The 115,343-nt window shown below is 41.4% G+C and carries 108 protein-coding genes, 1 pseudogene and 1 riboswitch (2 of these 110 only partly in view); of the genes and pseudogenes, 34 read left to right on the top strand and 75 right to left on the bottom strand.

All coding sequences use genetic code 11. From position 1 onward, the window contains the following. A protein-coding gene (gene glmM, locus ACOAOT_RS18600) for a phosphoglucosamine mutase (protein ID WP_420218334.1) crosses the window boundary here: on the bottom strand, positions 1 to 746 show its 5' portion. Its footprint begins 610 nt before the window's first position; the window shows 746 of its 1,356 coding nt (coding positions 1-746); the start codon lies at positions 744 to 746; the stop codon falls past the left edge of the window. Between the two features lie 74 nt (positions 747 to 820). Beyond that, on the bottom strand, positions 821 to 1,576 hold the full coding sequence (gene srtB / locus ACOAOT_RS18605) for a class B sortase (RefSeq protein WP_420218335.1): 756 nt from the start codon (positions 1,574 to 1,576) through the stop codon (positions 821 to 823). A gap of 144 nt (positions 1,577 to 1,720) precedes the next feature. Here srtB and ACOAOT_RS18610 point away from each other — a divergent pair, with 144 nt between their 5' ends. Together ACOAOT_RS18610 and ACOAOT_RS18615 are read left to right on the top strand one after the other, a co-directional pair. Continuing rightward, entirely contained in the window at positions 1,721 to 2,920 is a 1,200-nt protein-coding gene (locus ACOAOT_RS18610) for an AfsR/SARP family transcriptional regulator (RefSeq protein WP_420218336.1), read from the top strand. A gap of 46 nt (positions 2,921 to 2,966) precedes the next feature. Beyond that, the gene (locus ACOAOT_RS18615; protein WP_420219452.1) at positions 2,967 to 3,440 is read left to right on the top strand and encodes a methylglyoxal synthase; all 474 of its coding nucleotides are present in this window, start codon (positions 2,967 to 2,969) and stop codon (positions 3,438 to 3,440) included. A 50-nt stretch (positions 3,441 to 3,490) separates the two neighbouring features. Here ACOAOT_RS18615 and wecB read toward each other — a convergent pair whose 3' ends face one another. The 10 genes from wecB to ACOAOT_RS18665 all read right to left on the bottom strand — a co-directional run bounded on the left by wecB (position 3,491) and on the right by ACOAOT_RS18665 (position 17,601). Continuing rightward, entirely contained in the window at positions 3,491 to 4,597 is a 1,107-nt protein-coding gene (wecB, locus tag ACOAOT_RS18620; RefSeq protein ID WP_420218337.1) for a non-hydrolyzing UDP-N-acetylglucosamine 2-epimerase, read from the bottom strand. 42 nt (positions 4,598 to 4,639) lie between these two features. After that, positions 4,640 to 6,256: a TlpA family protein disulfide reductase gene (locus ACOAOT_RS18625; RefSeq protein ID WP_420218338.1), complete on the bottom strand. Its 1,617-nt coding sequence runs from the start codon at positions 6,254 to 6,256 to the stop codon at positions 4,640 to 4,642. Further along, positions 6,253 to 8,217, bottom strand: coding sequence for an ArnT family glycosyltransferase (locus tag ACOAOT_RS18630; protein WP_420218339.1), 1,965 nt, complete (start codon positions 8,215 to 8,217; stop codon positions 6,253 to 6,255). The genes ACOAOT_RS18625 and ACOAOT_RS18630 overlap by 4 nt, the downstream gene beginning before the upstream one ends. Positions 8,218 to 8,249: 32 nt before the next feature. After that, positions 8,250 to 10,526 carry a cellulose biosynthesis cyclic di-GMP-binding regulatory protein BcsB gene (locus ACOAOT_RS18635; RefSeq protein WP_420218340.1) on the bottom strand — a complete coding sequence of 759 codons (2,277 nt, stop codon included), beginning with the start codon at positions 10,524 to 10,526 and terminating at the stop codon, positions 8,250 to 8,252. A 16-nt stretch (positions 10,527 to 10,542) separates the two neighbouring features. After that, positions 10,543 to 11,835 (bottom strand): glycosyltransferase family 2 protein, encoded by a 1,293-nt coding sequence (locus tag ACOAOT_RS18640; protein WP_420218341.1) that lies wholly within the window; start codon positions 11,833 to 11,835, stop codon positions 10,543 to 10,545. A 10-nt stretch (positions 11,836 to 11,845) separates the two neighbouring features. Beyond that, the gene (locus ACOAOT_RS18645) at positions 11,846 to 13,441 is read right to left on the bottom strand and encodes a DUF2334 domain-containing protein (RefSeq protein WP_420218342.1); all 1,596 of its coding nucleotides are present in this window, start codon (positions 13,439 to 13,441) and stop codon (positions 11,846 to 11,848) included. Beyond that, positions 13,419 to 14,282, bottom strand: a complete 864-nt coding sequence (locus ACOAOT_RS18650; protein WP_420218343.1) for a diguanylate cyclase domain-containing protein — start codon at positions 14,280 to 14,282, stop codon at positions 13,419 to 13,421. Before ACOAOT_RS18650 ends, ACOAOT_RS18645 begins: the two co-directional genes overlap by 23 nt. 34 nt (positions 14,283 to 14,316) lie before the next feature. After that, positions 14,317 to 15,855 (bottom strand): glycan biosynthesis hexose transferase WsfD, encoded by a 1,539-nt coding sequence (gene wsfD, locus ACOAOT_RS18655; protein WP_420218344.1) that lies wholly within the window; start codon positions 15,853 to 15,855, stop codon positions 14,317 to 14,319. Continuing rightward, positions 15,842 to 16,807, bottom strand: coding sequence for a glycosyltransferase family 2 protein (locus ACOAOT_RS18660; RefSeq protein ID WP_420218345.1), 966 nt, complete (start codon positions 16,805 to 16,807; stop codon positions 15,842 to 15,844). The genes wsfD and ACOAOT_RS18660 overlap by 14 nt, the downstream gene beginning before the upstream one ends. Before the next feature lie 251 nt (positions 16,808 to 17,058). After that, entirely contained in the window at positions 17,059 to 17,601 is a 543-nt protein-coding gene (locus ACOAOT_RS18665; protein WP_420218346.1) for an HD domain-containing protein, read from the bottom strand. 198 nt (positions 17,602 to 17,799) lie between these two features. Between ACOAOT_RS18665 and ACOAOT_RS18670 the strand changes: the two genes are divergently transcribed. Together ACOAOT_RS18670 and ACOAOT_RS18675 are read left to right on the top strand one after the other, a co-directional pair. After that, on the top strand, positions 17,800 to 18,450 hold the full coding sequence (locus tag ACOAOT_RS18670; RefSeq protein ID WP_420218347.1) for a hypothetical protein: 651 nt from the start codon (positions 17,800 to 17,802) through the stop codon (positions 18,448 to 18,450). Between the two features lie 181 nt (positions 18,451 to 18,631). After that, positions 18,632 to 19,573, top strand: coding sequence for a hypothetical protein (locus ACOAOT_RS18675; RefSeq protein WP_420218348.1), 942 nt, complete (start codon positions 18,632 to 18,634; stop codon positions 19,571 to 19,573). Between the two features lie 64 nt (positions 19,574 to 19,637). On the opposite strand, the gene malQ is transcribed toward ACOAOT_RS18675, so the two are convergent. Further along, positions 19,638 to 21,116: a 4-alpha-glucanotransferase gene (gene malQ / locus ACOAOT_RS18680; RefSeq protein ID WP_420218349.1), complete on the bottom strand. Its 1,479-nt coding sequence runs from the start codon at positions 21,114 to 21,116 to the stop codon at positions 19,638 to 19,640. Between the two features lie 236 nt (positions 21,117 to 21,352). On the opposite strand from malQ, the gene ACOAOT_RS18685 reads away from it, so the two are divergent. Beyond that, complete coding sequence (locus ACOAOT_RS18685) at positions 21,353 to 22,105, top strand: SIMPL domain-containing protein (RefSeq protein WP_420218350.1); 753 nt, start codon at positions 21,353 to 21,355, stop codon at positions 22,103 to 22,105. A gap of 50 nt (positions 22,106 to 22,155) precedes the next feature. Here ACOAOT_RS18685 and ACOAOT_RS18690 read toward each other — a convergent pair whose 3' ends face one another. The 3 genes from ACOAOT_RS18690 to ACOAOT_RS18700 all read right to left on the bottom strand — a co-directional run bounded on the left by ACOAOT_RS18690 (position 22,156) and on the right by ACOAOT_RS18700 (position 26,519). Then, positions 22,156 to 23,085 carry a mechanosensitive ion channel family protein gene (locus ACOAOT_RS18690; protein ID WP_420218351.1) on the bottom strand — a complete coding sequence of 310 codons (930 nt, stop codon included), beginning with the start codon at positions 23,083 to 23,085 and terminating at the stop codon, positions 22,156 to 22,158. Continuing rightward, complete coding sequence (gene glgB, locus ACOAOT_RS18695) at positions 23,082 to 25,385, bottom strand: 1,4-alpha-glucan branching protein GlgB (protein WP_420218352.1); 2,304 nt, start codon at positions 25,383 to 25,385, stop codon at positions 23,082 to 23,084. The genes ACOAOT_RS18690 and glgB overlap by 4 nt, the downstream gene beginning before the upstream one ends. An 84-nt stretch (positions 25,386 to 25,469) precedes the next feature. Further along, positions 25,470 to 26,519: a DUF3810 domain-containing protein gene (locus ACOAOT_RS18700; RefSeq protein WP_420218353.1), complete on the bottom strand. Its 1,050-nt coding sequence runs from the start codon at positions 26,517 to 26,519 to the stop codon at positions 25,470 to 25,472. A 176-nt stretch (positions 26,520 to 26,695) separates the two neighbouring features. On the opposite strand from ACOAOT_RS18700, the gene lepB reads away from it, so the two are divergent. After that, entirely contained in the window at positions 26,696 to 27,256 is a 561-nt protein-coding gene (gene lepB, locus ACOAOT_RS18705) for a signal peptidase I (RefSeq protein ID WP_349671759.1), read from the top strand. 55 nt (positions 27,257 to 27,311) lie between these two features. On the opposite strand, the gene ilvD is transcribed toward lepB, so the two are convergent. Beyond that, a complete protein-coding gene (ilvD, locus tag ACOAOT_RS18710; protein WP_420218355.1) occupies positions 27,312 to 29,033 on the bottom strand; it encodes a dihydroxy-acid dehydratase in 1,722 nt (573 codons plus the stop codon). 268 nt (positions 29,034 to 29,301) lie between these two features. Here ilvD and ACOAOT_RS18715 point away from each other — a divergent pair, with 268 nt between their 5' ends. From ACOAOT_RS18715 to ACOAOT_RS18725, 3 genes are read left to right on the top strand one after another with little or no spacing between them, the layout of a single operon-like run. After that, positions 29,302 to 30,330, top strand: coding sequence for a serine hydrolase domain-containing protein (locus ACOAOT_RS18715; protein ID WP_420218356.1), 1,029 nt, complete (start codon positions 29,302 to 29,304; stop codon positions 30,328 to 30,330). Further along, complete coding sequence (locus ACOAOT_RS18720) at positions 30,320 to 30,670, top strand: inorganic pyrophosphatase (protein ID WP_420218357.1); 351 nt, start codon at positions 30,320 to 30,322, stop codon at positions 30,668 to 30,670. The genes ACOAOT_RS18715 and ACOAOT_RS18720 overlap by 11 nt, the downstream gene beginning before the upstream one ends. A 13-nt stretch (positions 30,671 to 30,683) precedes the next feature. Next, entirely contained in the window at positions 30,684 to 31,067 is a 384-nt protein-coding gene (locus ACOAOT_RS18725; RefSeq protein ID WP_420218358.1) for a VOC family protein, read from the top strand. On the opposite strand, the gene ACOAOT_RS18730 is transcribed toward ACOAOT_RS18725, so the two are convergent. From ACOAOT_RS18730 to ACOAOT_RS18745, 4 genes are all read right to left on the bottom strand, one after another. Further along, entirely contained in the window at positions 31,064 to 31,762 is a 699-nt protein-coding gene (locus ACOAOT_RS18730) for a FadR/GntR family transcriptional regulator (protein WP_420218359.1), read from the bottom strand. The genes ACOAOT_RS18725 and ACOAOT_RS18730 overlap by 4 nt on opposite strands. A 20-nt stretch (positions 31,763 to 31,782) precedes the next feature. Then, positions 31,783 to 32,226: a ribose 5-phosphate isomerase B gene (gene rpiB / locus ACOAOT_RS18735; RefSeq protein ID WP_349671765.1), complete on the bottom strand. Its 444-nt coding sequence runs from the start codon at positions 32,224 to 32,226 to the stop codon at positions 31,783 to 31,785. Between the two features lie 81 nt (positions 32,227 to 32,307). Continuing rightward, positions 32,308 to 33,420, bottom strand: a complete 1,113-nt coding sequence (gene aroC, locus ACOAOT_RS18740) for a chorismate synthase (protein ID WP_420218360.1) — start codon at positions 33,418 to 33,420, stop codon at positions 32,308 to 32,310. A 13-nt stretch (positions 33,421 to 33,433) separates the two neighbouring features. Next, on the bottom strand, positions 33,434 to 34,492 hold the full coding sequence (locus tag ACOAOT_RS18745) for a lactonase family protein (RefSeq protein ID WP_277409319.1): 1,059 nt from the start codon (positions 34,490 to 34,492) through the stop codon (positions 33,434 to 33,436). Between the two features lie 222 nt (positions 34,493 to 34,714). Here ACOAOT_RS18745 and ACOAOT_RS18750 point away from each other — a divergent pair, with 222 nt between their 5' ends. Genes ACOAOT_RS18750 through ACOAOT_RS18775 form a run of 6 tightly spaced genes read left to right on the top strand, consistent with a single transcriptional unit; the run spans position 34,715 to position 39,399 of the window. Beyond that, positions 34,715 to 35,248 (top strand): helix-turn-helix domain-containing protein, encoded by a 534-nt coding sequence (locus ACOAOT_RS18750; RefSeq protein ID WP_349671768.1) that lies wholly within the window; start codon positions 34,715 to 34,717, stop codon positions 35,246 to 35,248. Positions 35,249 to 35,264: 16 nt separating this feature from the next. Next, positions 35,265 to 36,341, top strand: a complete 1,077-nt coding sequence (locus ACOAOT_RS18755; protein ID WP_420218361.1) for an ABC transporter ATP-binding protein — start codon at positions 35,265 to 35,267, stop codon at positions 36,339 to 36,341. Further along, positions 36,334 to 37,146: an ABC transporter permease gene (locus ACOAOT_RS18760; RefSeq protein ID WP_420218362.1), complete on the top strand. Its 813-nt coding sequence runs from the start codon at positions 36,334 to 36,336 to the stop codon at positions 37,144 to 37,146. The genes ACOAOT_RS18755 and ACOAOT_RS18760 overlap by 8 nt, the downstream gene beginning before the upstream one ends. Further along, positions 37,146 to 37,934, top strand: coding sequence for an ABC transporter permease (locus tag ACOAOT_RS18765; protein WP_420219453.1), 789 nt, complete (start codon positions 37,146 to 37,148; stop codon positions 37,932 to 37,934). Before ACOAOT_RS18760 ends, ACOAOT_RS18765 begins: the two co-directional genes overlap by 1 nt. Before the next feature lie 15 nt (positions 37,935 to 37,949). Further along, positions 37,950 to 39,047 carry an ABC transporter substrate-binding protein gene (locus ACOAOT_RS18770; RefSeq protein WP_420218363.1) on the top strand — a complete coding sequence of 366 codons (1,098 nt, stop codon included), beginning with the start codon at positions 37,950 to 37,952 and terminating at the stop codon, positions 39,045 to 39,047. Positions 39,048 to 39,072: 25 nt separating this feature from the next. After that, a complete protein-coding gene (locus ACOAOT_RS18775) occupies positions 39,073 to 39,399 on the top strand; it encodes a DUF1622 domain-containing protein (protein ID WP_277409322.1) in 327 nt (108 codons plus the stop codon). Positions 39,400 to 39,753: 354 nt separating this feature from the next. On the opposite strand, the gene ACOAOT_RS18780 is transcribed toward ACOAOT_RS18775, so the two are convergent. The 6 genes from ACOAOT_RS18780 to ACOAOT_RS18805 all read right to left on the bottom strand — a co-directional run bounded on the left by ACOAOT_RS18780 (position 39,754) and on the right by ACOAOT_RS18805 (position 47,164). Beyond that, positions 39,754 to 40,188, bottom strand: coding sequence for a YolD-like family protein (locus ACOAOT_RS18780; RefSeq protein WP_420218364.1), 435 nt, complete (start codon positions 40,186 to 40,188; stop codon positions 39,754 to 39,756). Positions 40,189 to 40,208: 20 nt separating this feature from the next. Then, positions 40,209 to 41,738 (bottom strand): Y-family DNA polymerase, encoded by a 1,530-nt coding sequence (locus tag ACOAOT_RS18785; protein WP_420218365.1) that lies wholly within the window; start codon positions 41,736 to 41,738, stop codon positions 40,209 to 40,211. 793 nt (positions 41,739 to 42,531) lie between these two features. Continuing rightward, positions 42,532 to 43,380 carry a Dam family site-specific DNA-(adenine-N6)-methyltransferase gene (locus tag ACOAOT_RS18790; RefSeq protein ID WP_420218366.1) on the bottom strand — a complete coding sequence of 283 codons (849 nt, stop codon included), beginning with the start codon at positions 43,378 to 43,380 and terminating at the stop codon, positions 42,532 to 42,534. After that, a complete protein-coding gene (locus ACOAOT_RS18795) occupies positions 43,371 to 44,423 on the bottom strand; it encodes a DNA adenine methylase (protein WP_420218367.1) in 1,053 nt (350 codons plus the stop codon). The genes ACOAOT_RS18790 and ACOAOT_RS18795 overlap by 10 nt, the downstream gene beginning before the upstream one ends. 110 nt (positions 44,424 to 44,533) lie before the next feature. Then, complete coding sequence (locus ACOAOT_RS18800; protein WP_420218368.1) at positions 44,534 to 45,499, bottom strand: GGDEF domain-containing protein; 966 nt, start codon at positions 45,497 to 45,499, stop codon at positions 44,534 to 44,536. Between the two features lie 15 nt (positions 45,500 to 45,514). Next, positions 45,515 to 47,164, bottom strand: a complete 1,650-nt coding sequence (locus tag ACOAOT_RS18805; protein ID WP_420218369.1) for a methyl-accepting chemotaxis protein — start codon at positions 47,162 to 47,164, stop codon at positions 45,515 to 45,517. Between the two features lie 347 nt (positions 47,165 to 47,511). Here ACOAOT_RS18805 and ACOAOT_RS18810 point away from each other — a divergent pair, with 347 nt between their 5' ends. After that, a complete protein-coding gene (locus ACOAOT_RS18810; protein ID WP_420218370.1) occupies positions 47,512 to 48,126 on the top strand; it encodes a recombinase family protein in 615 nt (204 codons plus the stop codon). A 46-nt stretch (positions 48,127 to 48,172) separates the two neighbouring features. Beyond that, complete coding sequence (locus ACOAOT_RS18815; protein WP_170822783.1) at positions 48,173 to 48,565, top strand: metal-dependent transcriptional regulator; 393 nt, start codon at positions 48,173 to 48,175, stop codon at positions 48,563 to 48,565. Positions 48,566 to 48,609: 44 nt separating this feature from the next. Here ACOAOT_RS18815 and ACOAOT_RS18820 read toward each other — a convergent pair whose 3' ends face one another. Further along, complete coding sequence (locus tag ACOAOT_RS18820; protein ID WP_420218371.1) at positions 48,610 to 50,478, bottom strand: heavy metal translocating P-type ATPase; 1,869 nt, start codon at positions 50,476 to 50,478, stop codon at positions 48,610 to 48,612. A gap of 250 nt (positions 50,479 to 50,728) precedes the next feature. Between ACOAOT_RS18820 and ACOAOT_RS18825 the strand changes: the two genes are divergently transcribed. Both ACOAOT_RS18825 and ACOAOT_RS18830 read left to right on the top strand, forming a co-directional pair. Next, the gene (locus ACOAOT_RS18825; protein ID WP_420218372.1) at positions 50,729 to 51,700 is read left to right on the top strand and encodes a serine hydrolase domain-containing protein; all 972 of its coding nucleotides are present in this window, start codon (positions 50,729 to 50,731) and stop codon (positions 51,698 to 51,700) included. A gap of 19 nt (positions 51,701 to 51,719) precedes the next feature. Next, positions 51,720 to 52,595, top strand: coding sequence for an effector binding domain-containing protein (locus ACOAOT_RS18830; RefSeq protein ID WP_420218373.1), 876 nt, complete (start codon positions 51,720 to 51,722; stop codon positions 52,593 to 52,595). Positions 52,596 to 52,636: 41 nt separating this feature from the next. Here ACOAOT_RS18830 and ACOAOT_RS18835 read toward each other — a convergent pair whose 3' ends face one another. From ACOAOT_RS18835 to ACOAOT_RS18895, 13 genes are all read right to left on the bottom strand, one after another. Next, a complete protein-coding gene (locus ACOAOT_RS18835; RefSeq protein ID WP_104434186.1) occupies positions 52,637 to 52,912 on the bottom strand; it encodes a metal-sensing transcriptional repressor in 276 nt (91 codons plus the stop codon). Between the two features lie 88 nt (positions 52,913 to 53,000). After that, positions 53,001 to 53,906: a helix-turn-helix transcriptional regulator gene (locus ACOAOT_RS18840; RefSeq protein WP_420218374.1), complete on the bottom strand. Its 906-nt coding sequence runs from the start codon at positions 53,904 to 53,906 to the stop codon at positions 53,001 to 53,003. Positions 53,907 to 54,006: 100 nt separating this feature from the next. Then, positions 54,007 to 56,175, bottom strand: coding sequence for a methyl-accepting chemotaxis protein (locus tag ACOAOT_RS18845; RefSeq protein WP_420218375.1), 2,169 nt, complete (start codon positions 56,173 to 56,175; stop codon positions 54,007 to 54,009). Between the two features lie 180 nt (positions 56,176 to 56,355). Then, complete coding sequence (locus ACOAOT_RS18850; protein WP_420218376.1) at positions 56,356 to 57,531, bottom strand: tyrosine-type recombinase/integrase; 1,176 nt, start codon at positions 57,529 to 57,531, stop codon at positions 56,356 to 56,358. Between the two features lie 231 nt (positions 57,532 to 57,762). After that, the gene (locus ACOAOT_RS18855) at positions 57,763 to 58,989 is read right to left on the bottom strand and encodes an MFS transporter (protein WP_420218377.1); all 1,227 of its coding nucleotides are present in this window, start codon (positions 58,987 to 58,989) and stop codon (positions 57,763 to 57,765) included. Next, positions 58,982 to 59,557 (bottom strand): ArsR/SmtB family transcription factor, encoded by a 576-nt coding sequence (locus ACOAOT_RS18860; protein WP_420218378.1) that lies wholly within the window; start codon positions 59,555 to 59,557, stop codon positions 58,982 to 58,984. Before ACOAOT_RS18860 ends, ACOAOT_RS18855 begins: the two co-directional genes overlap by 8 nt. Positions 59,558 to 59,650: 93 nt before the next feature. Continuing rightward, the gene (locus ACOAOT_RS18865; RefSeq protein WP_420218379.1) at positions 59,651 to 60,796 is read right to left on the bottom strand and encodes a GGDEF domain-containing protein; all 1,146 of its coding nucleotides are present in this window, start codon (positions 60,794 to 60,796) and stop codon (positions 59,651 to 59,653) included. Between the two features lie 191 nt (positions 60,797 to 60,987). Further along, positions 60,988 to 61,194 carry a hypothetical protein gene (locus ACOAOT_RS18870; protein WP_420218380.1) on the bottom strand — a complete coding sequence of 69 codons (207 nt, stop codon included), beginning with the start codon at positions 61,192 to 61,194 and terminating at the stop codon, positions 60,988 to 60,990. A gap of 14 nt (positions 61,195 to 61,208) precedes the next feature. Continuing rightward, entirely contained in the window at positions 61,209 to 62,135 is a 927-nt protein-coding gene (locus ACOAOT_RS18875; RefSeq protein ID WP_420218381.1) for an AEC family transporter, read from the bottom strand. Positions 62,136 to 62,188: 53 nt separating this feature from the next. Beyond that, complete coding sequence (locus ACOAOT_RS18880; protein WP_349671789.1) at positions 62,189 to 62,491, bottom strand: PTS sugar transporter subunit IIB; 303 nt, start codon at positions 62,489 to 62,491, stop codon at positions 62,189 to 62,191. A gap of 32 nt (positions 62,492 to 62,523) precedes the next feature. Then, positions 62,524 to 62,823 (bottom strand): PTS sugar transporter subunit IIA, encoded by a 300-nt coding sequence (locus tag ACOAOT_RS18885; protein WP_420218382.1) that lies wholly within the window; start codon positions 62,821 to 62,823, stop codon positions 62,524 to 62,526. A 20-nt stretch (positions 62,824 to 62,843) separates the two neighbouring features. Further along, complete coding sequence (locus ACOAOT_RS18890; protein WP_420218383.1) at positions 62,844 to 63,050, bottom strand: hypothetical protein; 207 nt, start codon at positions 63,048 to 63,050, stop codon at positions 62,844 to 62,846. Positions 63,051 to 63,109: 59 nt separating this feature from the next. Continuing rightward, positions 63,110 to 64,420 carry a PTS sugar transporter subunit IIC gene (locus ACOAOT_RS18895; RefSeq protein WP_420218384.1) on the bottom strand — a complete coding sequence of 437 codons (1,311 nt, stop codon included), beginning with the start codon at positions 64,418 to 64,420 and terminating at the stop codon, positions 63,110 to 63,112. A 317-nt stretch (positions 64,421 to 64,737) separates the two neighbouring features. Between ACOAOT_RS18895 and ascB the strand changes: the two genes are divergently transcribed. The 4 genes from ascB (at position 64,738) to ACOAOT_RS18915 (ending at position 71,774) form a co-directional block, all read left to right on the top strand. Next, the gene (gene ascB, locus ACOAOT_RS18900; protein WP_420218385.1) at positions 64,738 to 66,225 is read left to right on the top strand and encodes a 6-phospho-beta-glucosidase; all 1,488 of its coding nucleotides are present in this window, start codon (positions 64,738 to 64,740) and stop codon (positions 66,223 to 66,225) included. 186 nt (positions 66,226 to 66,411) lie between these two features. Further along, positions 66,412 to 67,497: a GtrA family protein gene (locus ACOAOT_RS18905; protein ID WP_420218386.1), complete on the top strand. Its 1,086-nt coding sequence runs from the start codon at positions 66,412 to 66,414 to the stop codon at positions 67,495 to 67,497. 1 nt (position 67,498) lies between these two features. Continuing rightward, positions 67,499 to 69,907, top strand: a complete 2,409-nt coding sequence (locus ACOAOT_RS18910) for a glycosyltransferase family 2 protein (RefSeq protein WP_420218387.1) — start codon at positions 67,499 to 67,501, stop codon at positions 69,905 to 69,907. A gap of 1 nt (position 69,908) precedes the next feature. Then, positions 69,909 to 71,774, top strand: coding sequence for a hypothetical protein (locus ACOAOT_RS18915; protein WP_420218388.1), 1,866 nt, complete (start codon positions 69,909 to 69,911; stop codon positions 71,772 to 71,774). Positions 71,775 to 71,800: 26 nt separating this feature from the next. Here the strand turns inward: ACOAOT_RS18915 and ACOAOT_RS18920 are convergent, their stop codons facing one another. Beyond that, positions 71,801 to 73,708 carry a BglG family transcription antiterminator gene (locus tag ACOAOT_RS18920; RefSeq protein WP_420218389.1) on the bottom strand — a complete coding sequence of 636 codons (1,908 nt, stop codon included), beginning with the start codon at positions 73,706 to 73,708 and terminating at the stop codon, positions 71,801 to 71,803. 259 nt (positions 73,709 to 73,967) lie between these two features. On the opposite strand from ACOAOT_RS18920, the gene ACOAOT_RS18925 reads away from it, so the two are divergent. Next, positions 73,968 to 74,570: a hypothetical protein gene (locus ACOAOT_RS18925; protein ID WP_420218390.1), complete on the top strand. Its 603-nt coding sequence runs from the start codon at positions 73,968 to 73,970 to the stop codon at positions 74,568 to 74,570. 70 nt (positions 74,571 to 74,640) lie between these two features. Here the strand turns inward: ACOAOT_RS18925 and ACOAOT_RS18930 are convergent, their stop codons facing one another. Continuing rightward, entirely contained in the window at positions 74,641 to 75,465 is an 825-nt protein-coding gene (locus tag ACOAOT_RS18930) for a YitT family protein (protein ID WP_349669688.1), read from the bottom strand. A 260-nt stretch (positions 75,466 to 75,725) separates the two neighbouring features. Continuing rightward, positions 75,726 to 76,766 (bottom strand): [FeFe] hydrogenase H-cluster radical SAM maturase HydE, encoded by a 1,041-nt coding sequence (gene hydE, locus ACOAOT_RS18935; protein WP_420218391.1) that lies wholly within the window; start codon positions 76,764 to 76,766, stop codon positions 75,726 to 75,728. 304 nt (positions 76,767 to 77,070) lie between these two features. Between hydE and ACOAOT_RS18940 the strand changes: the two genes are divergently transcribed. Then, entirely contained in the window at positions 77,071 to 79,209 is a 2,139-nt protein-coding gene (locus ACOAOT_RS18940) for a glycoside hydrolase family 88/105 protein (RefSeq protein ID WP_420218392.1), read from the top strand. A gap of 34 nt (positions 79,210 to 79,243) precedes the next feature. Here ACOAOT_RS18940 and ACOAOT_RS18945 read toward each other — a convergent pair whose 3' ends face one another. After that, positions 79,244 to 79,870 carry a TetR/AcrR family transcriptional regulator gene (locus tag ACOAOT_RS18945; RefSeq protein WP_420218393.1) on the bottom strand — a complete coding sequence of 209 codons (627 nt, stop codon included), beginning with the start codon at positions 79,868 to 79,870 and terminating at the stop codon, positions 79,244 to 79,246. Between the two features lie 143 nt (positions 79,871 to 80,013). On the opposite strand from ACOAOT_RS18945, the gene ACOAOT_RS18950 reads away from it, so the two are divergent. Further along, positions 80,014 to 80,484 carry a DUF6790 family protein gene (locus ACOAOT_RS18950; protein WP_420218394.1) on the top strand — a complete coding sequence of 157 codons (471 nt, stop codon included), beginning with the start codon at positions 80,014 to 80,016 and terminating at the stop codon, positions 80,482 to 80,484. Positions 80,485 to 80,562: 78 nt separating this feature from the next. Here the strand turns inward: ACOAOT_RS18950 and ACOAOT_RS18955 are convergent, their stop codons facing one another. The 5 genes from ACOAOT_RS18955 to ACOAOT_RS18975 all read right to left on the bottom strand — a co-directional run bounded on the left by ACOAOT_RS18955 (position 80,563) and on the right by ACOAOT_RS18975 (position 85,190). Then, a complete protein-coding gene (locus ACOAOT_RS18955; RefSeq protein WP_420218395.1) occupies positions 80,563 to 80,745 on the bottom strand; it encodes a hypothetical protein in 183 nt (60 codons plus the stop codon). A 16-nt stretch (positions 80,746 to 80,761) separates the two neighbouring features. Then, entirely contained in the window at positions 80,762 to 81,904 is a 1,143-nt protein-coding gene (locus ACOAOT_RS18960; protein ID WP_420218396.1) for an aldo/keto reductase, read from the bottom strand. Positions 81,905 to 82,000: 96 nt separating this feature from the next. Then, on the bottom strand, positions 82,001 to 82,900 hold the full coding sequence (locus tag ACOAOT_RS18965) for an AraC family transcriptional regulator (RefSeq protein WP_420218397.1): 900 nt from the start codon (positions 82,898 to 82,900) through the stop codon (positions 82,001 to 82,003). A gap of 95 nt (positions 82,901 to 82,995) precedes the next feature. After that, positions 82,996 to 84,450, bottom strand: a complete 1,455-nt coding sequence (locus tag ACOAOT_RS18970) for a histidine kinase N-terminal 7TM domain-containing diguanylate cyclase (RefSeq protein ID WP_420218398.1) — start codon at positions 84,448 to 84,450, stop codon at positions 82,996 to 82,998. A gap of 191 nt (positions 84,451 to 84,641) precedes the next feature. After that, a complete protein-coding gene (locus tag ACOAOT_RS18975; protein WP_420218399.1) occupies positions 84,642 to 85,190 on the bottom strand; it encodes a DUF4865 family protein in 549 nt (182 codons plus the stop codon). A gap of 116 nt (positions 85,191 to 85,306) precedes the next feature. Between ACOAOT_RS18975 and ACOAOT_RS18980 the strand changes: the two genes are divergently transcribed. Continuing rightward, positions 85,307 to 86,107: a LysR family transcriptional regulator gene (locus ACOAOT_RS18980; protein ID WP_420218400.1), complete on the top strand. Its 801-nt coding sequence runs from the start codon at positions 85,307 to 85,309 to the stop codon at positions 86,105 to 86,107. Between the two features lie 17 nt (positions 86,108 to 86,124). Here ACOAOT_RS18980 and ACOAOT_RS18985 read toward each other — a convergent pair whose 3' ends face one another. Further along, entirely contained in the window at positions 86,125 to 86,739 is a 615-nt protein-coding gene (locus tag ACOAOT_RS18985; protein ID WP_420218401.1) for a methyltransferase family protein, read from the bottom strand. A 116-nt stretch (positions 86,740 to 86,855) separates the two neighbouring features. On the opposite strand from ACOAOT_RS18985, the gene ACOAOT_RS18990 reads away from it, so the two are divergent. Then, on the top strand, positions 86,856 to 87,179 hold the full coding sequence (locus ACOAOT_RS18990; RefSeq protein WP_420218402.1) for a hypothetical protein: 324 nt from the start codon (positions 86,856 to 86,858) through the stop codon (positions 87,177 to 87,179). On the opposite strand, the gene ACOAOT_RS18995 is transcribed toward ACOAOT_RS18990, so the two are convergent. Next, the gene (locus ACOAOT_RS18995) at positions 87,156 to 87,593 is read right to left on the bottom strand and encodes a LytTR family DNA-binding domain-containing protein (RefSeq protein WP_420218403.1); all 438 of its coding nucleotides are present in this window, start codon (positions 87,591 to 87,593) and stop codon (positions 87,156 to 87,158) included. The two genes, ACOAOT_RS18990 and ACOAOT_RS18995, sit on opposite strands and share 24 nt — an antisense overlap. A 136-nt stretch (positions 87,594 to 87,729) precedes the next feature. Between ACOAOT_RS18995 and ACOAOT_RS19000 the strand changes: the two genes are divergently transcribed. After that, positions 87,730 to 88,458, top strand: coding sequence for an alpha/beta fold hydrolase (locus tag ACOAOT_RS19000; protein WP_420218404.1), 729 nt, complete (start codon positions 87,730 to 87,732; stop codon positions 88,456 to 88,458). A 38-nt stretch (positions 88,459 to 88,496) separates the two neighbouring features. Here the strand turns inward: ACOAOT_RS19000 and xdhB are convergent, their stop codons facing one another. The 5 genes and pseudogenes from xdhB to ACOAOT_RS19025 all read right to left on the bottom strand — a co-directional run bounded on the left by xdhB (position 88,497) and on the right by ACOAOT_RS19025 (position 94,606). Then, on the bottom strand, positions 88,497 to 90,824 hold the full coding sequence (xdhB, locus tag ACOAOT_RS19005) for a xanthine dehydrogenase molybdopterin binding subunit (RefSeq protein WP_420218405.1): 2,328 nt from the start codon (positions 90,822 to 90,824) through the stop codon (positions 88,497 to 88,499). Beyond that, positions 90,814 to 92,271, bottom strand: coding sequence for a xanthine dehydrogenase small subunit (locus tag ACOAOT_RS19010; RefSeq protein WP_420218406.1), 1,458 nt, complete (start codon positions 92,269 to 92,271; stop codon positions 90,814 to 90,816). Before ACOAOT_RS19010 ends, xdhB begins: the two co-directional genes overlap by 11 nt. A 126-nt stretch (positions 92,272 to 92,397) precedes the next feature. Then, positions 92,398 to 92,501, bottom strand: a riboswitch (purine riboswitch). 286 nt (positions 92,502 to 92,787) lie between these two features. After that, a pseudogene (locus ACOAOT_RS19015) lies at positions 92,788 to 92,901 on the bottom strand (rubredoxin-like domain-containing protein); the annotation flags it as partial. A 104-nt stretch (positions 92,902 to 93,005) separates the two neighbouring features. Continuing rightward, entirely contained in the window at positions 93,006 to 93,683 is a 678-nt protein-coding gene (locus ACOAOT_RS19020; protein ID WP_420218407.1) for a hypothetical protein, read from the bottom strand. After that, entirely contained in the window at positions 93,680 to 94,606 is a 927-nt protein-coding gene (locus ACOAOT_RS19025) for a DMT family transporter (RefSeq protein WP_420218408.1), read from the bottom strand. The genes ACOAOT_RS19020 and ACOAOT_RS19025 overlap by 4 nt, the downstream gene beginning before the upstream one ends. Before the next feature lie 121 nt (positions 94,607 to 94,727). Between ACOAOT_RS19025 and pdxR the strand changes: the two genes are divergently transcribed. Then, positions 94,728 to 96,113 (top strand): MocR-like pyridoxine biosynthesis transcription factor PdxR, encoded by a 1,386-nt coding sequence (pdxR, locus tag ACOAOT_RS19030; RefSeq protein WP_420218409.1) that lies wholly within the window; start codon positions 94,728 to 94,730, stop codon positions 96,111 to 96,113. 325 nt (positions 96,114 to 96,438) lie between these two features. Here the strand turns inward: pdxR and ACOAOT_RS19035 are convergent, their stop codons facing one another. The 9 genes from ACOAOT_RS19035 to ACOAOT_RS19075 form a co-directional block, all read right to left on the bottom strand. Beyond that, positions 96,439 to 97,497 (bottom strand): MupG family TIM beta-alpha barrel fold protein, encoded by a 1,059-nt coding sequence (locus ACOAOT_RS19035; protein ID WP_420218410.1) that lies wholly within the window; start codon positions 97,495 to 97,497, stop codon positions 96,439 to 96,441. After that, on the bottom strand, positions 97,497 to 98,933 hold the full coding sequence (locus ACOAOT_RS19040; RefSeq protein WP_420218411.1) for a PTS transporter subunit EIIC: 1,437 nt from the start codon (positions 98,931 to 98,933) through the stop codon (positions 97,497 to 97,499). The genes ACOAOT_RS19035 and ACOAOT_RS19040 overlap by 1 nt, the downstream gene beginning before the upstream one ends. Before the next feature lie 69 nt (positions 98,934 to 99,002). After that, positions 99,003 to 99,896: an N-acetylmuramic acid 6-phosphate etherase gene (gene murQ / locus ACOAOT_RS19045; RefSeq protein WP_420218412.1), complete on the bottom strand. Its 894-nt coding sequence runs from the start codon at positions 99,894 to 99,896 to the stop codon at positions 99,003 to 99,005. A 3-nt stretch (positions 99,897 to 99,899) separates the two neighbouring features. Beyond that, on the bottom strand, positions 99,900 to 100,748 hold the full coding sequence (locus ACOAOT_RS19050) for a MurR/RpiR family transcriptional regulator (RefSeq protein WP_420218413.1): 849 nt from the start codon (positions 100,746 to 100,748) through the stop codon (positions 99,900 to 99,902). Positions 100,749 to 100,978: 230 nt separating this feature from the next. Then, on the bottom strand, positions 100,979 to 101,299 hold the full coding sequence (locus tag ACOAOT_RS19055) for a rhodanese-like domain-containing protein (RefSeq protein WP_420218414.1): 321 nt from the start codon (positions 101,297 to 101,299) through the stop codon (positions 100,979 to 100,981). A gap of 171 nt (positions 101,300 to 101,470) precedes the next feature. Further along, on the bottom strand, positions 101,471 to 102,691 hold the full coding sequence (locus ACOAOT_RS19060; protein ID WP_420218415.1) for an FAD-dependent oxidoreductase: 1,221 nt from the start codon (positions 102,689 to 102,691) through the stop codon (positions 101,471 to 101,473). Positions 102,692 to 102,746: 55 nt separating this feature from the next. After that, positions 102,747 to 103,295, bottom strand: coding sequence for a YeeE/YedE thiosulfate transporter family protein (locus ACOAOT_RS19065; protein WP_170822827.1), 549 nt, complete (start codon positions 103,293 to 103,295; stop codon positions 102,747 to 102,749). A 27-nt stretch (positions 103,296 to 103,322) separates the two neighbouring features. Beyond that, a complete protein-coding gene (locus ACOAOT_RS19070; RefSeq protein ID WP_104434092.1) occupies positions 103,323 to 103,550 on the bottom strand; it encodes a sulfurtransferase TusA family protein in 228 nt (75 codons plus the stop codon). 27 nt (positions 103,551 to 103,577) lie between these two features. After that, positions 103,578 to 104,270 (bottom strand): YeeE/YedE thiosulfate transporter family protein, encoded by a 693-nt coding sequence (locus ACOAOT_RS19075; RefSeq protein WP_420218416.1) that lies wholly within the window; start codon positions 104,268 to 104,270, stop codon positions 103,578 to 103,580. A gap of 221 nt (positions 104,271 to 104,491) precedes the next feature. Between ACOAOT_RS19075 and ACOAOT_RS19080 the strand changes: the two genes are divergently transcribed. Together ACOAOT_RS19080 and ACOAOT_RS19085 are read left to right on the top strand one after the other, a co-directional pair. Next, a complete protein-coding gene (locus ACOAOT_RS19080) occupies positions 104,492 to 105,391 on the top strand; it encodes a LysR family transcriptional regulator (protein ID WP_420218417.1) in 900 nt (299 codons plus the stop codon). Positions 105,392 to 105,514: 123 nt separating this feature from the next. Further along, entirely contained in the window at positions 105,515 to 106,315 is an 801-nt protein-coding gene (locus ACOAOT_RS19085; RefSeq protein ID WP_420218418.1) for a CPBP family intramembrane glutamic endopeptidase, read from the top strand. 23 nt (positions 106,316 to 106,338) lie between these two features. Here ACOAOT_RS19085 and ACOAOT_RS19090 read toward each other — a convergent pair whose 3' ends face one another. The 3 genes from ACOAOT_RS19090 to ACOAOT_RS19100 form a co-directional block, all read right to left on the bottom strand. After that, positions 106,339 to 106,560: a sulfurtransferase TusA family protein gene (locus ACOAOT_RS19090; RefSeq protein ID WP_104434078.1), complete on the bottom strand. Its 222-nt coding sequence runs from the start codon at positions 106,558 to 106,560 to the stop codon at positions 106,339 to 106,341. Between the two features lie 48 nt (positions 106,561 to 106,608). Next, the gene (locus ACOAOT_RS19095; protein WP_324293263.1) at positions 106,609 to 107,214 is read right to left on the bottom strand and encodes a DUF2087 domain-containing protein; all 606 of its coding nucleotides are present in this window, start codon (positions 107,212 to 107,214) and stop codon (positions 106,609 to 106,611) included. A gap of 298 nt (positions 107,215 to 107,512) precedes the next feature. Next, positions 107,513 to 108,943 carry an aspartate ammonia-lyase gene (locus tag ACOAOT_RS19100; protein WP_420218419.1) on the bottom strand — a complete coding sequence of 477 codons (1,431 nt, stop codon included), beginning with the start codon at positions 108,941 to 108,943 and terminating at the stop codon, positions 107,513 to 107,515. Between the two features lie 128 nt (positions 108,944 to 109,071). Between ACOAOT_RS19100 and ACOAOT_RS19105 the strand changes: the two genes are divergently transcribed. Then, a complete protein-coding gene (locus ACOAOT_RS19105; RefSeq protein WP_420218420.1) occupies positions 109,072 to 110,004 on the top strand; it encodes a LysR family transcriptional regulator in 933 nt (310 codons plus the stop codon). A gap of 9 nt (positions 110,005 to 110,013) precedes the next feature. Here ACOAOT_RS19105 and ACOAOT_RS19110 read toward each other — a convergent pair whose 3' ends face one another. From ACOAOT_RS19110 to ACOAOT_RS19125, 4 genes are all read right to left on the bottom strand, one after another. Continuing rightward, entirely contained in the window at positions 110,014 to 110,556 is a 543-nt protein-coding gene (locus tag ACOAOT_RS19110) for a peroxiredoxin-like family protein (RefSeq protein ID WP_349671829.1), read from the bottom strand. A 26-nt stretch (positions 110,557 to 110,582) separates the two neighbouring features. Beyond that, positions 110,583 to 111,797 carry a MalY/PatB family protein gene (locus ACOAOT_RS19115; protein WP_420218421.1) on the bottom strand — a complete coding sequence of 405 codons (1,215 nt, stop codon included), beginning with the start codon at positions 111,795 to 111,797 and terminating at the stop codon, positions 110,583 to 110,585. 81 nt (positions 111,798 to 111,878) lie between these two features. Beyond that, positions 111,879 to 113,252 (bottom strand): APC family permease, encoded by a 1,374-nt coding sequence (locus ACOAOT_RS19120; protein WP_420218422.1) that lies wholly within the window; start codon positions 113,250 to 113,252, stop codon positions 111,879 to 111,881. A 48-nt stretch (positions 113,253 to 113,300) separates the two neighbouring features. Beyond that, positions 113,301 to 113,681: a RidA family protein gene (locus ACOAOT_RS19125; protein WP_420219454.1), complete on the bottom strand. Its 381-nt coding sequence runs from the start codon at positions 113,679 to 113,681 to the stop codon at positions 113,301 to 113,303. 187 nt (positions 113,682 to 113,868) lie between these two features. On the opposite strand from ACOAOT_RS19125, the gene ACOAOT_RS19130 reads away from it, so the two are divergent. Beyond that, entirely contained in the window at positions 113,869 to 114,507 is a 639-nt protein-coding gene (locus ACOAOT_RS19130; RefSeq protein ID WP_420218423.1) for a helix-turn-helix transcriptional regulator, read from the top strand. A 75-nt stretch (positions 114,508 to 114,582) separates the two neighbouring features. Here ACOAOT_RS19130 and ACOAOT_RS19135 read toward each other — a convergent pair whose 3' ends face one another. Together ACOAOT_RS19135 and ACOAOT_RS19140 are read right to left on the bottom strand one after the other, a co-directional pair. Beyond that, a complete protein-coding gene (locus ACOAOT_RS19135) occupies positions 114,583 to 115,221 on the bottom strand; it encodes a DsbA family oxidoreductase (RefSeq protein ID WP_420218424.1) in 639 nt (212 codons plus the stop codon). A 108-nt stretch (positions 115,222 to 115,329) separates the two neighbouring features. After that, positions 115,330 to 115,343: the 3' end of a GNAT family N-acetyltransferase gene (locus ACOAOT_RS19140; RefSeq protein ID WP_420218425.1), read on the bottom strand. It continues 550 nt past the right edge of the window; the window shows 14 of its 564 coding nt (coding positions 551-564); its start codon lies beyond the right edge, outside the window; the stop codon is at positions 115,330 to 115,332.

Here is a 115,343-nt window from a genome sequence, read left to right on the forward strand (position 1 = left end):
AGGCAGCGATCTGCATCTCCATCATAAGCAAAGCCCACATCAGCCCCTACTTCTTTCACAAACTTCACCAGCTGTCCCATGTGGGTGGAACCGCAGCCCGTATTAATATTCAGACCGTTAGGCTCATTACTGATCACATGAGTTTCTGCGCCAAGTGCATCAAATACATTCTTCGCAATGGCGGAAGCGCTTCCGTTGGCACAGTCCAGTGCTACTTTTTTATTTTTAAAGGATCTGGTTGCCGTTGAGATCAGATATCCGATATAGCGGTTTCTTCCTGCTGCAAAATCTACGGTTCTGCCGATCTTATCCTGTGTGGCAAATGGCAGTTCTCCCATCTCCCCATCTAAATACTTCTCGATCTCTGTGATGACGGATTCTTCTAACTTCTCTCCCTTTTCATTAATCACTTTAATACCGTTATCGTAGTATGGATTATGGCTTGCAGAGATCATGATTCCGCAGGAAAATCCTTCTGTACGGACAACATAGGATACGCTGGGGGTGGTGGTTACATGAAGCAGATAGGCATCGGCTCCTGATGCGGTAAGACCTGCCACAAGAGAATACTCAAACATATAGCTGCTGCGTCTTGTGTCTTTTCCGATAACGATCCTGCATACCTCAGCCGGTTTTTTCTGTCCATAGTACCAGCCTAAAAAGCGGCCTACTTTAAACGCATCCTCAACAGTCAGCGTAACATTTGCTTCTCCTCTAAAACCATCTGTTCCAAAATATTTACCCATTTTATTATTCTCCTTCATAAATCTGCGGTGATAAAAAGTGATATGTACAATACCACATTTCTGCCCTTTCTAAATTAAGGGACTAATGCTGCATATAGAATGGTTCTTGCATCATCAAATTCATAGCTGCAGGTAACAAATGACCACAGAGTTTTAATTGGCTCTTCAGGTGCCTGATAAAACATTCCGTTCTTTGTCATCTCATCTACATACAGGGAAAAGCTCTCATCTGATTCAAATTTTGTTTTTCTGCGTATTCCGCCTGCATCCGTATAAAGCACAGTGACCGGCCGCAAATGGAATTCCTGTTGCGGTGTGTAGATCACAATGTCCTGATGGGCACGATAAAAAGATTCCTCTTTATACTTTATGATATCCTTAAACATGGAACCATCTTTCATATGATGCCCATAAATTATGTTATGCCTTCCGGAAAAATCAGGTTCACTGTCACAGTCAAGAAATATGGTTCCTGACGGATTCTTTTTTCCATCAAAATCCGTATCCAGGTAAGTATCATTGTTGTCCGTGTGGACGATGGGGTAATCAATGCTTGTATCAGCAATGCGGATCCAGCCAACAATGTCAGGATTAATCTTTTTTAGTTCATCAAAAGAAATAGGAGATACGTAAGGTTCTTCTTTCTCTTTCTGTGTTTCCGACGGGGCAGTCACGCTCTCTTCTGGTACCTTTGCCAGCTCAGCCAGGCTTTCATACAGGTTGTCAGAATACTGCCTGTCACGATAATCAAAGTAAAGCACTCCGGCTCCCACAGCCAGAAGCAGAAATGCAAGTATAAGAATTCCTGTTGACAGTTTTTTTCTGTTCATAGCAATCTCCTGCTTTCTTTTTCATATTCTTCTGCTTTAGTATAGCTTATTTTAATAAAAATCTCAATCTTTTATAAGCTGCGCTAGACTTTTAACGTTTTTTTCTATATACTAAGGAAAGAAAATGTTACTTTGGAGAAAATTATGAAAAATCAAGAGACGATCATTTATGTGAACATGCTGGGTGGATTCTCCGTTACCATCGGAGACAAAATAATTGTTGATCAGAATAATCAGGCTAAAAAACCATGGAGTCTTTTGGAATATTTAATCACGTTTCGTGGCAGGGATATTCCCGTTGATGAATTAATTGATTTGTTTTGGAAAGATGAAGCCAGCAATAATCCAGCTGGCGCTTTAAAGACGCTGATGTTCCGCGTGCGAAAGCTTCTTGAGCCACTTGGGTTTCCCACTCAGGAACTGGTATTTCAAAACAGAAAAGCATATGGCTGGACAAGGGATCTTACCACCGTATGCGACACGGACAAGTTCGAAGAGCTTTGTCTGCAGGCTGATAGCAAGGAATTTCCGGAAGAGACCCGCCTGAAACTGTCAATGGAGGCATTTAACCTTTATAAAGGAAACTTTCTTCCAAAATCCGAATGGGAATCCTGGGTAATCCCCATTCACACCTATTATCATACCCTTTATCAGAAATTAGTAAAAAAGATCCTGGTAATGTTAGATGACAGAAAGGATTATCCTACGATGATAGATGTCTGCCAGCAGACAATCTCCATCGATCCTTACGGGGAGGAAGCACATTACTATCTGATCTACGCTCTGTACCAGAGCGGGAACCAGATGATGTCCCTGGAGCATTACAAACGGGTAAACGACATGTTCTACAATGAGTTTGCCATCACTCCATCGATCCGCTTTAAAGAACTGTATAAAATGATCAGCGACAAAAAGCATGGAATCACCATGGATTTAAGTACCATCAGGGAGATTCTTTTAGAGGGTGGAACCAATAAGGGAGCATTTTGCTGTGAGCCTTCCGTATTCCGGGATATCTACCAGCTGGAGTCCAGAGCCATTGAGCGAACCGGAGATTCTATCTTTTTATGCCTGCTAACCATCAGCAATTTAAAGGGTGAGTTATTAAAGCCGGCAGTACAGACCCGTGCCATGGATGAACTGGGTAGTTCTATCCGCAACTCTCTTCGCAGAGGAGACGTTTACAGCCGTTACAGCGTAAGCCAGTATCTGATGCTTCTTCCTACTGCGACCTATGAAAACGGAGAGATGGTTTTAAAGCGAATCATTCAGAATTTTAAAAAGGAATATTCCAGAAAAGATCTGTCCATTACCTACTCTCTGCAAAGTGTTCTGCCGTTTTAAATGAGGTTCTGACACTCTTATTAATACCTACAACAGGAGGACTATGATGTTACAGGAAGATTTTATTACACTGACGCTTCAAAAACAAAAAAACATTGCGCTGATTGCCCATGATAACGAAAAGCATTCATTAATTGAATGGTGCACCGAACACAGGGAAATCTTAAAAGACCACACTTTGTGCGGAACCGGCACCACTGCCCGTATGATTACAGATCAGACAGGTCTTCCGGTAAAAGGCTATAACAGTGGTCCTTTAGGCGGAGACCAGCAGATCGGTGCAAAGATTGTAGAAGGCAGGATTGATCTGATCATCTTCTTTTCAGATCCATTGACTGCACAGCCTCATGACCCCGACGTAAAAGCACTGCTTCGTATTGCCCAGGTTTATGATATTCCCATTGCCAACACCCGTGCAACTGCAGATTTCATTATTACCTCTCCTCTTATGGAGTCTACCTATGAGCATCAGGTAATTAATTTTAATAAGAATATCGCGGACAGAGCAAAATCATTATAAGTTCATTCATATTAGTACAGGCCTTCCAGGTTTTACATGGAGAGCCTGTACTATTTGTTTTCCTTCTTTCCCAGTAAAATATCTGCAATTCTTCTGCTCGCTTCTCCATCACCATAGGGATTATCTGCACTGCGCATCCTGTCATAGAGCACATTATCATCCAGCAAACGTGTTACGGCTTCGTAAATAGGTTCTTCTTCAATGCCAACCAAAAGCAGCGCCCCAGAGTCAACTCCTTCCGGCCGCTCTGTTGATTTGCGAAGAACAAGCACAGGTTTTCCCAGACTTGGTGCTTCTTCCTGTATTCCCCCGCTATCCGTTAATATAAGATCTGCTCTTGCCATAAAATTATGAAAGTCAATTACATCCAGGGGTTCAATCAGACGTATCCGTTCCTCTCCCGCTAATACAGAACCGGCGATTTCTCTGACACGTGGATTTAAGTGAATGGGATAAATAACCTTAACCTCAGGATGTGCATCAGTGATCCGTTTGACAGCACGAAAAATCTGTTTCATGGGTTCCCCTAAATTTTCCCTTCGGTGAACAGTCAGTAATATCAGCCGGCTTCCCAAAGACCACGTTAAAAGCTCATGGCTGTAGTCCGCTCTCACTGTGGTTTTTAATGCATCAATTCCTGTATTCCCTGTGACAAATATGGCAGAAGGATTCTTACCCTCAGAAATTAAATTCTCCCTGGCTTTCTCCGTAGGAGCAAAGTGATAGTTTGCAATAATACCAATGGCCTGTCTGTTAAATTCCTCGGGATAGGGGGAATAAATATCATAGGTTCTTAACCCGGCCTCAACATGTCCCACCGGTATCTGCAGATAAAAACAGGCAAGGGCACAGGCAAATGCTGTGGAAGTATCACCATGAACCAGAACCACGTCTGGCTTTTCTTTTTCCAGAACCTCACGAATCTTATTTAAAATATTTACGGTGATTTCAAAAAGTGTCTGCTTTTCTTTCATAATGGAAAGATCATAGTCCGGGTTAATTGAAAACGCATCTAAAACCTGCTTTAGCATGGATTTATGCTGACCTGACACACAGACGCAAACCCTTGCTTCTTTCCTGCCTCTCAACTCTGTTACCAGAGGGCACATTTTGATGGCCTCCGGTCTTGTCCCAAATACCAGCATGATATTCTTCACGGCACAAAACTCCTTTTATGTTAATTAATTTTGCCAAATCAATCAGTCTGCCGGTTTTCCAGTATATTCATACGCCAGCATTGCCATAACCTGATCAAAGGATGTGATGCCACTTCCATCTTCCATCCCAAATGCACCGTAATAGGGATAGGCGGTATCCATAATCCTCATTTTTTCCATCTTCTTCAGAGCTTTTCCCTGGAGCTTTTTATCTCCTTCAATTTCCCCAATCATGGCGATTATTGCGTAAACAGCCGTTGAATCATAATTATAACCTTCCACTACCGTACCATCTGTTTTGTATCGTGCTTTCACACCGCCTGCATCCATTTGGGTTTTTAGCCAGGCCATGGAATCATCCGCCAGCAAACCGGCCTCTGCCAGGTGAAGCAGCGTGATCATCGCTTCTGCAGTATTTAAATCATCAGAAACATAAGAGCTTTTATTATAATCATACCAACTGTAGTACAGAGGAAACTCTTCACTTATTTTTCCCCCAAGAATCAATTTCTTTGCTGACTCATAAGGCTGTATAAAACGGTCATCCAGGATTGCCAGCTGGGACATAACCGGCAAGTCTCCATAGCAGAGAGTAAAGCGGCCCGCATATTTTTTATAACCGGAATCATAAAAATCCACATAATTTCGATTGTGAATTCCGTATTTTGCAATTTCATCTGAATAACTGGTTATTGACTGGTCATAACCACCCCACAAATTATTAGCCTTGAGCAGTGCACCCAGAATTCGCAAGTCATCTAAAAGCGAATTCACTTCTGATGGCTTATCATTGCTGACGTTCCACCCGGTTATACCATTTACCCGCATTACTCCGTTGATATAAGTGAGAATTTTTTCAAATAGCTGCTGATCCTTTCGTAGTAACGCATATTCCAGCATCACACCCTGAGTTTCGCTTAGAACATCACTTTTTATGGCACTGTCTGCCTCTGGATCATAAATTGTATGAACTCCTCCCCGGTCATCCATGAGATGGTTCAGGACAAAATCTCCAGTCACCTTCCCGCTTCCTTCAGTCAGATCTTTTAAATATCCTTCAAATACAGAGCTCTTTTCAATTGGCTTAATACTCCATGACCGGATCACTCCATGCTCGTCCAGAAACAAGGTGGTTGGGATGGCATGAAGGCCAAGCTCCTGATAGGCGGTTATGCCTTCGTCATAATAAGTATCCATGGTAATTCCCTGTTCTGACAGATACTTTTTTGCTGTTTCTTTGGTTTCCTTTTTATTATCTGTTCTATTTATAAGAATGTAATTAATGTCGCCATAATTCTTTGAGGTATTTATGAATTCCCTGATATGAGATAGCTCTTTTCTGCAATCCGGACACCAGCTTGCCCAGAAGGTTACTATGGCTGGCTTTCCCTCGAAATCTTTCATTGTCACTACGTCTCCTGATTCATCCGTAAAGCGGATGTCTGGAATTTTCTCATTGATATTGCAGTTTTCCGGCAGAATCGCCGTAATATCATCAAGAGAAGTTTCATCTGCGCTTCCCCTCTGACTTTTTAGCAATTCCTCTTTATTGAAATAGAGAGACAGGAAAAGAAGACCCCCTGCAGTAAATACCGTAAGGATGCAGAGGATCACAATTAATACCTTTTCCACCCTGCTACGGGGAAGGGCTTTTTTCATACCGTATGTCTCCCTTCATCATGCTCTTTGGGCACCTTTCCTGTCTCTGCAATCTCTTCCAGTTCCAGAATTAGCTCCTCTAAATCGGAATGTTCCAATCCTGCCTTCTCTTTCTTTATCATTTTCTCAGTTTCTTTTTCCTGTGATATCTTTGGAGGTATCTCAGCGGCAGAGACCTCTTTTTTTTCTTTCATAAAGGGATCGGGTTGGGTATAAGCTTCTGAAACAGTAACCGTAACATTGCCGTTTAAAATGGCTGACTGCATATCAAAAGCATTGGTCATACTTTTATAGCGCTGCTCAATGGCTTTATGTTCTTCTAATTCAAATTGTTTTAATACAGTTTCTTCTCTGATTTGTTGTTCTTTTTTCTGCTGCCGTTCCCAATCCGAAGTATTTACAAATGTTACAGCATTTTCAAAAATATATTTTATTCCTACAGATGCAATAATTATAAATACAGGCAGAATATGAAAGTGATACCGATTCTGGCTTTCAACCATAAGATGCATGGCTGCTGTCCCTAAATAAACCAGAACCAGAACATAAAGAGAGGATGCCTTTCTTTGCAGCAGATAAATCAATGTCAGAAAAGAAAAGAGCACAGCCACCATATAAACAATCTGGCTGGCGCTTTTTGCCTGATTGAGAAATACTTCCCTGTCTGGAGTCAGTTCATTTTGCTCCTTTAAGAAAGCCAGATTCCAGTCAGCCCCATAGTTATCATTTTCCCATAGCAATTCATATTTTTTTATAAACAGGTTAAATAATCCCCCTGGTCCTGCAGACAACCGCTTAAATGCCAGATTCCGGCACGCAATCTGTGCTTCTATGGGCGAACCGGTCCGTTCCAGATTCTCATATAAATACCTGGAATCTTCTTCATTCCATCCCCCGTCGGATTCCTGATTCAGTCCTACCAAAAGATTATAACCAAAGGACTGGCTAAAGGAGGGTGTTGATTTATTAATGGTGAGTTCTATATCTGTATTAAGAACACTGGATACCGCCATATAGGCCAGCACCATGAGCGCTGCCCTCATAAACCCCCTGGCCAGAAATCTTACCCAGACAGAAATGCTGTTGTGTGGTATTTCCGGTAATTTGGACTTAAGTGGAATCAGAAATATAAGGATTGCAATTAATAATATTACAGCCATTGGACGGATTGCCGCAGTCACTGCAATCAGACAGCCAAGTACCATATGAAGAAGAACTCCTCTGATCCCATGCTTTGTGGCGCCATCATAATCCATGACCAAATGAAGAAAAAGGAGCACACACAGATATAAGAAAAATGAAAAGGAGTATTCGGCGGCAAGCATGTTGACGTAAAGGATTTGGGAGGGCCAGAATGCCCAGGCTGTAAGTGCTGTAAGCCCTGCCATTCTCCCACCCAGCTTCCTGGCAATCCTGTAAATAAGAAAAACCGTTCCTACGGAAAACAAGACATTTGCTATCTGTCCGTTCCAGATGCTGGTTCCAAATACAACAAATATAGTTTTTAAAATAAAGCAGTAACCCAGTATATGGGGAAACATCCCGATATAGTTGCAATAACCTTCTCCCTTTTCCTGCAGAACCCCTTCCTTTAACATCTTAGCTATTTCGTAATAGGTTTTATAATCAGATGCCGGTTCCATTGGCAGATTCCGTATGACGAAAAGTCTGGCTGCAAATGCCAGAATCAGAATAAGAATGACGTAAATTACTTCCATCGCCAAAAGGTAATTATGATATTTTTTAAGCTTTTCGGTAATGGAAAGCCTGGCAGACAACAGCGCTAAAAAGTTTACGCCTGCCCAGGTAAGGAAAAAGATGAGAATGAGCAATCCTTTCATTGCATAAGGATATTCCTGATTTCCCTGTGCATCGGAGACGCCTGCAATCAGGATGTAGCCCATGCCTGCAATTGATAACGCAATACAGAAATGATAAAACCAGTTTTTCTCTAATCTCATCCTTTTCTTCACCCCTTTCCCAAATTATCTGCCTATTCTTCATTCTTTTTTCTGTATACCCGTATCCGCAGCAGAATAATGATTACGGCAAACAGCATTAAAAACATAGCTGATGTTGCAATGACTGTAAAAACAAGGGATTTCTTATTCCGAACCAGTTTCTCTGCCAGAGTGGGACCTTCCTTTATTTCCTCAGCTTTTATAAACTTAAGAGTGGTGATATTCTGATTGGCATCTATCACCACGCAGTCCTTTTTCAGTTCTTCTCTTTTACTGCTGTCTCTTAGGTAATCCTCAAGGTTCTTAAGGGTATCCTGACTGCTTCCCGCCAGTACCAGCAGAGTACGGTTAAGGGAATAGGGAGATTTTAGCAGCTGCATAACCCCAATCTTTCCTGCGTAATCCCTGGACAAAATCAGCTGGTCATTGCTCTCGAAGGAATTACCATCCTGAGAAAACTGAAATGCCAGATTATTATTCACCTGGGCTAAAAACGTGTTTCCAGACAGTGTACCCGCCGTAATAATGTTATAATCCCCATCGTCTTTATTAAATTCACCAGCCCTCTTCACAAATATGGTTCCATAGGGTTTTGCCTCCCTCCCATACATCGCCAGAGTCTGACCAAGCAGATTAAGTTCAACAGAAGTTGGGTTATCACCAAGTACCAACAATACATCATTGAATTTTCCGTTCCGGCTAAAAGGAGAGACTCCGGAATCAAAAGACAATCTCATGTCTGTGGCAGGGGGCAAAAATATGGCGGATTCTCTGGATACATAAGCCCAGGGCATATCACTCTGCCTGGGAGTGCAAATTAAATCAGGAATTTCCAGATCAAACGCTATTTTTAGACTGGCAGCAGACGTTCCTATGACATCTGCTGGCATTTCAAAGTTCAGTTCATCACCCGACGCCTTTTCCTGGCTGAGGCGCTTGCTGGCGCAGGGAACATCATCCCAGAATACAGTGATCAGGGATCGTTTAAAATCCAGATTTTCACTGTAACGGAACTTTAAAACCACCTTTCCGCCCTGTGCCAGAACAAAATCCCTGGAAACAGGAAGGTAGACATATTTTTCCTGATGAAACGGTCCTACAAAGGAAAGTCCACTTCCCATAATATCCTCCAGCGTGTAATTCCAGGCAGTCAGATCACTTTGTTTTGCAGCATTTACCGCCTGCTCCCCGCTTCCCTTTTCCACAACTGCAAGATTTGAGGTTTCCTGCTTCCGGCGACTTTCATCCATAAGCATGTCAGCAGCTTCCTTTAGACTTGAGTCATCGTTTGATGTAATCAGAAGAAGGGGCTTTAAATTGGAATCATCAATAAAATTAACAATCGCATTTCCAGACGAATCCGGCGCCTTTGTCATTTTATCTTTATACTCGGCAGGCAGATTGTTATAATCCGATATGAGTATGGTATCGGATGGATTATTGGACTTTAAATCAGAGATCCGGCATAGTTCAATTTCATTTATTTTTCCGGTCTGCTTACTTAAATCCGCCATCAGGCTCATGGCAGCAGCTACTTCTCCTGATGCAGCTTCATCAGATACAGCAATGAAAAGTCCCTTGCCAGTGGGATTATAAGTTGACATAAACGGATAAGGATAAAATGAAATCTTGTGCTCAGGATCCCTGCTTTCATAGCCGCATCTGATATAAGATGTATCAGAAATTCCCAGCCAGTTGGCATCAGAATAATCATCTACGCAACCCTGCTGATCAAAAAGTCTGGCATAAGCAGATATGGAAAAGGAATTATAACCGGATCGAACCTGCTCCATGGGGATTTTCACATACAAAATCTGGGAATTGCCGTCTTTATACTCCAGCTTGTAAGACTGGATAGGGACATCGTTAATGGCAAAGGTAACAGATGAGGCAGTGCTCTCAATGAGCTGGCTTACGTCATACTGAATTTTTGCATATACATATTTTGTATCCCAGTAATCTTCCACATAAAAATACAGATCCGTGGAAGAATAAATTCCTTTTAGGGTCTTCCTGTAAAAAAAGTTGTCCTGGGTATGGCCGACCGGTTCATATATGGGCTCATTCTGATCTGGTAATGGAGCAGATTCAGGCTCTGCAACAGGAAGGAGATGGATCTCATCCGCTTTTTTGGAGTCTGTCTTTTCAGCCTGTTTTTTTCCACGGGTATTACTAACTGCCGCAGCATTGACGTTGGATGCGTACACTGCCAGAGGGGTTATCGTCAGGACAAACAGCATCAGACAGACTGCGGATATTTTTCCCGGCCTCTTAAATTTCTTCTTAACTATATCCATCAACGTTGTCATAGTCGTCTCCTTATTTTCAAACCTGCTTCGTATTTTTTACGGCTTTCTCTGTCATTTCCTCAAAGCGTTCCGTCTTGTCCCATACAACTTCTTTTTGATAGAGCGCATCCCGGATTCCCTGAATCATACCATTTGCTACAACAAGAACCCACATTTTTGCATAAGTAAAAAGCATGACAAAGGTGAGAAGTATATTATTTAAATTGAATTCATTTCTTTCCACCGATAAGGTAATTGCTACATTTAAAACGAACAGCAAAATTGCCATTTCCCACAGCAAAGAGGAAAATCCCCCTAAGGTCACATGACCAAGCCCCAGAATCCCAATGACAAAAATAATATCCGAAAAAATAAGGGAGCTGAACATCAGCAGGTAAACCAGGGCGTAATAGATCACATCCAACCTCATGATTCCTGCATGGGGATCAAAGGCATATTTAAAATTGCTTTTTAATACATATAAATTTCCTTTTACCCACCGGGTTCTCTGCTTAAACCATTGCTTCAGTTTCTGAGGTTCCTGCTCCCAGGTGACTGCCTGAGGGATAAATTTTATATAATAACCCATTCTGTACAGACGAAAACTGATTTCTGTATCTTCTGCAAGTGCATTTACATCCCAGCCCCCCATCTGGTCAATTAATTCCCGCCTTATCACGTAATTGGTGCCGGGAATGGTACAAAGTTTGAAAAAGAAATATCTGCCAGCCTGATTCATGCACTGATAAGCCAAAGTCTCAATATTTACAAATCTTGTCAGTAGCGATGCATATTTATTTCTGGTTCGGAACTTGCCAATCACCGCCCCCAGCTTATCGTCTGACATCAGATTTTCCACGAGAATCTTAAGAGCCTGCTTTTCCGGTGTATTATCCGCATCGTAAATTGCAATGACGGAACCTGAGGCCACTGACAGGGCAATATTTAATGCATTGGATTTTCCTTTCCCTCCCACTACCCTGTCTGTATTAATTACGATAATTTTTGCAGATGGATTGTTATGCTGAATGGTTTTTAAAACCTGGGCGGAATCATCGGCTGAGTTGTCATTAACAACAATGATCTCATACCGGTCCTTGGGATAATCAAATTTTATCAGAGCCTCCATGGTCTTTTTCAGCACAATACTTTCATTATGGGCAGGAACCATAACCGTTACGATTGGATACTCCAAAACCGTATGATGTCCATCTGTGCGGTACATTCTCATAATATAAATATAACCGCCTATAGAGAGCAAAATATTTATAAACAGCAGCCCCCAGATAGCAAAGATGGAATAGATTGCAAGAATATCAATAAATGACATGGCACTCTCCCTAATCATGAAAAAAATAATTTTTCCTGTTCTTTAATCTGGCCCACAAAATCAGGAACACAAAAAGTATGGAAGTAAGTCCTACCGCAATTACCAGTCTTCTGCTCTGGGTTGTCAAATCCCTGGAAAACCGCTGAATCATATTACGGCGGTAATTATATTGTTCCGGATAAACAGTGGGGGTAAAGCTTAAATCCATTTTTTTACCGTTCAGAATCAAATCTCCATTTTTATAAGTCATCAGCTGTTTGTCCAGCCAATAGCTGTGCTCCACATCCCACAGACTTTTTAAGGGTACAAAGGAGTTTTGACATACTCCCACTTTTCTTTTAATCTCCTCAAAATCCTCGACCAGATCAATGGGTACTGCAGTAGAATAAACGGATAGATAACTGACTTTCGTATCATCAACAGGGATTGATGCCCCCACCCATTGATGTCCGTCTTTGTAAACCTCATTATGATTCATATCTTCCTGGCTTAAATAAGAATCCACCTCATCGGAAGAAAAAATTGTTTTAAAATGACTCATAATTTCGATTGTGTCTTTATGAAACATCCAGTTTTGCGGTACTTCTAAAGCCAGTGGGTAAACTCCCTGTTTGTTGTATATGGTCATTGCCCTGGCAAGATAATCAAGCATTACCTCTTTATCCAGTGGATTCATCTGGTCAATGGGGGCGTTAATAATTACTGCACCGCCTCCAGCCTGGGCGAAACGCAATACTTCACAAAAATGTGTCATGGAAGGATAATCTCCATTTACATACATTGGCATCACAGAGATCACAAATGGAATCTTTTTCTCTATCATCAGTTTTACTACCTGTAACAGCTTCTCTGGATCTTCATAGGGATAAACTTTGTCTATTAAGATATACTGGGCAAATATGTGAGGATTACCGTTATACGGCCATTTCCACTTTGATACTTCTCTGGTCATAGCCGCCCGAACCAATTGACTGCTCATATCAGCAACAGGGATATGGGTTAATCTGCCATCTTTTGCGCAAAAATATCCATTTTTATTATTGACTGTTACTATGCCATTTTGGTAGGAGGATTTTTTAAAAAAAACAAAATAATCTTCCCGGACCAGACCACTTTTACTTTCTGAGCCATAGAACGAATATTGCAGCTGTCCCACAGTGCTGTTTAGTAGTTCATACTGATCTGACCTGTTTGTGGTGTCCAGATAAGTTTTGAAATACTGATTGCCTATAAATAAAATATGGGGTGATCCCATTTTCCCATTAATTACGGTTTTGGTTTCATATCGACTCAGTCTGCTGGTAAATTCAGGCGGACTTTGTTTTAAATCATAGCAGATCACATAGGAGAACCCATCTAGATACTCCATCCCCCAGGAAGCAGGACCGTAGCTGATCTTAAAGCTTTGAAAGGTCAGAAGTTTTACAAGATCCTCCATCGCGGCCTTCGTACTATCATCAGCATTATCTTGATAGATAATCAGTATATCTCCTTTTGGCACCTCTTCTGCGAAAGAATACACAGTTCTTCCCAAACTGGCAAGGGAAATAAACAGGAATCCGGCTATATAAAATAAGAATTTTTTATACATCATACTGCAGTTCATTTTCCACCCTCTGTTTAAAGAGAATCATATTGTTTTCATAAATCTCTTTCTGGTATTCCAGACTTGCCATTTTTACTTCTATCTTGATTGCTTTATCAGTAATGCCGCTAAAAGCGTCCCGTTCAGAAATCCGGTTTCTGATCCTTCTCATAGCTATCTCACTTCCCTCTTTGCCACAGGTCAGTATAACTGCCAGAGATCCCTTATTATCAATGGAATAGGTCTTATCTTCCACCCGAACCGTATCTACCACAAGTTCAGCCAGTCTCTGTATTACAAGCTCATAATTTTGCCTGGACAATACGCTTTTTAGCTCCGCTTCATACTTCAGCATGATTATCATAAGAGAAAGGGACATCTGGTTTCTCTCAGCATAAGCGGCCAGAACATTAAGATCATTGTAAAGACTTCTCAGATTATAGAGTTTCGTCAGCGGGTTCAGCACAACCAGTTCATCTACCTGCCTCCTTAAAATATCATTCTCAAGTTCCAGTCTGTTGGTTCCTGATACGAACAGATACATGGCTGCAGCAGATATAAGCGGTATGAGAATCCAGACATAGCTATAAAAAGGAATTTCAATATCATAGGACAGGAATAAATACAGCCGGTAAGCAGTATAAAAAGTCACCTCTATTCCAGCCAGTACAAGGGACAATGAAAACAGCTTAAACCCTGAAAATAGAATCACGAAAAAAGTTCCAAGAAGCATGATAACCGCTTCAAACATGGTGGATTTTTCGGAGTAGCCAACTACCATTGCTCCTGCAAATAAGCAAAACAACAAAATTACCAGTCCAATATCCTGCAGCAGATAACCAAACGAATGTTTATTTGTCATTATTTTCCTCACATTTCAAGCACAAATGCTGGTTCTAAACGATTCTAAGCTTATGAAGTAACTCCCCAAACACACAGTAGGTCATAATATCAATTGACAGCCCCACCAGAAACAGCCTCTGAGCCATCTCGGCATCACCGCTGTTAACAATTACGATAATGGATTGGGAAAGTAAAAAGGCCAGAACCATGATAAGCATATCCAAAAATACTGTATTTCTTCTGTCTTCCACCCTGCGTAAGGAATAGCCTTTATAAAATAAGATAATAACCGCAACAGTCAGCAGAATTAAATATCCCACAGTTTTTGGTGCGGATAATTCTTTAAAGCTGCTCCATAAAGACCAGAAAAGACTTTTTGCTTTCTTCGGGAATCCTGCCTCTTTCTCATAGTTTCCGCAATTACTCCTTCTCATATCCATCCCTTGTTTAATGGAAACGTCAATCATGCCAAACAGGCTGTCCGGATGGCGAAAATAATAAATTCCGATGTCGGGAATCGTATATTGGTCCATAAAGCCATGAGATAAGGAACTGTCACCGGATCTTACAAAAGGCAGATAATCATACGCAGATGCATCCGCCAGCAATTCGTAGGAAGGATCAATGTTAAATTCCGTAAGAGTCTCTGCCGGATCAGCAGAACTAAACAAAACGCCTCTTGTCATGGCGTGTAATTTACTGGTTTCATTAAAATCAGATGGGTATCCCAGAATACAGACAAAGGAAAGCATGCTTAGCAAAAAAGCGCCGGCTATGCAGACTCCTCCCCAGATAAAGCTTCTGCGAACCGTTACCAGACGAATAACCGATATAGCAAGAATAAACCCCATCACCGCACATTGTCGTCTGGAACTGACCAGTACACAGCCCGATATCAAAATCAGAACCAGGGCAGACAAATCTTTGTAACCAGACCTTTTTTTCTGAAAAGACATATATCCTCCCACGCAATAAAGTATGGCAAGAAACCAGATTGCCTCCGGATAAAATGAATTAAAATAAGTCATATAACCTACATCTGAGAAAATGATCAGCCCCACTCCTGCAATTAATGCCCCTTCAGAAAAGCTTTTTACCCTTTCACAGCTCTGCCGTATTATGAGGTACAGGGCAGGAAGATACAGCAAAAAATAAATCAGAGCTAAAAAACGGATATCAAAAATACTGTCTCGCGTAAACAGCTGATCCAATGCTTTTGCTGCCCTGAAAAAAACAAGCTGACTATTCCATACGTTCCCCTGAACTTCCTCTCCAGATGCAACTTCTGTATAAGTTTTTATAAAATAGTCTCCATAGTTAGTATCCGAATCGTTATTCATATAGTAGAAACCGGCAGATTTCATGATTTCATCCGTAGACCCATCGTTTGCAACGCCAAGATAATTTGGCAGAAAAAGAATTAAGATGGTAATCAGTGCTGCAATGACTGTTACACCAGATGCAAGAAGGGCAGGAGAATATTTTCCTTCCATAATGGAATTAATTTTCCCTATTTTTTTTCTTACTCCCTGCAGTAGTTTAATAAAGAAGTTGATATATGAAACAGGACCTTTGTCCTCACGTTTGTTCATGCCTGATCTCCGTTAAATGGTTTACCTCAATGGCATATCTGGGCCGTTCTTTTACTTCCACGTAAATCTTTCCTATATAAGTGCCAATAAGTCCCACAGATAAAAGCTGTACACCACCGATAAACCAGATTGATAAAATGGTAGAAGTCCAGCCTGCAACCACCTTTCCTGTAATGTAGGAATAAAATGCGTAAATTGCTGCGCATATACTGAACACCACAATCCCAAGACCTAAATCGGTTATCATTCGGATGGGTTGTATGCTAAAAGATGTAATTCCTTCAAACGCCATGGAGAACATCTTGCCCAATGAATATTTGGATTTGCCAGCAACCCGGGATTTCCGGTCATACATGACTGTAGCTGATGGATATCCAATCAAAGGGACAATTCCTCTTAAAAATAAATTTCGTTCCTTATATAGAGAAAATTGCAGCAGCGCACGTTTGGACATGAGCCGGTAATCCGCATGATTATAAACAATCTTTATCTTCATCAGCTGCATCAGTCTGTAAAAGCCAAGAGCAGAAAACTTTTTAAATAAGGTATCTGTATCACGCCTGTTACGAACACCATACACGATATCATTACCCCGAAGGTATAAATCCACCATTTTCTCCATGACAGACACATCATCCTGTAAGTCCGCATCAATCGAAATAACCATATCAGCATAATTCATGGCGGTTAAAAGACCTGCGGTTAAAGCATTTTGATGTCCTGTATTTCTGGCAAGTTTAAGACCAAAGATCATGGCTGACTGTTTCCGGAAATTACAAATTAAATTCCAGGTGCCATCCTTACTGCCGTCATCTACATAAAGAATAAAACTGGTTTCATCAACCTTTCCGGATTCCACCAGTCTTTTCATAATTTTTACTAATTCTGCATTGGTATATAAAAGCGCCTGTTCCTCGTTATAGCATGGCACAACAATACATAGTTTGTTCATATGCCGTATTCCTTTCGGTAACAACTCATATAATAAAGCTTTATCAGATAGTTTGCCTGAAAAAGGAGGTTTTTAACCAAACCATTGATAAATAGCTTTATCCATGACTTTTCCGAAGGATTGGGTATCCAGTTAATGTTGGAGAAAATACGAAAAGAAATGACTTTAAAACTACCAGATGAACATCGGCAGTTTAACGCAAATAATCAGTTAAAAGAAAAATAGCAGATAAAATATAGAATGATTCTTTCTTACTTATGACTCTTTCCAAATACTTGTTCACACAGAATTTTATATTCCTGATAAGCTCCAAATTCTTCTAATTCACTTAGGAGTTGGGCTATATTTAAATAGTACCAGGCATGCTGGGCTTTGTCTTTTTCATTGAAACGCTTCCAGATCTCATCACCCATAAGAAGGTAATCTCTGGCAGTTGTTCTGAGATTACTAAGCTTATCTGCCAATACAAGAATCTTAATCTCCTCTGAGGCATGTTCCAAGTGCTTTAATGTGGCACTCTTACGTTCTTTCCAGCTTTTTGTTTTGTCTTCTGTTTCTTCCATAACCAGCTGTGCCACACGGCTTCCAAATTCTTCTTCCAGCTGTGATTTCGTAACTCCCGAGTCTTCAATTACATCATGAAGCAGCGCAGCGCATATGAGTTCCTGGTCAGTAGTCATCAAAGACGCAATGACTGCGGTCTCTAAAGGGTGGACAATATAAGGAATGTGAGTCCCTTTCCGGCAGGTTCCCTCATGGCACTTGGCCGCAAATGCAACAGCTTTCTCCACCATACCTGATCTCCTTGTCTTTTTTTTTATATTAGCACAGATTTTGACTATTTAACAGACCACATTTTAAAATAGCTTAATTATTTAAACTATTAATATTAATAGGAATCGCATTCAGGCTGAAAATAGGGTATAATAATGATTTAGATTAAAATAGCCTTAGGCTTTTTAATAATACAAAAGATAAAAGAGGTAAAAAGTATGAAAAAGAAATGGTTAATACCTGTATTATGCGTGGCTTCTATCAGCCTGTCTGCCTGCGGCAGTAAAGCTTCCACGACTGCCCCTGATAATTCCCAGGTGGAAAGTTTAAAAGCCCAGGTAGAAGAATTAAAGCAGGAAAATGCTGATTTAAAGGCTCAGCTTGAAACAGTTCCGGAAACCACCGTCGAAGAGACAAAGGCGGTCCAAAGCGGAACACCCATCGCGATCGGAGGTGTAATTACCACGGATGCCATGGAAATCACAATTAATAAAGCGGAACTATCCTATGATGTCCTTCCAGATGATACTTCCGGATTCTATACCCATTATGCGGCTGATCCAGGCAATGTCTACATTCATCTGGATCTTGATGTTAAGAATCTGGCTAAACAGAACTTACCGTGTGACGAAATCATGAAAGCAACCGCTGATTACAATGGTGGCTATGCCTACTCCGGACAGGCAGTTCCTGAAGATGGAAACACCCGCTTTACCTATGCCAATATCACCTCCATCAAACCTCTCCAGACATTAGGCGTACACTTCCTGTTTCAGTGCCCGCAGGAAGTTGCTGAATCCCAGAATCCTCTCTCCATTACGCTGGAGCCTTCTGGCACAAAAGACAGCTATGTTCTGACTATCAGATAACTTTAAAAATGCGCCCGTCCGGGCGTATTTTTTTATACTTCAAACGCTTCCAAATGCGCGTGTACCGGTCTTATCGTAAGAATAAATTAAATTATTACAATTTATCATATAAACTTGTAAGATCCCCCATTTTCTGCTATGCTAGGTAACGGAATAATTATCAGGAGGAATTTGAATTCATATGACTCAGTATAACAATCAAACCAGGCCGGATCGCCGCAGGACAAGCTCCGGATACCGGCGTGACAACGGAAAAAGCGGTTTTCTTTCGGTCCTTCTGTTTTATGTGCTTCCTTTCATCGTAATTAACGGAATTATCTTTTTATTGGTAACAGCCCGTCCGAAGGCAGAGATTACCATTGGTGAAAGCAGCGATTTTATTTCTACCACGATGGAATTAAAGGTGAAATCCCTTCTTCCCATAAAGACTATGGAAGTTTCCCTGGACAGTACCCCCATTGAATTAACCAAGACGGGGGGAAGTACTTATAAAACCACGTTAAAAAACAACGGAACACTGGAAGTGAAGCTGACTGGATTTAATAAGATGAAGTCCGTTTCTTATGAAACAGTTAACGTTCTGGACGATACTCCTCCTGCAGTGAAAGACAATGTTCTTGAAAATGGCATTCTTTCATTCCGCCTGGAAGATACTCAGTCTGGTGTGGATTATTCCTCTATTACAGCCTCTGATGAGGATAATGCGGATATTCTTCCTCTTTCTATTGACCGCAGTACCGGACTTGTGACATTTGAGATTAAAAAAGAGAACATTACCATTACAGCCAAAGATAAAATCGGCAATGAACTTCATGTTACCTTTACCCCTCAGGGAGATAGTTTCGAAGATGCTGAGATGAAAAACGAAGAAGCAGAAGAAAATGGGGAAACTGCAGAAACAGATACTTCCTTAGAAACTGATGCTGAAAAAGAAACCAAAGCAACCAAAGATACGAAATCAGTAAGCGAAACAAAATCAACGAATGATATAAAATCAACCAGCGAAGCAAAATCAACTAACAATACCAAAACGACAAACAATACCAAATCCTCGAAAGAGTCTGTTAAGAGTACAGACACTACGAAATCTACTTCCAAGTCAAATACAGGCAAAAAGAAATAATCTATTTGCTTATACGGCAAAAGCCGGATCCATGTTATCCTGTAAAGGTATGGATCCGGCTTTATTACTTTCTTCCATACAAAAGCGCCAGCTCTCTGCACTTAAGCATCAGATCTTCTGTTATCTCACCTGGTTTCAAGCGCCACTTCCAATTATTTCCAAGGGTAGACGGTTCATTGATTCTCCCGTTCCTTCCAGTTCCCAGATAGTCCTGCACCGGTATTACAGCAAGATTTGCCACACTTGCAAGGGCCAGCCTGATGAAATCCCAGTGAATCTCATCACCAGGGGTATTGAAGTTATTTAAGTATCTACGGCTGAAATTCCGGTCTGCTTCAGAAATGTCCTCATACCAGCTTCTAAGGGTCTGATTATCATGAGTACCGGTGTAAACAACACAATTTTTAGAATAATTATGGGGAAGATAAATGCTTTCGCCATTGGCATCAAAAGCAAATTCCAAAACCTTCATTCCCGGAAAACCTGTTTCCGAAAGCAGATCCAGTACCGACGGTGTCAGAAATCCCAGATCTTCTGCAATGATGTCAAGATCACCAAATCTTTCTTTTAACTGGTTAAACAGCTGGATTCCCGGTTCTTTTTCCCAGGTTCCCACCATAGCATCTTCTCTTCCTGCAGGTACGCGGTAATACTCATCAAATCCACGAAAATGATCCACCCTCACTGTATCATAGAGACAAAAACTGTATTCCAGGCGCTTCATCCACCACTCAAATCCAGTCTCTTTATGATAGTCCCAGCGGTATAGGGGATTGCCCCACAGCTGGCCAGTAGCTGAAAACGCATCGGGCGGACAGCCGGCTACTGCTTCCGGATATCCTTTTTCATCAAACTGAAACAGTTCTGGATGTCCCCAGGCATCTGCGCTGTCAAATGCCACGTAGATAGGCAGATCACCAATAATCCGGATTCCCTGGTCACCGGCATAGGCCTTTAACTTCTTCCATTGTTCCCAAAACTTGATCTGCAGAAATATATAAAAACCCATTTCATCTGCAAGCAGCTTCTTATAATGTTCAACTGCCTCTTCTTTTTTTAAACGAATGTCCTCTTCCCAGTGAATCCAGCTTTTTCCCTGAAAATGATCCTTTAATGCCATAAAAAAGCAATACCATACCGTTTCCTCACTCAGAGTTTCTGAGACTGCTTCTGTAGAATTCCCTTTTTCTTTCCAGGAAGCATATGCCTGCTTAAGCAATGGATAACGGTTTTCATATATTTTTTCATAATCTACAGATGAGGCATCCTCCCCAAAATCAAGCAGATTGCACTGCGTGACTGTAATCAGATCTTCCTTGACCAGTTCCTCCAGGTCAATAAAATAAGGATTCCCTGCAAAGGAGGAAAAGGACTGGTAAGGAGAATCCCCATATCCCGTAGGTCCAAGAGGCAGAATCTGCCAGTAATGCTGCCCCGCCTTTTTTAACAGATCAATCCATTCATAAGCCTCTTTTGAAAACGCTCCGATTCCGTACTTGGACGGAAGGCTTGAAACCGGAAGCAACATACCGCATTTCCGCATAAACCAGTCTCCTTTATCTACACATTTTTCCTATGTTTCAACGTTCTTATGGGTTAACAATATCATAAAGCCATTGGAATGGCAACCATTGCCTCCTCAGGATTTTTTTGTAAATAAATCATAGGAATTTCGACCCGGAATGTTAAGAGAAAAGAAATACTAATTCTTTTAATTTCATGTAGAATAAGGATGTAACAACAAAGCAGCAACTACTACAACATTAGGAGGACTTTATTATGAGAAAATTGAATAAACCACTGGCAGCTGCTGCTGCAGTAGCCGCAGTAATCGGCTTAACTGCCTGCACCCAGACGACCGGCGCTGCCCCAGCGAACCAGGCGATTGTAAACGCACAGAACCAGAACAATATACTGGTACAAAGTCAGGAGGAAATAAAGGTAGTTCCTGACAAAGCTGAAGTCAGCTTTGCAGTTTCTTCCCAGGCTGCAGATCCAAAATCAGTTCAGGATTTGAACAGCACTGATGTAGATAAAGTACTCAGCTTTTTAAAAAGCACAGGAATTGATGAAAAATCCATTCAAACTTCCAGCTTCGGTCTTCAGCCTATTTACGACTGGAACAACGGACAAAAAATAACTGGATATGAGATGAGAACTGGCATTGTTGTATCAGATATTCCTATGGATCAGGTGGGTACTCTCCTTTCCTCTTCCATCGAGGCAGGCATCAATACCATAGACCGCATTTCTTACCTGTCCAGCAAATATGATGAATCCTACCAGGAAGCCTTAAAAAAGGCAGTTGAAACCTCCAAAGTAAAAGCCGAGGCCATGGCCGCTGCAAGCGGAAAATCTCTTGGCGAAGTCACCAATGTACAGGAAATCAGTTCTTACAATGAGAACCGCTATACTACTTATAACGCTGACTCAGCCACAGCTTCCCTTGAGGCAGGTGCCAAAGCATTAGCCATTGAGCCTGGTCAGATCAGTGTAACAGCACAGGTTACTGTAACCTACAGCATTAAATAAATAAAAGCAGCAGCATGCTCAGAAACTCTCAGAACATGCTGCTTTCTTTTTTACCTTCCACTATCTTTAATATGAACATCCAGCTGGCTGTAAGGGATCTCGATCCCCGCCTCATCAAACTCCAGCTTTATCCTCTCTAAAATCTTCCACCTGGCTGTCCAGTAATCTTCCACTAAAGTCCAGCCTCTTCCCCCAATCGTCACCGAATTATTCGATAACGCATGAACAAAAATATCAATTGGTTCGTCCTTTTTTACTTCAGGCTGACTGTCAAAAATCATTTGAAGCAGCTCCTTCGCCTTTTTTAAATCTGCTCCATAACCAATCTCCACAAGTATATCAAGTCTGCGTTTATCCATGGCTGTTACATTGGTAAGCGGTGAGTTGGAAAGCGTCCCGTTTGGTATCACTACCTGCTTATTATCTGCTGTAGTGAGAACAGTGTAGACCAGACCAATGGTACGGACAGTCCCTTCTCCAGATTCTGATACAATATAGTCTCCTACCCGAAACGGCTTCATAAGGAGAATCAAGACTCCTCCCGCAAAATTAGCAAGGCTTCCCTGGACAGCAAGGCCGATGGCAATACTGGCAGAACCAAGAAGTGCCACGATAGAAGCAGAATTCACTCCCACCTGTCCTGCAATGATAAATGCCAGAAGGCAGTACATAACCGCATTTAATACAGAGAGAAGGAATTTCCTTACGCTGACCTCCATATCCACTCTTTTAAAAGAGCGATACAGCATGCCATGTAAAATTTTAATCACTCTTGATCCAATGAAAAAAATTAAGATTGCGAGTAAAATACTGATTCCAAATGAAATGATGGAAGGCATCCAGCCTTTTATGGTTTCCAACAAAACATTGGGTTTTAATTGTTCCAGGTTTTCCTGTACTTCCTGCAATGCAGCAATGGTTTCCTGGGGCGCTGCAGTGGTTTCCTGTGCCGCTGCTGCTGCAATCAAATGTGCGATCATATCAGATTCTCCTGTTTTACTTTCTTATGCTTTTTTATTACAACACTTTTTGTGTTCTTCACGTTTGCAGGCGTGCAGGAAAATATGGCTACACTGAGAGGAGCCACGGTAATTTCAATGGAATTTTCCCGCTCGTCTGCTTCTTTCTTTTTCGATATCTTTACTCTCTTATTCTGGTATCCTTCTCCACCGAATGCCTGGTCACTGCTGTTAATCAGTTCCTTATATTTTCCTTCAAAGGGAACACCTATGCAGTATTTCTCATGTAACATGGTGTCAAAGTTGCAGACAAAAAGAAGTGATTCTTCTTTCTTTTTCGTTTTTCTTAAGAATACAATGATACTGTCTCCGGATTTTGTACATTCCACCCATTCGAAACCTTCCGTATCGTAATCAAGGGCATACAAAGCCGGCTGGCTTAAATAGAGGTGATTCAGGGCTTTTACATACTCCCTCAACTGGCTGTGCAGCGTTTCTTCTAAAAGCTCCCAGTCCAGGCTTCTGTTTTCATCCCATTCCCGGATCTGTCCAAATTCCTGGCCCATAAACAAAAGCTTTTTCCCTGGATGCCCTGCCATAAATCCATAGGCCGCCCTTAGGTTTGCTGCCTTCTTCTCCAAAGTATCACCCGGCATCTTTCCAATCATAGATCCCTTTAAATGAACTACCTCGTCATGGGAGAAAACCAGTATAAAATCTTCGCTGTAGGCATACAGCAGACTAAAGGTCAATTCACCATAATGGTGCTTTCTGAAATAAGGATCGCACTGCATATAGCCGGTAAAGTCATTCATCCAGCCCATATTCCATTTAAAATCAAATCCCAGCCCCTCCTCTTTTACATCACCGGTAACTCTGGGCCAGGCTGTGGACTCCTCGGCGATCAAAACAGCACCATCCTTACGGTTTTTAAAAATGGAGTTTAAGTGCTTTAAAAATTCCACTGCTTCCAGATTCTCATTTCCACCGTAAAGATTGGGGATCCATTCTCCTGGTTCTTTCCCGTAATCCAGATACAACATAGAAGCCACTGCATCCATACGGATTCCATCTGCATGATATTTTTCCACCCAGTACAGGGCATTGGCAATTAGAAAATTGGTCACCTGAGGGCGTCCATAATTATAGATCAGAGTTCCCCAGTGAGGGTGAGCTCCCTGCCTGGGATCTTTATGCTCATAAACGCAGGTACCGTCAAAACAGGCTAGTCCAAAGCTGTCTCTTGGAAAATGTGCGGGAACCCAGTCAAGAATCACACCAATTCCCTCCTGGTGCAAAAGCTCTACGAAATATTTAAAATCATCAGGCGTTCCGAAACGGCTGGTAGGTGCATAATAGCCTGTTACCTGGTACCCCCAGGAAGCATCCAGGGGATGTTCCATCACAGGAAGCAACTCTACATGAGTATAGCCCATTTCTTTTACGTATGATACCAGCTTCTTACCAAGCTCCCGGTAATTGAGAAATTCCGAGCCATTTATGGGCTCTCCGTCACTGTTATATTCTGCTTCCTTGCGAAGCCATGACCCAAGATGGACCTCATAGATAGAAAGCGGCTCTCTGGTAAGATTTAAAGATGCTCTTTTTTTCAGCCACCCCTCATCATTCCAGGAGTAACGTTCCATATCCCATATTACAGAAGCATTATCCGGGCGCAGTTCACAATAGCTTGCATAAGGGTCGCTTTTCAGCTGAATCCCCCCAGCCATAGCCTTAATTTCATATTTATAAATCATCCCCTCAGATAAACCTGGAATAAATAATTCAAAAATTCCGGAATCACCAAGCTTTCGCATGGGATGCCGCCTGCCGTCCCACAGGTTAAAATCACCCACAACGCTGACTCTCATGGCACAAGGTGCCCAGACAGAAAAATAAACGCCTTTCGTGTCTTTCATGGTCATTGGGTGCGCTCCCATTTTATCGAATATGCTGTAATGAATTCCGGAACTGAACTTTTTTATGTCTGTTTCCGTATAGTAAGGTTCAAAACTGTAAGGGTCAATCAGTTCCTCAGTAGTATGATTATCATATGTAACCTGATAGAGATACTGGAATTTCGTCTTTCCAGGTAAAAGCACCGCAAAAAATCCTGCGTCATCCACCCGCTCCATGGGATGGAGCATGCCGTCCTTAATTCCTTTTACCGAAATAGTTACAGCCGTAGGAATAAAGGCCTGAATCAAAAGCCCTGCACCTGTCACATGGGGTCCCAATAACCGGTGGGGATCTGCGGCTTCTGAATATACGATTTCCTCAATACCCGCCCAATCCATTAAATCATATAACGTTTTATCCATATCTGGCTCCTCCCGCTTCTTTGATTCTGTACCGTAATTTTATCAAAGCAGAAAGTATTTTTCAATAGATGCAGGTGGCTTTCCTCACCTTGTTCTTGCGTAAGCAAGCATCAGATCCACCATTCTTCCATAGCTTTTTACTCCGTCTGACTGGCTGTTCATTTTTAAATATGTATTATTCATTTTATTGGAAACCTCTGCCGCTTTGCCTTCATACCGTCCCCAGAATTCGTTATTATCTCTTAAATCATCCCATGCCTTCTGATCGAGCTGGTGGCAGATCTCCCTGTAAGAAACCAGATCTGTTTTAGACAATGCGTTGGTGGCATAGACCCAGCCAGTTAAATATCCGCTGTAGCGGAAGGCCTGATTATCCGAACCAATGCATGCTAAATAACCGATAAAGTTTGCTTCGTCTTCTCTCATAAATCCTCTTAAATGAGACAACTCATGGCAGACCGTATGGGGAATATTATAATCGGGCATGGAACGGTTGTAAGTCGCTTCCACTGTAAAAGGCGAGTACTGACCACATAGCTGCTGGATAGAAAAATACTGAGACAAAATAAGAGGTTTTGGCTGTGGATAATATCCGGATAATTCCGGGTAGGTCTCCCCCAACTTCCTCATGGCCTTTACGCTTTCTTTTTTCACAACAGCCGTATCCACCTGCTCGTTAATTCCTTCTTCACACATTCCGTTGACAATCTCTGTCAGAGAAAGGCAGAGATTCTTCAATTCTTCTTCTGAGGACTTTTTCATCTCCAGCCCCGAAGTTTTAGAAAACGGAGTTCTGTAATAATTAATCCCGCAGTGGAAGGTAAATAGAAAAAACAGACACGCAGTTAAAAACAGAATCCGGATTAAAAGGCGCTTTCCTTCTCTGAAGTGCCGGATTCCATATACAAGGCAATACAGGATCAGTGCATAAGATAAAAGTTCAACCACTGCAAAAGGAAATAAACCTGATAATCTGCCTATACTTCCTACCATCACCGGATAGATCAGTTTCGCATACCAGTCCCCGATTCCAGATACTGTTCTGGCCAGAATCTGGAATGTAAACGACGATATAAGTAAGACTGCCGAACTGATAATCAATTTTTTGTCTGTGCTTTTCCCTCTTTTTTCCATATCCAGCTTCCCCCAGATGTGAGTGTTTTTATGGAATAAACTTTACCACATGATTATGGACATTTCATGAATGATTGTGAATATTTTCTTACCATTTTGTGAAACCCCTTGCACAATTTTCCAAACTCATTTAAACTTTGATACAGAACAATGAAGAAAGCAAAGAAGAGAACATTATGAAAAGAGAAGAAAACATGCCACAGGAACCATTTAACTGGAAAGAAGAGATTATCAGCTGGATTAAGATAATTATTACAGCTGCCGTTATTGCATTTTTGCTGAACAATTTTATTATTGCAAACAGCAGGGTTCCAAGCGGTTCTATGGAAAAGACCATTATGACCGGCGACCGTGTTATCGGCTCCAGACTTTCCTATTACTTTGAAGAGCCGGAACGGGGCGACATTGTCATCTTCCATTTTCCTGACGATCCTACTGGGAAGACATATTATGTAAAGCGAGTCATCGGTCTCCCGGGCGACATCATTGATATCCGGGACGGAAAAGTCTACATTAATAATTCCGACACTCCACTTGATGAGCCATATCTGCCCGAACCCATGGAGCCTGAACCAGCCGCCCATTATGAGGTGCCTGAAGATTCTTACTTCATGCTGGGTGACAACCGGAATTATTCGGCTGATGCCAGAAGGTGGAAAAATAAGTACGTAAAAAAGAAAAAGATCATCGCCAAAGTATTGTTCCGCTATTTCCCATCAATCAAGCAGCTTCAGTAAAAAACGGGCGGAAGGATTTCAGGGATCATTTCCTGTTTTCCTTCCACCCGTTTTCTTATTCCATATATCCCCCTTTCATGGGCGATACTGCATGCTGGGAAAAGATTTTAAGAACGCCTGATTTTATTCTGTCTTCTCTTGGCTTCCAGACTTTCCTCCGCTCTTCTAAAATCCGGTCTACCTCCTCCCCGCTCATGGCTTTCCCTTTTATTCCCGTAATGCGAAGACTTCTCCCCGGTATATCAATCTCAATCAGATCATCTTCTTCAATTAACGCAATAGGGCCTCCATTGGCGGCTTCCGGTGAAATATGCCCGATGGCAGGACCTTTTGTGGCACCGGAGAATCTGCCGTCTGTTAAAAGTGCAATGGATTTTGATAAAACAGGATCAGAGGAAATGGCTTCGGTGGTATAAAACATTTCCGGCATTCCGCTTCCTTTTGGACCTTCATAACGAATTATTACTGCCTGGCCAGGCTTAATCTTTCCCTGAAGCACTGCCTCCATGGCCTCCTCTTCGCTGTCAAACGGTTTTGCCCTTAATACTGCCTGATGCATCTCTTTTGCTACTGCACTGTGTTTGACAACTGCCCCGTCAGGCGCTAAATTCCCTTTTAAAATGGCAACAGTTCCGTTTTTGCCAATGGGGTCATCAAAAGAACGGATTACATCCGTCCGCTTAATTCCTATTTTTTTCAGATATTCGTCGCATGTCTCATAAAAATTATTCTTCTTTAAATCCTCCAGGTTCTGCCCTAAAGCCTTTCCAGTCACTGTCATGCATTCTAAGTGTAACATGGATTTTATCTCCTCCATGATTCTTGGTACACCTCCTGCATAGTAGAAGTACTGAGCCGGCCATTTTCCTGCTGGGCGGATATCAAGAAGGTAATGGGCGTTTTTATGGATCCGGTCAAAGGTATGGGCATCAATGGTGAGCCCCAGTTCATGAGCAATGGCTGGAATGTGAAGCAATGAATTGGTCGAACCGGATATGGCAGCATGGACCATAATCGCATTTTCAAACGACTCCATGGTTATCATCTCTCTGGGAGTTAAACCGTTCCTTGCAAGCCATACCGCCTGAACACCTGCTTCCTTTGCCTTAATTTTAAGTTCTTCTGAGGTGGCAGGCATAAGTGCCGTTCCAGGCAGCATGAGGCCCAGGGCTTCTGCCATGATCTGCATGGTGGAAGCTGTTCCCATAAAGGAGCAGGCTCCGCAGGAGGGACAGGCATGGTGCTTATACCAGGTAAGTTTCTCCTCAGAGATTTCTCCTCTTTTACACATGGCACTGTACATGCCGATCTGCTCCAGAGTTAAAAGGTCAGGACCTGCATCCATGACACCCCCCGTTATAACGATGGAGGGAATGTTGATTCTGCCAATTCCCATGAGATGGGCTGGTACTGCCTTATCACAGCTTGCCACAAATACCCCTGCATCATAAGGAGTTGCGTTATTATGTATTTCAATCATATTGCAGATCATATCTCTGGACACCAGAGAATAATTTCCTCCGTCATGCCCCTGACTCATGCCGTCACACGTATCCGTGGCAAAATAACGTGCGCCCCTGCCGCCGGACTCATAGATTCCTTTTGCTGCCTGATCCACCAGTTCCAGAAGATGGGCACTTCCCGGATGGCTTTCTCCAAAGGTACTTTCAATTATAATCTGTGGTTTCTCCAAATCATCCACAGACCAGCCCATTCCCATTTTTAACGGGTCCATTTCAGGAGCAATCTTTCTTACCTGCTGACTTCTTAATTCCATCTTATTTATTCCCCTTTTTTCGCAATATACGTATGATGTATTTAATAATAAAACTATCATTTTATGGTTAAAAAGTCAATATGCGAATTATTTTTAAATATTATTGATATTTTATTAATCTTATAAGCAAAAATACATATGATGTATTTAGCAACTTTTAAGCAAATTATGTATCAGGATTAAACTACTGTTTTTGAAATGCTCTATACTTTAATATAATTATTTGTTACTATAAAAGGAATTAAATGCGACTGAAAAGGAGAGATATATGAGTATTGAAAAAATAATTCCAGCTGATTTTCGGGGCTGTATCTCTATCTGCAAGAATGATGAGATATTATTTGAAAAAGCATACGGATATGCAGATCTGCCCAATCAGGTGCTGAATGATATGGAAACCAGATTTGCAACAGCTTCTGCAGGAAAGGTATTTGTAGCCGTTGGAATCCTGCAGCTGATTGAAAAGGGGCAGCTCCACCTGGAAGATAAAATCGGTTCATTCTTTGATTTTGATTTAGAGCAGATTGACAAAGAAATTACGGTTGAGCAGCTTCTTACCCATACTTCAGGGATACCAGACTATTTCGATGAATCTGTAATGACAGAATATGAAGAATTGTGGTATGACTTTCCAAATTATAGAATACGTTCCAATAAAGACCTGCTGCCGCTTTTTATTCACAAGCCGATGATGTATCCAAGAGGAAGCAAATTCCAATATAATAATACAGGATTTGTGGTGTTGGCAATGATTCTTGAGAAGATCACCGGAATGGAATTTGACCGGTATCTGGAAGAATTCGTATTTGTTCCCTGTAAGATGAAACATACCGGATATTATGAGCTGGACAGACTGCCAGCAAAATGCGCTATTAATTACATATTTGATGAGGATAGGAATGACTTTCGTACAAATATATACTGTGTAGATGTAAAAGGAACGGGGGCAGGAGGTGCCTTTACAACAATCGGTGATATCCATTTATTCTGGAAAAACCTTCTGACATATCAACTGCTGTCCCCTTCCATGACGAAAACCATGTTATCAAATCATAGCGGAGAAAGCCAGTGCTATGGATATGGAATGTGGCTTAAGAAAACTGAAAATGACTTTAATCCCTATTTTCAGGGCTGTGATCCGGGTGTAAGTTTCAAATCAGCCTTTGATAAGAAAAGTCAGCTACTGATAACAATTGTGAGTAATTACGGAGACAATGTATGGAAACTATGGCGGGAAATTACAGCCAGTCTAAATCATTTTTGTGAAGAGAAAGGAGACGATTTAAGTGAATCCTGATTTTTGGACTGCATTGGATCAGCTGGTGAGTGATTCTGAAATTGTTATTGACCGGCCTAAGGGATCTACCCATCCAAAATATCCTGATTTTATATACAAAGTTGATTATGGATATTTAAATAACACATCTTCCATGGATGGACAAGGCATAGACGTATGGGTTGGTACTGGGGGAAAACAAAGAATTGATGCAATTATGTGCATTGTTGATTTAATGAAACGGGATTCTGAAATAAAGATTCTGATCGGCTGTACAGAAGAAGAAAAAGAAATGATCTATCATACTCATAATAAAACAGAATTTATGAAGGGAATTTTAATCAGACGGGAATCCGATTAATAAGGGGGACATAATGAAAATTGAACATGTAGCCATGTATGTAAATGATTTGGAAAGAACAAAAAAGTTCTTTACCAATTATTTTAATGGAAAAGCAAATGACGGTTACCACAATCCCAAAACCGGGTTTCGCTCCTATTTTTTAACCTTTGAAGACGGCTGCCGGCTGGAAATCATGAATAAACCGGTGATGGAAGATCCACAGAAAACACTCACCCGCACCGGCTTTATCCACATAGCCTTCCAGGCAGGAACCAAAGAAAACGTTGACAGTCTTACCCTTCAGCTAAAGCAGGATGGGTATGAAGTGATCAGCGGTCCGCGGACGACCGGTGACGGCTATTATGAAAGCTGTATCATAGATCTGGAGGGAAACCAGATTGAAATAACCATCTAATTCCCCTCCAGAGATTTGAGCATTCTCCGGTTCACGGTCAGATGCATATACATGGCACATCTGGCCCCTTCCGGATCCTTTCTGATAATACAGTCCGTGATTTCTCTGTGTGTATCAATGGTTTCCGCTCCCAGTCTGGCATTGGTTAAATCCACAAACAGGGAGATCGATGAATTAATCACAGGAATCAGCTTTTCCACCACCAGATTGCCGCTGCATGCGGCGATCTGCCGGTGAAAAAGAATGTCTGCGTGGGTATGATCCTCACCCCGCTGAATCAATTCTTCTACCTTTCCTTTTAATTCTTCCAGTTCCTTTAGCTGCTCTGGTCTGGCATTCATGGCAGCCAGTGCTGCAATCTCCGGTTCCAGCATCAGACGGACACTCAATAAATCAAGAGCCAGATTGGTTTTATCCTTTAAAAAGGAAAGCCCCAGGGGATCATCTAAAAGTCCCTGTCGTTCAGAAACAAAAGTCCCCGCCCCTCTTCGTATGGTAAGAATCTCTCTGGAAACCAATATCTTAACAGCTTCCCTGATGGTTCCCCTGCCCACTCCGATTTCCTGGGCAAGTTCAAATTCATTTGGGATCTTAGCACCTATCTCCAGTCCCTTTTCCACAATATCATTCAGGATCTGCTCTGCTACCTGTTCAGCCAGGGTTTGTTTTGTTCTGTTCTCCGGTTCGTGACTCATGAGCCGCCCCTTTCACAGAGTTAATTTCTCTTTTCGATATCCATTACCATATCAACACGACGCTGATGTCTTCCGCCTTCATACTGGGCATCCAGCCATTCTTCCGTGATCATCTTTGCCAGTTCCACGCCTACAACTCTAGCGCCAAAACAAAGGACATTGGAATCATTATGCATTCTGGAAAGCTTTGCTGTGTATGGCTCACTGCAGACACAGGCACGGATTCCCTTTACCTTGTTGCATGCAAGAGAGATGCCCACTCCGGTTCCGCAGATTGCAATTCCTAAATCTGCTTTTCCTTCTGTTACTGCACGGCCAACTTTCTCACCATATTCCGGATAGTCGCAGCTTTCCGTGGAATTGGTACCAAAATCAATTACTTCATAACCTTTGCTTTCCACAAACTCTTTAATTGCTTCTTTCATCTCTATTGCTGTATGATCATTACCCATTGCAATCTTCATTGTCATTCTCCTGTTTTACGTTAAAATAAGTCAGTAATATATCCGGCATTTAACATAGCATAAATACCGGATATAATCAAGTTATTCAGTTTCTTCACTATAAAAGGAAATAATACGATCCATTCTGGCAGATAAATTGGCAAGCAATAGATCAACCGTTGTAAGTGCCGCCATTGCCTCTACCACCACGACCGCGCGGGGTACGATGATCGGATCATGGCGCCCCTTAATTTCAATCTCAGTTTCTTCTCCCTGTCTGGTAACGGTCTTCTGGGGCTGGGCTATGGAGGGCGTCGGTTTAAAAGCAGCGCGGAAAACCACTCTGGATCCATCGCTGATTCCGCCAAGTATGCCTCCGGCATGATTGGTCACTTTCTTTGCTCTGCCATCTGCAGCCATACAGAAACCATCATTATTTTCAGATCCCAGCGCGCGGGAAGCTAAAAATCCATCTCCGATCTCAAATCCTTTCACTGCCCCAATGGACATCACTGCTTTTGCAAGAGATGCGTCGTATTTCTCAAAGACAGGATCACCGATTCCGGCCGGCACACCGTCAATGATGCATTCCACCACGCCTCCTACAGAATCTTTTCTACCCATCATCTCTTCTAAATACTGTTCTGCCAAAAGAGAGGTCTCTTTATCAGGCATATAAAGCCGGTTCTGGTCCCGCTCTTTTAAATCAAAGCGTTCTTCTTTCACTTCATAAGGTCCCACCGATCTGGTATAAGCCGTCACAGTGATACCCAGGCTTCTTAAAAAACAGGCAGCTATGGCGCCTGCCGCAACTCTGCCGATGGTTTCCCTTCCGGAGGAGCGTCCACCTCCCCGGTAATCCCTGAAACCATATTTTTCATCAAAGGTATAATCTGCATGGCCCGGACGGTAAACTTCCATAATATTACCATAATCCTTAGAACGCTGATCCGTATTCCAGACAATCATGGAAATGGGAGTTCCGGTTGTCTTACCTTCAAATACACCGGATAAAATCTCCACCTGATCCCCTTCGTTTCGCATTGTGGTAAATTTGCTCTGCCCCGGCTTTCTGCGGTCAAGGAAACACTGAATATCCTTTTCTTCCAGAGAAAGGCCGGCTGGACAGCCGTCTACCACCACACCGATTCCTTTTCCGTGGGATTCTCCCCATGTTGTGATTTTAAATATTGTGCCAAGTGTGGATCCCGCCATAGTTGTCTCTCCTTTATTTGCTGACTTTTACGATTACACAGCTGTTCGGTTCATTCACTTTTAATTCTTTCCCGTTCATAATTAAAAGACCTTTTTCGTAATCCACCGTAAAGAACGTAATGCTTCCGGTCTCGTGGTTAATGGAAGCGATGTGCTTGTCATCTGGAAATACACAGATATCTTTTGGATAGCTTCCACTGATGGGCAGGCAGCACAAATAGGTTAACAGACCTGTCTGGGGATCACGGTCATACACCGTAACCGTATTATCCCCTGCATTTCCACAAAACATGTGTGTTTCGTCGTTTGAAAAACGCAGGGCACTTGCTGCGGTTAACTGGGTCAGCGGTTTGGGACCGGTGGTCTTTATGGTCTGAATCTTTTCAATCTTCGGCTGGTGGTCTCCTGTTTCATAGGTAAATACATCAATAATGTTCTTAAGCTCATGAACCAGATAAAAGAACTTTCCGTCTTTGCTGAACCGGAAGCATCTGGGCGCTGACTCCAATTCACTTCTGATTGCATCCACCAAAAGCATCTCTTCGTCCTTTTCATCAAAATGGTAGATCTTTACCTGATCAATTCCCAGATCTGCAACCATAATAAATTTTCCATCCGGAGTCCGTCTGGAACAGCTTACATGGGGGCGGAAATTTCTTTCTGCCACGCTGCCCAGTCCCTTATGGAACACACTGGTTACAATCTCACCAACGGAACCATCGTCATTTAAACGGAGCACGGTGCACTTTCCGTCATGATAGCCGGATACAAAAATATATCTGTCATCTTTGTCCGTAGATAAATGACAGCCTCTCATACCCTTAATATTTGCAGAATTTAATCTTGTTATGGAACCGTTCTCATGTATGCGGAACGATACCACGCCTTCATCAGCTATGGAATAAAGTGTCCTGCCATTGTTGGAAGCTATTACATAAGAAGAATTGTCTACTTCCACCTCACATCTTGGGATAAAACGGCCCTTTTCCACATCCACATCATACACCGTGATGCCCTTGGCCTGTCCATTGTAGGAATAGGAACCTACATACGCCATATATTTACCTGTCATAACACTTTTCCTCCTCGAATCATCCTTGTATAAACTAGAAATATCATATCATAAGTTTCCCTGTTTGTTAAGGAAAAACTTCCTTAAAAACTATTGACATACATGGAAAAACAAGTATAATGTATCTTGCTGCGTGTTTATTATTACTAAACTTTATAGTTATATTTATCGTCAGTTAGTATAAGTAAACTTTCAGCTTAACATAATAAGAAGGAGGAGCAAATGGATATCGGTACAAAATTAAAGGAACTGCGCGTATTAAAAGGACTGACTCAGGAAGAACTGGCTGACCGCGCGGAACTGTCAAAGGGATTTATATCTCAGCTGGAAAGGGACTTAACCTCCCCCTCCATTGCAACTCTTATGGATATTTTACAGTGTCTGGGTACCTCCATCGGAGAGTTTTTTAATGAAAGCCGGGAAGAGCAGATCGTATTTGGCAAAACCGACTATTTTGAAAAACACGACGCAGATTTGAAGAATGAAATCAAGTGGATTATTCCAAACGCACAGAAAAATATGATGGAGCCCATCCTGCTGACACTGGAGTCAGAAGGTCAGACCTATCCGGACAATCCACACGAAGGGGAAGAATTCGGGTATGTACTGCAGGGAAGCATTTCCATTCATATAGGAAATAAAACATATAAAGCGAAAAAAGGGGAATCCTTTTACTTTATACCAGATAAAAAACATTACTTAAGCAGCAAGGCAGGTGCTTCCTTAATCTGGGTAAGTTCACCTCCAAGCTTTTAACAGGAGGATAAAGCTCATGGGTCAGTCACTCATTGATTTAAAAAATATATCAAAAAGCTTTGACGGAACTATGGTTCTTGATGATTTAAATCTCTCCGTAAAGGAGAACACATTTGTTACATTACTGGGCCCAAGCGGCTGCGGAAAGACCACCACGCTTCGTATTATCGGAGGTTTTGAGAGCCCCAGCAAAGGCGAGGTTATCTTTGACGGTCAGAACATCACCAATCTCCCGCCCAATAAAAGACAGCTGAATACGGTCTTTCAGAAGTATGCTCTTTTCACCCATATGTCCATTGCGGAAAACATTGCATTTGGTTTAAAAATCAAGAATAAATCCAAAATTTATATTCAGGATAAGATTAAATACGCCTTAAAGCTGGTAAACTTAGACGGTTTTGAAAACCGCAGCGTCAGTTCCTTAAGCGGCGGACAGCAGCAGCGAATCGCCATTGCAAGAGCTATCGTCAACGAACCAAGGGTTCTGCTACTTGATGAGCCTTTAGGCGCACTGGATTTAAAACTTCGTCAGGATATGCAGTATGAGCTGATCCGTTTAAAAAATGAGCTTGGCATTACCTTTATTTATGTAACCCATGATCAGGAAGAGGCTCTGACCATGTCAGATACCATTGTCGTTATGAATCAGGGCTATATTCAGCAGATGGGCTCTCCGGAAAACATTTACAATGAACCCGAGAACGCATTTGTGGCAGACTTTATCGGGGAAAGCAACATTGTACCGGGAATTATGTTAAGAGATGAGCTGGTTGAAATATTTGGTGCCAAATTTGCCTGTGTAGATAAGGGATTCGGTTCCAATGCTCCTGTGGATGTGGTCATCAGACCGGAAGACATCGACCTGGTTGCTCCGGAAAACGGCAGCCTTGAGGGAGTGGTAACACATTTAATCTTCAAAGGCGTTCATTATGAAATGGAAGTAACTTCACCGGACGGCTTTGAATGGCTGGTGCACAGTACGGACTTATTCCCAGTGGGACAAAAGGTAGGGATTCATGTGGATCCTTTTGATATCCAGATCATGAACAAGCCGGCTTCAGAGGATGAGGAGGCCGTGGGAGTCAATGAATAAGAAATTATTGTCCGGACCGTATCTGATGTGGATGATTGGTTTCATTCTCATTCCGCTTGCACTGATCGTATTTTACGGACTGACTGACAAGAGCGGAGCTTTCACACTTTCCAATGTTCTTTCTATTTCTACAGAGGAACATGCAAAGGCACTGTGGCTCTCTCTGGGATTATCCCTTTTAAGTACTGTTTTGTGCCTGATATTAGCCTATCCTCTTGCGATGATTCTCCGTACCAGAGGGATGGGCCAGGGAAGCTTTATCGTATTTATATTTATCCTTCCCATGTGGATGAATTTTCTCCTCCGCACTCTTGCATGGCAGACGCTTTTGGAGAAAAATGGTGTAATTAACGGAATCCTATCCACACTCCACCTGCCAAATCAGGGACTTATCAACACTCCGGGAGCAATTATTCTTGGTATGGTATATAACTTCCTTCCATTCATGGTTCTTCCGATTTATAATGTGCTGATGAAAATCGATGACAATGTAGTAAACGCAGCACGAGACTTAGGCGCTAATTCCCTTCAGGTGCTCATTCGGATTCTTCTTCCTTTAAGCATACCTGGAATCGTAAGCGGCATCACCATGGTTTTTGTTCCTGCACTTACCACCTTTGTTATCTCCAATATATTAGGCGGAAGCAAGATTCTTTTAATCGGAAATGTAATTGAACAGGAATTTACAAAAGGGAGCAACTGGAACTTAGGCTCCGGCCTTTCTCTGGTCCTTATGATATTTATTTTAATCAGCATGGCGCTTATTGCCAAGTATGATAAAAATGGGGAGGGAACGGTACTGTGATAAATCGAAAAACAGCTTTTATCAAACGTTTTTTCCAGGATTTTTACCTGGTTCTTATTGTGGTGTTTTTATATGCACCCATTGCAACTATGACAGTGCTTTCTTTTAATAATTCAAAATCACGTACCCAGTGGGGCGGTTTTACTACCAGATGGTACACAGAATTGTTCTCCAGCAATACGATTATGGATGCACTTTATACTACGCTGCTGATTGCATTTGTATCATCTCTGATTGCAGTTATTATCGGCACTGCAGCCGCCATTGCAATTAACAGCATGAAGCCGTTTCCCCGCTCTCTTCTCATGGGCATTACTAACATTCCCATGCTGAACGCGGATATTGTAACCGGAATTTCCCTGATGCTGGCGTTCATCGCCTTTGGGATTTCTCTGGGATTTAAGACCATACTGATCGCACATATTACCTTTAACATTCCGTACGTCATATTAAGTGTCATGCCGAAGTTAAAGCAGACAGATAAAAGTACCTACGAGGCAGCCATGGACTTGGGAGCCACCTCGGTTTCCGCATTTTTCAAGGTAGTATTCCCGGATATTCTTCCTGGTGTACTTTCCGGATTTCTGCTGGCATTTACCATGTCACTTGATGATTTTATTATCACTCACTTTACAAAGGGTGCCGGTATTAATACATTATCGACTTTAATATACAGTGAAGTACGCAGGGGAATTAAACCTTCCATGTATGCACTTTCCACGATTATCTTTTTAACGGTGCTGGTTCTTCTCTTAATCACAAACTTTGCACCAAAGCGAAAAAAATAACAGGAGATCATAAATATGAAAAAAAGAATTCAAATGGTTATGGCAATCAGCGCCCTTGCCCTGCTTTCCACTTCCCTGTTAAGCGGCTGTGGGAAATCCCAGGCCAAGGCAGGAAGCAATGGTGAGGTTTATGTCTACAACTGGGGCGAATATATTGACGAATCCGTCATTGCAGAATTTGAAAAAGAAACGGGTATTAAGGTGGTATACGATTTATTCGAAACCAATGAAGAGATGTACCCGGTCATTGAAGCTGGTGGTGTCAAATACGATGCAGTCTGCCCCTCTGACTATATGATTCAGAAGATGGCACAGAACAACCTTCTTGCAGAAATCAACTTTGACAACATCCCAAACTACAAGGAAATTGATCCCAAGTATTTAGAGATGTCAAAGAGCTTTGACCCGGAAAATAAATACTCTGTCCCCTACTCCTGGGGAACCGTAGGAATTCTTTACAATACCAAAATGGTAGCGAAAGAAGATATTCCTACCAAATGGTCTGATCTGTGGGATGAGAAATTCAAAGACAACATCCTGATGCAGGACAGCGTCCGTGATGCATTTATGGTGGCTTTAAAATCACTGGGATATTCCATGAACACCACCAACGAGCAGGAAATCAAAGAAGCAAAAGAGCTTTTAATCAAACAGAAGCCCCTGGTACAGGCTTATGTAATCGATCAGGTTCGTGATAAAATGATCGGCGGAGAAGCCGCTGTAGGCGTTATCTATTCCGGTGAAATGCTTTATATTCAGAACGAAGTGAAGGAACTTGGTCTTGATTATTCTCTGGAATATGTAATTCCGGAAGAGGGAACCAATCTCTGGCTTGATTCCTGGGTAATTCCTGCCAATGCTCCCAACAAGGAGAATGCCGAAAAATGGATTAACTTCTTATGCCGCCCGGACATTGCAAAGAAAAACTTTGAATACATCACATATCCAACACCAAATAAAGGTGCTTTTGATCTTCTTGATCCGGAACTGAAAAACAACAAGGCTTTATTCCCAGATGACAGCTTGTTAAAGAACAGTGAAGTTTACAAATACCTGGGAGACCAGTCAGACAGCCTTTATAACGAAGCCTGGAAAGAAGTAAAATCCAATTAATCAACACCAGACGGAGGGGGAAAATATGGTAGGGAATCTGGAACTTTTGTTGCGGCAGGTGGTAGACATGGCAATTCTTCTCTTTGAATTCATGGGAGTAATTGTCATCATTGTATCGGGTATCAAAGGTATTATCAACTATGTCAAGCATAATCCTGCCATACGCCTGCATCTTGCCGAAGGTATGGCACTGGGACTGGAGTTTAAGCTAGGAAGCGAGATTTTAAGAACTGTAGTGGTTCGGGAGCTTTCTGAGGTTGCCCTGGTTGCTGCCATTATTGTTCTTCGGGCTGCACTCACCTTTTTAATCCATTGGGAAATTAAGGTGGAGAAAGAGGGAGATAAACAATAATAAGCTATATAAAATGGATAAGATAAAAGTTATAAGTACTTATAATCGCCAAACTAATAATATTTAATAGTTTGGCGATTTTTTTGCAGAATGATTTCATTCATTGTCTCTTTATTTTTTATTGTGAACACTTATGAGGAATTTATGGTAATCATAAATACTGCAGCGTTAATCGTTGCAATACTTACATACGTGAAACACAGTGACAAAGGTACAAAAAAATAATCACCCAGCCGTCCAAAGCAATTGGTGATTATTTTTAAATAATTAAACAAGAATTTGGAAGCCACTCTGTGGAGTTGGCTACCATTTGTACCTTCAGAATAACACGATTATATAAAATTGTCTATGAATTCAACCCCACACATTAAATAATTCCCCTTCTAACTCGTAAATATCCCTAATTGGAATCTGTAGCCCCTCTGTCAGGACAAGGACCTGTTCATAGGCATCGATTTTTTTTACAGAACCGCTTACCGTGAGATAGCAGCCACCGGATTTTCTGCTATCTGCCTGGAAGTAAGTCACAAGCAGCTCCGGCTGTTCAATAAGCACTTCCTGTATCATTCTAAGTTTGTCATCCAAACGTAACTTCTCCTCTTCATCCAGTTCCACACGCTCCTCCGTTAATCTTGCTGTCTCCTTGATTGCAGCATCATACCCGGTTAAGGCCCCAAAAGGAGAAAACTGGGCGGCGCGGTCGGTCACAGACATCTGTGGGTGTTTTGTAGATACCGGATGCGAAAGATGAATAATATCATCATATGGACTGCTATTGTCCTGCTTCATTTACCCGTCCTTTCTTAAAATCAGGCTTTATGTCCTCCAATCTGATTGTTTCGCTCCTGGGTCATGGCGCCATCCTCCAGGTCAGTCCCTTTTAAAATTGCATTTTTCCCATATTTCTTCTTGATTGAAAGCATAGCCAATTGTATTTGTTTCTCTCTTTGAAGTTTCGCATCTTCTTTCTGTCGCTGTTTTCTCAGGGCCTCGTAATCCGTAAATAAATCCAGCTGTTCAAAGTCCTGAGAATCATATGCGGATGCATTGTCTTCAACTATGTGGCTGGCCGCAATGGTAACGCGCCTGACTAAGAGGCCTGGGTCCACAATCTTAGAGTATAATTTCATCATAGCATCCATAATCAGCATGGTCGAGGATGTTCGTTTGCCAATATTTGCAGTTCCATGCGCATGTTTTGGGATTTTACGCCCATAGTGGTCTGTGACAACCTCCCCCTTGTAGTACTTGCGGATTACCGGGTTTGTCAGGTTCTCAATATCATAACCTATTGTAAGGACAACCTGATCCGTTACAAGCCCCTTATCCACCAGGTCAAGTACGAGTAAGTCGGTCATTTCCTGCACTATTAGCTTTGCCTTTTCAAAACTGTATGGACACTGTAGTACTTGGCCAGAACTAATGCTGTTTGAAGATGGTTTATAAGATTTGACATCAATCATGGTACAGGGTTCCCAGCCCCAGGCATGATCAATTAAAAGTTCCGCATTAATACCAAACAGCTTATATAGAAGATCCTCACTATAGTATTCATTTGGTTTTCCGATAGAGCATCTGGCGATGTCCCCCATTGTATATAGCCCGACGTCCTCCAGTTTTTTTGCATACCCCCTGCCTACACGCCAGAAATCCGTAATGGGGCGGTGCTCCCAGAGTAGTTGGCGGTATGACATTTCATCAAGCATCGCAATACGTACACCGTTCTCATCCGACTTAGCCCGTTTTGCCATGATATCCATGGCAATCTTACACAAGTACATGTTACTTCCGATCCCTGCAGTAGCGGTAATCCCGGTGGCGGTTAAGACATCCTGTATCATTTTCTGTGCCAGCTCCCTGGCATTAAGCCGGTAGGTACCTAGATACTGCGTGACATCCATTATAACTTCATCAATCGAATATACATGGATGTCTTCAGGCGCAATGTACTTTAAGTATATATTGTATATACGAGTACTGTATTCCATATAAAGAGCCATCCTTGGTGGCGCGGTAATATAAGAAATTTCCTTATCCGGAAAAGCATTCAGTTCTGTTACATCATAAGACGCTCCGTTTAAAATACGGCCTGGGGTATGCAGACTGCGCATGGCATTTGCTTCCCGGACTTTCTGGACCACTTCAAACAGCCTTGGTCGCCCGGGTATTCCATACGCTTTAAGGGCCGGTGAGACTGCAAGGCATATGGTCTTTTCCGTACGACTTGCATCAGCCACTACCAGATTGGTCATTAACGGATTCAACCCTCGCTCTATGCATTCAACTGAGGCATAGAAGGATTTTAAGTCGATCGCAACATAATATCGCTCCTGCAGCATTATCTCCACCTCCAATAACCGAACATACTTTCGTATAGTTATTATAACACGCGGCAGGAATGCCGAAAAGGGAAGAATGAAAATATTATTTGGAAATGTTTTTCAGATTTTAAGAGCGCGCAGAGATAGATCTCCTATTCTTAACTGTAGTGTATATTTTTCCTCCTATAACTGCCATAGCAAAACATTTCGAATGAATACTTAGCATCACTAATAAGTCGTTAATAATTGTTTGTGTATAATGAATTGGAATTGCGGCGTTACTAAGAATACGTAATAAAGTAATTGTCATAAATAAAATATTTAAAACAAAGCTCCAAATTATATAATGCTTTTCATATGCTTTAATTATTGCTACTGCTGCAATACACGTTAAAACAGGTAAAATAATATTTAGAAAATAATTTGAGTTAAAGTACAAATTGTAACATGTCATATAAAACAGTATTATAAAAATAGCCCAACAGAACTTTGATGAAGTATTTAACATTAAAATTATATCAGAAAATGAAGTTCTACTTCTTACTTTGTTATACTGTTGGTCACCCTTCTGTTTAATAACCATAACACTCTTCACCCCCCCTTTAATTTGTTACAGTTGTTACAGTGTACCTTATTTCTGCCAAGGAAACAACCCAAGTGCCAATTTTATACACTTTGAGTGCCAAAATCAGCACTTTAACTTAATATTCAGTACCTCAATACCCTATATTATCTGGTAGCGTGCATCCAGAAATACCAGCAAAACAAAAAAGCGGAGCCTCTGTGAAACGAATCAGAGCTTCCGCTTTTATTAATAATTTGTTATAAGTACTTCAACCGTAACAGCATCCCGTTCTTTAAACTGATAATTACAGTTTGAATATGTTTTATCAATATAATGAATCTGATACTTCCGGCTCCATTCAATCAAAAGTTCATTGGAAAGTCCCTTATGATAAAATACATTTGACAAAGCAAACCGGATTCCAGTCTCATTCAGTCTGTCAAGCAGCTCAAGCAGTTCCCGCTCTTCCTTTTCCTTCCAGTCTTTAAATCCCCGGTTACCATCGTTATAATTCCCGGTTGAAATCAGATAGGGTGGATCGCAGTAAACCAGATCCTCCGGCCCAAGTTTAAAATAATCCAGTTCTGTAAAATCCTTATTGGTGAACTGGATATTTTTCTGTTGAAGCGCCTGGCAAAACCGGGTTAAATTTTTTTCAATATTGCTGTTAAAAGAACTCCGGTTTCTCCCAAAAGGAGAATTGAATTCATGGCTGTTATTAAACCGGATCTGATGATTGAACGCATAGCAGGTAAGAACAAAAAGCTTTGTTAAATCGCCCGTTTTGTTGTAATCTGCCCGAAGCGCATAATATCCGTCTTTGTTTTGCTGGGTCAGCTGGTAGGTGTTAATAATTTTCCGAATCCGTTCCAGCAGCCTGTTGATATCCGTAGCCTGAAACATCTGAAACATCTCAATCAAATAATGAATCTGATCATTGCAGATAATTGTCCCGGCCTCTACATTAATTCCTACATTAAATCCCCCGGCAAATACATCCACAAACGTCCGGATATCCCCTGGAAACGCCTGAAAAACAGAGTCCAGAATCTTAAACTTTCCTCCTGTATAGTTCAGAGGACTTTTTATGTACATGGCGGCACCTGCTTTTCTATGTAAATCAAAAGCTCCTTTAAACGTTCCGTTTCTTTCACCTTACGGCTCTTGTATCTGCGGTATGGGATCTCATATACATGATAGGTCTCTGGTTTTCCGTATTTTTTCATAACTGCTTCTATCTCTTCCATTGACATCAGCCCGTCTGTACTGTAGCTCAGTATGATATGGCGGTATCTGGCATTGGAAATCAACTCTTCAAAGGCAGGAACTGCCTTGTTTTTCATGCAGAACTCCGATTTCTGTCCTTCCGCTTCCGGTCTTTGTCCGGTGACTCCCCGAACGCTTGGATAATCATATCTGGCAGCGGTTTCTAAAACATGATAATTTGAAAAATACTGTCTGGAATTGTAAGGAGGATCGATATAGAGTATATCGCCTTCCAGTCTTTTTAACAAATCAGAACCATTTTCATTGTAACAGCGGTTTTCTTTTCCGTTATGAGTCACTGGCAGACGGTATAGTTCATAATGCTTATAACTTCTTCTCTCCCATGACTTATGAAACGCACCATAGGTACCAGATGTATTGGAAACAAAAGGGATTCCCTCAACAATACAGGCTACCAGATAAAAATACTCTTCTTCACTTAACAAACCGGCAGCTTTCCAGTCCTCTACCGTACAGCGTGCAAAGTCAATGCGAAGAGCATTGTCATCGTTCAAATACATCCGACCACCAACAGGCGCATATGTATTCTGGAAAAAACGTCGTTCCACCGGCAGTTCTTCCATCTCTTTTTTCTCTATCCCATTAAAATAATCCAGAGGATCTGCAATCCCTGTTTCTGCCTGCAAACGGCTAAGCTCCGGCATCTGGTCGTTCTCAACGGTTGCCCGCTGAAGAACATAAGAAAAATACAGCAGGTCATTGGAACAGACCTGATACCACTGTTTAAAATATCTGGCAACCGCAGCGGTTCCAGAAAATATATCACAAAAGCTTTTCGCTTCCGGCGCCTTTTCATCTATTACATACTTAATCTGGTCCAGCAGCAGTGTCTTGCTTCCAATAAATCTCATTCTTTTCTTGCTCCCATTTCATTTTACCTGCCTATCATTATAATGTAAAACTACAAAAAACACAAGAAAAGATACGCCTGTCAGCTGCTGCTTTCTAAAGACTTCTTTTTTTACTTACGCATCCGTTTAAATTGATACATTTTTTCATCTGCTATCTTTATAGCAGTCTCAGCTAGCAGATCCATTTCCTTTTTAATACAAACAATTCCGTAACTGAAAGACATGGAATAACCCACCGGATTTGCCGCCAGTTTTTGATTAACTATGGCTAACCGTTTCTCAGCCTCCTCTTCTGTTAATCCGCGATATAGAATTACAAATTCATCTCCGCCAAAGCGGCATATAAAATCCCCCTGATTGACTGACTCTTTCAATTCCCGTGAAACACATGTTAAATACTGATCTCCATTTAGGTGACCAAACTGATCATTAATTGTTTTTAATCCATCCAGATCAATCATACATAAGGCAAATATAGGCTCTGCTTTCATATACTCATCAATGGTACTGATACAGCATCTTCGGTTATTAAGCCCGGTCAGTTCATCTTTATATGCCATTACTTCCAGATGAGCCTCTGTTTCTTTCTGAAATGTCACATCAGTAATTAAATGAATGACTGCACTTGTATTTTCCCATTGCACCCGGTGGGATTCTACCTGAAAGAATTTTTCCTGTTTGCATTGATACTCGAATTTTTGTCTGCCTTCGATTTTACCTGGTGACTGAAGCCGGTCCATCAATCCGCATGCATCTCCGCAGATAAAACGTCCGGTATCCATATTATAAAACCGATTTTTCACAAGATCGTTGGTATAAAGAATTTTGCCTGTCTTCTCCTCTGTCACAACAACCCAATCTTTCAGACTGTTAATGATAGCCAGAAACAGGGAATTTAATCCCTTGCTTCTGGTTACCTGCTGGTTCATTTTCAGCATGTGCCTGGAAAGATAAGAAACAGTATCCTGAAGTTCCTTATAAACCGGAGCATCACTCTCCAGCTGTCCCGTTACAGGTTTATTTGTAATAATACTCTGAATCTGCCCAAGAAGAACATGAGCATCTTTTTCCGTCATTTACTACACCTTCAATCATGAGTTTGCACTTGTTTTCAGTTTAAACTGGCTAATCAGACTCATCATTACCTCCGCCTGACTGTTTAACTCCTCACTTGCAGCAGCACTTTCCTCTGAAGTCGCAGAATTTGTCTGAACAACCAAGGAAATCTGGTCCATTCCCCGGGAAATTTCCGTTACCGACAGGGACTGTCTTTCCGATGCCTCAGCAATTTTTCCAACCATACCGATAATTGTATTCGCATGCTCTGCCACCTCAGCAAATGCCTGACTGGTACTTGAGGCGTATGTTTCTCCCTGACGAATGGTTGCAATGGAATTTTCTATGAGAGCCGAAATATTCTTGGCCGCTTCCGCAGATCCCTGAGACAGCTTTCTGATCTCATCTGCGACGACTGCAAAACCTGCACCTGCACTTCCTGCTCTGGCCGCTTCAATTGCCGCATTTAAAGCAAGAAGATTTGTCTCAGCAGCAATTGCATTAATCGTCTCTATAATCTCTGTAATATGTTGTGAGACTTCCGATATGTTGCCAATGGCATTTTTAAGATGTTCCATTTCAACAAGGCTTTCTCTTACTGTCTGCTCCGCCTGGTTTCCTATGGTATCCACATTCTGGGCATACTGGGCGCTATCCTTTGCCTGCGCCTGCACCTGTGCGATTGCTGCAGACAGTTCCTCTACACTGCTGGCCTGCTCTGCTGCACCCTGTGCAAGGCTCTGAGAAGCGGCAGAAACCTGTTCTGCTCCCGTAGAAACCTGTTCATACCCCTGTTTTATTTCAGACAGGGTATGATTCATCTGATTTTGGAAATATTCGATTGATTTCTGTATGTTATAAAAATCTCCTTCAAACTCTATGGAGCATTCGCATGCAAAATTTCCACTGGCAAACTGGGACATGGCATAGTCAATTGCCTTTATGTAGTCTTTAATCGCCGAAACGGAATCATCCAGAGAATTTCCTAAATCCCCCACTTCATTTGTAAGGTGGTTTGTAAATGACACATCCAGTAAGCCTGCCTTCAGTTTTTTACATTCCTCCTGAAGCTTAAGTATGGGACTGACAATATGGCGGCTGACATAACGGAATGTTAAAATTAAAAGAATAAGTGTAATAATTAATACAGCAGCACACATTGCCACTCCCTTGGAAATGGTAATCTTCATATTTTTAAGCTGCTGGTCAATATTAGCCTGCTTTTGTACCTTTGCAGAATCAAGTAACTGAACTAATTGCTCAATTTTTACATTAACACTGTTTTTCTCCAGTTCAATTGCTGCACTTTTATTTGTTTTTTCCAGATCCAGCACCTGGTCGGCAAGCTCATGAATCTCTTTATGCAACGGCTCAGCCTTTGTATAAAATTCAGCCATATCCTGTGAATTCTTTACTTTGTCACTATATAAGTACTTTCCAAAATCACACTTGGTTTCATCCTTTTGGCCTGTAAATTCCGTTCCGTAGTTTAATGCATTGCTTAAATTGCTCCCCCATTTGTAGTGAGCAGTCTGGGCAGACAATAGCAATTCTTTTTCTTCATAACATTCCGAAATCAACCCATTCACCTTATTAATAGATTGAAAGCTTAATGTTACAGAAATTACCATAATAAGTACTGAAACAGTAATTGCAAGAAAATGCAGGATAAATGCCTTCTTCATCGAAGTTCTTTTCATAGTTTTGTACCGGATATATACCGGTTCCCCCTTTCATTATTACTTAATATTGTTATAATCGTGTTATTTTCGATTAAAATAACCATTATACCGTGAATTTTATTGTCAAAAAGGTGTACCTTTCTATATCGACACCCAAAATCTCCTTTCTGCTATATTTTTGTTGAAATATGTCGAAGTTTTTATTATAATATATTATGGTTAATTATACTAATTTAACAAGCATAAAGTATTGACGAAAAGGTACACCTTTTTAGCAATACTTTATGCTTGTCTCATTTTAAAATCTACTCTTTCTGCCATAATAGAAAAGACAGGAGGTCTAATAACATATGAATAATTTCTATGGTTACGTCAGAGTATCTACGCTTGATCAGAACGTTGAACGGCAGCTGGTAGAGTTGATTAAATGGGGGGTTTTAGAGAAAAATATTTACTGTGATAAATTGTCGGGAAAGGATTTTAACCGGCCCCAGTACCAGAAATTGAAGCGGAAATTGAAAGAGGGCGATGTACTGGTGGTCAAAAGTCTGGACCGTCTTGGAAGAAATTATGAAGACATTCAGAAAGAATGGAGAGATATTGTTAAAATTACAAAAGCAGACATCGTGATTATTGACATGCCAATTCTCGATACACGAACCAATAAGGATTTAATCGGAACGCTGATCTCTGATATTGTCTTACAGCTGCTTTCTTATGTAGCCCAGGCGGAAAGAGAAAATATCAGACAAAGGCAGGCAGAAGGAATTGCCATAGCAAAAGCACAGGGAAAGCATCTGGGGAGATATCCCTCCCCCCTTCCGGATGAATTCTTTCCTGTATATGAAAAATGGCTGAACCGGGAATACTCCTTACGGTCCGCCAGCAAAGAACTTGGTATCTCCATCAGTCAGTTCCGTACCATGATAAAAAAGCATGAAAAAGGAATGGATAACCTGACTTGAAAATATAAGCCTGTTTGTGTTACAATAAACAGATACAAAAAGAACATTGAAAGAAGGTGCTGTTACGAAAATACAGGAATCTGCTGAAAATTATCTGGAAGCAATTTTAATGCTGCATAAACGCAACGGATATGTACGCTCAATTGATATAGCCGGTGAGTTGGAATTTTCCAAACCCAGCGTCAGTGTGGCAATGAAGAATCTTCGCGAGAATGGTTTTATTGATATGGATGAAAATGGACATATAACGCTGTTGGAAAAAGGTCAGGAAATCGCAGAGCGGATGTACGAGCGCCACACCTTCCTTTCGGACTGGCTTATGGCTCTGGGCGTCGAGCGTAAGATTGCATTAGAGGATGCATGCCGGATTGAACATGTAATCAGTGCAGAAAGTTTTGCAGCAATTAAAGCCTTTGTAAACGGCAAACAAAAAGATTGACAGACAAGCAGCATTGAAAAGTCCGGCTTTTCAATGCTGCTTATTTATTTTGCACTCCATTTCAGAAGAAACGCTGAGTTAATGATTACTGCCAGAGACCCTGCATTATGTACCAGTGCACCTACCACCGGATTTAATATCCCGGTTACCGCCAGTATAATAGCCGCAAAGTTTAAGAACATGGAAAAGAACAGATTATAATGTATGGTACTCATCATCTTCTTTGACAGAGCCAGAAGATGGGGGATTTCTTTTATATCATCGCTGACCAGGGCAATGTCCGCGGCTTCCACTGCTATATCACTGCCGATCCCGCCCATGGCTATCCCCACAAAAGCACGTTTTAAAGCCGGGGCATCATTGATACCATCACCAATCATGCAAACCCGTTTCTTTTCCTCCTCATAGGTATTCACCCAATTGAGTTTATCTTCAGGCAGACACTCTGCATGAATCTCCATAATCCCAAGCTGGCCGGCAATATGTATGGCTGCGCTTTTATGATCCCCTGTAAGCAGCACAGGTTCTGAACCAATTTCTTTAATTCGTTCAATCACCGCACCAGCCTCCTTTCTGATGGTATCCGATAATGCAAGAAAACCAGCAGGAATATTGCCTTTTGAAAGATAGATAACCGTGCAACCCTGATTAAGATAAATTTCTGCCTCTCTTCTATGCCATTCTTCCATCAGAATTCCGTTTTCAGACAAAAGCTCCGGGGTGCCAGCCAGAATTTTCTTTCCCTTAACAACAGACTTAACCCCCCGTCCGGGAATCATCTCAAATACATCTGCGGGCATTACCTCCTTTTTCTTTTGCTCTTTCAATGAGCGGACTACGGCTTTCCCCAGCGGGTGTTCCGAGCGGGACTCTGCCGCTGCTGCCAGCTCAAATATTTCATCTTCCCCATACTCTTTTGTAAAACTGACTACAGACACCACCTGGGGGGTCCCATAGGTTAGAGTACCAGTCTTGTCAAAGGTCAGTTTCCTGACTGCTGACAAACGTTCCAGTGCGTCTCCCTCCCTGACCAGGAAGCCGTGCTTAGTTGCATTGCCAATTGCCGCCATAATGGCGGTTGGGGTAGCCAGAACAAGTGCGCAGGGACAAAATACAACCAGTATGGTAACAGCTCGCATTGCCTCTCCTGTAAAAAGCCAGGTCAGCACGGCAGTTGCCAGAGCAATCACCACAATCCACGTCGCCCATCGGTCTGCAATGCCCACTATTTTAGCCTTTCGTGCATCTGCAGACTGAACCAGACGTATCATTCTCTGTATGGAACTGTCTTCTCCTACCCTGGTTGCCTCCATATCAAAGGAACCAAACTGATTGACTGTGCCACTGGAAACTTCATCTCCCGGTCCTTTGTCCACCGGAAGTGATTCCCCCGTCATAACAGCCTGATTTACAGAGGTTCTTCCAGTTGTGATGACTCCGTCTGCAGGAACCGTCTCTCCTGGTAATACTCGAAGAAGATCTCCCTTTAATACCTCATCTGCCGGAATAATCGTCTCCAGCGCCCCTCTAAGCCTCCTGGCTGTGCGGGGAGTTAAATGCACCAGCTTTTCAATCCCGTCTCTTGCCCGTTTCACTGTAAAATCTTCAAAAAATGCCCCCAGCTGCATAATAAAAGCAATTTCTCCCGCAGCAAAGATCTCCCCCGTTATGACAGAAGCAATCAGTGCAATGGATACCAGAACATCTGCTTTTATATCAAATTCGGTGATTAAACCAATTACTGCTTCCATAATAATTGGAATGCCGCAAAGAAGAACTGCAATCCAGGCAGCATCAAAGGGGATTGGTGCCAAATCAAAAAAGCTGATAATAAGGGCAATCACAGAAACTGCCAGACTTACTTTTTCTTTCAAGGGTCCTCCCCACTCTAAAAACTTATTGATATGATTCATGATCTGTCTCCCCTTTATACCCATAGGGGTATATGTATTTTCATAACCAAATATACCCCCATAGGTATCAATTGTCAAGCAGAAACATGCATTTTCACTCCGATTGAAAAAAAACCATATTCTGATATACTGTACTATAGTTGCATATGACACCGCTCCGCACAAAATGTCAGGCGGTTAAGTCTGTTTTCCCGTATCATAGTATCTGTGAATTGTAACGGATTATTGAAAAAGAAAGCGGGGAAATGTCATGAACGATGGTATTATTCGGTTAGAAAATATAATTGGAGCAGATTACGATAATATAGCTGGTATCGTTGTACAAAAAAAGGGGGAAATTGTTTATGAACGATATTTTGACGGCTATACTTCAGTGGATGCTGTTCACGTAATGTCGGTAACCAAAAGCATCATGGCGACGCTGATTGGCATTGCCATTGATCAGGGTTATATAAAAAGCCCCGATCAGAAAGTTCTGGATTTTTTCCCGGCTTACAAGCTTAAACGCGGGGAACATACCATAAAGCAGGTCACCATAAAAAATATGCTTACCATGACTGCGCCATACAAGTATAAGTCGGAACCTTACACAAAGGTCTATTCCAGTGATGACTGGACTAAATCTGCCCTGGATTTATTGGGAGGTAAATCTGGTATAACAGAAGAATTTAAGTATTCCACCGTTGGTACACAGATTTTATCCGGAATTATAGTAAACTCCACAGGCAGATCCGTACTTGATTTTGCAACAGAAAATTTGTTTACACCACTGGGTATCACAATTCCCGGTAATACAATAATCAGAAATAAAGAGGAACATCTTGCCTTTCTATCTGGCAGATCTGTAAACGGATGGGTGGTGGATCCACAGGGTGTGAACACAGCCGGATGGGGACTTTGCCTTACTCCACGGGATATGGCAAAAATCGGACAGCTTTATTTAAACGGCGGCAGCTATAAAGGCAGAGAAATTCTATCACCAAAATGGATTGAAGAATGCACAAAAGTAAGGAACCGCTGGGGAGATTTTTTATATGGTTATTTATGGTGGATTACAGACAGTGAGGGAGACCGTTGTTATGCGGCGATTGGTGATAGCGGGAACTTCATATATGTGAATCCCGAAAAAAGTATGGTCGTAGCAATTGCGTCCCGGTTTGTACCGAATTTTAAAATACAGACTACACTGATTACCAGAGATATCATTCCACTATTTGAATAAAACAAGGGGAGAAACAAAGATGGATTGGATTAGCGGCATTCAAAAAGCAGTGGATTACGTGGAAGATCATATAACCACAGAACTGGATTTTAGTGAGATTGCAAAACAGGCATGTTCATCCAGCTTTCATTTTCAGCGGGTATTCGGAATACTATGCGGATTTACTCTGGGAGAATATATCCGTATGCGGAAGCTGACTCTGGCAGGGTGTGAGCTGGCAGACACTGACACACGCATTCTGGATATCGCAGTAAAATATGGATACGACACCCAGGAAAGCTTCAGCCGCGCTTTTACACGCTTTCATGGCGTGTCCCCTACTCAGGTGCGAAATGGTGCCAGTCTGAAATCATTTTCCCGTCTTTCTGTTAAGCTGATACTGACTGGAGCCAATGTAACTGATTACAGGATTGAAAAGAGGAACAGCTTTCAAATGATCGGTAAACCCATGGAGGTATCCGGCAAAAATGAACTGACCTCTGCCAGAATATCTGATTTCTGGAAACAATGCCGCATGGATGGAACTATTGGTACGCTTGCAAAGTATATTTCTTCTGATACGATGTTTGGGAAAAACATAGCGGGAACAGGTTTTGGAAAAGATGCTGCTGATCCCGGCTGCCCTTATGCCATTGGGGTTTACTATAACGGTACTCTGCCTGCAGAAAAAGAATTGATGATATGGGAAGTTCCTGCTCATACGTATGCCGTATTTCCGTGCATCGGTTCCATGCCAGATGCATTTACCAGACTGTATCAGCAAATCTACAGTGAGTTTTTCCCCGCCAGTGAATACAGGCCCTGCGGAGGTACGGACTTTGAAGTCTATCCTTCCGACGATGTAAATAATCCAGACTATTCCTGCGAAATATGGGTGGCTGTGGAAAAAAAATAGCAGGGCCTCCGTTTTAACGGTGTCCTGCTTCTACGTATCATTTATGTCATGTTGGCGAAACGCTCGACTGCTTTTGTAAAACTCTCTATGGTTTTATCCGCATCTCCATGCTCAATTCCATCTCTGACACAATGATTAATATGCCCCTCCAAGACTACCTGTCCAACCCGGTGCAGCGCAGATTTTGCTGCATTGATTTGGGCAAGTACGTCTTCACAGGGGACATCTTCATCTACCATACGGTCAATCGCCTGAACCTGACCGATGATCTTTTTTAAACGCCGGTGCAGATTATCTGCATCCATACACTGTTTCATTTTGCACCTCCCGATACCATAAGGGGTATCTGTATATTATGATTGATTCTATGGACATTGTCAATATGGAGTCATGTGATTCTATTTATCAATATAGATTCTTAATCCGCTCCAGCATACTCAGAAAATCCTTCTGGTATTCCACTGGTTCAATAATCCGCACGCAATCCCGAAATCCTAGCAGCCAGCTAAATAAGGACTCTTGATCCGACCAGCCAATTTGCATTAATAACCTGCCATCTGCATTTTCACTGAAGCTGTTAATGCCGAATTCCTCTATCAGCCGCCATTTCATGGATTGATCAAATTCTGCCGTTACTTCCACTCCTTTGGTCCACTGAACCTTACGGGGATCCATCTGATAGAGCGGAATGTCCCTGTTCTCATTGTTCTCATTGGTGCATCGGATCTGATCCATTCGGTTTAATTTAAACATACGGAAATCATCTCTTAGCAGGCAATATCCCCAAACATACCAGGAAGACCATTCAAATATCAACAAACAGGGCTCTAATTTTCGCATGTTATCCCCACCAGGACCGTAATAATGAAACTCAATCCTCTTTTTTCTCTCAATTGCGTCCTTAATCAGCTCGAATTTAGGTGGAAGGGATGACTGGTACCAGGAACTTAAGTTAATGACAACCGGACCGCTGGCACCTACATAATCATTACTGCCTATGGAAAGCTTATCCATTAAAAGCTGATACCGGTTGCTTCCTGATACACTGTCCAGACTCTTTAACCCGGAAAGAATCGCCTGTATCTCCCCAGAGGTAAATAAGGTCTTATCTACCTTATAACCCTCAGCAATGGAAATTCCGCCATTTTTACCCTGTTCTGTGACGACTGGTATTCCAGCCTTGCATAAATTTTCTACATCACGGTTTATAGTTCTTCTGGATACTTCAAACTTTTCAGCAAGATAAGGCGCTGTCACCTTTTCTTTTTGCAGCAATATAGAAATGATTCCGATCAGCCTGTCAATTTTCACCTCAAGGTCCCCCTTTTTTGCTATTATAACATGAACTCACCTGACACAAAACAAAAAACAGCCGCAACATGTTTTTCCATCTTGCGGCTGATCTGATTAATTAATATTTTGCTGAGTCATGTATATAGGAAACCGGTAATACAGTCTCTTCTTTTTGTGCTGTTTCTTCCTGAGCTTCTGTATAATTCTGGAGCTCAGCTGTAGCTGCAGCTTCATAAAACACAGGCTCTTCTGCTGTCTGAGTGTATTCACCCTGAAGCCTGAATCGTTCAACCTCCTGTTTTAATACCTGTGCCTGGGTATCTAACTCTTCACTGGAAGCGGAGCTTTCTTCTGCCGTTGCGGCATTGGTCTGTACTACGGAAGACACCTGGTTAAGTCCCTGGTTAATCTGCTCGATTGCCTCCACCTGCTCATTGGAAGCAGCTGCAATCTCCTGAATGGTTCGTTCTACCTGTCCCGACTTCTCGGCAGCAGATTTTAAAATCCGGGTGGTTTCATAGGCAATTTTTACGCCTTCTGATACAGTCTCAACGGAATGACCGATAAGTTCTGCCGTCTGCTTGGCAGCCTCTGCTGATTTGCCGGCAAGATTGCGGACTTCATCTGCAACGACTGCAAATCCCTTACCTGCTTCTCCCGCTCTGGCTGATTCAACTGCTGCATTAAGGGCCAGTATGTTGGTCTGGAATGCGATGTCTTCAATTACCTTGGTAATACTTGAGATTTTCTCCGAAGCCAGTCCGATTTCTTTCATGGAATGATCCAGCTTTTCCATATAGGCATTGCCTTCATCCATTCCGCTCACAGCCTGTCTTACGTATCCAGTTGCTTTCTGAACATTGTCCGCATTCTCCTGGGCACGGGTTGATACCCCACTTACAGACGCGCTTAATTCCTCGACTGTCGCCGCCTGCTCAGCTGCTCCTGATGCAAGTGCCTGGGAAGCATCTGAAATCTGTCTGGATCCGTCTGCTACTTTGTCGGAGGACTCCTTTATCTTGGTAAATACAGAATTTAAGTTGTATGTAATTCCGTTTAAGGAATCTTTGATCTGTACAAAATCACCTTTATAATCCTGGGTTACTAAAACGGTGCAATCTCCCTTCTCCAACCCGCTTAATATCGAAGAAATCTCATTGATATAATTATTCAGGGTATTGATGGTTCCGGTAAATGACCGGGAAAGAGATTCCAGCTCATCTCCTGTATCAATCTGAGGTACTTCAGAGTGCAGGTCTCCTTCGTCAAGCTTTTTGATACGTTCTACCAGATTTACAATGGGTTTCACAATGGGTGCTGCAATTCTGAAGGACATAATCAGAGAACCCAGAATCATGATAACTGCCAGAACGATGGTTATAACCAGAGACTGATAAAAACCAGCCATCATCTCGGACTGTTCTGCTACTACTGCGATGGACCAGCCGTCCGAATTAGTAATTGGTGTATATCCCATTACCAGCGTTTTACCCCTTAATCGAGATGAGCGGATAGAGGTATTGCCTGCAATCATATCCTTAATATTATTGGAAGTTGCCGCAAAAGTTTTATCGGTTTTTCCCATCTCAATATAGTTCGTTTCATTGGTAACGGTAGCTCTGTCCTTATGGGCAACTACCTTTCCCTCTTTATCTACAATAAATCCATAACCTGATTTTCCAATGGATACTCCATCTATCATTTTGCTGAACACATCAGCATCCAGAGTTCCGGTTACAACTCCGTTGTATTGACCGTTATTTATCTTAGCTGCAATTACCAGAACAGTTTTGCCAAGTTCTTCGTTTTTCATGGTGGTTGAAATATAGGTTTCTCCCTTAAGCGCACGGTTGAAAAACTCCAACTGGCTCATATCTGTTCCATTAGACGCCTTCCCGTTCACATCTGCGGTTGTGATCTCCAGGAAGCCGTAATCCTGCGCCAGCTTATCCATAGCATCTTTTCTTTGATCTGCATTCTTATTCTGATTTGTAATAGAGGTGTATTGCGCGATAGCCTCAATCTTTATCTTATAAATATCAATTGCATTTTGAACAGACTGGCTATAAGCTTCTGCAGATTCCATCAGTCTCATGTCAGTGCTTTTTTTTGCATCACGATAGAAAAGATAACCATTAAAAAGTCCAAAGAGGACGGAAATTGTGATACACATGGCGATGATGCCAAATAACAATCTACCTTTTATGGATTTTTTCTTTCCTTCCGAATCATTACCCTCCTCTGATTTTTTAATGACTCTCTGAAATGCCTTAATCCTTCCCGCCACAGCCATATCCTCCTACTCATCATTTGCATTCTGGAAATAAATTGCATTTTATGTAAAATTTTTACAGCATTTAATTAATCAATATTATATAACAACATGTAGATATTTGTCAATTGTGACAGAAAAATGGGGAATGTTCATTTAAATTGTAACCGAATATTAAAAAAATGCATTTATAACCTACCTGGCATAAGAATCTTCCAAAATTTCATAATTATTTTTTATTAACGGTCCGCTCAAATCAGCATTCAGCTGATACATATCATTGAATTTTTCAATAGCAGCCTTTTTTTGTTCCATCAGAGAGTGGGCATAGACATTTAAGGTAATGGATACGCTGGAATGTCCCAGAAGCTCGCTGATCGTCTTAATATCCACTCCCAGCTCCAGTGCCCGGGTGGCAAAGGTATGGCGGATCGCATGAAATTTCCGGTCCTTGACGTGAGCTTCCTTTAATAGCCGTTTATACAGTTTCTGAAAACACCTGGGGTCAAAAGGTACGTTTGTCTCTGTAAATATATAATTATCCTGATTTCTGCTTTTATATGTAGTCAGTACTGGCATGTTAAGTATAAACTGGGGAAGAGGAATCTTTCTCATGGATTTACGACTTTTTGGTGCCCCCACAAACAGTGCGGTCTTGTGTTCTTCCTCTTCAAAATGGCGAATTCGGGATACAGTCCTGCTGATGGATAAAGTACCTGTTTCCATATCAATATCCTCCCATTTTAATGCGCATAGTTCTCCAAGACGGATACCGGTATAAAAACAAAGAAGAATTCCCATTGCTCTCCTGTCATTGTAATGAAAAGCTGCCTGTTCTATCTGACGCTGCTCTTTCATGGAGAAAACCTCAACTTCTTTATCATCCGGCTTTGGATATTTAATTAAATCCATAACTGCAAAGCAATCAGCGGAACCCTTTAATATCTCCTTAACTGCGATCTTAAAAATGGTAAGATTCTTCTTTTTAGATGAATCTGCCAGTTCCTCCTTTTCATACATTTCCTTCACAAACCGTGCGACAGATCCCGTGGTAATACGCTGATCTTTCTCTTTTTCAAAAAATGGGATCACATACTTATTTATGCAGCGGTAATAGCTTTCATAAGTTGAAGGCTTTACTCTTATAGAAACATCAATGAGCCATTCCTCAAAAAGTGCAGCCCCTCCCTTTATCTCACCAGATCTTTTTTCTTTGGCAGATGGCTGGTTTTCCTTATAATTTTTCATTTTTTCCTTAACGCCTTTATAGCTTTTGGAATAAAAATACTGATATTTCCCCGTTTGTTTTAATGTTCTTCCTTCCCATCTTCCATCTTTCCGTTTATAAATATTTTCTCCTCTTCTTGGCATGGTAAAAACTCCTTTACTTATAATATTTTATTATATGACGGTTTAATCTCTGGAAAATAATCCAATTATTTCCAAATTTTAAAAAGGCCTTTTTAATTATTCAAAAAATGACGATCCAGCATAGCTCTGGGTCGCCATTTCTGATTCCGGTACCTTTTCTGGCATGAGAACCTGGTTATTCCGGAAATCCGCAAATACAGCTTCTTTTCATTGCCTGTACCTTTATTTATATCAGGAGTTTTCAAATGATTCAATATCATATAAATTTATTTTCTTTTTTTGAGCCATTAAAAGCAAAGTAATTAAAACGGTATATCCAATTAAAACTCCGCCAGAAGTAAGCCAGAGCCCTGTTACGTCGATGTAGCCCACCGTCAGGCTGCTGTAAAGAGAACCGAGCATGGACCCTGTCTGTAAGAGAAATGATCCCACTGACAAAACACTGGCTCTTAAAGGACCCGGCGTATACTGATTGATTAAAGTATTTTCAGCTACACTGCCGGTTCCAAGAAGCATGTAAATACCTCCATATAAAATAACAAATATCCATGCCGATTGAAAAAGAGCCAGAATCAGTAAAGCGCTGCCGCCCAAAACACGGCTGATGCTGTAAATTCTCCACTGTCTTCCAGGATATTTTATGAGCAGCCTGCGACAGAGAGAATTTCCTGCGGCTGCCAGAAAAAATCCTACAAAGGACAGTACTCCCAGCATCCAGGTTCCCTGTGATGAATCAGACAGCTTCAGATAAACCGGCTGCCAGTATGTCTCAATGGGAGTTATAAAAAATCCGGTGAATAACATGCCCGCCAAAATAAATGGGAAATCCCGCTTGGAAAATACAGTAACAAATCCTTTCTTTAAATGGCTGACAAGGTTGGGGCGTTGTATTCCACTGCCAAATATCCGTTCTTCTTTTATTCCAAAGATACAAAGTCCCATGGTTACCACGGTTAATGTAATACGAAGCAGAATATTAGCATTATAGGAATCTCCCAAACAGGAAAGAAAACCTCCAAGAATACACCCCAATGCCAGACCTGTCTGTTCCATGATAGAAAGACGTGAGGTCACATCAGGCAGACATTCCTCTCCTCTTTCGGCCAATGCCTGATCTACAATTAAGGCATCCAGGCTTCCGGAAGAAAAAGCCCTGCTGATTCCATTGAGAACCAGGCAGCAAAATAACCAGACCAGATTCTGTGAGAAAAAAAGCAGACTAACCGATAAAAGCTGGCAAACTCCGGATATGAGAAAAACAGTTTTTCTCCCATACAAATCTGCACAGATTCCACTGGGCAGTTCAAAGCATAGCACCGCAGCTGAATAACTGGCAATTAACAAAGGAAGGGTTTTAAGATCTGCTCCTTTTTTCAAAAGGATTAAAGTAAGCACCGGCAGAAGGATACCCAGGGAAGCGTAGTTTAAAAAAATGATCAGCTGTTTTGTCTTACTCATAAAGATTTTCCTCCGCGTTATAAAGTATAAAGGCATATTCCCACGGAGACTTCTCTAAAGAAGGTACCGCATGTGCATCCAGAAAATCCCTAATAAGCTTCAATAATTCCTCCCCTTCACCAGGCGATAAATGTACCACTCCGGTCAAAATATCCCCCAAATCCCATCTTGACTCCAATTCCTCATTATTAAACTGCTCTATAAATTTTTTCTTCTGTGTCAAAAAGCCTTCATAGGTTCTTGCAATCTGCTCCTGAACCAAAACTTCTTTCTGTAACTGGGTATCGTCGGGGTGGTCCAGGCCAATCCGGACATTGACATAGGTCGGACAATAATATCTGGCAGTGATTCCATTAATAACCTCTGTATGATCCAGCGTAATGACCCCAAGGGATTCCAGTTTTTTAATATGATGCTGAACACTGGATGGGGAAATGTCCAGCTTTAGTGAGAGCTGCTTTGGTGTCATGGGCAGTTTGGAACGCTCCAGTAACCGGAGAAGATTCTGCCTCACCGGGTTCATATAAATTTCCAGTTCCTTTTTGGTAGATAGTTTGATATGATCCATTTTTCTGCCTCCTTGTTACTCTTATCATTACATAAACTATAACATTACACATTATGTAATGTCAAGATAAAAAAAAGGGAATCGACCGCACTATCACTCTGCGATCTTCATCCCCTTTTCATATACTCTTACGGAGTTACGGAATTTTTTGGCATCATATAATGCATAATCAGACAAAACGAAAAGCCTGGATGCATTCAGCGGACTGGAATATGCGGACAATCCAAAACTGGCAGTAAAGCGGATTTCTTTTTCTTCCTCTATCCTTATCTCTTCCGTCAGCCGTCTGATCTCCTCACACACCTGAACCGCTTCTTCCATTGATATATTATGAAACAAAAGGCAGAATTCATCTCCGCCGTAACGATATGGCGTATAGACACAGGAATGTTCCATCAATACCCTGGCAAACTCAATTAAGCATCTGTCCCCCATAAAGTGTCCAAACCGGTCATTGATGCTTTTAAAATGATCAATATCAACAACAGCCAGTATATGATCCTCACAGGGCTTTTCAATCTCCATAACAGACATTGCTTCATCAAGCGCTTTGCGGTTAAAAATCCCTGTCAGTTCATCTACCTGAATGCTCTGCTTTAACAGGTGTCTCTCCAGGTCAGTTCTGATGCTGGCATCGTTTTTCTTTTGCTCAAACCGGATTACAACCATACTTGCAGCTGAAAAAATAACCAGTATTACCGTGGAAACCAGAAAGTTTCCCATGCTTAAGCTGCTGTCAAAAATTCCAACTTTATCGGAATCCCATTTGATGAATATTTCAGAAAATGAGACTGATACAATGCAGAACATAGCTGTAATTCCTGTCAGTCTCTGATCTGCATAGATAATCGTCATCATGATTGCCCCCGGAAAAATATAATAGGTGGCAGTAAAACCACTGTGAACAGTAAACAGCACAAATGAAATCAGAACCAGTATCAGGGATACACTATATATTTTCTGTTTCTGAGAAAATAATCCTGATTTCATAATCAGAGTTTCTGCCAGAATACAGATCAGATTAAGCCCGGAAGGAATCATAATATATTTTAGCACATAGCGGTGTGTGCTGGTATGAATCAGACCGGATCGGGCAAAGACCACGCTCATCAGGCATTCTATAACCAATGTGAAAATAACAATACTTACCGTCGTCTTATAATGCAGATTCAGCCAGTCGAAATCTATGGTCTGATATTGTTTCTCAATTTCTATATTGCGGATATCATCAGGTACCAAGATGGAAGCCACCTCCTGTCCATATCAAACTTTACCGGGTTGCCAAATCACCTGCTTATTCTAGAATATTCTTAAGTTTTTATGTCGTGAACAATTAAATAAACAAAAATCAGTATAGCATAACAATAAAAAAAACGCACTTCATTTATACCGGATTACGATATAAATGAAGTACGGTTTTCATACTCTTATTATTGGGTCTGAACTGAAAAATAAATAGCTGCCAGTTCCTTTTCCCCCTTCAGTTTCTTCTTTAATATTTCTGCTTTTTTCCCATCCTCTCCCTCCGGATTGTCGAAAAAAAGCTTCATTCCTGATTTCTTTATAAAAACAAGTCCTTCATCCTCTGCATACTTCTGAAACGTCTCCTGTTTCAATGGTGCGTTAACTATAATCATTTCTATCCCCTTTATTATAAAATTCCGCTGGCTGCCGCCATAATAGCAGGTATGGTAATTAAGGACAGCGCTGTTGTTATGGTTAAAAGATTTGACGCGTACTGACTGTTTCTTTTATATTGGAGAGCAAACATGGTACCCATGGCTCCGCTTGGACAGGCTGCCGCAGTTAAAATCGTAATGGATATGCTTCTGTCCGCTCCTGCTGCCATTAAAAGGAGCAGCGTCAGACCTGGAACTACAATCAGCTTTGAAAGGCTGACTATGTAGGTTCTTTTATTCTTTAATCCCCCCAGGAAATCACTTTGAGCCAGATTAATACCGGAAATCAGCATAGCTGCCGGTGTATTCATACCACCGATTAACCCAACTGGTTCCCTGATTATTTCAGGTAGTCTGATGCCTGTTAAAAACAGGAATACTCCCAGAATAATAGCTGCATTGGAGGGATTCATCAGGCTTCTTACAGTCTTTTTCATGCTTTCTGATTTTCCGCTCATCAGCATGAGACCATGAGACCAGACAAACAGATTAAATACAGTCAGATAAGCCGTCATATAAAATACGCCTTCTCCGCCCAATATCCCATCAATTAACGGAATCCCGATAAAACCGCAATTAGAATAAACAATGGACATTCGTTCCACAGCCATATCAGTGCCTGTTTTCTTCCATACTGCAATCTTTGAGACTGCTATTGCGATCACAAAGCTTGCGAAAGATAAAATGGCTGTAACCGCAAGACGATACAGACGCTCTTTGTCAAAATCAATCTGGTAGGATAAAAGTATTACACAGGGAGAAATAATATTGAGAAGGATACGGGTCAGCCTGCTGCCTGTCTCCTCATCGGCAATTCCTGCTTTATACGCGCCTGCGCCGATTAGCAGAATGATAAACATTTCGATTATTTTAGTTGCTGTAATGTAAGCCAGATCCATGTTTCTCCTCTGTCAGCTGCCTGTTATTTCACAAGTCTCCCTTATGTCTTAGCTTAATCTCCAAGTGCCTTTTTAACCTGGGCAATCACTTTGGCTCCGTTCATAGTTCCATAAGCCTGCATATCGATACATTCAACGATTTTTCCAGGGCATTCTTTTTCCACTTTTCCCTTACCAAAACGAACCTGAGGACCTAAGAGAATAATATCCGCATCCGGTCCTTTCTCTCTCGCGCTTGCCAATGCATAAGCATTAATCTGACATTCGTAATTTTCTTTTGCAGCTGCTTCTTTCATCTTATTTACTAAAAGGCTTGTTGACATGCCTGCGGCACAAAACAATACAATATTTCTCATATTAGCAACTTCCCTTCTTGGAATATTTTAACTTATTTTCTTAAAATATCAATCATTTCTTTGCATAAATCCATGACCGTCATGGCATTCATCAAATGATCCTGGGCATGAACCATTAAAAGCCCCACCTCCACTTTGTTGCCGTTTAATTCGTTCTGGATCATCTCTGTCTGTATCTCGTGAGCTTCCTTCAGTATGGTGTCTGCCTCCTCCATGAGTTCATCTGCTTTCTTAAAGTTACCCACTTTGGCCGCACGCAGGGCTTCAATTGCTGTACTTCTGGCATTCCCTCCGTTTACTACAAGTTTCATAACAATCATTTCAATATCCATCTCTTTGCTGCCTCTCTCTCCTAACCAGTGATGATGAGTTTCACAAATGTAACCAGGGTACAGATGACAATCATGGTCCATACCCATTTTTCCGGTCTGCGAAATTCAGACGAAGGACTTAAAACACGGTAAAGTCCGTAGGGCGGACAAAAGACAATCCACAGATAAGTAAAAATCCTTGATTTTGTAAATACATCCGTGACCTGAAGCTCCTGCTTTTTCTTCATGTTAAGATCTCCTCCTCTTTTTGTCAAACTCATAATCACCTCATTTATGTTTCATGCTGTTATTCTTCTGTTAAAACCTGCTGTTTGTTTGAAATCAGGACAAACGGGATATACACAACAAACGCCAGGAGGATACAGATAATCTGTGTTACTGCTGCCCCTATATTTCCGCCGGAGCAAAGAAACGCCATAAGTCCCGGAGGTGTGGTCCATGGTGCATTTACCACCATTCTTCCGCAGAAACCAATCTTTGTCATGGCATAGGCAAAGGTAGCTGACACTGCCGGTGATATCATAAATGGAATGGCAAGCACGGGATTCATTACAATCGGAAGCCCGAAGGTCAGCGGTTCATTAATGTTAAACAGCGCACAGGGAAGTGCCAGTTTAGCAATTGCCTTATAATCTTCACGCTTGGAAAACAGCATAATGGCAATGATCAGTCCTCCCGTAATTCCAGCTCCGGTAACCGTTGAAAAACAGGACATGAATGGTGTGCTGATAATATTGGGAATTGCTGTTCCTGCTGCATAAGCGGCTTCATTTTCTGCAAAGGCAGCCAGTAGAATGGGTTCGTATACCGCCTTTGTCACCTGAGTTCCGTGAATACCAAAGGTCCATAAAACAGTGGTAATGAAAATCAGTGTAATGTATCCAGGGAAGCTGGTTAAGATATGGGACAATGGTTTTTGGATGAATGCGGTAATTGCATTAAACAATGTCATGCCAGTCGCCATTTCAAATATCATTCCTACTGCGGAAATAATAACTACGGTAATGAGAGATGGAAACAGGATTGTAAAGGATCTGGCCACATTTGATGGGACACCGTCAGGCATATGGATTTCCAGTTTACCGCTCTTTACCAGCCGGCAGTAAATTTCGGTAGCTGCTATGGAAGCAAACATTCCTACAAAGAGCCCCTGGGCATTGGTATAGACTCTGGAAAGTACATTGGTTACTACCACTTCGGTTCCATCCGCTGCCTTTCCGCTTGCTGTAAAGGCACAAAGGGAAATATAGGCTCCCAGTGCCACAACGGGAAGTGCTTTATCGGTAATTCCGTAGTGTTCCCCCAGTTCCATTGCAATTAAGATTACACAGCCGATTGCAATAAAGTTCATGGTTCCGTAGTTGGCTGCTGTAAACATGGGATTTAATTTTCCAAGAAAGCTTAAACCCGGAATGTTTGCAAGACTGAAAAATCCTGGTGTTGTGTTGCAGATAACATTGGAAAACAGTGTACAGAATGAGCCGATAATAATTATTGGCAGAAGGCTCATAAATGCATTCTTAATAGCTGCCAGATGTCTTTGTGTCTGCATTGCCCCTGCTGCAGACAGCATGCCGTTCATTAATTTGTCTTTCATCTTTTCCTCCATCTCCACCGTATAAACGGTATTTGCATTAAAACGTTTCGCATTTCCCCAAATTTTGTGCATTTCCCCCGTTTTACTATTTCTTTATCCGGTTTTCTTATGCGTATTGACATGTTATCATACTTGCATTTTAAACTCCATGTTCAGTTTTTCCAATTTCATAATGGCATTTTCTGCTTCTCCCCGGGGGAAACAGACGCCACCACCAATTTGGAAAAAGTGTTCTTGGATATTGATTTTCAGCTCTGCTATAATAATTGCATGAAACATGCGTAATTAAAACAGCAAAGAAAGAGGGAGGGTATCATATGAATCAGAAACAAACATTTCCGGAAGGCTTTCTCTGGGGAGGTGCAACCGCTGCCAACCAGGTTGAGGGGGGATGGAACGAAGGCGGAAAGGGGATTTCCGTATCTGACTGTGCCAGAGCGCACTTTGATACAGATGTAACCAATTATAAGGCCCACAACGCAGTAACGTCACAGGATATAGAAGCTGCACTTGCTACCGATGATGAGGTATATTATCCCAAACGTCACGGATCGGATTTTTACCACCATTATAAAGAAGATATCAGGCTTTTTGCAGAAATGGGCTTTAAGGTCTACCGCCTGTCCATCGCCTGGTCACGTATCTTTCCAAATGGAGATGATGAAGCGCCCAATGAAGAAGGACTTAAATTCTATGATGATGTATTTGATGAGCTTCATAAATATGGGATCGAGCCCCTTGTGACCATGTCTCACTATGAACCGCCTTTAAATCTGGTATTAAACTATAAGGGCTGGTATTCCAGAGAGGTTATCGGCTTTTTCACACGATATGTAGAAACCATCTGTACCAGGTATCAGGATAAAGTAAAATACTGGCTGACCTTTAATGAAGTGGATTCCATGATTCGTCACCCCTATACCACTGGCGGATTAATTGAAGACCGTTTCCCAGGGCAGAACTTTGAAGAGGTAATCTTCCAGGCAATGCATCACCAGTTTGTGGCATCTGCTCATGCAACCAGGATCTGTCATGAAATAATTCCCGGCTCTTTAGTTGGCTGCATGCTGACAAAGCTGACCTACTATCCCTATACCTGTAAGCCGGAAGATGTATTAAAGGCACAGCAGACCATGCGGGGAACCTATTGTTATAGTGATACCCAGGTGTTTGGAGAATATCCGGCTTACTTACTCTCCCGTTTTAAAAATAATGGGATTACCATACGTAAAGAAGACGGGGATGATGAAATCATGAAATCCCATCCTGTGGATTTTGTTTCCTTCTCCTACTATAATTCCTCCTGTGCGGCTGAAGATACCTCTAATTTGAATGTTACCTCGGGCAATACCATAAATGCCATTAAGAATCCTTACCTAAAGGCTTCTGACTGGGGTTGGCAGATTGATCCTACGGGGCTGCGAATATCCATGGTGGATCTTTACGACCGCTACCGTAAGCCGCTGTTTATTGTTGAGAACGGGCTTGGCGCTGCAGATGTGGTGAATGAAGACGGAACGATTGATGATCAGTACCGGATTGATTACTTAAGGGAACATATGAAGGCTATTTTAGATGCCATTGAAGAAGATGGGGTGGATTGTCTTGGTTATACTTCCTGGGGATGTATCGATCTGGTTTCCGAATCCACCAAGCAGATGTCGAAGCGTTATGGTTATATCTATGTGGACTGCGATGATTACGGTAAGGGGACTTATAACCGGCTGAAAAAGAAGTCTTTTTACTGGTATCAAAAGGTCATTGAAACCAATGGACTCAGTCTGTATTCAGATGAAGAGTTTTAATTAAGAACAATAAATGGTATAAAGGGATAGCTCTGTTAATAGAGCTATCCCTTTCGCCGTAAGGCAAGAAAGAATTATCTTACACTTGCATTCAGTACTGGTTTTATCTGACAAGAGTTGACTTAATCCGTACAATGTGTATATTATAGTAATGGCTACTAACATAGAGAAAAATTGAGGATTGCAATGAACAAAACAGAAATGAATAGCATAATTCTGATTCCTTCTTATGAGCCGGAAGGGAAATTACTCAATTACATAAAGGAATTGAAACAATATGGTTTATCTCATATTGTTGTTGTAGATGATGGCTCGGGTAAAGCGTACCAATGGGTGTTCCAGACATTAGAAGAGGAAGGCTGTATTGTGCTCAGGCATCAGGTGAATCTTGGAAAGGGAGCAGCTCTAAAGACGGGCTACAACTATATTAAAGAAACAATGCCTGATTATGGGTGCGTTGCAACTGTGGATTCGGACGGGCAGCATGCTTCGAAAGACGTAGATAGTCTGGCAAAAGAAGCCATAGGAAACCCCAGTGCACTGATTCTGGGTGAACGTGACTTCAAAAGTAAAGGAATTCCTGTCAAATCCTTATTTGGAAACCGAATAACCTCGGCAATCTTTGCAATGCTGTATGGAATTTACTTGCCAGATACTCAGACTGGGCTCAGGGCATTTGGTCCCCCGCTTATGGATCATATGATTGGGATAAAGGGGTGCCGGTTCGAATATGAGATGCAGGTACTGATTACCTGCATCCGGTTAAAAATCCCCATTCGCACCATCTCTATTCAGACAATCTATGAACAAGAGAATGGGGGAACTCATTTTAATGCAGTTGTGGATAGCTTAAAGATCATGGGAGTCATCCTGTCTAATTTTATGAAGTTTTTTTACTCGTCAATCATAAGCTCGGTCATTGATATAAGCATCGCATGGGTGATGCTTGATTTTTTACGGATTTTTTTTGCGGGAGAAGATTTTCTGCGAATCATTTGTGCGACAGCTGTTGCACGAAGTATTTCCATATCAGTGAACTATCAGCTTAATAAACATCTTGTATTTAATGATAGACAGACTGGAATCCATGGAGTACTTCGCTATTTGTCATTAAGTGTGCTTATTATGCTTCTATCAGCAGTTAGCGTATACCTGCTGCATAAGAGACTTCTAATAAACGAAAAAGCAGCAAAAATCATTTGTGATATGAGTCTGTTTTTTTTAAGCTATCATATCCAACGGCGCTGGGTCTTCCAATCGAAGGAAATTTAAAATGAATAAAGAAGAAAAAAAGAGAAATATTATATTTATTATTACCATGGTCTTAATGACCATTTATTTAGGATGGCGCATCCTGTTTACACTGCCTTACGATCAGGGAATTCTTAATATGATATTTGGTGTTCTCCTTGTGGTGGCTGAAACCGTTACCGTATTTACTACATTTGAGCTGTTCTATCAGAAAATCCGCATGAATAAGACGCGACTTGAATGTCCGGTAATCCCGGATGAAGCGTATCCAGATGTGGATGTATTTATTGCGACCCATAACGAACCGGAAGAACTCCTGTACAAGACGGTAAATGCCTGTACGTTTATGACCTATCCTGATAAATCCAAGGTGCATATCTATCTTTGTGATGATGGAAACCGGGAAGAGATCGAGAAGTTGGCTAAAAAGTTTGGTGTTGGATATTTGGGACTGGCAGATAATAAACATGCCAAATCCGGGAATCTGAATCATGCTCTGAGTAAGACCTCATCGCCCCTCATTGCAACCTTCGACGCGGATATGATTCCTCAGCACACATTTCTTATGAAAACCGTTCCGTATTTTCTACTTTCGGTATACATAAAGGAAAACGGTACATGGAGGCTCAGAACGGAAAAAGAACTGGAAGAATCAAGTAAGATCGGTTTGATCCAGACACCTCAAAGCTTTTATAATCCGGATTTATTCCAGTTTAATCTGTATGCGGAAGGCAATATCCCTAATGAACAGGATTTCTTTTCTAAGGAAGTCAACATTATGAGAAATGCCTCCAATGCAATTGCTTATACGGGCAGCAATACGGTTATTTTAAGAAAAGCCATGGTGGAAATAAACGGATTTCCTATAAACACCATTACAGAGGATTTTGAGACAAGCATTCGGATACAGAAGGCCGGCTATATTACCTATGCAACTGATGAGATACAGGCGGCCGGGCTTACCACCACGACCATAAAGAGCATGTTAAAGCAACGCATACGTTGGGCAAGAGGGGTCATACATAGTTTGCAGAACACCCATGCCATATATACGCCAAAACTGCCTTTAAAAGCAAGGATCACCTACTTAAACAGCTATTTATACTGGTGGTCTTTTTTTAACAGGCTTGTATTCATCCTGTCACCCCTTTTATTTGCACTATTTGATTTTCAGATTGTCAATACCAGCTTCTGGGAGGTTCTTGTATTCTGGCTCCCCGGATATTCCTTTTATAGTATCTCCATGCGATATTTGTCAAGTAATATCAGAAATCAGAAGTGGAGCCAGATTATTGACACCATATTTATGCCGTATCTGATTGTTCCTGTTATACTTGAAAGTTTTCATATCCATCAGAATAAATTCAAGGTTACGAACAAAAAGAAAGAATCCACCGGAGTTGGCTGGGACTTTGTTGTTTATGCCATTCCCCATGGTATATTACTGATTGTGTCCATCATTGCCATGGTGCGATTTGTGCATGGAAAATATGGCTGGGCGCTATTTTATAGCAGCATTATTATATTCTGGATCGCCTACAACATGGTGTCATTGTGTTATGCCATGTTCTTTATGCTTGGAAGACCTGCATACAGAAACAGCGAGCGGATTCTGGCGGAGGAGGATATTACAGTCCAGTACAAGAATCAGTTCTATGAGGCTAAGACCGTGGATGTTTCTGAGAACGGTGTGGCTTTCTGGGTGGAGAGACCCATTTACCTGCCGGAAAACGAAGTGCTGCAAATGACGGTTCACACCCCCTATTACAGTGCCAATCTGGAAGGGGAAATCACTTATGTCAAAGAATACAAGAGCGGCTGGCGTTATTGCGCAACTGTAAAACCTATAAACAATGTAAACAAGCGTCAGTATATGCAGATTATTTACGACAGAACCCATACCCTTCCCATGCAGATGGATATGTGGATAACCGCTTATGATGATATCCTTAGAAACATAAAAAAACGTGTTACACCGCAACTTTCAGATAAGAGAAAGTTACCGAGAATCAGGCTGAACAAGCAGATTGTTTTTACGAACGGAGCCTCCTGCAGGCTATGCAGTTTTAATTACCAGTTTTTTTCGGTTTCTGAGTTTAATGACAAAGGACTCCAGGAGGATACGTTTACGTATATTACGGAAAACGGTATTCCATTAATCCTCAAACGTACCGGAAAATACATACCCAATATTGGAGAAGAGCTTCTGAAGGTTAATAACTTAAATGATTTAATGAAAGAGACGCAAAGTGATCAGATCCTTTATGAGGTGATGAAAATTGATGAAATCGATGATATTATCAGACTCATCTACCGGGATGAAAATGGAGATGGAACCCCAAGCGCAAATGAAATCGATAACATTATCAGCAACTTACAAGTCCATGATACTTGTCATAACACACCAATAAACAATAAGAAGGAGGCATAGCATGAATAGTATCTATCAGCTGATAACGGGAGTATTGCTTTTTTGCTCCCTTTCCGGATATATGCTGTTTGCCAGAACAAAGCTAAAGCTCCAGACAGAATTTGTTCCTGTATTTGTTTTTTCAGCAATTGGCTGCGCTGTTTATTTTTTCGGACTTGCAGGGTATCTTTTTCCAGGCTCTGTGATCTTACTGGTGATTGGAGCGATCCTCTCTGGTGTCTTCATTTATGGGATTATTGACAAGAAACAATATCAACAAATCCGTTTATCCTTGTTTGGTGTGGCATTTGCCATAGGCAGCGTATATTTTTTTCATGGGCTGTTTATAAGCAGACTGATCCATTATGACAATTTTTCTCACTGGGCGCTGGTAATCAAGCAGATGCTTTCGACCAATGCATTCCCGGATGCTTCTTCTGCATTAATTGATTTTAAAAATTATCCCCTGGGTACTTCGTCGTTTATTTATTTCTTCTGCCGTTTTACAGGAAATTCCCAGCCAGTCATGCTGATGGCTCAGGGAATTCTGATATTTTCCTGCTTTTATGCCATGTTTGGAATTATAGAAGAAACGAAGCGTTTTCTCCTCTATGCTTTTTTGGCAGCAGGCTGCTCCTTGTTATCCCTGTTTAACGTTACCATAAGAATCACAAACCTGCTTGTAGATTTCCTCCTTCCGGTCTATGCTCTTGTACTCCTTGCCATTGCATACAGATATCAGAGAAATATAAAGAAAGCTTGTATTCTTATGGCGCCTATAGCAGGGCTTTTAATGATAGTAAAAAATACCGGAATTATATATGGGGGAGTGGGCTTCCTTTTTCTGCTGTATCTTTGGATTAAGAACAGGGAAAAATCATTGTGGAAAAGTGGGCTGATGATCATTTTTTCAATAGGAACAGCTATGATTCCTTATATTTTGTGGAGTTGGCATGTGAAGGTTGCATTCCAGGGAATTAAAAATAAGTTTGATATTTCAGCCGGAAACATTCAAAACGTGAATGGAGGAAAGACCCCGGAAGAGGTCAGACAGATCATCTCCCTGTTCCTGAAATCTGTTTTTGATATAACAAGCCGCCCGACCATGGGAGTAATTGTTTTTAACATTGTGGCAATTATTGCCAGCATATTTGCAGTCACGGTACTAAAGAAACGCTGGAATCTTTGGAAGGCAGTCATTGCCCTAGATCTGATTCTTATGGTGTATTATCTTGGAATACTTGCCCTTTATATTTTTTCTATGCCCACTGACGAAGCCATGCGCTTAGCTGGTTTTGAGCGTTATGCCTCCAGTATCGTTGTTCTTTTTGCGGGAGGACTACTCCTTTGTGCTACGGTGGATATGGAGCATTCGTTTTATTATAAGATCGGTGATATGCCAGCCTACCGATCCTATAAAAGCGTAGAAAGTAAAATTAGATACCAGGAAGGAATCATTCTTTGTCTTGTTCTGGCTGTAACACTGCTCATGTCTGAGTATAATGGAATGATGTCCATCCAGGGATCTTACAGAAATACACTGCCGTATAAAGTATACACGGTTACTGGAGATCGTTGGTATTTGGACGGCAGAACCGATGAGAACCGATATTTATTCTATGCCTCGGATGCAGATAGCCAGGTGACGGATTATTACTTGCAGTATATAGGAAAATATATGCTTTATGCACCAAATGTAGATGGAATCTGTGCATTTTATGAGGAAAACATGATGAATCTGTTAAGCAGCTATGATTATCTGGTTATAGTAGAAAGTGACGCACCGGAAAAATATCTTATGAAAAAATATTTTCATATTCCAGGGCAAGCTGGAATTTACAAAATTATCACTGCCGGTGATACACTTACCCTTGAACCGGTATCTTAAATGATCGTTATTTATATCTACTCTGCTTAAATAGGATGTTCCTCTTCCATCTGAATCACAGCCTTAATAAAAGCATCATAATCCTGTTTCTTCACCAATTCCTGAATCTGCTTCTGACTTAACAGAAAGGAAGCAGTCAGCTGATAAAAGTGCTGCAGCTCTGCGCTGGTATGGTCCTTATCCGCAATACATACCAGGAAAATAGCCCGGATTTTCTGATCTCCCCACTCCACCGGTTCGTCCAGAATTCCCACACAGACAAAAGTCTCACTGCTCATGGCTTTATAGGCATGGGGCATTGCCACCTGATTGCCAAAGGCCGTTTTTGCCATCCGCTCCCGCTGCAGCACCGACTCATAAAATTCCTGGGGAAGCTTCTTCTTTTCAATCACAAACTGGCACATAAAGCGAAGAACCTCTGTTTTTGTTTTGAACTTTAAATGAGTCAGAAACAGATCACGTTCATAGTAGTTTAATACAGAGGAAGTCTTCTGGCCACAAAGAACCTTCTTCACATTTACAATGTCTTCATCGCCCAGAAAATATTCTACCTCCAGAATGGGCAGGGGAACCGAAACGGTGATTGGGACAGTTGTAAAGATGTAGTCATATCTGGAAAAATCCATTTTGTATAAACTTCCCACGTCACAGGCAATGATTTCATCGATATAATCTTTGAATGAATTCTTATACTTATACTGCAAAAGCTGGGCACTTCCTCTGCCGGAGGAGCAGACCAGAATGATATTCTTTTTTTTGATTTCGGTTTTCCTGCGTTCCAGGGCAAGTGCAAAAGCGAATGCAAAGTATGCCACCTCATCCTCTGACAGAGATACTTTAAAGTGTTCATTCAGAACTGTAACCGCGTTACAAGCCATGGTATAGGACAGACAGAATTTTTCCTTTACATCACGGAGCATTGGATTTTTCATATCCATATCGAACCGGATGCGGACACTTAATGGGACTAAATGCTGGCTTAAGATCATTCTCAGTTCTAAATCACTGCGAAAATCAAATTTAAATAAATCATAAACCCGTTCCAGCATGGCAGTTACCAGATCACTGATTTCCTGGGTAATAATCACATTTTCTTCTACATTTTCTTCCTCTAAAAACATTTTCTTACCCGCCAGATGAATGGCAATATAGGCAACTTCATTTTCAGGGAAACTGATATGAAATCTCTCTTCCAGCTGTCTGGCTACTACCTGGGCTATGTGATATTCGTACCGCTCCCTGGGATTTTCCATAAGCCCTTCCGGCATGGGAACATAGTGGCATTCCATGATTCTGCTGATGGCAATGTAAAGGTGGACTACCAGATTCTGATACGCTGCCCCTGTAATCATAAAATCATTTTCCTTTAAAACGGTTGAGACAATGGCAGCAATCTCATCCATGCTTTCATTCCCTTTATGAAATCTCTTTCCGGAAAAGGAGGCAATACAAAGTCTGGTATCAAATTCTTTACCTTCCAGGCGAATTCCATAATTAGGCTTGCGTATCACGCGAATATTGAATTTTTTTAGAAACTGTTCTACTTCTTTCAAATCTTCCGTCAATGTCCGTTTGGAAATATAAAGACTTTCGCTTAATTTCTCCAACTTTACATAGGATCCGCTGTTAATTAGGTACTCCAGTAAATACTGAATCCGTTCCTCTGAGGTGGAGGGTAAGTATTCTTCCGAGCCATGCGCATGATCCTTACGGCAGTAAGCCTCATATTTTTCATTGTCCTGAATATTAAGGAAATAACCTACTCCATATTTGGACACAATAACCGCCCCATTGGGTTCTATTTCCTGATTAATTTCCTTTAAGAGATTACGGACCGTTTTTGTCCCCGCATGAATTTCTTCTGCAAGCATCTCTGCCGTATAGTAATCTCTGTCTGATAAAATATCCAAGATCTGCTTCATTCGCCTGTCCATTTTTCTTCACCCCTGTCAATCACTATCGGTATTGTTCCATCCAGCTTTTCTTCCATAACCTTTTTAATTTGTTTGTTTTTCATTATTTATCTGTGTCGAATATTGTTTTTTTATGCATAATTACATATTAACATAAATCATCTTTTAACTGAATGAATCTTTTTTCCATTTTCAAAATGGTAATGTCTTCTTTAATTAATGAAATAAATATTACTGTACGCATATAATGAAATAGAAACTTATTGTCAAGGGAGTCTTTATGATCGGAGAAAACGAGGACGCAAGAGGAATGATTACAATGAGCGGAAGTATTATGGAGGTACAGAATGCACTTGTGGAGGAGATGTATACGTCCAACAGCAGGACGGGATATCTCCTTATCTCTTATGCTGATCCTGGTGAAAACGATATGATAAACATTGAATTACTTCAATTAAATATTGGCTGGGAAACAATCCTCATTAATCAGTTTGGAGATAACATAAGTTTATGCAGCATTACAAAAGGAACCTATGTCAATGCGACTTTTTCCACGATGATGACAAGAAGCATTCCCCCCCAGTCAAACGCCTACCGGGTAATTGCCATGGTAGATGCCCTATCCTACAGTATAACAACAGACCGGATTCTGCTGGTTGATCCAAACAACAATTTTGTCTATACCGGTAATCCCAATGATGAAACGGATCAGATGCGTTTTGTAATCACCAGTGCCACAGTAATTGTAGATGAGAATGGGAATCCCCTGACTCTTGATGATCTAAAACCCGGGAAAATGGTCCGCGTTAAGCATGCCAATTTTCAGACCGCAAGCATACCTCCCCAGACTACAGCATTTGTTATTGAACTGCTGTCTACTTAAAAAGAGAGCTGCCGGCAATTTTTTAATCCACTTCAGGAGTGAAAAAACTGCCGGCAGCCCTTTATTTCATTTATTCTACATCAAATCCCCTGCCTATGATGTTGTTGCTTATGCTTGCGCAGATAAAGCTGTCATCATGAAAGGACTTTACAAATTCTTTGATAGCAATTAACTCCTGCTGATTTACCACCGCCTGAATTAACATCTTCTTTTTTACATTGGAAGTATCCATACCCTGAATAAAGGTGGCTCCTCTGTTTAAATCATTGCGGATAAACTGTGTAATCTCTAAATACTGATCTGACATAATATTAACATTATAATATTTCTCAAATCCAATGATCAGCTTATCCGTTACCACGCTCTGAACGAAGGTGCAGATGAGGGAATAAACGATCATAGTCATATCACCATAGATAATGGAAGAGAAAATAACTACTGTATTAATAATTAAATAGTAGGATCCAATTGATAAACCTTTTTTTTCTTTCAGATACAATGCCACAATGGATTCTGGTCCGTTGGCAACTCTCTGTTTCATAATAATACCGCCTGCGATTCCACCTACAACGCCGCCGCTAATGGCTGCAGCGATAGGATCTGTGAGAAACTGGGGCAGATACCGGTTAACAATACCTACATAAAAAGTAAACATAAAATAACTGAATCCAGCATAAAAAATCTGTTTCTTACTATAGCTGAAAAATGCCCAGACGAATATGGGCAATGCCATAATAATCAAAAGCAGCTGTACATCGGCACCAGTCAGACGGTTAAATACCGTCGCCAGTCCCCCTAGTCCGGTAGCGACTAAATTGTTGGCATTTAGAATCTGGCAATATGCACATGCAGAGATAAACTGGCCTATTGCTATCCAAAAAAGCTTTTTCTTCATTGTTGCTCTCCTCATTCCAGTAGGTGATTTATTATTTTTGCGGTTTGTTTTAATGCCTTTTCACCGACACCTATTATATAGATTTCACTCCTGTTAAGCAACAACATTAATTTGTTAATTTTTTGACTATTTTCTCTTATTATATGCTTACATCGATTTATTTTCCGAATATATCCGGCAAATACCCATCAATGTATCAAAACATCCCAACGCTATGGTGACATAAGTCCAGAAAATCAGCTCTTCCAGTTAAAAGTTTGTTAAAATTCTACAAAGTCCCCTCTTTTTTCTACCACGTTGTAACCAATAGAAGAAACACGGTTTCTCAGGCATACATTACACTCTGCTGCTTCTTCTCCCGTACAGATTTTATTATCATACAGCTCATACTTTTTTCTCACACCAATGGGAGATAAATTAGGCATTAAAACATTGGAGCCTGATAGAATTCCTTTCTCTCTTCCCTTGGGATCTATGGTTCCTAACGCAGTTGTAGCCGGAATTAAAGCATTGGGAAGCATGAGCCTGAGCATTCCAATGAGAAACAGGGTTAAATCCATGCTGCCAGCTTTAAAATCCTTAAACGGAGTTTCCTTATGTGGAATAAAAGGGCCGATTCCAACCATCTGAGGAGACAATTCTTTAATAAATGCAAGATCCTCTGCCAGACACTCAGGGGTCTGGTAAGGAGAACCCACCATAAATCCGGTTCCTACCTGATACCCGATTTTCTTCAGATTTCTTAAACATTCCTTCCTGTTTTCAAGAGAAAGGGACTCGGGGTGAAGCTTTTTATAATGTTCTTCATTGGCAGTCTCATGGCGCAGAAGGAATCGGTTGGCACCGGCTTCGTAATACGCCTGATACTGATCGTAGCTTTTTTCCCCAATGGAAAGGGTAATGGCACAATCCGGATATCCTTCTCTCATGTCTTTTATAATATCAATCATAATTTCATCGGTAAATGCCGGATCTTCTCCGCCCTGGAGAACAAAGGTCCTAAAACCCAGTTCATATCCGTTCTGACAGCAGGAAAGAATCTCCTCTTTGCTCAGGCGGTAACGGCTGACGTTTTTATTGCTCCTTCTGATTCCGCAGTAATAACAATCATTTTTACAGTAATTAGTAAATTCGATCAGTCCTCTGATGTAAACTTCCTTTTGAAAATGTTCCTGGCTGGTTGTCTGCGCCAGGGAAAAAAGATATTCACTGGTATCTTTATCAAAATTTTCTATTAAATATATAAACTCTTCTTTTTCCAGGTTGTGATTCTTATATAATTTATCAATCAGTTCTCTCATATGCCTCTGCTCCTTCTCCTGAAACGGCTACACAAATCCGTGCCTTATGTATTTATTCTAACATGTTACCCCTTAACTGCAAAAATGAATTTTCTGGCAGTGCCATGTACATTCATAGTATATTGGTATGTTTATACTATCATTTTCCTGTGCTTTGGGGAAGTGGGTTTTATCTTCTTGACGAAAAACCATACATTCGCTACAATTATACCATAAATGGACGTGTTTTTCTGTAGGTTTTCACAAAAATACTGTTCCATTTCGGCTCCTATCACTCTCAAATTAATACTTAAGGAGACCATTTATGAAATATTTCAATCAGGAAGACAGTGCTTACGCCGTTTATGGGGACAGGGACAAAGATGTAATTGCACTGCTTGCCAACCGCTTCATCGGGGAAAATCCCCAGGTACCTTATCAGTACCGACTGGATTTTACAAGTGGTATATTATGTGACACAAAGGGATGGTATTTGTTTGATTTTAACAACCGCTTTCCTAATGCGCAGATCGGGGATATCTGCTATGGTGCAGGTGACCTTTACAGCCACCAACAGACTCCCTCACGTTTTGAGGTCCGTTGTCAGGGGCCTGTTGTATGTTATGTAAACGGAGAAGAGGTGTACCGCTCCCAGCCTGGAGATGAGAGTTTTAAGACCTCTGCATTCTTTTCCATTACTCTTTTAGCAGGTCTCAATCACTTTGTTCTGATGACAGAAAAGACAGAAATCGGCTTTGGCTTTACTCTGCGGAATGCAAAACCGCAATGGGAGCCGCCACATTTTCTCTCACCCATACCAGAGCGTAAAGGGCAGGCAGGCTTTGTTTACAGCGAACCGGATCAGTGGAATACAGATCGTTTAAAGTCCATACTTTCCGGCTGCTATGATGATATTGCCTGGTATCCCCGCAAGGAATATGTTAAAACAGAGTCAGACTGCCCCATCACACGGATCTTTGGCTCCTCAAGTCAGGGAACCGCTGTTTTAAAAAGTGGATTTGTCCTTGATAAGACAAAGACCGTCCATATCTCAGGTAAAAGCCAGACCCCGACCAGGCTTTTCATTGACGGTGAATTAAGGGGAGAATGGCAAAACGGGACCTGGGAATCTGGAATCATGCTTCAGGGCGGCTTACACAATGTCCTTTTATTGTGTGAAAAAAAGGCTGGTGAAGAGACCAGAACAGATCTAAAGCTGCAAGCTGACGGCAGAGTCATTCCCCTGTCTGCAGGAGTAAAAGGCTACGAAGGCTCATGGCTTTATGCTGGTATGTTTGGGGATAATATTCCGTCTGTCTCAGACCTTTTGTCTATGGAAAAGGTTTACGATGGAATTAACGGTACGTGCTATTGGAAGGCAGATCTGCCGGATTCCTTTGTGAGAATGTTTGCAGAAGAAGAATTATACGGAAAATGGACTTATCCCTGTGGAGTTACCTTATATGGTCTGTTAACTGCCAGCCGTTATTTTAACCGCACTGACTGGCAGGAATATGTCCTGGAATATGCCCGTATGACGGCTGCCGTCTATGATTATTCCGTATACGACAAATCAATTTTTGGCTACCCCGGAGTCAATACACAGCTTTGCTGGTTAAGCGAGCTGGACGACTGTGGGTCTTTTGGCTCTTTTCTGCTGGAAGCTCATAAATACCGGCCTGCCAGAGAGGCTGAAAAACTTGCTGATGTAATTGCTGATTTTATGAGAAACCATCAGAGAAGAGAACAGGACATGGTATTTTCCAGAAACAACAATACCATGTGGATTGATGATATGTATATGAGCATCCCTTTCTTATGCCGGTACTATCAGCTTAGTGGGGACTCTGCATATCTGGATGATGCATGCCGCCAGGCAAAGCTTTTTAAACAGTACTTTTTCATGACGGATAAAAGGCTGATGTCCCATATTATTGATTTAAATTACGGTAAGATGAACCGGATTCCATGGAGCAGAGGAAACGGCTGGGTAGTTCTTGCCCTCTCCGAACTTCTTCTTATCCTGCCAAAGGAACATCCGGATTACGATTACGTCACTTCCTTTTTTCTTGAAATGATAGAAGGCATTTTGCAGGCACAGGACGAAACAGGTATGTGGCATCAGATTCTTGATGATTCCACCACCTATGAGGAGGCTTCTTCCACCTCCATGTTTATCTGCTCCTTTTCCAGAGGTATTCGTCTGGGTATTATAAAAGATACTCTGCAAAACCGGTGCATTGCTTCCATATCGAAGGCATGGACTGGTATGAAAAAAACAGTAATTAACCGGAAAGGCGATTTATACGGTGTCTGCCGTGGATCTGACTGTTCTTACAGCCGGTCCTATTACCGCCAGCTGGGGTGGCGCTTCAACGATCCTCACGGAATCGGCATTGCAGTACTCGCGGGAGTGGAGAAACTTCTGCTGGACGAATTCCTACAGAATCCTGCTTTCATTTAATCAAACAGGGCGCTCCTTTTGGAACGCCCTGTTTTTAATCACAGTCTTGTCTAATCAGATATTGATGAATGGCATCAACACCTTCCTTTATGATTCTGGAATCATCAACTGGATTATCCTGAAAAACAATCTGATCGACTAAGGAGCTCATTATATTAACCACCACAATGGAAGCCGCCTCAAAATCCTTTACTCTCAGCATATCATTAAAGGCTTTTAAATAGTCCAGTGTCGTTTGACGGACTGTCTCCTGCTGCTTTTCCATAACTGCACTCACCTCTGGCATGGAATGACTGAGGATTTTTAATTCTTTGTTGAATTCTTTCGAAGCCCTATGACTTTTTATCATTTCTTCCATAAATCCCGTAATCCAGAGCCGGGGGTTTTCCCGGTACGATTCTAACTGAACATTCATAGATTCATGTACTTTTAAAAACGATTCATTATAACGATCTAATATTTCAACAAGTATCATATCTTTATCCCGATAATAAAAATAAAGACTTCCGATAGAGACTTCTGCCACTTTGGCAATTTCGTTGGTAGTGGTCTTAAAATAACCTTTCTCACAAAAAAGCTGATAAGCCACATTTCTTATTTTTTCTTTTGTCTTAATACTGCGGGTCTGTTTTGGCTGCCGCGTTGCCTGATTGGATTTCATATTAACGCCTCCCCATGTTGAATATATAGAACCATAATCTGTTTGTCAATAAATATTGAGCAATTATTCAAATTTAATTGACTTATTATGATCAAGGAGTATAATTCGAGTAAAAGCTCAAATTATTAACAGGAGGTAATATTATGATTTTTTTAGTTATCTGGATTCTGGGACTATTAGTTGGATTTATCACGGCAGTTATTAACCCGGCAATGCACACATTTTCTTCATTCTGCCAGAATCTGTTGTTTTACCAGCTTACAATCACCCTTACACTTTCCGGTGCTGTCAGCTTTATGGGCCATGTATTTCGGTCTGACATGGTAGCAGAGTCAATTGGCTGGGGCAAGGGAAGCCCCTTTCAGAAGGAACTGGGATTTGCAGAAGCAGGATTTGCTCTTGCTGGACTATTCTGTATTTTTTATCACCGGGAATTCTGGTTAGCTGCAATCGTGCTGGCATCTCCTTTATATCTGCTAGCTGGAATCAACCACATCTGGGAAGTTGTTAAAAAAAAGAACTATGCGCCACATAATACATGGACTATTCTGCCGGATCTGCTAATGCCAATATCATGGATACTTTTGTTTGTATTTTCAGCTCCTAATATGTAATGAACACTAAAAAATAAAGAAGATATCTTTAGCTGCTAACCTGCTGCCAAAGATATCTCCTTTATTTTTATATACTATTCATAACCCCAATTCAGCAGCTGCATCTTCCCAATACGTTTCAGGAAGGAGGGACCAGATACCGCTTCCTCCGTCGTTTTCCCATTTTTCAAGTGCAGTTGTAAGGCAATGCATTGACTGATCAATTCCTGTAATCAGTGTTTGATAATTACTGTGAATATCGGAAAATACCGCTATTTTCATCTGTCTCCCCCGATTCTTACCCAAGCAAGTCCCTGGCTTTTTCCATTCGCTCAACAATTGGTACCCCAAATGGACACCGTGTTTCACATGCCTTACAGGCAATACAATCAGAGGCATTAGATGAAAGATTTTCATAATGGGCACGTACTGTCCCTGGAACTTCTTCCTGCATGGCAGCCAGATCATACAGTTTATTTACCATGGCAATATCGATGTGGGCAGGGCAGGGTGCGCAATGACCACAATAAGTACACTGACCAGAATAGGCATGATGGGGAGCACTGGCAAGTACACTTGCATAATCCTTTTCCTGTTCTGTGGCAGTCTCGTAGGCAAGAGCCGCTTTTACTTCATCTGCTGTACTTAACCCCACCATTATAGAAGCAACTGCAGGGCGGGTGAGGGCATAATGGATACACTGCACCGGAGTTAAAGCCACTCCGAAAGGAGAATTTTCCGCAGAAAACAGCCTGCCTCCCCCATATCCCTTCATTACGGTAATACCAACGCCTTCCCTGTCACAAAGCTTGTAAAGTTCAGCCCGCTCAGGAGCTATTCCATTTAAATCTTCCTGATAATCCTTCTGGAACAATTCAGTCATATCCTCTGTCGGCGGAAGCAGATCGAATGCCGGGTTTAAACTAAAAAGAATCATCTCAATTTCTCCGCTTAAAGCAGCCAGTTTTGCAACAGCGGGATTGTGAGTACTCATACCGATATGGCGAATCACTCCTTTTTCTTTCAGCCCTCTGACGTACTCAATAAACTCCCCGTTCATAATTTTATAAAACTCAGCTGACTCATCCACAAAGTGTATCATTCCAAGATCCATATAATCCGTCTGAAAACGGGTCAGTAGGTCTTCAAAGGCTTCCTTTACCTTTTCCATATCACGGGTTCTGACATACTGTCCATTCTGCCAGGTAGCGCCTAAATGTCCCTGTATGATCCATTGATCTCTGCAGTCTTTAATCGCTTCCCCCAGATTGGTTCTCACATTTGGCTCTGACATCCAGCAGTCTAAAATATTGACCCCCTGTTCTTTGCAAAGCCTTACCACCTCTTTTACTTCATCATAATTTTTACGTTCCAGCCATTCGCCCCCCAGGCCGATTTCGCTGACCATTAACCCTGTTTTACCCAGTTTTCGATACCTCATTTTACCCCTCCAAGTGTTTTTTTACATATATCCATTTGTTACCTGAAGTATAGCATATCTACCATGTTTTATCCAGATCACCGGGGCAGCTTCTTGTCACATTTTCTTGCGCACGGTTACAGGTATCCAGAGTTCACAGAACAATCCAGGAGCACCTTTCTCATAATAAATTTCAAAATCCGTTTCATCTGTATGTTCATAGCCAGACTGTGGAAGAAATTCTTTGAAAAATCTGCCCCACATCTCACTAATGCAGCCTCCATCATCACCAAAACAGGAGAAAACTGCATACGTTGCAGGCTCAGTCTCCCAGATCCGATATCCCCGATTAAGTAACTCTTCCACTTTTTCAACCGGTGTTTTCTCATCAAGGATTACTCCGATACCGTAGTCAAAAGTCCCCTGGTTTTCTCTGGTAGGACTGCACAATCCATATACATCTCTTTTCCCTTCCTGCCCCAGTGCATAAAGTTCATCAAAAATCTTTTCCTTCCTGCACGCTGTCCAGAAATCAGGTATCTCATGATTTTCCCCGTCGTTAATTGTCTCATTTTTAAATGCTTTCACTTTTGCAGCAAATCTCATATTCCCCGTATCCACAATTCTGTAATCCATGCTTTTTCCACCTTCCAATGTGATTTTAATAACCAGGGCATTGAATAATGAAAGTCGGGTTCCCCTTAACTTAGCCGCTTTTGGAGTTACTCCGTGAAATCTGGAAAATGCCTTTGCAAAGCTTTCCGGAGTTTCATATCCGTATTTATAGGCTGCATCAATCACCTTAATATCCGTCATCTGAAGCTCCTGACCAGCCAGAGACAACCTGCGGTTCCTTATGTATTCACTGGCAGTCATTCCTGCCATGAGACTAAAAGTTCTGTGAAAATTATAGCTGGACATATGGACCTCTCTGGCAACATCCTCATAGCTGATCTTCTCCAAAAGATGAGCCTCCATGTAGTCAAGCGCCGTTTGTAAAAGTTTCACCCATTCCATTCTCTTCACCCCCTGTCACATACTATTATAAGATTCCAGATTGTTTTTTTCCTGTCTTCAATTGCTTTATATTGTCTGAGCAAAATCATAAAACTTTAAAAGCAGATTCTGTCTCTTCCCCTCTCCTTTGCCTCATAAAGCTTTTTGTCTGCGTGTATCAGTGCCTCAGAGACTGTCTCTGTTCCTAACACATATTCAGAAATCCCAGCTGAAAATGTGACCTTGCAGCTCTGTGTTCCCATATTGTTTTTCTGTCTTAAAGACTCCACCCGTTTATACGCCTCTCCCAGACTGGTTTCTGCCAGAAATACAGCAAACTCCTCTCCTCCATAACGGCAGGAAAGATGGTCTGGAAAGATATGCTGAATCAATATTCCAAAATCACTTAAAACCCGGTCTCCTTCAAAATGTCCGAAGGTGTCATTGATCACTTTAAAATGATCTAAGTCCATAATTATGAATACACCATCTAAACAGGCCTGCTCCACCTGTTCCATAAAATATCTGCGGTTGTAAAGCCCTGTCAGAGAATCGAAGGTCGCCAGAATCTCCAGCTGTTTTTTTGCATTTTCTGACTCTGTAATATCATTGGCAACATAAATGCAGACTCTGTGAGTTTTCATTGCAATTGCCTTAAAACTGTATTTCCTGCCGCAAATCTCATGTACCGGATTTAATGAGTCCAGATTATGATTTTTTAACTCTTCAATCAACTCATAAGACTGTCCGATTTTCAGTTTTGAGAGAGACGGGAAAAATTCTTTGGATACATTATTAAAACCTAACAGCATACCATTGCTGTCGATTACAAGAACCGCTTCATTAATGCTTTGGAATATCATCTCATAGGTAATTGGATTAAGAACCAGCATATCATATCTGAAAAGACCTACTGTAATGGAAATGCTCATGATGAAATAGGAAAATGGAGTCAGATCCAGATAAACGGGACCCACACCCAGCATATAAAGCATCATCGTAATTACAGGTGCACTTACCCCTATTAATAGAAACAACACTTTATCCCTGTAACTGCCGCTGGAACTTTTCAGTTTTATTATTAATACCGTTATGCTGTATAAAATGGAAATGCAGAGAACGAGCACCTGAATATAATACCAGATTCCCTTTTCCAGTACCAGTATGGGAAATCCAGGTGAATCATCCACGCCTATGGATGCGTAATATAGAAAATGATAATTATTGGTATAAACAAGAATTAATGTTATGACATTAACCATCAGGATGAGAGTTACCACAAATCGATTGGCAATCTTTTTTTCTTCTGTATATTCCCTTGTAAACATCATAATTAAAAACGGATAAAATGACGCTCCAATATATTCAACACGAATCCAGATATACATGGTCCCGACTGTATCCGACAGCAGCTCAAATGCATACCCTATGCAGTGAAAAATCATTGCAGTCATTAAAAGACAAAAATAGAAAACACCAGGAATTCTTCTTCTGGCCAGACCATAAATAACAAAATTACCGATCAGTGCAGAAGAAATGATCAGTAATACGCTTAATAAAACATTATTCATATGTATAACTCCTCTCCCGCTTGTTATTTTAGAGAATCAGCAGACAAATGTCAATGTCCTGCGGACAGGAATTCATAAAATGATAGTTATCCACTCCCCTTTCCTATCTGAAACAGCAAAAAAATGCCAAAGCACTTATTAATAAGAGTGTTTTGGCATTAATAGCAAATATAGGAACTGAATGTAAGATCTTAGCGACTCCTTCCCTCTGAAATATGAAGAATCTGATAAATTCTACAGCCTTCCTGGATTTGAGGGCGTTCTTTCATAAATAAAAATACACTATATCTCCATTTATCCGGATTATAGATGCATATCTGTCCAGTGATCTCCTCTATCCGTTCCGTCATCAGCTTGATTTTCTGGGGAACATTACTTAAAGATAATTCCGGAGGAATACTTCCGGTTATTTCTATCACATAGCGGGAATTCAGAAACTGATCATCAAATTCGGCAAACAAAGGTATGCCAATATTAACATGCTGCCAGCCAAAGGATTTGATGATTTGATCATAATATCCGCCAAACAGGAATTGATTCATGCCCTCTTCCTGATCCCATAAATAAAGAGGCGCATATGCCTGTTCAAAACCATCCATACCCTTTTCACGTATCAGATAGCATTTATATTTCAATCCTGGAAAGCCATCCGTCTTATTTCCGTTTTCCTCCACCCGTTTTCTGATAATATTCATATCGTAATCACCTGGAAGTGTTATTACATACTGCATTCCTGTCATTTTATATCTCCCTCCTCTTATTTTTTATAACTTCATTTTACATTACTATTTAATAATAGTATAATAACTAATAATGAATCCAAACATCATTCATAATGATGGATAGGAGAGAAAATATGGAAATAAATGACATTACTATCTTCATGGAGTTATACAGAAACAGATCCATAACAAAAACGGCAGAACTCCTCCACTATACCCAGTCCAATGTATCCACCCGTCTTATGAAACTTGAGAAAGAATTTCATGGCACTTTTTTTCTCCGTACCAGATCAGGTCTTAAAATACTTCCTGATGGAGAACGTTTTTACCACTATGCCGTTGTGATGGAAGATACACTTAACAATCTATACCAGGAGTTTCGATCAGAAAGCCAGGAAATCCGTGTAGGCTCAACACAGCTTCTTTCCAGGCTCTACTTCCCATGGTTATATGAAATAAACAGTCATTTTACCATGCATACTGATGCTGTAAAAAAATTAAACCGTAACTTTAACAGTCAGATTTATGATATCATCATCACTCACATGGCCCAGTCTCCAGATACTGGAATTTTTCAGATTCAACACCCGGAAGTCCTTTTATGGGCTGCATCCTCCAGTCTGGAAATGAATCCGGAAGATGTTTTGCCGGTCATAGTCAGCCGGGATAAGTTATGCCCACTTCGCCATTTAACCTTACAAACCTTAAGTCAGGGAAAAAGCGAATTGTCTTTGATTGAAGTGGACACGCTGGATTTAATGATTACTCTGCTGTCATCCAACCGGGCAATTGCATTGTTGCCTGAAAAATTAATAAAACAAGAGAGGCGGTTAAACGTTCTTCCATCTCTTTCACCAGTTACACTTCCTGTGTACGGGTATTGCACAAAAAAGACGAATGCTGATATTTTAAATCAACTATTTCAAAAAACTTAGGTGATAATTAGAAAAGGCTACCACATATAAGGAATCAACCGATAGGTGCATTTTTCATATTCCGTAAATTCGTTTCCAAAATGGCTTCTTAAAACCTTCTCTTCCACGGAAATCCTGGCTGAATAACAGATTATGGAAAATAAGAATACCATAGCCAATGCAATCGTACCTCTAAGTCCAATCGCTGTCCCAACCAGACTGCAGATACTGCCTGTATAAGCTGGATTTCTTACTTTTTTATAGATCCCGGTCGTTATAAGATGCTGCTCTTTAGAAGTCTGAACGGATAAAGTAAACGATCTTTTTAACGTCAATACCGCCCATAAACGAATTATAATTCCAGCCAGCATTAAAACAATTCCAGGATAGGTGACCACCACTGGCAACTTTGTATTTAGAACGGAGTCCCAGCCTTTCTGGCCAACCATGAAAAAACTCAAGTAAATACATACATAAAAATTAATAATTAACAGCCATTTGGTTCCTTTATCCCCCTTATTGGTTTTATCCGTCCTCCGGTCTTTTGGATGTGTATAGATAACGATAAAAGCTTCTGCTGCTATCATAAGTAATAAAGCTATATGATACATATAAAATGATGCTGAATCAGGAAATTTCAATCTGTCAAACATTCCTGTCTCTCCAATCTTCCAATAATCGGTTTATTTCTTCTGCGCTGCTTTTTTCCATATAGTAAAAATAAAAATGAATCCCCGCCATTATAAAAAAATACACGATTGAGCATAGTATGATTGAACCTGTATTAATGCCAATCCATTTAAATTTCACTGCAAAGAACAGGTTAACTGGATACATCAATGCTGCTTCTGCAAAAAAATGGCTCAGATACGTCTTAAAATTAATTCTCCCTATTAGTTCATCTAAAATGCAGGTAAGAATTAAATACCCCGCCACTTCGAAGGCAAACCCAATAAAGAGGTTTTTACTGCCCTCAGTAACTAAATTAATAATACCTGCCAGCAATATTATGACCGTAAAGCACATTGAAATCGAAGGTATATATGTTTTCAAAACCTTATGCACCATATTATCTCCTTATCTTTTCTTTTAAGTCTGTTATATATTTTCTTGAAACAAGAAGATGCTCTCCGTTATTAAGTTCTACCATAAGTCTGTGATTTGGATAGGATTTCACATTATTGACAGCAGTAATATTAAGTAATTGTGATTTAGATATCCGGACAATCGTTGTTTCCATGAGCTCCGACTCCATTACCTGAATGGTCTTTTGGGTCTCATAAATATTCCTGTCTGAGTAGATAAATGTTTTCCTGTCTATTGTTTCGATGTAGCAAACCTGATCCAAAGGAATCTGATAAACCTTATCATCTTTAAAACCTTCCAGCATAAAATCATATTGCCTGATGTGCTGAATCAGCCTTGTAATCCGTTCCGTCATATTTGGATATCTGATTTCTATCTCTGTTTCCTGTAACTCTTTTCTATGCTGCAGCAACAATCTCAATGGAACACCTCCTGACACGATAAATATAAATCATTTGATCTGTTTACTCAAGTAAATATGTTTTAAATACCCTGTTGAAGGTATATAATACCTGTAACGTGTTTCATTACTTATTTCATTGAAAGGATAGATTTTTATGAAAAGGTTGTTAAAAAAAACTGCAGTAGTGTTCCTGACAATCATGATCTTCTTTATCACTGCATTTTTTATTTATACATCCATGTACTATAAAGCGGAAGGCGTTGCTGTAAACGCACTGAATCAGGATATAAAAAGCGGACGTGCAAAAGAGGAAAAGCAGTATATCCTTTTACCTTCCAAAACCCAGACCGATACGGCCCTTATTTTTTACCCGGGAGGAAAAGTAGAAGCTACGGCCTATTATCCGCTTCTGTCAAAAATATCCAGCCAGGGAATCACCTGTATTCTTGTAAAAATGCCATTTCATCTTGCTGTATTTAACCCCGCAGCAGCAGATAAAATCATGGAGGAAAATCCGGATATAAAAAACTGGTATATTGGCGGACATTCTCTAGGCGGAGCCATGGCAAGCAGTTACATGGCATCTCACCCTGACTCCTTAAATGGACTGATCCTTCTTGGCGCCTATCCGTATGGAGATATTGACACACAAAAGGCACTTGTTTTATATGGAACCATGGATGGTGTGTTGAGCCGGGAAAAAATAAAAGGAGCTGCAGATGTGATTCCCATAGAGGGGGGAAATCACGCCGGCTTTGGAAATTATGGAAGTCAGAAAGGGGATGGAGTTTCTTTGATTTCTGGAGAAGATCAGCAGGAGATAACTACCGACGCAATTCTTAAATTCATTACTCAAAAAGAAAAGGAGAAAAGCAGTCAATAAGCTTTTCTCCTTTTCACTATGATCCAATCGTTAACGGATCACTGCTTTTTGTTCCGCTCTATCACCCTCCAGATTTTCTCCGGAGTTGCCGGAATGCTTAATTCATCCGGATAACTTCCCAGAGAACAAAGAGCATCTGTAATAGCAAAAAATACGGATTCTCCATAGATAAACGGCGGTTCTCCAATGGCCTTTGACCGCTTAATGCCAAGTTCATTCATGCAGCCTTCCATCAGTTCAATATGAAATTCCTCCGGTATATCGCCAATAGTTGGAATCTTATAGGTTGCCGGTGAACTGCTTAAAAGTCTTCCTTTGTCCTGATATACCAGCTCTTCCGTTGTAACCCAGCCCACACCCTGGATAAAAGCACCCTGGATCTGTCCGATATCCACCATTGGGTTGATGCTGCTTGCACAGTCGTGAAGAATATGGGCTGAATCAAGGGTGGTGCTGCCGGTAAGCAAATCAACGGTCACTTCTGTGACTGCCGCGCCAAATACATAATATAAAAATGGATGCCCTTCTCCTTTGTCCCTGTCAAAATAGATACCGGGAGTTGCGTAATACCCGTGATCGCATAAATCAATCCGTTCAACATACGCCTTTTGTACCAGTTCCTTGAATGAGATAAGAGGATTCTCATAATCTGTTTTTCCCTCATGTACCCCATAGACATAGCCGTTTTCAAACACGCCATCTTCTCCGGGATATAACTTTGATATCAGTTTTTTCAGCCTTCCAAGAATTTTAAGTGCGGCATTCTCCACCGCGTGCCCGTTTAAATCACATCCCGAAGACGCAGCAGTTGCCGAAGTATTGGCAACCCGTTTGGTATTATTGCTTTCAATTCTGATTGTTCCAATAGGAACCCCCAGGGTAGTAGCTGCTATCTGTGCAATCTTCGTGTTAACTTCCTGACCCATCTCAATGGCCCCGTGGGTGACAGAAACAGATCCATCTGTGTATACCTGAATCAGGGCACTTCCCTGGTTTAAATGGGCTGCAGTAAAGGAAATGCCAAACTTCACCGGAGTGATCCCAAGTCCTTTTTTCACAAACCGGTTTTTCTGATTGAACGCAGCAATCTCTTTTTTCCGTTCATCCCATTGGCTGTCAGTTCTCAGTTTTTCTAAAATTCTTCCAATGTCTTCCCCATGATGGATTTCCTGCCCGTAAGGGGCCAGATCCCCTTTGTGGTACATGTTCTTCATTCTCACATCATATGGATCCAGTCCCAGGGTATATGCAATTCTCTCAATTACGCTTTCAATTGCGAAAATTCCCTGAGGTCCGCCAAATCCCCGAAATGCAGTAGCGGGGTGTAAGTTAGTCTTGCAGGGTCTTCCAATGATTTTTATATTCTCAATGTGATAGCTGTTTTCAGCATGAAGCATTGCCCGTTCCAGAACGGAGGTGCTCACATCAGCAACCGCTCCACAGTTGGAATTAAGCTCTACGGAATATGCAAGAATCTTTCCTTCTTTATCAAATGCCACCCGGTAATCGCTTTCAAATGCATGGCGCTTTCCTGTTGAGAGCATATCCTCATCTCTGGTCAGGCGTATCAGAGCAGGGCGCCCGGTATGACAGGCTGTAAGAGCAGCAAGGCAGGCCCAGGAAGTTGCCTGAGATTCCTTTCCTCCGAATCCTCCGCCCAGTCTTTTAATGTCTACTGTAACCATATTCTGAGGCAGCCCCAGAACTCCCGATGCCATCTTCTGAATCTCGTTGGGATTCTGAGAGGAGGAATACAGGGTAATGCCGCCATTGTCTTCCGGGACAGCCAGGGCACTCTGGGTTTCCAGATAAAAATGTTCCTGTCCCTCATTTCTGATTACTCCCTCCATATAACAGGGGCAGTCAGCAAAAACAGACTCCACATCACCACGTTCAATTTTACGCACAGGACCCACATACTGATCTCTTTTTATGGCTTCCCTTACAGTCAGCACAGGTGTCTCTTCTTCTACCTCAAACAGGATCTGTTCCATGGCGGCTTCCGCTTCCTTTATGCTTTCTGCAGCTATGATTGCAACAGGTTCACCCACAAACTGTACATGGCCCTGAGCCAGGCATACCTCATCTTTAATGATTCCACCGATCTGATTCTCACCTGGAATATCCTCTGCAGTCAGAACAGCAGCCACTCCCGGCATCTCACTGGCTTTTTGTGTATCCAGTTTTATAATCCGTCCGTTTGCAACCGGACTAACCATGACTTTCACATATAGAAGATTTCCGGGCTTTGGAATATCGTCAATAAACTGGGAACGGCCCATTACGTGATCACGTCCGCTTACGTGTAACGGTGAGGTTCCTGCCTGCCCCCACTGATTATCTTGTCTCATCTGTTCATTTTTCATGACCATCTGCCTCCTGACTGCTTTCATAAGCCAGATAATGTTTCATTAAAAGATTCTCCATTACAGCTTCCCGGTAATCTGCACTCCCTCTCACATCGCCGATGGGTGATGCCTCTCCCCGGATTATGTCATAAGCCTCCAAAAAAGTTTCCTCTGTCATGCGCTTTCCCTCCAGGTAATGAGAGGTTTTTGGCATATAAAGTGTAGTAGGACCCACACCTCCGCAAGCCATGGACGCTTTTTTAATCATACCCTCTGATATCTGTAAGGCTATGGCTGAATTAACTGCGGATATGTCCACTTCTTTTCTCTTGCTCACCTTTTCGAAGTGGATAAAATCATACACTCCCACTGGAATGGAAATGGAAGCAACCCACTCATCTGATTTGTTCTCTGTCTGTTTATAGCCATGATAAAATTCACGGACAGGAATGCTTCTTGTTCCGTCACAGCCTTTTAAATGTACGACTGCGTTTACTGCCATCAAAAGAGGAACGGTATCTGCTACTGGCGAGGCATTAACAAGATTCCCTGCCAGGGTAGCTGACGATCTTACCTGCTCTGAACACATGCCTGAAACTGCATCGGAAAACTGCGGGAAAATTGGATTTACCTGATCAATAATCTCCGATAAAGTAACTCCGCCTCCAATGGTCAGCTGATTATCCCTGTATGAAATATTCTGCAAAGATGAAATTCTGCTGATATCCACAAGAAGTCTGTAATGCTGGTTTCTTTTCTTGATTCCCACTACCACATCGCTTCCGCCATTTAAAAATCTTAAATTCTGTCCGGAAACAAGTTCTTCGTGGTCTCTTATAAAAGCTTCCAGGCTATCTTCTGAAACAGGAGAATAATATGCATGAACCCCATCATCAATAAAAATATCTTCATGGACAAAAGCCAGCTGTTTTTCTTCTGTCTCCTCCAGATAAGAGGGACGGATTTCTTCAGAATGAATGGTTAAATCCTTTAAATATTCCGGCACTTTGCGAATGGATGCATATCCCGTGCACCGGCAGAGATTTCCCTCTAAATATCTGCGGAACTCTTCTTTTCCGGGATTGGGTCTCTCCAGATACAGAGCCAGTATAGATAAAATTACGCCTGGTGTACAAAATCCGCACTGAGTCGCATGTGCATTTAAAACAGCTTCCTGTATGGGATGAAGCTTTTCTTTTTGTGCAAGCCCCTCTATGGTAATGAGATGCTTCCCCTCCAATTTTGCCGCCAGATACAAACAGCCCGCAACAGACTTATAATGTACCTCTCCTTCTCTCACCTCCCCGATCACTACCGTGCATGCTCCGCAGTCCCCCTCTCCGCAGCCTTCCTTGGTTCCATTTAACTGAAACCGGCTGCGAAGAAGCTCCAATACTGTTGTTTCCCCATTGACGGAAATCTCTTTCAATTTTCCATTCAGAAAGAAGCGAATCGTCTTTTTCATACCTTTCCTTACTCCTTTTCATTCCTGTTTTTACCGCTGGTCTGCATGCATTTCTTCGGGCATTTGGATAAAAAAAAGCCCCAGGCACACGAAACACACACAAAACAACTGCTTCCTTTGAAGCGGCAGTTCAGTCTGTGCTCATGTAGCCTAGGGCAATTTAAGGTCGCCTGGTCGAGACGCTCAAACCATATTAATGAGCTTATACAAGAAGCAGTCCATATTCAAATACTTCTTTGTATCTTTACAAATAATTATAGCGGATTATACCAGATAGTCAATAAAATTTTCTGTTTTCTAGTATTTTCCTAACTTCATATGACCTGCAAGCTCTGTTTTGGATCTCTGCTTAATAACCCATGCCTCATCCTTGGCCTGAGTGAATGCAGATACACATTTGGGATCTAAGTTATCCTCAATTCCTTCCTTGCACAATGCAATTATCTTCTCTGCTAATGTGATCACTTCCATGTGAATGGCATTGGTACGATCAGAACGGTATATTTTTTCAGCATCTTCTTCACTGAGTTCTTCAAACTTCTCTGCTCCAACTTTACATTTCGGGCAAACTTCCGGAGCAGTCTCTCCTTCATGAACATAGCCGCATACAGTACATTTAAATAATTTCATATAACATGCCTCCTAATTGAATTATTTTTATCAATACTAAAAACTACTATTAGTATCTCTCATACAATCTCATTTGTCAACCAATGAGAATTTTTTCACATTTATTAACAATTTATATATGGTATAACTTGTAGTATCTCCGTTATTGAGTCCGGTGCAAACGTCCGGATTCTCTCTTCCAGTTTTAACAGAGCTGCTTTGATTTTAAATGCATCAATTCCCGGAGGCGCATAGATTGTAAACAGAACGTCCTTTGTATCCGGAGTTAATCTGGTATCATAGTCCGGCCCTTTTAAAATACTGGAAAACACTCTGGTGCTGTCACTCATTATCATATCACCTGCTGTAGCGGTCAGTTCTCTTCCAGAGATAGACTGGTAGCTTTCTTTTCCTGCCGCCAGATTCAGGTGGAGTGGTAGCTTCAGCTTGTTTAAATCATGACCGGCAGTCAGCAGCATGCTCTCCAGCTCATTAAAAAACATGGATTGAAGCAGAGGTGATTTAAAAGCGCATGTTTTTTCCCCTTTTAACATGGAATCAAGCTGTGCCAGCAGGTGATAGCTTTGTCCAAACCTTTTGTAATAGGCTGCGTAGGCGTCAACAGGACTTTGTGTTTTTAATTCTTTTCTGGTAACGCCCTCATATTTCTTCCTCAGCTCATTTAAAAATATGACCTCATCTTCTTTTTTGCATTCTGCTTTTTGCGTAATTCCTTTTACAATCAGGACTCCTAAATGAGTGCCTGGATAAATTTGTTCTACGTTTTTATCAAATATAATCATAATTGCCTCCTGTTTTGTGACTGCTGTCCGATTAAAAGCATGCTTAAAATAATAAAACCACCTCCAGCCCATTGGTTCAGACCAATTGGTTCTTTCAGGAAAAACAGCGACAGCAGCATGGAGGTGAGGGGAATCATACCTGAAAATGCAGCTGTCGTATAAGCATCAGAGCGCCTGACTCCCTCAAAGAAGAAAACAAAAGCCAACGCAGTAACCACCAGACCGTACCAGCCAAGTGCCAGCCATTCCTTCCAGCCAATAATGGAAAATGACGGTACAGACAGCTGATAAAACCCAGGGATCAGAGATAATAAAAAGGCAATTAGTGATACCAGATACATCTGTATCATAGGCGGAACTAAACGTAATTCTGTATCATTACCCTCTTCCCTGTATTTTCTTGAAATAATATTGAATGTTGATTCACTTGCCGCAGCACAGAGAACCAGTAAATTTCCAGCAGCATGGTTTATAGAAAATGCAGCTAAATTCTGTGGATTATTCTGTATCAGTATAATTCCCAACACGCTGCTGACAATGCCTGATACAGTCCAGATATGACAGGTTTCTTTTAATACCAGAAATGCCAGAATGGAGGTAATCGCTGGTGTTGTACCCGTTAAGATTCCAGCTTCCACAGTGCTTGTCAGACCCACGCCTGTCAAAAGGAACAGGCGGAATAAAACAATCCCAAAGCCTGCCTGCAACGTAAAAACTGCCAGTTCCCTTTTCTTTAGACGGGCAGCCGTACGAATAGACCTGACTCCATAAAAAGGGAACAGACAAATAAGCATAATCCCTAAACTGACAGGTGTTACCACGCGTCCATTCATCCTTTCCGTAAGCACCGCCCCAGTAACAACGGAAGTCCCCGCCAGGGAAAATCCAAGCATTAAATAAATTTTTCCAGAAATATTTTTCATCTCATCCCTTTCACACAGCATTGCAATACAGCGGATATTTGCTATAATGATACCTTAAGGAACTGGCTATGGTAAGAGCCAGTTCAGACTTATTTTCAATGGTCCAGTGAAAGGAAATAATATGTGGGGAATAGAATTGTGCACCAACAGCGAAATTAGTCTGGCACGCCAGATTTTCCTCTCCCTTAGAAAACGGATTCTAACAGGAGAGATTCTTCCAGGCGAACCACTGCCCTCCACCAGGGAACTTGCAAAAGGGCTGGGAACCTCACGAAATACTGTATGTGAAGCCTATGAAATGCTGCTGACAGAAGGGTTTATTATCAGCCGGCAGGGTGCCCCATCAAGGGTGGCAGAAGGGCTGCATATGATACCGAAAAGCCAGGGAAGCACTCAGGATACAGAAAAAAGCGAGCCGGTGATCCGTTGGAATTTTAAAACCGGACAGCCGGATCTGTCACTTTTTCCGTGGTCTTCCTGGAGCCAGATGATTCACAAAGCATTAAACAGTCTTCGTGTGCACCAGCTGGAATACAGCGGTCCAAAAGGATATGAACCTTTATGTATCGAGATATCCAGGTGGCTGATGCGCAGCAGAAGCATGGAGGTAGATCCGGAAGATCTGTTTATTACCTCAGGAGCCACCCAGGCATTCTATTTGCTGGTTGATATTCTATATAAAAAAGAACGGCCTTTTGCGTTAGAGAATCCTTCCCACCCAGGGATTCGCACTGTCATAAATGACCGGAATTATCCTCTGTGCTACATGCCAGCAGACCGGCAGGGCGCCGATGAATCATGGATTAAAACAATGGATTTATCAGCCGTATATGTCACCCCTTCCCACCAGTTTCCCTTAGGCAGTATTCTGCCTGCTGCGCGCCGCACATCCATGATTCGGCTGGCAGCAGAAAAGGATTACTATATTATTGAGGATGATTACGACAGTGAATACCGCTACAGCGGCTCACCGGTAACCCCTCTCTACTCCATGGATCCTTCCAGGGTCATCTATGTGGGAACATTTAGCAAAACTCTGTTTCCTGCTCTCAGAATCGGATTTGCCGTGATTCCTAAAGTGCTGCAAAAAAAATGGAGGCATTACCGGAATTATCTGGATGTTCAAAATCCCGTATTGGAGCAGATCGCCCTTACGGAATTTTTAAAAAGCAGGAAGATGGACCATCACATTGGGCGTATGCGCAAAGTGTATGCAAAAAAGCGCGAAACCCTTCTGGCAGCAGCGAAGGAGGCATTTGGCAGCAAGGTTAATTCCTGGGGCGATGAATCGGGACTTCATGTGGCTCTGGAATTTCCAGATATGAATTTTGGAGATGATTTTGTTTCAGATTGCAGAAAGAACGGCATACAGATACAGACTGTCTCCCAGTACTGCAGTGATGAAAATTTACATACGAACAAATTATTATTGGGCTACGGTCATTTAAGTGAAAAGGAAATACTGGATGGCGTAGCTGCATTGAAATCATTGATGGGAACTGACTAAGTATTTACTAAAGGGATAAAAATAAAGGAAGGAATGTATGGTTAATATAGAAACCATGCAAACGGCTATGAAAAATAAAATTTTTAAATTTATAAAATTATTTTTACTTTGTTTTTTTATATGCACTATTGCATTAATCATATATGATACGATAGTACACCATACATTTATTACTCATTATAATTATATAAATGATCTCCGTATAACCATACCGATAAGTTTGGTATGTAGTATTGCTCAGTTAAAAAATTAAGATTCAATATAAAAAGTACCGGAGAAAAGACAGCCAGTGTCTTTTTCTCCGGTCTTATTTTTTTGAGCTTCCTCAATCCAATATCAGCTTAACTCCGAAACCTTTCTGTACGTAAGTTAGAAATTTCATATCCTTTTCCTTTATCTGGCCGATTACATTCAAACGTTCATCCATCGGAAGATCCACACGGGCAATTTCAAGCTCCCCCATATACCTTAAATATTTTTTATTGGAGATGGAGATGCTTCCTGCTTTTCTGATCCGCATCCCGTTTTCTCTTTCTTCCGCTTCTATCACCTGTTGATATAATCTGGATTCCTGGGAGCGGAACAGATATTCACTGGAATCGGGTCTGTCATGATGAATCTGATCTCTTACAAATTCATAGCCTGGTAATAAGTCAGCCCTCAGCTCCACATAACCCTGGCTGATGCATTTTACCGCTTTCCAGTCCTTCTCTGTGATGTCCACATCTCCAACCAGCACCACATCACAGCATCCCTCCATGGAAAGCTCCAGCATGTTATATGCCACCTCATCCATTCGGCTTCTGTGGTCTTCCACGGTTGGTAATCCTTCAAAAAGCGGTCCTCTGAGCGTCAAGTTACCCGGCACAAATGCCATGGTTGTAAATCCCAGATATTTTAACCGGTTGTTGATTTTTCTCACCTGTCTTAAAGACAAGGCGGTAAACTGTTTGGGATAAAAGTTATGGCAGGCTGCAAATTTAGTAAAATCTGCCCCACACTGTTTCCATTCCAAAAGTTCCTCCTCCATAATGGTGGAGGCATTAAAAACAACATAAAAGTGTTTGGATATTTCAACCACTTCCCTGGGGGAAAAGCCATAATCCAGCCTTACATGGGTGATTCCTAAGGATTTTAATTCTTCCATGCTGGCAACACCAAGCTTTTCATAGGTTTCCGGCCCCACATCCGCAATCAGGTTTAATTTTACTTCCCTGCAACAGTCTAAAAGGTGTCTGATACTCTTACTATAATCCACCCCTGTCTCTTCCGGTATGTGGAGAGAGGTAAATGCATAGGTGACTCCGTTTTTTACCGCTTTTTTAATCAGCGCTTCATTCTTCTCCATTCCACTGGAGAAGTAGATGGAAATTCCAGTTTTCATTATTCCTCTCCGTATACCTCATTGATTCTGTTTTCATCTACGCCAAAGAAGTAAGTTACTAAAAATCCGCCTGCGTAGGCTACCAGCATAGCCAGTATAAAGGACAGCTGCTGACCCGGTTTTACAATCAGAAGCCCGAACAGACCGGAAACACCCTGGGAAACGGTTCCCAGATGAAGAAGTGCTGCCAGCGCTCCTCCGAAGCCGCTGCCGATGCAGGCAGTTAAGAATGATCTGCCAAGAGGCAGGGTAACTGCGTACATCATTGGCTCTCCGATTCCAAGAATTCCTACTGGTATAGAGTCTCTTATGTATCTTTTTAATTTCTTATTTTTTGTTTTTACGTAAAGAGCGATTCCAGCCCCTACCTGACCGCCGCCTGCCATCATTAAGATCGGAAGCAGATAATTGATGCCGCCTGTGGCACCAGCCGGGTCATTTAACATGGCGTGAATGGGTGTCAGTGCCTGATGCAGTCCAACTGCAACCAGTGGCAGGAAGCCCGCAGAAAGAATATAACCGCCTACAACTCCCATTTTCTCATATGCAAAGCTTAATACTGCAAAGATCACCTTGGTCAGTCCGGCTCCCAGAGGCTGAATGACTAACAAAGCAACAATTCCGCCAATGATCAGCACCAGAAGGGGGCTAATAAATGTATCTATTAAATCCGGCATGTGCTTTCTGATCCGTTTCTCCAGTTCTGCAAAAAACATACCTGCAATTAAAGCTGCTAAAAGACCTCCGGAAGCAGGGTTAAACGGGGCGTTGGTAATCGGCAGAAGAATCTGCTTTTCATTAATGGTTGCAAGAAGCGGCATGCCTGCATTGGCTATGGACATAGCTCCTGCAATGGCGCCCAGTGCCCCTGATCCTCCAAACTCTCTTGCTGCATTGTAACCTACCAGAATCGGAAGATAGGCAAACAAAGCCCAGCCCATGGTTCTGATGCATGCGAACCACCATACTCCTGCCAGCGCTCCGTGTGTAGAAACATTGATAACATTGCAGATACCGTTAATTAAACCTGCTGCAATGATTCCAGGTAGGAGTGCTACGAAAATATTGGCAATTTTCTTTAAGAATCTCTGGACAGGCTTGTCGTATTTTGCCTTTTGCAGTTCTTTGTTTTCTCTTGTAACTGTATTAATATCTGCACCATTTTCCCCGTCTTCTGCCTGACCTTTGGGAAGTCCTGTAAGCTTATAAAATTCTTCTAATACTTTGTTTACCTTGCCAGGACCAAAGACGATCTGAAGGGTATTGCTTTCCACTACGCCAAGGACTCCCTCCACCTTCTTTAACTGCTCTAAGTCCACTTTTGATAAATCTTTCACCCCGATGCGAAGCCTTGTCATACATGCAGCATTGGATGTAATGTTGGTTTTTCCTCCCAACAATGATAACAGTTCTTCACTGACTTGCTTGTAATCCATTGTTCTCCTCCTTTAATGATAATTTTATAGTTCCGGCTTAGCTGGTAAACCAAAGCCCCCTTTCTTATTCTATTTCAAAGCCTGACGGACATTCCCGCCTGCTTTTAACAGCTTTTCTCTCGCTTTGCTGGCATCACAATCAGACAAAATCATAATCACTGCTGTTTTCACATGACCGTCTGCCTGTTCCAGTACCTCTTTTGCTTCCTCTCTTTCACACCCGGTTGCAGTCATCACGATATTTTGTGATCTCACTACAAGCTTTTCATTGCTCTGTCTGACATCCACCATTAAATTCTGATAGACTTTCCCGATTCCGATCATACTTCCGGTTGATATCATGTTTAAAACCATTTTCTGAGCTGTACCTGCCTTCAGTCTGGTGGAGCCGGTAAGTACTTCCGGTCCGGTAACCGGTTCAATGGCTAACATTGCTTCCTTTCCAATGTCAGAATTTTTGTTGCATGAAATGGCTACGGTTTTACAGCCAACGGAACGTGCATACCGGAGTCCATGAATCACATAAGGCGTTCTGCCGGATGCAGCAAGACCTATTACGATATCTTCTTTTGAAAGCCAGATGGACTTTAATTCCTCTTTGCACAGGGTTTCACTGTCTTCCGCACCTTCCACCGCCTCCACAAATGCCTTCTCGCCTCCTGCAATCAGACCCACAACCATCTGTGGCGGTACGCCGAAAGTAGGCGGACATTCCACTGCATCAAGTACTCCCAGGCGGCCAGATGTACCCGCTCCCACGTAGATGATTCTGCCTCCTGCTTTCAGGCTTTCCGATGCCCATTCAATCGCCTGTGCGATCTGTGGAATTACTTCCCCGATTGCCTTAATAACAGCACCATCCTCCTGATTCATAATCCGGGCAATTTCAGTGGGAGTCATCTCATCTAACCCCATAGTATCCGGGTTTCTTGACTCCGTTGTCAGTTTTGATAAATCAATCATCTTTTATGTTCCTCCGTCCTTCTGTATATGGGTTCTGCCAAACTGGTTCATGCAGAACTCGTAATTCCGATTTACGTAAGCAGTAAACAGTACATCCACCACATTTAACTGTGAAATTCTGGAAGACATGGCTCCGCTTCTGTGAATAAGCTCCGTCGCTGCTACAGGCAATACATAATCTGCTTCTGCCGCAAGCTTCGATTCTACCGCTCTTGTAATGGCAATCACCTTTGCACCGTTTGCCTTTGCTTCTTTGGCGCACTGAAGCATCTCTTCTGTTAGACCAGAATAGCTGATGACAATTGCCACATCTCCGGCTCGTAAATTTTTTGCTGTTAAAAACTGGGCATGCCAGTCATCACATAAATTGCAGATCACATCTGCCCTTAAAAGCTTAAGATATAAATCCCTTGCCACCAGAAGGGAGGTGCCAAGTCCAAACAGGGAGACGGTTCTGCTGGTTTCCAAAAGCTTCACACAGGAAGTAATCGTCTTAGGTTCCAGAAGCTTTCTTGTTGTTTCCAGTGACTCGATGTTTTTCTTTGTTACCTTGTAAATAATGTCTTCCACCGTGTCCTTCTGGGTAATCTTCTGAAATGCGATGTCCCGGCTTTCCCGAAATAAAGCCACCTCGTAGGCAAGAGTACTCTGAAAGTCTTTATAACCTTTGCACCCCAGCTTTTTACACAGCCGGACAATGGTTGCAGGGGAAGTATAGGTTTCTTTTGCAATCTCCTTAATGGTCTTCCTTAACACAGATTCCGGATTTCTCTGAAGCCGGCTGATCAGCTGTTTTTCGGCCTCTCCGGCATTTTGAACATAGTCATCAATTCTTACAAGCAGACCTTTCATTCTCTGTTCCTTTCTAAAAAACCTGAAGGGATTCCATGCGCTTTGCAGTTGTATTGAATCTCATTCTAGCTGGTTTGTATTATAGTTTCAATATGAGAGGAAAACTATGAAACTTATTTTCATTATATGATGCTTTCAAAGGGATTAACAGAAGAGATTTTTCCTAAGACAAGCAAAAAAATCCGGTTCCATTACAGATGCCCTGAAAATGGAACCGGAAGCTATTATATTTATTTTCTTTTTGTACCGACGTAGGAGCCCATTCCGCCTGCCACATTTACTACATCAAAGCCCTTTTTTAAAAGAGAACTGCAGGTTCGTTTGCTTCTTGCACCGGACTGGCACATGATATAGTAGGTTTTGTCCTTGATTAAATATTTTTCCGGGTTATTTATTAAATTGCCCATAGGGATATTTTTTGCTGTTCTCATAGTTCCGCTTTTAAATTCAAATGGTTCCCGGATATCAATTAACTCAATGCTGCCAATAAGCGGATCCAAATCATTTACGTGAATTACTTTTCCTGTACTTCTTTTTAAAAATTCAAACATATTTTTATCTCCTCTTAACAGTTTCAGATATTTATTAAGCTTATTTTTATTATAAAGCCTGTTTTATTATTATCCGTGACTAACTCACATATACCGTCTGAGCAAGCAGAAAATCCCCGGACAGGCACCAGATGGCACCGGACCGGGGATCATAATTATCAATTTACTAACCTATTTACAAATACGCTCAATCTGTTCCTTTGTAATTTCGCGTTCAATCTTCTCCTGTATCTTACAGTCCTTAATCCAGACTGCGCAGGGACCATTTGAAACACCAAGGCGTTTTGCAAGTCCGTCCGATTTATAAATGTCAATACAGGATACCCGTATATTGCTATGGTTCTGCTCAAATTCTTTGAATACAGATAAAAGTTCCCTGGAATCTGCATCAACTGCATTATAGATATAGACCAGAGAAGGCTTTCCTTCATTCATAATCTGCTGCTCAAATATTTCACACTCGGAAAGAAATTTTTCTGCTCCATAACCTGCTACAGCTCCGTCCCCTACTGCAGTTGCAACCTGCTTTAAGAATTTATCCCGGACATCACCTACTGCATAAACTCCGGGTATATTGGTTTCCATCCGCTCATTGGTAATTAAATAGCCACCGCGGTTCATATCCAACATTCCCTTAAATATCTCGGTATTAGGCAGATATCCAATAAATAAAAAGCAGCTGTCAACGGTAACCGGAATCTTCTCTTCCGTCTTTACATTTTTTAAGACAACCGTGCCAAGTCTTTCATCTCCCTCAAAGCTGTCCACAACTGTATTCCACATAAATTCCATTTTGGGATTGGCAAGTGCCTGAGCCTTTGCAATTTCATTACAGTCCATCTTTCCGTTTTCATGCATGACGGAAACAATGACCTTATCCGCAAATTTTGTTAAGAACATTCCCTCTTCAATGGCTGCATCACCGCTGCCGATTACCATAACGGTTTTTCCGGTGTTGGCTGCTGCATCGCAGGTAGCACAGAAAGAGATACCTTTGTCATAAAGATACAGTTCCTCATTCTTTGCTCCGGTCAGACGGGGCTTTCCGCCACTTGCAATGATTACTGCCTTTGCCTCAAAAATATTGCGGAAGGTTTCCACTTTTTTAATATCTCCGTCAAGAGATACGCTTCTTACATCTGTTAATTTAAAGTCCACTCCGAATTTTTTAGCCTGCTTATGAAACAGATCCATCAGTCCAAGACCGGTGGCTCCTTCCGGGAAACCAGGATAGTTTTCAATCTCATTGGTATACGTTGCCAGTCCTCCGACCAGAGTTTTTTCAATAATCAGTGTCTTTAATTTTGCCCTGCCGCAATAGATTCCTGCAGTTAAACCGGCTGCACCGCCGCCAATGATGACTACATCATACTGTAATGTCTTCTTTTCCATGGTAATAAGATCCTTTCTAAAGGATTGGAGCAATCATTTCTGATTGCTCCAACCATTACATAAAATATTTTGCCAGTAATTTGCTTCCTATGAATGCTCCCACCAGAAGGAACGCTCCAAATACCCAGCCGGATAATGAGAAGGATGCAATTGCTGTAAACAATGCTCCGATATTACAGCCGTTTGCAAGCCTTGCTCCGTATCCCATAAGCAGACCGCCCAGGATCGCTGCCACTACCTGACGCAGAGTTTTAATCTTCTTTATTTTAAACTGTGATGCAAATAAGGTTGCCGCCAATGCTCCGAAGATGATGCCAAGATTTCGGATGGAACCGCCGTCTGCCAGAAAGCTGGTATGAAGCTCCTGCTGCATCTTTTCTGATGCATAATAGGCCCAGCTGCCTGCATCTCCGCCCAGTGCGTTATAAACCCAGGTTCCCCAGACAGCAAATGTACTTGTTACTCCCCAGCCTTTTCCAAATACTGTGAAATGAGCAATCTGGAAAACGGAAAGTAAAACAGCTCCCGCCACATAGGTTAAAGGTTCCTTTAACAGTTTTTTGTAAATCGGATGATCACCCAGTTTAATAAAAAACTCTTTCAATTCATTCACCTACTTTCAAAGCGGTTATTATTTTGCTTTCTCAATAACGATTTCCCATTCACCGTCATCTACTTCTTCAATTTCAACATTGTGTCCCTGTTTTCTAGCCCATTCAGGAACATTCTTCATTGCACAGCTGTGGTCGATGGAAACAACCAGCACATCACCTACAGATAACTCACTCATCTTTTTTTCAGTTTTCATTAACGGTACAGGACAAGCCTCGCCTAAACAATCCAGTGTAAATTCAGCCATTTTTCTATCTCCTTCATATAATAAAATTTATTCAATACTTCCCATTTTCTTCTGCTGCCATTTCACAGCAGCTATGTAGAGCAATACAATAATCAGTGCCTGAACCACAATTGCCCCAAACCAGCCAAATACGTCAGGTAAAAATATCTTCGGAGCATTGGTATTTAACTTGCCCCAGAATCCCATATCATGAGCACCCCAGACGGAACCTGCGACAAAAAATACCAGTGACAGCATCTGCATGAGGAAGCCCTCTCCTACACGCATTAATGTTCCGGAAGCACAGCCTCCTGCTATTACCATACCAATTCCAAATAAAACGGCTCCGATGATTAACGGCAGCCCGATGGGGGATACCCCCGCCATGTTTAAATTGGTATCTCCGCCGCCCATGGCGCTGGCATATTTAATTGCAACAAATCCCACGCTGGATACAGCAACTGCCACCAGGACAGCTCTCGTTACTGATGTGCTCCCTGTTATGCAGGGATCACGGAATGCTGCTGTAAAGCAGAATCTGGAACGCTGCAGAATATAGCCAAATGCGATGCCAAAAATCCAGTAAACCGGCAGCTTATTACTCCCCTGCCCCAAATAGAATCCAAAAGCGATAATCAGTGCAGTAAGCAACAGAGCAAATGGAATCTGACTCTTTTTGGGCTTTCTTGGCTTACGCACTCTTTGTGTACCTGTCTCGGTACTTGAATTAGTCTCTGACACTTGAATCCTCCCTTCTACATTGATAATTATATAACGAACTTTACAGTAAAATTATATCATAATAAATGGAAAGCTGTTAATCAAGATTTTTATATGGTATAAGATATCCTTATACCTAAATAAATCTTGCCACTAGTCATAATGCGGTATATTTGTTATAATTGGCCGAGGGGAAACGTAATGAATTTTAACAGTTGACAGTTTTAAGAAGGGGGATTTTTATGAACGTTCTAAATCTGAAGATGTTTATTAAAATAGTGGAAACAGGAAGCATCTCAAAGGCTGCAGAATTAATGAATATCAGCCAGTCTGCACTAAGCCAGCAGCTTCGTGCCATGGAGTTAGAAATTGGTACCCGGCTTTTTGAGCGCAATTATAACGGGGTTGTTCCTACGGATACAGGTAAAATCGTATCCCATTATGCCACAGAAATTACATCTTCTTATGACCGAATGTTTCTTGATATCTCCAACTCTCAAAACCAGAATAAAACCATACATATTATGGCCAACCCCTGTGTCTATTCCTATGCCCTGCCCTGTACCCTTTATCATGTAAAAAACAATTATCCCCAATATACCCTTCAGATGGAGGTCATGTCCAGCCAGAACATTGAAGAAAAAATAACAAAAGGTCAGGCAGATATGGGTATTATTATCGGCAAACCAAAGGATAAAAATCTTTCTTCCAAAAAGGTATTTACCGACCGGTTCTGTCTGGTTGCCGGAGAAAAGATGGAGGTTCCGGACCAACTGTCCTCTGAGGAACTTTATCATTATCCTCTGCTAATGCTTGTAAAGAATCAGAAAACCAGGCAGCTCCTGGACAAATCCCTGGTTAAAAACGGAATTCAGATCGGGAGACTTCATATTCCTTACACACTGGAATCCACGGAATCCATTAAGCTGTCGGCAATTAACGGTTTCGGACTGGCTTTTCTGCCCTATATGGCAATAAAAAAAGAGCTTTACCATAAGCAGCTTCGCATCATAGAATGTCCTGGGCTGGAGTTTGAAAATGATTACTACTCCATCAAACGTTCTGGTGATGTTCCTGCTTCTCCTGAATCGGCAAAGTTCATAAAATATATTGAAAAAATATTAAAGGACACGATCTGTTAATACTTTCTTTAACGAACAAGCCTATTGTATATCTGATTAAGCGGGTGTAAAATGATGTAAGCTAAGAACACTGTAAGGCTGGTTTTACCAATATCGTTTAAATGAAAGTGAAAAAAGGGCTATATGATGAAAAAATACATAATTACGATTCTTGCAGTATCGTGGGGCTTAACGGGTCTAATATTCCTAAATCCCAAAACAGCATTAAACAATTTTGGGCTGATCATGTTTATTCCTTTGATTATTACAATTATGTTTCATAAAATCGAAGAAAAGAAAACCGGTATTAAAGTAAGAATATTAAAAAAGCATTTTAATAAAAAAGCAATGCTGTTTGGGTGTTTCTATCCAATCGTATTTATTATGATCTGCGCAGGGATATCAGTTATGCTTGGGCAAGGAACTGTTATGCCAGACAAGGAACCTGTTATTTGGATTATTACGCAGCTGGTAACCGTTTTAATTGGCCTAATTTCCGCACTGGGTGAAGAATATGGTTGGAGAGGTTATTTACTTCCTAATTTAACTGTCATTTATGGAAAAAGGAAAGCGGTATTATTGACAGGTATAGTTTGGTCATTGTATCATATACCAGTTGTCTATTTATTAGCAAGGTTAACGGGGCTTGGAAATCCACTTCTAATATGTGCAATTCAGGCGGCAGTTGTCTTTGTTTCAAATTTTGCTTTTTCATTTTGTTATTATTTGTCAGAAAGCATTATACCTGTAATAATCTTTCATTCTATCTGGAATACGTGGAATACAGCTATCTTAGGTGACATATACACTGGAAAACAGGGCATTGTCCGTGGCAATATACTCACCATTAATGGTGAAGGGGTTATGGGATTAATCATAGCAACAATTGCATTATGTTTTTTTTGGAATAATTTTAATAACCATAAAGTATTCGATTGCCAATAACAGTTTAAAAAATTGCACAGGCACTATCTGCCAGCTGTTATGGTAATCTCCCATACGCCATTCATTACCTCATCCAACTGGTAACTTAATTTATTGGCTTTGCAAAAGGATTCCAGATTGGAAATGGTGCAGCTGTGATCTGTAACCAGCAGATAGTCTTCCCCTTTTTGTATGGAATCCATAACTGCCTGCAGTTTCATTACTGGTACAGGGCAGATCTCGCCCAGACAATCTATTTTTTTCATACTTTTACCTTTCCTTCTCCTTCATCTCAATACATCCTCCGCTTATCCCTACTCTTTCACCCAGTAAAAAGTACCATCGTTGGTCCGATCCATAAAGCCATATTCAATAAGCGCTCTTCGAATGGCGGCATTATCATCATAAATTCTTTTTAAGATACGGTTTAACTCCTTCTCTTCATATTGCTTACCCGGGACAAAATTCTTTACAATTTCGCTTAATACAACCAGCTTTTTCTTCTCCCTTGCAGGGATGCTCTTTAAACCGCCTTTATCATTAAAATAGGTTTTTCTGATACTCTCAACCTCTTTATCTGTTATATTATAACGGTCATCCACCATAGTGGCCGAGTTGTGTGCGTCTTGCAGAACACTTCCTTCCAGCCGGCTGATCTCCTTTTGCGTCTGCTCAGACAGCAGTTCCATCATAGCCAGAAAAACCTTGGCCTGCTTTTCTTTTTCCCTTAATTTATACTTGTGGTTTCGAATGGTTGAATCAGCAACGCCCAGTGCAGAAGCTACCTCCTTATCTGACATCCCCTGAGCAATGAGCTGCAGCACCTTCTGCTGCGCCTGGGTAATTCCTGTATTCCCATAGCTCATATTCAGGACATAGGATAACATAGACCCATGTTTTTCTTTTATATGCTCTTTCATTGATTTTTCTGCGTCATAGAAAAGCCCATCCTTTTCATAGATCCGTCCTTCCAGATAGCTTTCCCCGCAGACAACACAGGTATATGTTTCCCCTTCTTTGATATACCCGTTTTTTAGTTCATCCTTTGATGCGTCCCAAAAAATAGTATCATCTCCTTTCCATCTTATATATCGGATATAATAACACCTTTATTATTATATGTCTATATATTTATAGTTATTTTAAATATATGTTTACATTTTACACTTTTATCGCAAAAAAGCCACTGCATGTTTTGTCTTTGCAGTGGCTTTAAAACTAACAACTCTTTTTTGCAATTCCCGGTCGTGTCATATTCATGGGATTCAGAACTATATTTACATCAGCCGGAGACAGCAATCCTTTTTTTATAATAAGCTCCCTCACTGGTCTTCCTGTCCGAATGGCCTCTTTCGCAATTTCCGCAGAATCTCTGTAACCGATGTGAGGACATAAAGCAGTAATAACTCCCACACTGTTTTCTACTAATTGACGGCATCGATCCTCATTTGCAGTTATGCCGGTAATACAGTGATCCACAAATGTCTCTACCGCATATGTCAACGTATCAAGGGATTGAAACAGAGAATAAAACACAATGGGTTCAAAAGCGTTTAGCTCCAGCTGTCCCGCTTCAGCGGCTAATGTAATGGTCAGATCATTTCCAATAATATGGAAAGCCACCTGATTAACTACCTCGGGAATGACCGGATTTACTTTTCCAGGCATAATGGAAGAGCCGTTCTGTCTTGCCGGAAGGTTGATTTCTCCAAATCCTGTTCTTGGTCCTGAGGACATGAGCCGTAAATCACTGGCTATCTTTGAGAGGGTAACTGCACAGGCCTTAACAGCCCCGGATACTGCTACAAAGGAATCCAGGCTTTGTGTTGCATCAAAGAGATCGGAGGCCTGTATCAAATCTATACCGGATATTTCTTTTAATTTTGGCACGATCCGCTTCATGTAATATTCATCCGCGTTAATTCCGGTACCTATGGCGGTTCCGCCTAAATTGACGGATCTGATTTCTTCAAATACTTTCTCAATCCGGATCATATCCCTTTTGACAGCCGTTGCATAGGCCTGGAATTCCTGCCCCAGACGAATGGGTACTGCATCCTGTAACTGGGTTCTTCCCATTTTAATCACATGATCAAATTCCTTTGATTTTACCTCAAATGCCAGCTTAAGACGTTCCAGCTGTATTAATGCCTTCTTTAAAAGAACATAACATGTCATTTTGCCTGCTGTAGGAATTACATCATTGGTAGATTGTCCGCAGTTTACATGATCATTGGGATTAACCAGGCTATAGTCTCCTTTTTGTCCACCCAGAATCTCTATGGCTCTGTTTGCTATGACTTCATTGGCATTCATATTCAGGGAAGTCCCTGCTCCGCCCTGTATGGGATCTACGATAAAATACTCCATAAACTTTCCTTTCAGTAATTCATCGCATGCCTGCACAATTGCCAGGGAGATTGCTTCATCTAAAAGACCCGCTTCAAAATTGGTAATTGCAGCGGCCTTTTTAATATAAACCACATTTTTAATAATCTCTGGATGCATGTTAAGTCCTGTAATATGAAAATTTTCTTTTGCCCTTAAGGACTGACTGCCATAATAAGCACTTTTTAAAACCTTCATCTCACCAATGATGTCTTTTTCCACACGATACTCTTCCTCTTTATCAGTCAACCTGTATTCCATAGGATACCCTCACTTTTTACAAATGTTTGATATGTAATTCTTGTAATAAGTATATATTCCATTTATACTATAATCAAATATCAATTGATTTATAATTATCATAACTTTACATTTATATGGAGGCAGCCATGTTTTCTGGAAAAGAATACGTTTATGAGGTCTACAAAGAAAAGAGTTTCTCAAAAGCAGCAAACAATCTCTATATTTCACAACCCTCGTTGAGTTCCACCATTAAAAGAATTGAAACCAAAATTGGTATGCCGATTTTTGACCGAAGCATAACACCTGTGGGGCTGACAGAGTGTGGTCTTAAATATATACAGGCAGCCGAATCTATCATGGCCATTGAACAGGACTTTCGTAATTATCTCGATGATGCAAGGAACTTACAGACCGGAACTCTGACCATTGGAGGCAGCAATCTATTTACTTCCTATGTCATTCCCCCTCTTATCTCCAGCCTGCACCAGCAGTATCCAGGGATTAACGTTACAATCATCGAAGACAATACCAGCAATCTTGAATCCCAGCTTTTACTGGGATCACTGGATTTTATCGTAGATAACAGCACGCTGTGCGAAACCAAGTTTGATTCTTTTTTATACCGGGAAGAACATTTAATGATCGCCGTTCCTAAAAAATACCAGATTAATCAAAAGCTTCAGGGATATCAGGTTTCTCTGGAACAGATCCGGTCAAATGCATGTCAGGACCCAAAAGTTCCTGTAGTGCCTTTGATGGAATTTAAGGATTACCCTTTCATTATGCTAAAGCCGAATAATGATACCATGCAAAGGGGAACTCATTTATGTAAAGCAAATGGGTTTAAGCCTGATATCCTGTTTGAACTGGACCAGCAGTCAACCGCATATCACATTGCCTGCTCCGGAATGGGAATCTGTTTTGTAAGCGATACACTTTTATGTAAATCACCTGCGCTTACAGATATGATTTATTACAAGCTTGACGAAGAAAAAAGCAAACGTAATATCTGTTTCTTCAGTAAGAAGAACCGGTATATTACGTTTGCCATGTCTGAATTTTTGAAATTGATTTCTTAGCTGGATAAATTATTTCATCATGTCTGCAATCTGCTCTGCATCCAGAACATCATCGATTACCTTTGCATAATGAGCGTATGTTACAGTGAGGTCAGGTGATAAGATAAATGCCGCAGGCAGCTGCAGCTCGTCCCCCTCATACCTTCCATGAGAGAAGCCTGCTGCCATGGCTTTCCCGACTTTCACCATGGTCTTTAATCCAGCCAGATCTTTTTTACTGGCTGCCGGAAGGATTTCAAACTCCCGGTAAAGTTCTTCTTTTGGATCACAGACAATTTCAAAGGGGAACATATCTTCTTTTCCCATGTCCTCTCTTAATAAATCTGGATCGCTCTGCAGAACCACCAGTAATTCTCCTCCTGCCGCCGTAATCTTTTCATAGTTTTTGGCATACTGGGAAAGGTCATACTGGCACAGCGTACACCCATAATAGCGAAGAAATACAAGAGCAAGTTTCTTTCCGCCTGCTGCCTCGCTGAGCCGGACATTTTTACGAAAAGGTGTATCAAATGTAAAATCACGCATCTTGTCATTTACATATATTTTTCCCATATTGTGCACCTCGTTTTTCCGTGAATTTATTTGGCGTTAAAAACATGTTCATTCAGACGTTTCATTGCTTCCTCAACTCTGCTGAAAGGAAGAGCCAGATTCAGACGAATGGAGCATGGTCCATGGAACATGCGGCCATCCTGCCATGCAACACCTACATCCCAGCCGGCCTTTTCCAGTTCATCAATGGTTTTTCCATTCTCTTTACACCAGTCTGTACAGTCCATAAACAGCATATAGGTTCCCTGTGGTTTGGAAAGCTTTACACCTTTGAAATTCTTTGTGATATAGTCATAAGCATAATCCACATTGCTGGTGAGCACCTGGCACAGCTCGTCCACCCATTCAGCACCTTCCGGTCTATAAGCGCCGATTAACGCATGCATGCTCAGTACATTCATGTCATTGTAATGGGATTTGCTGCTCTGGGCGCGGACACGGTCTCTTAAATATGGATCATAAATAATATGATAGGAACCGATCAGCCCTGCCAGGTTAAAGGTTTTGCTGGGTGCATAAAGGGCTATGGTACGCTTGCGGGCATCTTCACTGACGGACTGAACCGGAATATGTTTATTTCCATCTAAAATAAGATCGGACCAGATTTCGTCAGAAATAACGATACAATCATTATTCTTATAGACTTCCATCGCTTTTTCAATCTCCCATTTTTCCCATACACGTCCGCATGGATTGTGAGGATTGCAGAAAATAGCGGTATGAATCTTATGGGCCTTTATTTTTTTATCCATATCCTCATAGTCCATGCGCCATACGCCGTTCTCGTCCTGCTTTAATGGACTATGTATGATTTTGCGTCCATTATTCTCAAGGCTCATGGTAAAACCGATATAGGTAGGGGAATGGAGAAGTACTGCATCCCCAGGTGCTGAAAATGCGTTCAGTACAGAGATCACTCCGCCAAGTACACCATTTTCATATCCGATGCATTCCTTTGTCAGTCCTGTTACCCCGTTTCTCTCCTCCTGCCACTTGATTATGGCATCGTAATACTCCTCTGATGGGCTGAAATAACCGAATGCCGGGTGCTGCACACGTTCCACAATGGCGGCACAAATGGATGGCACGGTTGGGAAGTTCATATCTGCAACCCACATGGGAATCGTATCATACCCATCCTTTGGAAGATCCGGAGCGAAACCTGGTAAAGTTCCAAGACCATCCACAGCAATGGCATCTTTGCCTCTGCGATCCATAATTGATGTAAAATCGTATTTCATAGCTAATATCCTCCTTTATCTTTTGCCATCGGCACGGTAAACCTTAGTGACAGCAAACTCCTGGTATTTATTTTATTATTTTTACTCCTCATCATCTGCAAGTGCCTGAACAATAATCGCTTTTTTATTTTCCTCCAGGAACTCCTTTTTCACTGCTCCGGTATGGATACGAAGTAACGAGAATCCAACGCATATTGCCAGAATAACAATGGACGCAATGATATCCTTTCCTTTTAAATCTTTAAATAAGTTAAAAGCTACCACTCCAGCACAGGCTGCAGACAGAACACAAATTATATTATACACCGGAATGGGCATACGAAGTGCACATTTTTTCCACTGGTCCGGATATTTTTTGGGCAGTGTAATACATGCCATATTCAGATATACATTCATTACCATGGAGGGAATCATTACCAGTGATATAATGGAATCCAGACTGAATCCAAGCAGGATTGGCATTACGCTGAGCAAATAAAAAGCAAGCTGAATGACCCATGGAAAGCCACCTTTTGTCGTCTTTTTAAATACAGGAGGAAGCCATCCGTCCTCTGCAATCTTCATCAGCGGATAACGGAACATGGCAATACCGCCTAATAAGCTGGTCGCAATCGCAAATACACCACCGCCTAAAATAAACACAACGTAAATGCTATTAGGGAATATTGCTTTAGCAGTTGCTCCCAAATTAGCTCCTGCAACCTGATCATATGGCAATACTCCGGCTGCAACAATACTCATTACACCATATATTACAGCTAATGCCAGAGTGATCCAGAGAATCGCAAGCGGGATGGTTTTTTTTGGTTTTTCAGTAACTGCAACCATGGATACCGGTGCCATTGTGGTTCCCTGGCAAGCCCAGCCCATAATTGCGATTGCACTAACAAATCCAGCGAAACCGCCATGGAAGAAACCACCGTCCGCATTGGAAAAATAGTCCGGTCTTACCTGTGGCATACCAAAAATGACAAAAATTGCAATTGCTCCAATTAAAATTACGGTCATTGCATTTTCTAAAAGTGTTATAAAACGGGAACCACGCAGAGTGCTTGCAAAAAAGAGTGTCATAATCAGAATCGCCACCGGACGGGTAAAAGGCGCAACTCCGGGAAATACGGCTGAAATATAGTTAACCATACCAAGGGCATAGCTTGACATAGCCATGCTGTTTACGAGAGCCATAGTTGCTGAAAAACCAGTCATTGTCGGATTAAACAGCAGCGCTTTCTGGCTGTAATCCCCCCCTTTAAATACAAACATGGAACTCATGATTACATTGTACATATAAGCCAGAAGCATAAATAAACATCCGCCCACACATACCAGAACAATTGATCTGCCAGTATAACCAATTCCAAATCCAAGTAAAACAAAGATGCCTGAACCAATTGCGCCACCCAAACCAAGACCGAAAATATTTAACATACCGAGCTTTTTACCATGCTCTTCCATTATGTTTTCCTCCTCCATGAACGTCTTATCAATTAGCTTTCATACATACTACAATACTGCGACCGCCTCAATCTCCACTCTGGCATCCTTTGGAAGGCTGCCTACCTGGAATGCCGCTCTGGCAGGGCAGATACCCGTGAAATATTGTGCATAAACCTCATTCATTTCTGTAAATTCCCCAATATCCTTTAGTAATACGGTGGTTTTCACCACATTCTCCATTCCTGCACCGGCAGATTCTAAAACAGCGCGGATATTCTCCAGTGACTGCCTGGTCTGCGCCTTAATATCATCTCCTGCAAATGATCCCGTAGACGGATCAATAGGAAGCTGTCCCGATACATAGATCGTTCCAGATGCCATAATTGCCTGAGAATAAGGTCCAATTGCAGATGGCGCTTTGTCAGTACTCAGTTCTTTTTTTTGCAACAAAACATTCCTCCTTTTTAATAATTTTTTTATCCTTTTGATTGTAAATTTATCATAACACACTTTTCAATATTTGACAATAATTTTATCAATGTGACAAAATTTTTATATATTTTTTTGTTTCATAATTGATTCTTCATGGAAAAATGATATAATGGAAGAGAGTATGAAAGGAATGTGAATAATAATGACAGATAACGAATTATTAGATATGTATAAACCCATGGTTTCTTTTTTATCCAGCCTGTGCGGCCCTGGCTGCGAGGTTCTGCTTCATGATGTGTCAAAATCAGACATCGGTACTGTAATAGCGGTTGCCAACGGCCATCACTCCGGACGGGGCATTGGTTCTCCCATGACTGACCTGGCTAATCAGATCAGAAAAGATCAGATTTACAAAACCCAGGATTATCTTACGAATTATCATGGTGTGAGTAAAAGCAAGAATTTTATATCCAACACCTATTTTATTAAGAATGAGGACAGGCTGATCGGTCTGCTCTGCGTGAACCGGAATACAACAGCGATTCATGAATTGGATCTGGCTTTGTCCAATTTGAAAAAACATTATAATCTGACAGAAGGAAGAAAAGATATACAGGAAGATTTAAGCACTCCGGTTGAAGAGATGCTTTCCACTCTTGTAACCCAGGCAGTGAAAGACGCGGGAGTCTCACCTCAGCGCATGTCCAGACAAGAAAAGATTAATATTGTAAAGCAGTTGAATGAACAGGGGATCCTGACCATGAAAGGGGCAGTTTCTGAAATCGCAAGACAGCTTTTTGTTTCTGAACCCACTGTTTACCGGTATTTAAACCACAAATAGTATAAAAAAAACTGCCGTTATAAACCGGTATACATCCGGAATAAACGGCAGTTTCACTTTTAGCTTTCAATTATTTTATTTTTCAGATTCAAAGGCTTCCTGTAATGCATGAAGAAATGTATCAGGACTCTGAGCACCTGAGACAGCATACCAATTATTAATTAAAAAATACGGTACTCCATTGATATTCAGTTTCCGGGCCATATCCTCGTCCTTTTTCACCTCTGACTTAAGCTGATCACCAGCCAATTGTATGGTTAGGTCAGCAATATCAAGACCAGCTTCTTCCGCCAGCTTTAAAAGAGCTTCCCTGTCACCGATATCCATTCCTTCTTCAAAATATCCCTGAAAGAAACGGTTCACCAGTTGGTTCGCTTTCCCCTTTGATTTTGCATATTGAATGATTTCATGAGCCAATCCTGTGCTATTAAGTTTTAATAAATCAAAACGGTAATGAAGTCCGACTTCAGCTGCTGCTTTCACAATCATATCATTATTACGTTTTGCTTCCTCGTAGCTGGTGTGGTACTTATCTGCGATTACCTGATTGATATCCTTTCCTCTTACAGATTCTCCTGACATGTTCAGCTCAAAACTTCTATATATGACTTCTACTTCATCTTTACGCTCAAACTTATCTAATGCCATTTCGAACTTTGTTTTGCCCATATAGCAGAAGGGGCAGACAAAATCGGACCAAATTTCTATTATCATACGATCAGCTCCTTTTCCTTTTTTTGGCTGTTTAAAGTATCTTCCTTTTGTGGAAGATACTTTTATTATACTGACAATTTCAAAAAAAGCAAAGGGGATTCTGTACTTTTATTTTAAAAGAA

This window comes from Lacrimispora struthionigena (genome assembly GCF_048627165.1).
Classification (GTDB): Bacteria; Bacillota; Clostridia; order Lachnospirales; family Lachnospiraceae; genus Lacrimispora.

Bases quoted from the DNA above. Each gene is read 5' to 3' on its own strand.
- srtB (WP_420218335.1), bottom strand. From the start codon at position 1,576: ATGAACAGAAAAAAACTGTCAACAGGAATTCTTATACTTGCATTTCTG.
- ACOAOT_RS18610 (WP_420218336.1), top strand. From the start codon at position 1,721: ATGAAAAATCAAGAGACGATCATTTATGTGAACATGCTGGGTGGATTC.
- ACOAOT_RS18615 (WP_420219452.1), top strand. From the start codon at position 2,967: ATGTTACAGGAAGATTTTATTACACTGACGCTTCAAAAACAAAAAAAC.
- ACOAOT_RS18625 (WP_420218338.1), bottom strand. From the start codon at position 6,256: ATGAAAAAAGCCCTTCCCCGTAGCAGGGTGGAAAAGGTATTAATTGTG.
- ACOAOT_RS18630 (WP_420218339.1), bottom strand. From the start codon at position 8,217: ATGAGATTAGAGAAAAACTGGTTTTATCATTTCTGTATTGCGTTATCA.
- ACOAOT_RS18635 (WP_420218340.1), bottom strand. From the start codon at position 10,526: ATGACAACGTTGATGGATATAGTTAAGAAGAAATTTAAGAGGCCGGGA.
- ACOAOT_RS18640 (WP_420218341.1), bottom strand. From the start codon at position 11,835: ATGTCATTTATTGATATTCTTGCAATCTATTCCATCTTTGCTATCTGG.
- ACOAOT_RS18645 (WP_420218342.1), bottom strand. From the start codon at position 13,441: ATGAACTGCAGTATGATGTATAAAAAATTCTTATTTTATATAGCCGGA.
- ACOAOT_RS18650 (WP_420218343.1), bottom strand. From the start codon at position 14,282: ATGACAAATAAACATTCGTTTGGTTATCTGCTGCAGGATATTGGACTG.
- wsfD (WP_420218344.1), bottom strand. From the start codon at position 15,855: ATGAACAAACGTGAGGACAAAGGTCCTGTTTCATATATCAACTTCTTT.
- ACOAOT_RS18660 (WP_420218345.1), bottom strand. From the start codon at position 16,807: ATGAACAAACTATGTATTGTTGTGCCATGCTATAACGAGGAACAGGCG.
- ACOAOT_RS18665 (WP_420218346.1), bottom strand. From the start codon at position 17,601: ATGGTGGAGAAAGCTGTTGCATTTGCGGCCAAGTGCCATGAGGGAACC.
- ACOAOT_RS18670 (WP_420218347.1), top strand. From the start codon at position 17,800: ATGAAAAAGAAATGGTTAATACCTGTATTATGCGTGGCTTCTATCAGC.
- ACOAOT_RS18675 (WP_420218348.1), top strand. From the start codon at position 18,632: ATGACTCAGTATAACAATCAAACCAGGCCGGATCGCCGCAGGACAAGC.
- malQ (WP_420218349.1), bottom strand. From the start codon at position 21,116: ATGCGGAAATGCGGTATGTTGCTTCCGGTTTCAAGCCTTCCGTCCAAG.
- ACOAOT_RS18685 (WP_420218350.1), top strand. From the start codon at position 21,353: ATGAGAAAATTGAATAAACCACTGGCAGCTGCTGCTGCAGTAGCCGCA.
- ACOAOT_RS18690 (WP_420218351.1), bottom strand. From the start codon at position 23,085: ATGATCGCACATTTGATTGCAGCAGCAGCGGCACAGGAAACCACTGCA.
- glgB (WP_420218352.1), bottom strand. From the start codon at position 25,385: ATGGATAAAACGTTATATGATTTAATGGATTGGGCGGGTATTGAGGAA.
- ACOAOT_RS18700 (WP_420218353.1), bottom strand. From the start codon at position 26,519: ATGGAAAAAAGAGGGAAAAGCACAGACAAAAAATTGATTATCAGTTCG.
- lepB (WP_349671759.1), top strand. From the start codon at position 26,696: ATGAAAAGAGAAGAAAACATGCCACAGGAACCATTTAACTGGAAAGAA.
- ilvD (WP_420218355.1), bottom strand. From the start codon at position 29,033: ATGGAATTAAGAAGTCAGCAGGTAAGAAAGATTGCTCCTGAAATGGAC.
- ACOAOT_RS18715 (WP_420218356.1), top strand. From the start codon at position 29,302: ATGAGTATTGAAAAAATAATTCCAGCTGATTTTCGGGGCTGTATCTCT.
- ACOAOT_RS18725 (WP_420218358.1), top strand. From the start codon at position 30,684: ATGAAAATTGAACATGTAGCCATGTATGTAAATGATTTGGAAAGAACA.
- ACOAOT_RS18730 (WP_420218359.1), bottom strand. From the start codon at position 31,762: ATGAGTCACGAACCGGAGAACAGAACAAAACAAACCCTGGCTGAACAG.
- rpiB (WP_349671765.1), bottom strand. From the start codon at position 32,226: ATGAAGATTGCAATGGGTAATGATCATACAGCAATAGAGATGAAAGAA.
- aroC (WP_420218360.1), bottom strand. From the start codon at position 33,420: ATGGCGGGATCCACACTTGGCACAATATTTAAAATCACAACATGGGGA.
- ACOAOT_RS18745 (WP_277409319.1), bottom strand. From the start codon at position 34,492: ATGACAGGTAAATATATGGCGTATGTAGGTTCCTATTCCTACAATGGA.
- ACOAOT_RS18750 (WP_349671768.1), top strand. From the start codon at position 34,715: ATGGATATCGGTACAAAATTAAAGGAACTGCGCGTATTAAAAGGACTG.
- ACOAOT_RS18755 (WP_420218361.1), top strand. From the start codon at position 35,265: ATGGGTCAGTCACTCATTGATTTAAAAAATATATCAAAAAGCTTTGAC.
- ACOAOT_RS18760 (WP_420218362.1), top strand. From the start codon at position 36,334: ATGAATAAGAAATTATTGTCCGGACCGTATCTGATGTGGATGATTGGT.
- ACOAOT_RS18770 (WP_420218363.1), top strand. From the start codon at position 37,950: ATGAAAAAAAGAATTCAAATGGTTATGGCAATCAGCGCCCTTGCCCTG.
- ACOAOT_RS18775 (WP_277409322.1), top strand. From the start codon at position 39,073: ATGGTAGGGAATCTGGAACTTTTGTTGCGGCAGGTGGTAGACATGGCA.
- ACOAOT_RS18780 (WP_420218364.1), bottom strand. From the start codon at position 40,188: ATGAAGCAGGACAATAGCAGTCCATATGATGATATTATTCATCTTTCG.
- ACOAOT_RS18785 (WP_420218365.1), bottom strand. From the start codon at position 41,738: ATGCTGCAGGAGCGATATTATGTTGCGATCGACTTAAAATCCTTCTAT.
- ACOAOT_RS18790 (WP_420218366.1), bottom strand. From the start codon at position 43,380: ATGTACATAAAAAGTCCTCTGAACTATACAGGAGGAAAGTTTAAGATT.
- ACOAOT_RS18795 (WP_420218367.1), bottom strand. From the start codon at position 44,423: ATGAGATTTATTGGAAGCAAGACACTGCTGCTGGACCAGATTAAGTAT.
- ACOAOT_RS18800 (WP_420218368.1), bottom strand. From the start codon at position 45,499: ATGACGGAAAAAGATGCTCATGTTCTTCTTGGGCAGATTCAGAGTATT.
- ACOAOT_RS18805 (WP_420218369.1), bottom strand. From the start codon at position 47,164: ATGAAGAAGGCATTTATCCTGCATTTTCTTGCAATTACTGTTTCAGTA.
- ACOAOT_RS18810 (WP_420218370.1), top strand. From the start codon at position 47,512: ATGAATAATTTCTATGGTTACGTCAGAGTATCTACGCTTGATCAGAAC.
- ACOAOT_RS18820 (WP_420218371.1), bottom strand. From the start codon at position 50,478: ATGAATCATATCAATAAGTTTTTAGAGTGGGGAGGACCCTTGAAAGAA.
- ACOAOT_RS18825 (WP_420218372.1), top strand. From the start codon at position 50,729: ATGAACGATGGTATTATTCGGTTAGAAAATATAATTGGAGCAGATTAC.
- ACOAOT_RS18830 (WP_420218373.1), top strand. From the start codon at position 51,720: ATGGATTGGATTAGCGGCATTCAAAAAGCAGTGGATTACGTGGAAGAT.
- ACOAOT_RS18835 (WP_104434186.1), bottom strand. From the start codon at position 52,912: ATGAAACAGTGTATGGATGCAGATAATCTGCACCGGCGTTTAAAAAAG.
- ACOAOT_RS18850 (WP_420218376.1), bottom strand. From the start codon at position 57,531: ATGCCAAGAAGAGGAGAAAATATTTATAAACGGAAAGATGGAAGATGG.
- ACOAOT_RS18855 (WP_420218377.1), bottom strand. From the start codon at position 58,989: ATGAGTAAGACAAAACAGCTGATCATTTTTTTAAACTACGCTTCCCTG.
- ACOAOT_RS18860 (WP_420218378.1), bottom strand. From the start codon at position 59,557: ATGGATCATATCAAACTATCTACCAAAAAGGAACTGGAAATTTATATG.
- ACOAOT_RS18870 (WP_420218380.1), bottom strand. From the start codon at position 61,194: ATGATTATAGTTAACGCACCATTGAAACAGGAGACGTTTCAGAAGTAT.
- ACOAOT_RS18875 (WP_420218381.1), bottom strand. From the start codon at position 62,135: ATGGATCTGGCTTACATTACAGCAACTAAAATAATCGAAATGTTTATC.
- ACOAOT_RS18880 (WP_349671789.1), bottom strand. From the start codon at position 62,491: ATGAGAAATATTGTATTGTTTTGTGCCGCAGGCATGTCAACAAGCCTT.
- ACOAOT_RS18885 (WP_420218382.1), bottom strand. From the start codon at position 62,823: ATGGATATTGAAATGATTGTTATGAAACTTGTAGTAAACGGAGGGAAT.
- ACOAOT_RS18890 (WP_420218383.1), bottom strand. From the start codon at position 63,050: ATGAAGAAAAAGCAGGAGCTTCAGGTCACGGATGTATTTACAAAATCA.
- ACOAOT_RS18895 (WP_420218384.1), bottom strand. From the start codon at position 64,420: ATGAAAGACAAATTAATGAACGGCATGCTGTCTGCAGCAGGGGCAATG.
- ascB (WP_420218385.1), top strand. From the start codon at position 64,738: ATGAATCAGAAACAAACATTTCCGGAAGGCTTTCTCTGGGGAGGTGCA.
- ACOAOT_RS18905 (WP_420218386.1), top strand. From the start codon at position 66,412: ATGAACAAAACAGAAATGAATAGCATAATTCTGATTCCTTCTTATGAG.
- ACOAOT_RS18910 (WP_420218387.1), top strand. From the start codon at position 67,499: ATGAATAAAGAAGAAAAAAAGAGAAATATTATATTTATTATTACCATG.
- ACOAOT_RS18915 (WP_420218388.1), top strand. From the start codon at position 69,909: ATGAATAGTATCTATCAGCTGATAACGGGAGTATTGCTTTTTTGCTCC.
- ACOAOT_RS18920 (WP_420218389.1), bottom strand. From the start codon at position 73,708: ATGGACAGGCGAATGAAGCAGATCTTGGATATTTTATCAGACAGAGAT.
- ACOAOT_RS18925 (WP_420218390.1), top strand. From the start codon at position 73,968: ATGATCGGAGAAAACGAGGACGCAAGAGGAATGATTACAATGAGCGGA.
- ACOAOT_RS18930 (WP_349669688.1), bottom strand. From the start codon at position 75,465: ATGAAGAAAAAGCTTTTTTGGATAGCAATAGGCCAGTTTATCTCTGCA.
- hydE (WP_420218391.1), bottom strand. From the start codon at position 76,766: ATGAGAGAACTGATTGATAAATTATATAAGAATCACAACCTGGAAAAA.
- ACOAOT_RS18940 (WP_420218392.1), top strand. From the start codon at position 77,071: ATGAAATATTTCAATCAGGAAGACAGTGCTTACGCCGTTTATGGGGAC.
- ACOAOT_RS18945 (WP_420218393.1), bottom strand. From the start codon at position 79,870: ATGAAATCCAATCAGGCAACGCGGCAGCCAAAACAGACCCGCAGTATT.
- ACOAOT_RS18950 (WP_420218394.1), top strand. From the start codon at position 80,014: ATGATTTTTTTAGTTATCTGGATTCTGGGACTATTAGTTGGATTTATC.
- ACOAOT_RS18955 (WP_420218395.1), bottom strand. From the start codon at position 80,745: ATGAAAATAGCGGTATTTTCCGATATTCACAGTAATTATCAAACACTG.
- ACOAOT_RS18960 (WP_420218396.1), bottom strand. From the start codon at position 81,904: ATGAGGTATCGAAAACTGGGTAAAACAGGGTTAATGGTCAGCGAAATC.
- ACOAOT_RS18965 (WP_420218397.1), bottom strand. From the start codon at position 82,900: ATGGAATGGGTGAAACTTTTACAAACGGCGCTTGACTACATGGAGGCT.
- ACOAOT_RS18970 (WP_420218398.1), bottom strand. From the start codon at position 84,450: ATGAATAATGTTTTATTAAGCGTATTACTGATCATTTCTTCTGCACTG.
- ACOAOT_RS18975 (WP_420218399.1), bottom strand. From the start codon at position 85,190: ATGACAGGAATGCAGTATGTAATAACACTTCCAGGTGATTACGATATG.
- ACOAOT_RS18980 (WP_420218400.1), top strand. From the start codon at position 85,307: ATGGAAATAAATGACATTACTATCTTCATGGAGTTATACAGAAACAGA.
- ACOAOT_RS18985 (WP_420218401.1), bottom strand. From the start codon at position 86,739: ATGTTTGACAGATTGAAATTTCCTGATTCAGCATCATTTTATATGTAT.
- ACOAOT_RS18990 (WP_420218402.1), top strand. From the start codon at position 86,856: ATGATTGAACCTGTATTAATGCCAATCCATTTAAATTTCACTGCAAAG.
- ACOAOT_RS19000 (WP_420218404.1), top strand. From the start codon at position 87,730: ATGAAAAGGTTGTTAAAAAAAACTGCAGTAGTGTTCCTGACAATCATG.
- xdhB (WP_420218405.1), bottom strand. From the start codon at position 90,824: ATGAAAAATGAACAGATGAGACAAGATAATCAGTGGGGGCAGGCAGGA.
- ACOAOT_RS19010 (WP_420218406.1), bottom strand. From the start codon at position 92,271: ATGAAAAAGACGATTCGCTTCTTTCTGAATGGAAAATTGAAAGAGATT.
- ACOAOT_RS19020 (WP_420218407.1), bottom strand. From the start codon at position 93,683: ATGATTATATTTGATAAAAACGTAGAACAAATTTATCCAGGCACTCAT.
- ACOAOT_RS19025 (WP_420218408.1), bottom strand. From the start codon at position 94,606: ATGAAAAATATTTCTGGAAAAATTTATTTAATGCTTGGATTTTCCCTG.
- pdxR (WP_420218409.1), top strand. From the start codon at position 94,728: ATGTGGGGAATAGAATTGTGCACCAACAGCGAAATTAGTCTGGCACGC.
- ACOAOT_RS19035 (WP_420218410.1), bottom strand. From the start codon at position 97,497: ATGAAAACTGGAATTTCCATCTACTTCTCCAGTGGAATGGAGAAGAAT.
- ACOAOT_RS19040 (WP_420218411.1), bottom strand. From the start codon at position 98,933: ATGGATTACAAGCAAGTCAGTGAAGAACTGTTATCATTGTTGGGAGGA.
- murQ (WP_420218412.1), bottom strand. From the start codon at position 99,896: ATGATTGATTTATCAAAACTGACAACGGAGTCAAGAAACCCGGATACT.
- ACOAOT_RS19050 (WP_420218413.1), bottom strand. From the start codon at position 100,748: ATGAAAGGTCTGCTTGTAAGAATTGATGACTATGTTCAAAATGCCGGA.
- ACOAOT_RS19055 (WP_420218414.1), bottom strand. From the start codon at position 101,299: ATGTTTGAATTTTTAAAAAGAAGTACAGGAAAAGTAATTCACGTAAAT.
- ACOAOT_RS19060 (WP_420218415.1), bottom strand. From the start codon at position 102,691: ATGGAAAAGAAGACATTACAGTATGATGTAGTCATCATTGGCGGCGGT.
- ACOAOT_RS19070 (WP_104434092.1), bottom strand. From the start codon at position 103,550: ATGGCTGAATTTACACTGGATTGTTTAGGCGAGGCTTGTCCTGTACCG.
- ACOAOT_RS19080 (WP_420218417.1), top strand. From the start codon at position 104,492: ATGAACGTTCTAAATCTGAAGATGTTTATTAAAATAGTGGAAACAGGA.
- ACOAOT_RS19085 (WP_420218418.1), top strand. From the start codon at position 105,515: ATGATGAAAAAATACATAATTACGATTCTTGCAGTATCGTGGGGCTTA.
- ACOAOT_RS19090 (WP_104434078.1), bottom strand. From the start codon at position 106,560: ATGAAAAAAATAGATTGTCTGGGCGAGATCTGCCCTGTACCAGTAATG.
- ACOAOT_RS19095 (WP_324293263.1), bottom strand. From the start codon at position 107,214: ATGAAAGAGCATATAAAAGAAAAACATGGGTCTATGTTATCCTATGTC.
- ACOAOT_RS19100 (WP_420218419.1), bottom strand. From the start codon at position 108,943: ATGGAATACAGGTTGACTGATAAAGAGGAAGAGTATCGTGTGGAAAAA.
- ACOAOT_RS19105 (WP_420218420.1), top strand. From the start codon at position 109,072: ATGTTTTCTGGAAAAGAATACGTTTATGAGGTCTACAAAGAAAAGAGT.
- ACOAOT_RS19110 (WP_349671829.1), bottom strand. From the start codon at position 110,556: ATGGGAAAAATATATGTAAATGACAAGATGCGTGATTTTACATTTGAT.
- ACOAOT_RS19115 (WP_420218421.1), bottom strand. From the start codon at position 111,797: ATGAAATACGATTTTACATCAATTATGGATCGCAGAGGCAAAGATGCC.
- ACOAOT_RS19120 (WP_420218422.1), bottom strand. From the start codon at position 113,252: ATGGAAGAGCATGGTAAAAAGCTCGGTATGTTAAATATTTTCGGTCTT.
- ACOAOT_RS19130 (WP_420218423.1), top strand. From the start codon at position 113,869: ATGACAGATAACGAATTATTAGATATGTATAAACCCATGGTTTCTTTT.
- ACOAOT_RS19135 (WP_420218424.1), bottom strand. From the start codon at position 115,221: ATGATAATAGAAATTTGGTCCGATTTTGTCTGCCCCTTCTGCTATATG.